The sequence below is a fragment of the Streptomyces coeruleofuscus genome (assembly GCF_039532725.1).
Lineage (GTDB): Bacteria > Actinomycetota > Actinomycetes > Streptomycetales > Streptomycetaceae > Streptomyces > Streptomyces coeruleofuscus.
Genome location: NZ_BAAASE010000002.1, coordinates 1 through 113,471, shown reverse-complemented (window position 1 = coordinate 113,471; position 113,471 = coordinate 1). Strand labels below are relative to the sequence as shown.

Annotated in this window: 107 protein-coding genes and 2 pseudogenes (1 of these 109 running past the window's edge); 68 read left to right on the top strand and 41 right to left on the bottom strand. The window is 71.4% G+C overall.

Annotation, left to right across the window (positions count from 1 at the left end; all coding sequences use genetic code 11):
• The 4 genes from ABFX81_RS07600 to ABFX81_RS07585 form a co-directional block, all read left to right on the top strand.
• Nucleotides 1–1,954, top strand: the end of a protein-coding gene (locus tag ABFX81_RS07600; protein ID WP_086851099.1) for a GDSL-type esterase/lipase family protein. Its footprint begins 1,988 nt before the window's first position; the window shows 1,954 of its 3,942 coding nt (coding positions 1,989–3,942); the start codon falls outside the window, past its left edge; the stop codon is at nt 1,952–1,954.
• A complete protein-coding gene (locus tag ABFX81_RS07595; RefSeq protein ID WP_346137807.1) occupies nt 1,954–2,730 on the top strand; it encodes a hypothetical protein in 777 nt (258 codons plus the stop codon). The genes ABFX81_RS07600 and ABFX81_RS07595 overlap by 1 nt, the downstream gene beginning before the upstream one ends.
• Nucleotides 2,731–2,845: 115 nt before the next feature.
• Nucleotides 2,846–4,495, top strand: a complete 1,650-nt coding sequence (locus ABFX81_RS07590) for a PucR family transcriptional regulator (RefSeq protein WP_346137806.1) — start codon at nt 2,846–2,848, stop codon at nt 4,493–4,495.
• Between the two features lie 293 nt (nt 4,496–4,788).
• Nucleotides 4,789–6,252: an amino acid permease gene (locus tag ABFX81_RS07585; RefSeq protein ID WP_086851111.1), complete on the top strand. Its 1,464-nt coding sequence runs from the start codon at nt 4,789–4,791 to the stop codon at nt 6,250–6,252.
• A gap of 54 nt (nt 6,253–6,306) precedes the next feature.
• Here ABFX81_RS07585 and ABFX81_RS07580 read toward each other — a convergent pair whose 3' ends face one another.
• Complete coding sequence (locus tag ABFX81_RS07580; RefSeq protein WP_086851103.1) at nt 6,307–7,188, bottom strand: GyrI-like domain-containing protein; 882 nt, start codon at nt 7,186–7,188, stop codon at nt 6,307–6,309.
• 207 nt (nt 7,189–7,395) lie between these two features.
• On the opposite strand from ABFX81_RS07580, the gene ABFX81_RS07575 reads away from it, so the two are divergent.
• Both ABFX81_RS07575 and ABFX81_RS07570 read left to right on the top strand, forming a co-directional pair.
• Nucleotides 7,396–8,289 (top strand): glycosyltransferase, encoded by an 894-nt coding sequence (locus ABFX81_RS07575; RefSeq protein WP_086851105.1) that lies wholly within the window; start codon nt 7,396–7,398, stop codon nt 8,287–8,289.
• Nucleotides 8,290–8,696: 407 nt separating this feature from the next.
• A complete protein-coding gene (locus ABFX81_RS07570; RefSeq protein ID WP_346137987.1) occupies nt 8,697–12,026 on the top strand; it encodes an AfsR/SARP family transcriptional regulator in 3,330 nt (1,109 codons plus the stop codon).
• A gap of 18 nt (nt 12,027–12,044) precedes the next feature.
• Here the strand turns inward: ABFX81_RS07570 and ABFX81_RS07565 are convergent, their stop codons facing one another.
• The 3 genes from ABFX81_RS07565 to ABFX81_RS07555 all read right to left on the bottom strand — a co-directional run bounded on the left by ABFX81_RS07565 (nt 12,045) and on the right by ABFX81_RS07555 (nt 15,398).
• A complete protein-coding gene (locus ABFX81_RS07565) occupies nt 12,045–13,745 on the bottom strand; it encodes a bifunctional 3'-5' exonuclease/DNA polymerase (protein WP_086855017.1) in 1,701 nt (566 codons plus the stop codon).
• A 217-nt stretch (nt 13,746–13,962) separates the two neighbouring features.
• Entirely contained in the window at nt 13,963–14,706 is a 744-nt protein-coding gene (locus tag ABFX81_RS07560) for a Clp protease N-terminal domain-containing protein (protein ID WP_346137805.1), read from the bottom strand.
• A 59-nt stretch (nt 14,707–14,765) separates the two neighbouring features.
• Nucleotides 14,766–15,398 carry a LysE family transporter gene (locus ABFX81_RS07555; RefSeq protein WP_086847619.1) on the bottom strand — a complete coding sequence of 211 codons (633 nt, stop codon included), beginning with the start codon at nt 15,396–15,398 and terminating at the stop codon, nt 14,766–14,768.
• A 108-nt stretch (nt 15,399–15,506) separates the two neighbouring features.
• On the opposite strand from ABFX81_RS07555, the gene ABFX81_RS07550 reads away from it, so the two are divergent.
• Nucleotides 15,507–16,607 (top strand): DUF2786 domain-containing protein, encoded by a 1,101-nt coding sequence (locus ABFX81_RS07550; RefSeq protein ID WP_086847617.1) that lies wholly within the window; start codon nt 15,507–15,509, stop codon nt 16,605–16,607.
• A gap of 7 nt (nt 16,608–16,614) precedes the next feature.
• Here the strand turns inward: ABFX81_RS07550 and ABFX81_RS07545 are convergent, their stop codons facing one another.
• The 4 genes from ABFX81_RS07545 to rpmB all read right to left on the bottom strand — a co-directional run bounded on the left by ABFX81_RS07545 (nt 16,615) and on the right by rpmB (nt 18,564).
• The gene (locus tag ABFX81_RS07545) at nt 16,615–17,154 is read right to left on the bottom strand and encodes a DUF4232 domain-containing protein (RefSeq protein WP_086847615.1); all 540 of its coding nucleotides are present in this window, start codon (nt 17,152–17,154) and stop codon (nt 16,615–16,617) included.
• A 163-nt stretch (nt 17,155–17,317) separates the two neighbouring features.
• Nucleotides 17,318–17,860 (bottom strand): hypothetical protein, encoded by a 543-nt coding sequence (locus ABFX81_RS07540; RefSeq protein ID WP_428837148.1) that lies wholly within the window; start codon nt 17,858–17,860, stop codon nt 17,318–17,320.
• A gap of 162 nt (nt 17,861–18,022) precedes the next feature.
• Complete coding sequence (rpsN, locus tag ABFX81_RS07535) at nt 18,023–18,328, bottom strand: 30S ribosomal protein S14 (protein WP_086847613.1); 306 nt, start codon at nt 18,326–18,328, stop codon at nt 18,023–18,025.
• Nucleotides 18,328–18,564, bottom strand: a complete 237-nt coding sequence (rpmB, locus tag ABFX81_RS07530; RefSeq protein WP_059419095.1) for a 50S ribosomal protein L28 — start codon at nt 18,562–18,564, stop codon at nt 18,328–18,330. Before rpmB ends, rpsN begins: the two co-directional genes overlap by 1 nt.
• Nucleotides 18,565–18,627: 63 nt before the next feature.
• Here rpmB and rpmG point away from each other — a divergent pair, with 63 nt between their 5' ends.
• From rpmG to ABFX81_RS07505, 5 genes are all read left to right on the top strand, one after another.
• Nucleotides 18,628–18,792, top strand: a complete 165-nt coding sequence (gene rpmG / locus ABFX81_RS07525) for a 50S ribosomal protein L33 (RefSeq protein WP_010044249.1) — start codon at nt 18,628–18,630, stop codon at nt 18,790–18,792.
• Between the two features lie 3 nt (nt 18,793–18,795).
• Nucleotides 18,796–19,044, top strand: a complete 249-nt coding sequence (locus tag ABFX81_RS07520) for a type B 50S ribosomal protein L31 (RefSeq protein WP_086847611.1) — start codon at nt 18,796–18,798, stop codon at nt 19,042–19,044.
• A gap of 4 nt (nt 19,045–19,048) precedes the next feature.
• A complete protein-coding gene (locus ABFX81_RS07515; protein WP_086847609.1) occupies nt 19,049–20,278 on the top strand; it encodes a GTP-binding protein in 1,230 nt (409 codons plus the stop codon).
• Between the two features lie 6 nt (nt 20,279–20,284).
• Nucleotides 20,285–20,518, top strand: a complete 234-nt coding sequence (rpsR, locus tag ABFX81_RS07510) for a 30S ribosomal protein S18 (protein WP_020271512.1) — start codon at nt 20,285–20,287, stop codon at nt 20,516–20,518.
• Between the two features lie 618 nt (nt 20,519–21,136).
• Nucleotides 21,137–21,355, top strand: a complete 219-nt coding sequence (locus tag ABFX81_RS07505) for a DUF397 domain-containing protein (RefSeq protein ID WP_086847633.1) — start codon at nt 21,137–21,139, stop codon at nt 21,353–21,355.
• A 93-nt stretch (nt 21,356–21,448) separates the two neighbouring features.
• Here the strand turns inward: ABFX81_RS07505 and ABFX81_RS07500 are convergent, their stop codons facing one another.
• A complete protein-coding gene (locus ABFX81_RS07500; RefSeq protein ID WP_346137803.1) occupies nt 21,449–21,943 on the bottom strand; it encodes an ATP-binding protein in 495 nt (164 codons plus the stop codon).
• A 364-nt stretch (nt 21,944–22,307) separates the two neighbouring features.
• Between ABFX81_RS07500 and ABFX81_RS07495 the strand changes: the two genes are divergently transcribed.
• From ABFX81_RS07495 to ABFX81_RS07470, 6 genes are all read left to right on the top strand, one after another.
• Nucleotides 22,308–23,132, top strand: coding sequence for a Scr1 family TA system antitoxin-like transcriptional regulator (locus ABFX81_RS07495; protein WP_086847631.1), 825 nt, complete (start codon nt 22,308–22,310; stop codon nt 23,130–23,132).
• Between the two features lie 90 nt (nt 23,133–23,222).
• Nucleotides 23,223–24,686 carry an aldehyde dehydrogenase family protein gene (locus tag ABFX81_RS07490; protein WP_086847605.1) on the top strand — a complete coding sequence of 488 codons (1,464 nt, stop codon included), beginning with the start codon at nt 23,223–23,225 and terminating at the stop codon, nt 24,684–24,686.
• Nucleotides 24,687–24,793: 107 nt separating this feature from the next.
• Nucleotides 24,794–25,345 (top strand): DinB family protein, encoded by a 552-nt coding sequence (locus ABFX81_RS07485; protein ID WP_086847603.1) that lies wholly within the window; start codon nt 24,794–24,796, stop codon nt 25,343–25,345.
• Between the two features lie 10 nt (nt 25,346–25,355).
• A complete protein-coding gene (locus tag ABFX81_RS07480) occupies nt 25,356–25,997 on the top strand; it encodes a helix-turn-helix transcriptional regulator (protein WP_086847601.1) in 642 nt (213 codons plus the stop codon).
• 73 nt (nt 25,998–26,070) lie between these two features.
• A complete protein-coding gene (locus ABFX81_RS07475) occupies nt 26,071–27,021 on the top strand; it encodes an ATP-binding cassette domain-containing protein (RefSeq protein ID WP_346137802.1) in 951 nt (316 codons plus the stop codon).
• A complete protein-coding gene (locus ABFX81_RS07470) occupies nt 27,018–27,779 on the top strand; it encodes an ABC transporter permease (protein ID WP_346137801.1) in 762 nt (253 codons plus the stop codon). The genes ABFX81_RS07475 and ABFX81_RS07470 overlap by 4 nt, the downstream gene beginning before the upstream one ends.
• An 18-nt stretch (nt 27,780–27,797) precedes the next feature.
• Here the strand turns inward: ABFX81_RS07470 and gad are convergent, their stop codons facing one another.
• Complete coding sequence (gene gad, locus ABFX81_RS07465; protein ID WP_086847598.1) at nt 27,798–29,204, bottom strand: glutamate decarboxylase; 1,407 nt, start codon at nt 29,202–29,204, stop codon at nt 27,798–27,800.
• A 32-nt stretch (nt 29,205–29,236) separates the two neighbouring features.
• Complete coding sequence (locus tag ABFX81_RS07460; protein WP_086847627.1) at nt 29,237–30,523, bottom strand: ion channel protein; 1,287 nt, start codon at nt 30,521–30,523, stop codon at nt 29,237–29,239.
• A 319-nt stretch (nt 30,524–30,842) separates the two neighbouring features.
• Between ABFX81_RS07460 and ABFX81_RS07455 the strand changes: the two genes are divergently transcribed.
• From ABFX81_RS07455 to ABFX81_RS07440, 4 genes are all read left to right on the top strand, one after another.
• The gene (locus tag ABFX81_RS07455) at nt 30,843–32,729 is read left to right on the top strand and encodes an ABC transporter transmembrane domain-containing protein (protein WP_086847625.1); all 1,887 of its coding nucleotides are present in this window, start codon (nt 30,843–30,845) and stop codon (nt 32,727–32,729) included.
• Nucleotides 32,726–34,210 (top strand): NAD(P)-binding protein, encoded by a 1,485-nt coding sequence (locus ABFX81_RS07450; protein ID WP_086847596.1) that lies wholly within the window; start codon nt 32,726–32,728, stop codon nt 34,208–34,210. The genes ABFX81_RS07455 and ABFX81_RS07450 overlap by 4 nt, the downstream gene beginning before the upstream one ends.
• 298 nt (nt 34,211–34,508) lie before the next feature.
• The gene (locus ABFX81_RS07445; protein WP_086847593.1) at nt 34,509–35,267 is read left to right on the top strand and encodes a methyltransferase domain-containing protein; all 759 of its coding nucleotides are present in this window, start codon (nt 34,509–34,511) and stop codon (nt 35,265–35,267) included.
• A 43-nt stretch (nt 35,268–35,310) separates the two neighbouring features.
• Complete coding sequence (locus tag ABFX81_RS07440; protein ID WP_086847591.1) at nt 35,311–35,658, top strand: helix-turn-helix domain-containing protein; 348 nt, start codon at nt 35,311–35,313, stop codon at nt 35,656–35,658.
• A 52-nt stretch (nt 35,659–35,710) separates the two neighbouring features.
• On the opposite strand, the gene ABFX81_RS07435 is transcribed toward ABFX81_RS07440, so the two are convergent.
• Nucleotides 35,711–35,893, bottom strand: coding sequence for a hypothetical protein (locus ABFX81_RS07435; RefSeq protein ID WP_346137996.1), 183 nt, complete (start codon nt 35,891–35,893; stop codon nt 35,711–35,713).
• Between ABFX81_RS07435 and ABFX81_RS07430 the strand changes: the two genes are divergently transcribed.
• The 4 genes from ABFX81_RS07430 to ABFX81_RS07415 all read left to right on the top strand — a co-directional run bounded on the left by ABFX81_RS07430 (nt 35,849) and on the right by ABFX81_RS07415 (nt 38,610).
• The gene (locus tag ABFX81_RS07430) at nt 35,849–36,739 is read left to right on the top strand and encodes an alpha/beta fold hydrolase (protein ID WP_346137986.1); all 891 of its coding nucleotides are present in this window, start codon (nt 35,849–35,851) and stop codon (nt 36,737–36,739) included. The two genes, ABFX81_RS07435 and ABFX81_RS07430, sit on opposite strands and share 45 nt — an antisense overlap.
• 2 nt (nt 36,740–36,741) lie before the next feature.
• Nucleotides 36,742–37,323 (top strand): hypothetical protein, encoded by a 582-nt coding sequence (locus tag ABFX81_RS07425; RefSeq protein WP_346137800.1) that lies wholly within the window; start codon nt 36,742–36,744, stop codon nt 37,321–37,323.
• A 130-nt stretch (nt 37,324–37,453) separates the two neighbouring features.
• Nucleotides 37,454–37,636, top strand: a complete 183-nt coding sequence (locus ABFX81_RS07420) for a linaridin family RiPP (protein ID WP_346137799.1) — start codon at nt 37,454–37,456, stop codon at nt 37,634–37,636.
• Between the two features lie 218 nt (nt 37,637–37,854).
• The gene (locus tag ABFX81_RS07415; RefSeq protein ID WP_346137798.1) at nt 37,855–38,610 is read left to right on the top strand and encodes a hypothetical protein; all 756 of its coding nucleotides are present in this window, start codon (nt 37,855–37,857) and stop codon (nt 38,608–38,610) included.
• Between the two features lie 9 nt (nt 38,611–38,619).
• Here ABFX81_RS07415 and ABFX81_RS07410 read toward each other — a convergent pair whose 3' ends face one another.
• Entirely contained in the window at nt 38,620–38,994 is a 375-nt protein-coding gene (locus ABFX81_RS07410; protein ID WP_086847585.1) for a heavy metal-binding domain-containing protein, read from the bottom strand.
• A 135-nt stretch (nt 38,995–39,129) separates the two neighbouring features.
• Here ABFX81_RS07410 and ABFX81_RS07405 point away from each other — a divergent pair, with 135 nt between their 5' ends.
• Complete coding sequence (locus tag ABFX81_RS07405) at nt 39,130–40,026, top strand: VTT domain-containing protein (RefSeq protein WP_086847583.1); 897 nt, start codon at nt 39,130–39,132, stop codon at nt 40,024–40,026.
• Between the two features lie 57 nt (nt 40,027–40,083).
• Here ABFX81_RS07405 and ABFX81_RS07400 read toward each other — a convergent pair whose 3' ends face one another.
• Nucleotides 40,084–41,781 (bottom strand): threonine/serine exporter family protein, encoded by a 1,698-nt coding sequence (locus tag ABFX81_RS07400; protein ID WP_086847581.1) that lies wholly within the window; start codon nt 41,779–41,781, stop codon nt 40,084–40,086.
• A 113-nt stretch (nt 41,782–41,894) separates the two neighbouring features.
• A complete protein-coding gene (locus tag ABFX81_RS07395; RefSeq protein WP_031487466.1) occupies nt 41,895–42,386 on the bottom strand; it encodes an inorganic diphosphatase in 492 nt (163 codons plus the stop codon).
• A gap of 79 nt (nt 42,387–42,465) precedes the next feature.
• On the opposite strand from ABFX81_RS07395, the gene dacB reads away from it, so the two are divergent.
• The 6 genes from dacB (at nt 42,466) to folE (ending at nt 50,245) form a co-directional block, all read left to right on the top strand.
• Entirely contained in the window at nt 42,466–44,040 is a 1,575-nt protein-coding gene (gene dacB, locus ABFX81_RS07390) for a D-alanyl-D-alanine carboxypeptidase/D-alanyl-D-alanine endopeptidase (protein ID WP_346137797.1), read from the top strand.
• A gap of 261 nt (nt 44,041–44,301) precedes the next feature.
• Nucleotides 44,302–45,429: a zinc-dependent metalloprotease gene (locus ABFX81_RS07385; RefSeq protein ID WP_086851384.1), complete on the top strand. Its 1,128-nt coding sequence runs from the start codon at nt 44,302–44,304 to the stop codon at nt 45,427–45,429.
• A gap of 196 nt (nt 45,430–45,625) precedes the next feature.
• Complete coding sequence (gene tilS, locus ABFX81_RS07380) at nt 45,626–46,663, top strand: tRNA lysidine(34) synthetase TilS (protein ID WP_086851386.1); 1,038 nt, start codon at nt 45,626–45,628, stop codon at nt 46,661–46,663.
• Nucleotides 46,664–46,722: 59 nt separating this feature from the next.
• Nucleotides 46,723–47,283, top strand: coding sequence for a hypoxanthine phosphoribosyltransferase (gene hpt / locus ABFX81_RS07375; protein WP_086851389.1), 561 nt, complete (start codon nt 46,723–46,725; stop codon nt 47,281–47,283).
• A 186-nt stretch (nt 47,284–47,469) separates the two neighbouring features.
• Nucleotides 47,470–49,512: an ATP-dependent zinc metalloprotease FtsH gene (ftsH, locus tag ABFX81_RS07370; protein ID WP_086851391.1), complete on the top strand. Its 2,043-nt coding sequence runs from the start codon at nt 47,470–47,472 to the stop codon at nt 49,510–49,512.
• 127 nt (nt 49,513–49,639) lie between these two features.
• On the top strand, nt 49,640–50,245 hold the full coding sequence (gene folE, locus ABFX81_RS07365) for a GTP cyclohydrolase I FolE (protein ID WP_086851393.1): 606 nt from the start codon (nt 49,640–49,642) through the stop codon (nt 50,243–50,245).
• Nucleotides 50,246–50,272: 27 nt separating this feature from the next.
• Here folE and ABFX81_RS07360 read toward each other — a convergent pair whose 3' ends face one another.
• The 6 genes from ABFX81_RS07360 to ABFX81_RS07335 all read right to left on the bottom strand — a co-directional run bounded on the left by ABFX81_RS07360 (nt 50,273) and on the right by ABFX81_RS07335 (nt 55,307).
• A complete protein-coding gene (locus ABFX81_RS07360; RefSeq protein ID WP_086851395.1) occupies nt 50,273–50,761 on the bottom strand; it encodes a DUF3180 family protein in 489 nt (162 codons plus the stop codon).
• 59 nt (nt 50,762–50,820) lie between these two features.
• Complete coding sequence (gene folK / locus ABFX81_RS07355) at nt 50,821–51,432, bottom strand: 2-amino-4-hydroxy-6-hydroxymethyldihydropteridine diphosphokinase (RefSeq protein ID WP_086851397.1); 612 nt, start codon at nt 51,430–51,432, stop codon at nt 50,821–50,823.
• Nucleotides 51,429–51,788, bottom strand: coding sequence for a dihydroneopterin aldolase (gene folB, locus ABFX81_RS07350; RefSeq protein WP_086851401.1), 360 nt, complete (start codon nt 51,786–51,788; stop codon nt 51,429–51,431). The genes folK and folB overlap by 4 nt, the downstream gene beginning before the upstream one ends.
• A gap of 236 nt (nt 51,789–52,024) precedes the next feature.
• Complete coding sequence (locus ABFX81_RS07345) at nt 52,025–52,528, bottom strand: nuclear transport factor 2 family protein (protein ID WP_086851403.1); 504 nt, start codon at nt 52,526–52,528, stop codon at nt 52,025–52,027.
• Nucleotides 52,525–53,406, bottom strand: a complete 882-nt coding sequence (gene folP / locus ABFX81_RS07340; protein WP_086851405.1) for a dihydropteroate synthase — start codon at nt 53,404–53,406, stop codon at nt 52,525–52,527. The genes ABFX81_RS07345 and folP overlap by 4 nt, the downstream gene beginning before the upstream one ends.
• 56 nt (nt 53,407–53,462) lie before the next feature.
• A complete protein-coding gene (locus ABFX81_RS07335; protein ID WP_428837147.1) occupies nt 53,463–55,307 on the bottom strand; it encodes a phosphatidylglycerol lysyltransferase domain-containing protein in 1,845 nt (614 codons plus the stop codon).
• Nucleotides 55,308–55,547: 240 nt separating this feature from the next.
• Between ABFX81_RS07335 and ABFX81_RS07330 the strand changes: the two genes are divergently transcribed.
• The gene (locus ABFX81_RS07330; RefSeq protein WP_346137985.1) at nt 55,548–56,672 is read left to right on the top strand and encodes an alpha/beta hydrolase; all 1,125 of its coding nucleotides are present in this window, start codon (nt 55,548–55,550) and stop codon (nt 56,670–56,672) included.
• A gap of 140 nt (nt 56,673–56,812) precedes the next feature.
• The gene (locus tag ABFX81_RS07325) at nt 56,813–57,976 is read left to right on the top strand and encodes a hypothetical protein (RefSeq protein WP_086854548.1); all 1,164 of its coding nucleotides are present in this window, start codon (nt 56,813–56,815) and stop codon (nt 57,974–57,976) included.
• An 82-nt stretch (nt 57,977–58,058) separates the two neighbouring features.
• Here ABFX81_RS07325 and ABFX81_RS07320 read toward each other — a convergent pair whose 3' ends face one another.
• Both ABFX81_RS07320 and ABFX81_RS07315 read right to left on the bottom strand, forming a co-directional pair.
• The gene (locus ABFX81_RS07320) at nt 58,059–59,348 is read right to left on the bottom strand and encodes a PH domain-containing protein (protein WP_086854549.1); all 1,290 of its coding nucleotides are present in this window, start codon (nt 59,346–59,348) and stop codon (nt 58,059–58,061) included.
• Nucleotides 59,349–59,929: 581 nt separating this feature from the next.
• A complete protein-coding gene (locus ABFX81_RS07315; RefSeq protein WP_086855701.1) occupies nt 59,930–60,478 on the bottom strand; it encodes a PH domain-containing protein in 549 nt (182 codons plus the stop codon).
• A 31-nt stretch (nt 60,479–60,509) separates the two neighbouring features.
• Between ABFX81_RS07315 and ABFX81_RS07310 the strand changes: the two genes are divergently transcribed.
• Nucleotides 60,510–61,661, top strand: a complete 1,152-nt coding sequence (locus ABFX81_RS07310; RefSeq protein ID WP_346137796.1) for an NADH-quinone oxidoreductase subunit D — start codon at nt 60,510–60,512, stop codon at nt 61,659–61,661.
• A gap of 28 nt (nt 61,662–61,689) precedes the next feature.
• Here the strand turns inward: ABFX81_RS07310 and ABFX81_RS07305 are convergent, their stop codons facing one another.
• A complete protein-coding gene (locus ABFX81_RS07305; RefSeq protein WP_086854132.1) occupies nt 61,690–62,694 on the bottom strand; it encodes an SAM-dependent methyltransferase in 1,005 nt (334 codons plus the stop codon).
• Between the two features lie 118 nt (nt 62,695–62,812).
• Between ABFX81_RS07305 and ABFX81_RS07300 the strand changes: the two genes are divergently transcribed.
• A complete protein-coding gene (locus tag ABFX81_RS07300) occupies nt 62,813–64,003 on the top strand; it encodes a DUF7134 domain-containing protein (protein WP_086854131.1) in 1,191 nt (396 codons plus the stop codon).
• A 54-nt stretch (nt 64,004–64,057) separates the two neighbouring features.
• On the top strand, nt 64,058–64,726 hold the full coding sequence (locus tag ABFX81_RS07295; protein WP_086604594.1) for a response regulator: 669 nt from the start codon (nt 64,058–64,060) through the stop codon (nt 64,724–64,726).
• Between the two features lie 19 nt (nt 64,727–64,745).
• Here the strand turns inward: ABFX81_RS07295 and ABFX81_RS07290 are convergent, their stop codons facing one another.
• Entirely contained in the window at nt 64,746–65,852 is a 1,107-nt protein-coding gene (locus ABFX81_RS07290) for a DUF5937 family protein (protein ID WP_086854130.1), read from the bottom strand.
• A gap of 162 nt (nt 65,853–66,014) precedes the next feature.
• Here ABFX81_RS07290 and ABFX81_RS07285 point away from each other — a divergent pair, with 162 nt between their 5' ends.
• Complete coding sequence (locus ABFX81_RS07285; protein ID WP_086854129.1) at nt 66,015–66,218, top strand: hypothetical protein; 204 nt, start codon at nt 66,015–66,017, stop codon at nt 66,216–66,218.
• Here ABFX81_RS07285 and ABFX81_RS07280 read toward each other — a convergent pair.
• A complete protein-coding gene (locus ABFX81_RS07280) occupies nt 66,211–67,431 on the bottom strand; it encodes a beta-eliminating lyase-related protein (protein ID WP_086854134.1) in 1,221 nt (406 codons plus the stop codon). The genes ABFX81_RS07285 and ABFX81_RS07280 overlap by 8 nt on opposite strands.
• A gap of 161 nt (nt 67,432–67,592) precedes the next feature.
• Between ABFX81_RS07280 and ABFX81_RS07275 the strand changes: the two genes are divergently transcribed.
• The 10 genes from ABFX81_RS07275 (at nt 67,593) to ABFX81_RS07230 (ending at nt 76,054) form a co-directional block, all read left to right on the top strand.
• Nucleotides 67,593–68,519, top strand: coding sequence for a Rossmann-like and DUF2520 domain-containing protein (locus ABFX81_RS07275; RefSeq protein ID WP_086854128.1), 927 nt, complete (start codon nt 67,593–67,595; stop codon nt 68,517–68,519).
• On the top strand, nt 68,519–69,511 hold the full coding sequence (panC, locus tag ABFX81_RS07270) for a pantoate--beta-alanine ligase (protein ID WP_086854127.1): 993 nt from the start codon (nt 68,519–68,521) through the stop codon (nt 69,509–69,511). The genes ABFX81_RS07275 and panC overlap by 1 nt, the downstream gene beginning before the upstream one ends.
• A complete protein-coding gene (locus ABFX81_RS07265) occupies nt 69,508–71,229 on the top strand; it encodes an L-aspartate oxidase (protein WP_086854126.1) in 1,722 nt (573 codons plus the stop codon). Before panC ends, ABFX81_RS07265 begins: the two co-directional genes overlap by 4 nt.
• A 5-nt stretch (nt 71,230–71,234) precedes the next feature.
• Complete coding sequence (nadC, locus tag ABFX81_RS07260; protein ID WP_086854133.1) at nt 71,235–72,209, top strand: carboxylating nicotinate-nucleotide diphosphorylase; 975 nt, start codon at nt 71,235–71,237, stop codon at nt 72,207–72,209.
• 17 nt (nt 72,210–72,226) lie between these two features.
• Entirely contained in the window at nt 72,227–73,024 is a 798-nt protein-coding gene (locus ABFX81_RS07255; protein ID WP_059414627.1) for a type III pantothenate kinase, read from the top strand.
• Nucleotides 73,025–73,261: 237 nt separating this feature from the next.
• Nucleotides 73,262–73,963 (top strand): hypothetical protein, encoded by a 702-nt coding sequence (locus ABFX81_RS07250; protein WP_346137984.1) that lies wholly within the window; start codon nt 73,262–73,264, stop codon nt 73,961–73,963.
• A gap of 18 nt (nt 73,964–73,981) precedes the next feature.
• Nucleotides 73,982–74,170 (top strand): hypothetical protein, encoded by a 189-nt coding sequence (locus ABFX81_RS07245; protein ID WP_346137795.1) that lies wholly within the window; start codon nt 73,982–73,984, stop codon nt 74,168–74,170.
• A 202-nt stretch (nt 74,171–74,372) separates the two neighbouring features.
• A complete protein-coding gene (locus tag ABFX81_RS07240; RefSeq protein ID WP_346137983.1) occupies nt 74,373–74,897 on the top strand; it encodes a BlaI/MecI/CopY family transcriptional regulator in 525 nt (174 codons plus the stop codon).
• A gap of 9 nt (nt 74,898–74,906) precedes the next feature.
• Nucleotides 74,907–75,440: an amino-acid N-acetyltransferase gene (locus tag ABFX81_RS07235; protein WP_086839362.1), complete on the top strand. Its 534-nt coding sequence runs from the start codon at nt 74,907–74,909 to the stop codon at nt 75,438–75,440.
• A 278-nt stretch (nt 75,441–75,718) separates the two neighbouring features.
• A complete protein-coding gene (locus tag ABFX81_RS07230; RefSeq protein WP_010048839.1) occupies nt 75,719–76,054 on the top strand; it encodes a histone-like nucleoid-structuring protein Lsr2 in 336 nt (111 codons plus the stop codon).
• A 9-nt stretch (nt 76,055–76,063) separates the two neighbouring features.
• Here ABFX81_RS07230 and ABFX81_RS07225 read toward each other — a convergent pair.
• A pseudogene (locus ABFX81_RS07225) lies at nt 76,064–76,300 on the bottom strand (SCO3374 family protein); the annotation flags it as partial.
• A gap of 981 nt (nt 76,301–77,281) precedes the next feature.
• A pseudogene (locus ABFX81_RS07220) lies at nt 77,282–77,638 on the bottom strand (SCO3374 family protein); the annotation flags it as partial.
• Between the two features lie 430 nt (nt 77,639–78,068).
• On the opposite strand from ABFX81_RS07220, the gene ABFX81_RS07215 reads away from it, so the two are divergent.
• Nucleotides 78,069–80,594, top strand: coding sequence for an ATP-dependent Clp protease ATP-binding subunit (locus ABFX81_RS07215; protein ID WP_059423420.1), 2,526 nt, complete (start codon nt 78,069–78,071; stop codon nt 80,592–80,594).
• Nucleotides 80,595–80,659: 65 nt separating this feature from the next.
• Here ABFX81_RS07215 and ABFX81_RS07210 read toward each other — a convergent pair whose 3' ends face one another.
• On the bottom strand, nt 80,660–81,292 hold the full coding sequence (locus ABFX81_RS07210; RefSeq protein WP_086839360.1) for an HAD family acid phosphatase: 633 nt from the start codon (nt 81,290–81,292) through the stop codon (nt 80,660–80,662).
• A gap of 440 nt (nt 81,293–81,732) precedes the next feature.
• Between ABFX81_RS07210 and ABFX81_RS07205 the strand changes: the two genes are divergently transcribed.
• On the top strand, nt 81,733–82,437 hold the full coding sequence (locus ABFX81_RS07205) for a peptidoglycan DD-metalloendopeptidase family protein (protein WP_086839358.1): 705 nt from the start codon (nt 81,733–81,735) through the stop codon (nt 82,435–82,437).
• A 22-nt stretch (nt 82,438–82,459) separates the two neighbouring features.
• On the opposite strand, the gene ABFX81_RS07200 is transcribed toward ABFX81_RS07205, so the two are convergent.
• Nucleotides 82,460–83,056 carry a TetR family transcriptional regulator gene (locus tag ABFX81_RS07200; protein ID WP_086839356.1) on the bottom strand — a complete coding sequence of 199 codons (597 nt, stop codon included), beginning with the start codon at nt 83,054–83,056 and terminating at the stop codon, nt 82,460–82,462.
• A 124-nt stretch (nt 83,057–83,180) separates the two neighbouring features.
• On the opposite strand from ABFX81_RS07200, the gene ABFX81_RS07195 reads away from it, so the two are divergent.
• The 3 genes from ABFX81_RS07195 to ABFX81_RS07185 all read left to right on the top strand — a co-directional run bounded on the left by ABFX81_RS07195 (nt 83,181) and on the right by ABFX81_RS07185 (nt 85,842).
• A complete protein-coding gene (locus ABFX81_RS07195; protein ID WP_086839354.1) occupies nt 83,181–84,776 on the top strand; it encodes a DHA2 family efflux MFS transporter permease subunit in 1,596 nt (531 codons plus the stop codon).
• Between the two features lie 98 nt (nt 84,777–84,874).
• Complete coding sequence (locus tag ABFX81_RS07190; RefSeq protein WP_086839368.1) at nt 84,875–85,333, top strand: helix-turn-helix domain-containing protein; 459 nt, start codon at nt 84,875–84,877, stop codon at nt 85,331–85,333.
• A 62-nt stretch (nt 85,334–85,395) separates the two neighbouring features.
• On the top strand, nt 85,396–85,842 hold the full coding sequence (locus ABFX81_RS07185; protein ID WP_086839351.1) for a VOC family protein: 447 nt from the start codon (nt 85,396–85,398) through the stop codon (nt 85,840–85,842).
• Between the two features lie 13 nt (nt 85,843–85,855).
• Here ABFX81_RS07185 and cseC read toward each other — a convergent pair whose 3' ends face one another.
• The 5 genes from cseC to ABFX81_RS07160 form a co-directional block, all read right to left on the bottom strand.
• Nucleotides 85,856–87,211 carry a two-component system sensor histidine kinase CseC gene (gene cseC / locus ABFX81_RS07180; protein WP_086839349.1) on the bottom strand — a complete coding sequence of 452 codons (1,356 nt, stop codon included), beginning with the start codon at nt 87,209–87,211 and terminating at the stop codon, nt 85,856–85,858.
• Nucleotides 87,212–87,220: 9 nt separating this feature from the next.
• Nucleotides 87,221–87,922: a two-component system response regulator CseB gene (cseB, locus tag ABFX81_RS07175; RefSeq protein WP_086839347.1), complete on the bottom strand. Its 702-nt coding sequence runs from the start codon at nt 87,920–87,922 to the stop codon at nt 87,221–87,223.
• 141 nt (nt 87,923–88,063) lie between these two features.
• The gene (locus ABFX81_RS07170) at nt 88,064–88,720 is read right to left on the bottom strand and encodes a hypothetical protein (RefSeq protein WP_346137794.1); all 657 of its coding nucleotides are present in this window, start codon (nt 88,718–88,720) and stop codon (nt 88,064–88,066) included.
• Nucleotides 88,708–89,247, bottom strand: coding sequence for a SigE family RNA polymerase sigma factor (locus tag ABFX81_RS07165; protein WP_059423502.1), 540 nt, complete (start codon nt 89,245–89,247; stop codon nt 88,708–88,710). Before ABFX81_RS07165 ends, ABFX81_RS07170 begins: the two co-directional genes overlap by 13 nt.
• 288 nt (nt 89,248–89,535) lie before the next feature.
• Nucleotides 89,536–90,471, bottom strand: a complete 936-nt coding sequence (locus tag ABFX81_RS07160) for an HhH-GPD family protein (RefSeq protein WP_086839364.1) — start codon at nt 90,469–90,471, stop codon at nt 89,536–89,538.
• Nucleotides 90,472–90,590: 119 nt separating this feature from the next.
• Between ABFX81_RS07160 and ABFX81_RS07155 the strand changes: the two genes are divergently transcribed.
• A complete protein-coding gene (locus tag ABFX81_RS07155; protein ID WP_346137793.1) occupies nt 90,591–92,186 on the top strand; it encodes a sensor histidine kinase in 1,596 nt (531 codons plus the stop codon).
• Nucleotides 92,183–92,866, top strand: coding sequence for a response regulator (locus ABFX81_RS07150; protein ID WP_346137792.1), 684 nt, complete (start codon nt 92,183–92,185; stop codon nt 92,864–92,866). The genes ABFX81_RS07155 and ABFX81_RS07150 overlap by 4 nt, the downstream gene beginning before the upstream one ends.
• 60 nt (nt 92,867–92,926) lie before the next feature.
• On the opposite strand, the gene ABFX81_RS07145 is transcribed toward ABFX81_RS07150, so the two are convergent.
• On the bottom strand, nt 92,927–93,568 hold the full coding sequence (locus tag ABFX81_RS07145) for a phosphatase PAP2 family protein (RefSeq protein WP_346137791.1): 642 nt from the start codon (nt 93,566–93,568) through the stop codon (nt 92,927–92,929).
• Nucleotides 93,569–93,743: 175 nt separating this feature from the next.
• On the opposite strand from ABFX81_RS07145, the gene ABFX81_RS07140 reads away from it, so the two are divergent.
• Nucleotides 93,744–94,625: a hypothetical protein gene (locus ABFX81_RS07140; RefSeq protein ID WP_086850962.1), complete on the top strand. Its 882-nt coding sequence runs from the start codon at nt 93,744–93,746 to the stop codon at nt 94,623–94,625.
• 118 nt (nt 94,626–94,743) lie between these two features.
• Here ABFX81_RS07140 and disA read toward each other — a convergent pair whose 3' ends face one another.
• Both disA and radA read right to left on the bottom strand, forming a co-directional pair.
• Nucleotides 94,744–95,868, bottom strand: a complete 1,125-nt coding sequence (gene disA / locus ABFX81_RS07135) for a DNA integrity scanning diadenylate cyclase DisA (RefSeq protein ID WP_086850960.1) — start codon at nt 95,866–95,868, stop codon at nt 94,744–94,746.
• Nucleotides 95,869–95,948: 80 nt separating this feature from the next.
• Nucleotides 95,949–97,358, bottom strand: coding sequence for a DNA repair protein RadA (gene radA, locus ABFX81_RS07130; protein WP_086850964.1), 1,410 nt, complete (start codon nt 97,356–97,358; stop codon nt 95,949–95,951).
• A 196-nt stretch (nt 97,359–97,554) separates the two neighbouring features.
• On the opposite strand from radA, the gene ABFX81_RS07125 reads away from it, so the two are divergent.
• A complete protein-coding gene (locus ABFX81_RS07125; protein ID WP_086850958.1) occupies nt 97,555–99,273 on the top strand; it encodes a BACON domain-containing protein in 1,719 nt (572 codons plus the stop codon).
• Nucleotides 99,274–99,322: 49 nt separating this feature from the next.
• Here the strand turns inward: ABFX81_RS07125 and ABFX81_RS07120 are convergent, their stop codons facing one another.
• Nucleotides 99,323–100,123 (bottom strand): DUF3109 family protein, encoded by an 801-nt coding sequence (locus ABFX81_RS07120; protein ID WP_086850956.1) that lies wholly within the window; start codon nt 100,121–100,123, stop codon nt 99,323–99,325.
• Between the two features lie 71 nt (nt 100,124–100,194).
• Between ABFX81_RS07120 and ABFX81_RS07115 the strand changes: the two genes are divergently transcribed.
• The 4 genes from ABFX81_RS07115 (at nt 100,195) to ilvD (ending at nt 104,711) form a co-directional block, all read left to right on the top strand.
• Nucleotides 100,195–101,127, top strand: coding sequence for a Ppx/GppA family phosphatase (locus ABFX81_RS07115; protein WP_346137790.1), 933 nt, complete (start codon nt 100,195–100,197; stop codon nt 101,125–101,127).
• 91 nt (nt 101,128–101,218) lie between these two features.
• Complete coding sequence (locus ABFX81_RS07110) at nt 101,219–102,043, top strand: TIM barrel protein (protein ID WP_086852423.1); 825 nt, start codon at nt 101,219–101,221, stop codon at nt 102,041–102,043.
• Nucleotides 102,044–102,080: 37 nt separating this feature from the next.
• On the top strand, nt 102,081–102,719 hold the full coding sequence (locus tag ABFX81_RS07105) for a TetR/AcrR family transcriptional regulator (RefSeq protein WP_086852425.1): 639 nt from the start codon (nt 102,081–102,083) through the stop codon (nt 102,717–102,719).
• 138 nt (nt 102,720–102,857) lie between these two features.
• A complete protein-coding gene (gene ilvD / locus ABFX81_RS07100) occupies nt 102,858–104,711 on the top strand; it encodes a dihydroxy-acid dehydratase (protein ID WP_086852427.1) in 1,854 nt (617 codons plus the stop codon).
• Nucleotides 104,712–104,771: 60 nt separating this feature from the next.
• Here ilvD and ABFX81_RS07095 read toward each other — a convergent pair whose 3' ends face one another.
• Nucleotides 104,772–106,922, bottom strand: coding sequence for a protein kinase domain-containing protein (locus ABFX81_RS07095; RefSeq protein WP_086852430.1), 2,151 nt, complete (start codon nt 106,920–106,922; stop codon nt 104,772–104,774).
• A gap of 181 nt (nt 106,923–107,103) precedes the next feature.
• On the opposite strand from ABFX81_RS07095, the gene ABFX81_RS07090 reads away from it, so the two are divergent.
• The 6 genes from ABFX81_RS07090 (at nt 107,104) to proC (ending at nt 111,688) form a co-directional block, all read left to right on the top strand.
• Nucleotides 107,104–107,433, top strand: a complete 330-nt coding sequence (locus tag ABFX81_RS07090; protein ID WP_086852432.1) for an SH3 domain-containing protein — start codon at nt 107,104–107,106, stop codon at nt 107,431–107,433.
• 265 nt (nt 107,434–107,698) lie between these two features.
• Entirely contained in the window at nt 107,699–108,205 is a 507-nt protein-coding gene (locus ABFX81_RS07085) for an EamA/RhaT family transporter (protein WP_346137789.1), read from the top strand.
• Nucleotides 108,206–108,265: 60 nt separating this feature from the next.
• Nucleotides 108,266–109,126, top strand: coding sequence for a class I SAM-dependent methyltransferase (locus tag ABFX81_RS07080; protein ID WP_346137788.1), 861 nt, complete (start codon nt 108,266–108,268; stop codon nt 109,124–109,126).
• A 32-nt stretch (nt 109,127–109,158) separates the two neighbouring features.
• A complete protein-coding gene (locus ABFX81_RS07075; protein ID WP_346137787.1) occupies nt 109,159–109,971 on the top strand; it encodes an ABC transporter ATP-binding protein in 813 nt (270 codons plus the stop codon).
• Nucleotides 109,968–110,762, top strand: a complete 795-nt coding sequence (locus ABFX81_RS07070; protein WP_346137786.1) for an ABC transporter permease — start codon at nt 109,968–109,970, stop codon at nt 110,760–110,762. Before ABFX81_RS07075 ends, ABFX81_RS07070 begins: the two co-directional genes overlap by 4 nt.
• A gap of 113 nt (nt 110,763–110,875) precedes the next feature.
• Nucleotides 110,876–111,688 carry a pyrroline-5-carboxylate reductase gene (gene proC, locus ABFX81_RS07065; protein ID WP_150482330.1) on the top strand — a complete coding sequence of 271 codons (813 nt, stop codon included), beginning with the start codon at nt 110,876–110,878 and terminating at the stop codon, nt 111,686–111,688.
• A gap of 50 nt (nt 111,689–111,738) precedes the next feature.
• Here proC and trpS read toward each other — a convergent pair whose 3' ends face one another.
• Complete coding sequence (gene trpS, locus ABFX81_RS07060) at nt 111,739–112,776, bottom strand: tryptophan--tRNA ligase (protein WP_086850433.1); 1,038 nt, start codon at nt 112,774–112,776, stop codon at nt 111,739–111,741.
• Between the last annotated feature and the right edge of the window lie 695 nt (nt 112,777–113,471).

Genomic DNA, 113,471 nt, shown 5'->3' with positions numbered 1-113,471 from the left:
CCTGGGCTGGTACAACAACCCCGCCAACCCGTCCTACCCGCCCTCGCGGCACCCGTTCATGTCCGACCCGCGTGACGCCGCGAAGCCTCAGAACTGGCCGTACCAGGAGAAGGTGATGGGCTGGTCCGCCTGGTCCATGGACACCGGCTACTCCTACTCCACCGACGGGCGCCAGGACTGGCCCGGCGAGTCCGGGTTCTCCAGCGCCGGTTTCCGGCCCGCCTGGTGGATCAACCCGGGGCAGCGCGACCGGGTCAAGCCGCCCCTGGACGCGTTCTGCAACGCCACCAACAACTGCAACGCCGCCAACCCGCCGGACTGTCCGGACGCCGCGTGCTACGAGAAGTACTGGTGGCGCGGATCGAACGTGACGTGGAAGGCGAACTGCGACGCCGACTGCGGCAACGAGAGCATCAAGTACGTCACGCTGCGCGAGGAACCGGGCCGCGGCACTCGGCTGAAGCACGGAACGCCGGACTGCGGCGCCGCTCCCGCAGGGGCGCTGATCGTGGAGTCCGTCCCCGACAACGTCGACACCTACAGTTCCTGCGGATCGTCCGGCACCGACGCCGGGAACTTCCAGTTCACGTTCCATCCCAACCCGGCGGCGACCGGACCGGGTCTGGGCCCGTTCGAGGCCAAGGGAGACCTGCACCAGATCGGCGGTGGGCACGGCGGCCACTTCTGGTACACGCACACCCGCGACACCGCTCGTCTCGGCGGCCCCGGCGGCCGGATGACGATCGACGGCACCTGGACCCTGGGCCGCAGTGTCGAGTGGGCCCGCGTCTTCGCTCACATGCCGGACACCGGGGCGCACACCCAGCAGGCCCACTACGTGATCAAGGGGGTCGCGGGCGGTGACCGCCACCGCTACGTCAACACCCGCTTCAGCAAGAACACCTGGGTCGAACTCGGCGTCTACCGCTTCACCGGCACACCACGTGTGGAGCTGACCAACACCACGGACGACGGAACCGCGGACGAGGATGTCGCCTGGGACGCCGTCGCCTTCCAGCCGCTGTCGGGCAAGCCGAAGCACATGGTCGTCGCCATGGGCGACTCCTACACCTCCGGCGAAGGCGCCGGGGCTTATTCACCCGAGTCCGACCGGGGCCACGGGAAGAGCACCTGGAACGCGTGCCGGCGCAGCGACAACTCCTGGCCCCGCAAGATGAAGTTGCCCGGTCAGAGCACCAGCATCGGCGAGCTGTCGAACAACAGGAGCGCCACCGTCGACTTCCTGGACGTCAGTTGCTCCGGCGCGAAAACCTCGCAGATCACCACGGGAGACCCCACACCTTGGGGCGACATGGGCAACTACCGCGAGAAGAGCCAGATCGACTCCGGTGTCCTCAGCGCGGACACCACACTCGTGATGCTGACCATCGGCGGCAACGACGGGGACAACTTCACCGAAGCCATCACGGACTGCTACGTCATGTGGGGCGCCTGTGACGCGGCCGACTACACGGGCAGAGTCGACCAGGCCGTCACGGACACCGGGACAGTCATCGGCCAGATCGCGGCCGCCGCGCCGAACGCTCAGATCGTCCTCATGGGCTACCCGCGTCTGGTCGGGGAACAGCCGTGCGTCACAGCCGACTTCGACGCCCTGAACCAGCTGGCCGACTACTTCCGGGACAAGCAGAAGGCCAAGGTGACGGAGCTGAGCAGGACCGGAACCAGGGTGGCGTTCGCCGATGCGATCCCCGCCTTCCGGGGACACGGGATCTGTGAGAGCGACGAGTGGATCAACCGTGTCGTCGCCGGCCCGAACGGTGACGGCGACTTCCACGCCGGTGACCCGGCCAACCAGGCCCCGTGCCTGCCCTGGCCCGGGGAGAACGTCTGTGCCAGCCTGGAGTCGTTCCACCCGAAGAACGCCGGTACCGCGGGCTACGCCCGGGTGATGGAACAGGCACTGGCCGGTATCGGATACAAAGGCAGCTAGTGGGACCTGACACAACCGGCGGTGCGGTGGTCACGGGGCGGGCGAACCGCCTCGTGACCACCGGCTGCCTGACCATCCTGATCGCGCTGATCATCGTTCTCGGCGTCCCCGTCTCCTGGTTGTGGTACCGGCACTGGCACGACGGAAACGTCAACAAGGAGCGCGAGGAGAAGGCAGTCGCCTTGGTCCGGGAGCAGGCCCGTGCCACAGCGGACGAAACGGCCCGCGCACTCGGCACGAGCGGCGCGACCGACACCGACGCCCTCATCGGCGTGATCTGGCGGCACACAGAAGCTCCCGTGATCACCTATGAAGCGTCCCGTCGCGAGTTCACCGCCACGGCCGCATCGTCTGCTCATTACGATGCAAAGGCGATACTCCCCGGTGGAGGATCCGGCCAGGTGACCCGGTGTTTCGTCGTCACCTACACCCACCACCCTGGTCAGGCATGGACGTCGCGGGTCTCCGAGCGGGACGACGACGTGTGTCGTCCGGGCACCGAGATCGGCGGTCTGGTACGCCTCGCGCAAACGCGCATCTCCAGCATGTATGCCCAGGACCTGACGCGAGCCGGAGTGCAGAAGGCCCTGGACCCCACGGGACGGCTGCGTTCCTACGACGTCAAGAGCGTGGTGCGCAGGGCGGACACGGTGACCGTCTCCATCCTGCTCTCCAGCCCGGACGCAACGGTCGGTCAGTGCTACCGCTTCACCCGGCCCGTCCCCAACGACGACGGCCCGGGTACCACCACAGCGGTTCCGACGTCTTCGTGCTGACCCTGCTGCCATGACGTGTGCCTCTGTGGTGGTCGGAGCGGCGGAGCAGGACCGTCTTCCAGGCGGCCCGGATACCATCAGGGCTCCGGCAGGGCTCCCGATAGAGGCGACGATCATGGATCCGGCCGCAGTGTCCCCCACCGCAGCGCGCATCGGCCTGCGTCAGTTGCTGATGGTGCTGGGCGACTCGTTGGTGGAGGTGCAGGCGGCTCCCGCCGGACTGGACGTCGAGATCCGTGAGGTTTCGCTGCTCGATCCCGAGGACCCGCCGACCGCGCAGCCGGGCGAGCTGGTTCTCGTGATCGGTGCCCGTGGCCGGGCCGCCTTTCCCGCGCTGCGGGCCGCCGGGCGGGACGGAGCCGCCGCCGTCGTGGTGAAGCTGGACGGGCCCGGCCAGGCCGCGGCGCTCAGCGAGGCCGCTGCCGAGGCCGGGGTCGCCCTGCTCTCGCTGCGCAGCGAAGCACGCTGGGAGCAGGTGCACGCGCTGGCCCGGGCCGCCCTCGACGACGCACCGCCGGGTGAGCCGGGCATGGGGGCCGAGGAGGGTGACCTGTTCTCGCTCGCCCAGACCACCGCCATCCTCACCAGCGGCATCGTCAGCATCGAGGACGCCGCGAACCGGGTGCTGGCCTACTCCCGCACCACCGACTCCGACGAGGCGGACGACCTGCGCCGGCGCTCCATCCTCGGCTGGCAGGGACCGGAAGGGTATCTGGCGAAGCTGCGCGAGTGGGGTGTGTTCCAGCACCTGCACTCCAGCGACGAGGTGATCGGCATCGACAGCCACCCCGAGCTGGGCATCCGCCGCCGGCTCGCGGTGGCCATCCGGTCCGGGGACCGGCAGCTGGGCACCATCTGGGTGCAGGAGGGCTCGATCCCGCTGTCCGAACGCTCGAGCCAGGCACTGCTGGGCGCCGCCCGGGTCGCGGCGCTCCATCTCGTACGCCGTCGCCGGGAGCTCTCGGACGATGTGACGCTCACCCGGACCCTGCTGGCGGGACTCCTGGACGGGAGCACCGGACCGCAGCCACTGGCCACTCACCTGGGATTCGACGCCACCCGCCCGGCCGCCGTGCTGGGGTTCTCGTACGGGACCCCGGAGGCGTACGAGACCGCGGAGGGCGTCGCCGCGCCGGAACTGACCCACTCCGAGGTCACCAACCTGGTCTCCGTGCACATCGCCGCCCGGCACCGCAGCGCCCTGGTCACCCAGGTCGATCCCCGTATCTACGTGCTTCTGCCCCAGCTGCCCCGCGGCATCGACACGGACACGCTGCGCGGCTGGACCCAGGAGATCACCGACGCCGCACGCCGCCACCTGGGCCTGCCGCTGAGCGGCTCGGTCGGTTGCCTGGTGCCGGGGCTCGGGGACGTCCCCGAGTCGCGCCGGGAGGCCGACCGCATACTCGACGCCATGGCGAGCGCCGGAGTGACCGTCGCGGTCGCCGCGCTGCCGGACATCCAGGCGGAAGTGCTGGTCAGCGAGATTCTGGCGTTGCTCTCCGCCCGCCCCGAGATACGCGATCCCCGCCTGACCGCCCTGCTCACGCACGACAGCCGGCACCAGGGCCGGCTCGCCGAGACCCTCCTGACGTACCTGAACTCCTTCGGTGACATCCGCGCGGCGGCCGCACAGCTCCATGTGCACCCCAACACGCTGCGGTACCGCCTGCGCCGGGCCGAGCAGCTGACCGGCCTCGATCTCAGCCGTCCCGACCAGCGTCTGCTGGCCATGCTCCAGCTGCGGCTGCCGCCCACCGGCTGAACCGGTTCCGCATTGGCCGGTCGTACAGCCATCGAGGTCGAGTTTGTTCAGCCTTCACAAACATTTGGCCCCATGACCCCCCATACGCTTGCGCAAATCCATTTCCGCAAGTGATGCGGCCCACCTCCCACGAGGAGACGGAGCGAAACGCGGACGTGCGGTGACGACCCCATCACCAGCACGGCATCCGGAATCCGCGAACCGCACCGTGAACGCTTCCGGGAATCGTCAGTGCCCCGACCGTCCCTCCTGACGCACAGCACGGCACTCCCAACGACCCCATGGATGTCGACATGACTACACGTCCCCCCGATTCACTGGCCCCTGATACCGCTCGATCCACCAGTGGTCAGCCTCCGGAGCAGCAGGCAGGTCTTCAGGCCGGTCTCAAGAACCGCCATCTGTCCATGATCGCCATCGGCGGTGTGATCGGTGCCGGTCTCTTCGTGGGCTCCGCCTCCGGTATCGCCGCCGCCGGGCCCGGCATCCTGGTGTCCTACGCACTGGTCGGCGCCCTCGTCGTCTTCGTGATGCGGATGCTCGGCGAGATGGCCGCGGCCAACCCGACCTCCGGGTCCTTCTCGGCCTACGCGGACCGGGCGCTCGGCCGCTGGGCCGGGTTCTCGATCGGCTGGCTGTACTGGTTCTTCTGGGTCGTGGTACTCGCCGTGGAGGCGACCGCGGGCGCCGTCATCCTGGAAGGATGGGTACCGGCCGTACCGCAGTGGGCCTGGGCCCTGATCGTGATGACGGTCCTCACCGCCACGAACCTGGCCTCGGTCGGCTCCTTCGGCGAGTTCGAGTTCTGGTTCGCCGGCATCAAGGTCGTCGCCATCACGGGCTTCATCGTTCTCGGCGGGCTGGCCATCTTCGGTGTGCTGCCCGGCTCCGACCATGCCGCGACAGGATTCGGGAACCTCACCGAGCACGGCGGCTTCCTGCCGAACGGGCCGGGCGCGATCCTCACCGGCATCCTGCTGGTCGTCTTCTCCTTCATGGGCAGCGAGATCGTCACCCTCGCCGCCGGTGAGTCCTCGGACGCGCAGCGGGCGGTGGCCAAGGCCACCCGGAGCGTGATCTGGCGGGTCGGCGTCTTCTACGTCGGTTCGATCCTCGTAGTGGTCGCCCTGCTGCCGTGGAACGACCCCGCGATCGAGAAGAAGGGCTCCTACGTGGCGGCCCTCGACTCGATCGGCATCCCGCACGCCGGCGAGATCATGAACTTCATCGTGCTGACCGCCGTGCTGTCCTGTCTCAACTCCGGCCTCTACACCGCCTCCCGGATGGCCTTCTCCCTCGGGCAGCGCGGCGACGCCCCGCGGTCCTTCGTACGGACGAACGCGCGAGGTGTCCCGCAGGCCGCGATCCTGGCCTCCGTGGTCTTCGGCTTCGTGGCCGTCGCCTTCAACTACCTGTGGCCGGACACGGTTTTCCAGTTCCTGCTGAACTCCTCGGGCGCCGTAGCGCTCTTCGTGTGGCTGGTCATCTGCTTCTCGCAGCTGCGGATGCGGGGGATCATTCTGCGCGAGAGCCCGGAGAAGCTCGTCGTCCGGATGTGGCTGTTCCCCTATCTGACGTGGGCGACGATCGCGATGATCGGGTTCGTGCTCCTCTACATGCTCACCGATGAGAAGGAGGGCGGCGGCCGCAGCCAGGTGCTGCTCTCGGTGCTCGTCGCCGCGGTGGTGATCGCGATCTCGTTGGTCCGGGAGCGGTCCCGCCGGAAGGACACCGCGGAGCCGGTCGCGCCGCGGTAGCCCCGGCTCCGCTGGAACCCCGGGCCGGATCGACTCCGGCCCGGGGTTCGGCGTTCAGCGGGGGGACTCCCGTTCCACCGGCAGCCACAGCTCGGCGTCCGCCTTCGTGCCGTCCGCCGAGAGGTCGGTGCGCAGGATCTCGGGGCCGGGGCGGCTGCGGTACGGGTTGGACGGGAACCACTCGGTGAACACGTCGCGCCACAGTTCCTGGATGGCCTGCGGTGCCGGGCCGGACGTGGTGAAGACCGCCCAGGTGCCGGACGGGACGGGCAGGGTGGTGACGCCCGCGGGGACGTCCGACGGGGCGGACGCCGCGGTGAGCACCGCCTGGTAGTACTCGAGTTCGGTGCCCTCGGCGCGGCTCGGGTCCAGGTCGTCGCAGACCGCGACGATGCCGTGCGGCTCCTGGTCCGAGAGCTTTCCGAGCTGCTCCAGGGCCTGTTTGCCGAGCCCCCGGACGAAGTCGATGATCGCCTGGTTCGGGCCCGAGTGCACGAGCGGGACACGGGTCTTGAAGCCGGCGACCGTGAAGGCCGGGCGGTCCACCACTCGGTACTGCATGCTGCTGCTCCCTTCGACGGTGAGGCGGAAGGTGAGCCGGGGCTGGGAGACGAGCGCGGCGCCGGTGCGCCGGGCCTCGCCCGGGCCTGTGCCGTGCATCGCGCGGAACGCCCGTGCGAACGCCTCGCCCGAGCCGTAGCCGTAGCGCACCGCGATCTCCAGCAGCGTCTCGCCGCCCGCGAGCACCTCCGCGCCCGCGACCGTCAGCCGCCTGCGCCGGATGTACTCCGACAGGGGCATGCCTGCCAGCGCGGAGAACATCCGGCGCAGGTGGTACTCCGACGTGGTCGCGATCCGCGCCAGCTCGGCGACGTCCACGGACTCGTCGAGGTGGCGCTCGATGTGCTCCATCGCCTGGTTGAGCCGCTCCAGCACGCCCGGTTCCTTCCTCTTTCGTGATCACCACGCTAGGCAGCGGGCACCCTGCCGCACCCGACATCCTGTGCCCGTTCCGGTCGGGTGCCGCCTCCGCTGAACGACGTAGGCGCATCGCCGTCCGGCAGGCGTACTTGGAGGGTCCTTATCGTGAACGGCTAGCATCGCCCGTCAACCGTCAGTTGCCGACCAGGACGAGGTGAGGACATGGGGGCGCCCAGGATCGCCGTCGCCGTGGTGACCATGGGCAACCGGCCCGACGAGGTCGACGCCCTGCTGAGGTCCGTGGCCAAGCAGGACGTGCCGCCCGAGCGGATCGTGATCGTCGGCAACGGCTGCCCGCTGCCCGAGTTCGCCCGGCGGCTGTCGCTGCCCGGCGAGGTCACCCCGATCGAACTCGACGAGAACCTCGGCTGCCCCGGCGGGCGGAACGCGGCCCTCGCGCGGCTGCGGGAGTTCGGCGACATCGACGTCGTGGTGGATCTGGACGACGACGGGCTGCTCGTCGACGCCGACGTGCTGCGCCGCGTGCGGGAGCTGTACGCCGCCGACGACCGGCTCGGCGTCGTCGGCTTCCGCATCGCCGACGAGCTGGGCGAGACGCAGCAGCGGCACGTGCCCCGGATCGGCAGCTCGGACCCCCTGCGGGGCGGGTACGTCACCGGGTTCCTCGGCGGCGGGCACGCCCTGCGGACGGCCATGCTCGACGAGGTCGGCGACTGGCCCGCCGAGTTCTTCTTCGCGCACGAGGAGACCGACCTGGCCTGGCGCGCGGCCGACGCGGGCTGGCGCATCCTGTACGCGCCCGAACTGCTGCTCCAGCACCCGAAGACCTCGCCCGCCCGGCATGCCATCTACTACCGCGTGAACGCCCGCAACCGGGTCTGGCTGGCCCGCCGCCGGCTGCCGTTCGCGCTCGTGCCCGTCCACCTGGGCGTCTGGGTGCTGCTCACCCTCCTGCGGAACCGGTCGCGGGCGGGGCTGCGGGCATGGTTCGGCGGGTTCGTGGAAGGTGTACGGGAGCCTGCGGGTGAGCGGCGGCCCATGCGCTGGCGGACGGTGTGGCGGCTCACGCGGCTGGGACGGCCGCCGGTCATCTGACGCCGAGGGGCGTTCGCGGGGTGGCCACACGCTCGGTGGCCGGAAGCTTGGTGGGGCCCCGGCCGTTCACCTCCGCCGACCGGGACCCGGACCCGGCCGCGGCGGCGACACTCCCCCGAGTTGCGCGTCCAGACGCGCGCGCCGCCGGGCCAGATCCGACGTAGTGATCACATCAGGGTTTGCCAACCGATGGCTAACATGTGGCCAACGGTTCTCCGTTGCGTCGCCCGCCCATTGGCGTGAAGTCGCCGAACCATGACGGACGACGGCCCGTGCGGGGCTGTTCCGGCGGGGAACGCGAGGACGAAGGCGGCGGAAAGCCGCTGCTCCGGGGGCGGAAACTCGTCAAGGACGGGATCTCACAAGGGCAAAGGCAAGGGGCGGTGGCACGGGGAGACGGGGGCGTGATGGGGGCATCTGCCTGCTCGGGCAGCGAGAACGGTTCCGAAGGGCGGAGCGGGCTGCGGTTCGGGCTGCTCGGGCCGCCGGTGCTGTACTACGACGTCAGCGGGGGCGGCCGGAGCGAAGCCCGGGGTGTCGCAAGTCCCAAGTCCCGTGTGCTGCTGGCCGCGTTGCTGCTCGACGCCGGACGGGTCGTCTCCGTCGAGTCGCTCAGGGAGGTGCTGTGGGGCGGGGCACCGCCCGTTTCCGCCCAGGCCTCGCTGCACAACCACGTAGCCCGGTTGCGGCGGTTGCTGGACGATCCCGAACGGCTGCGGACCGTACCGTCCGGGTATGTCCTGCGGGTCGACGAGGGCGAGCTGGACGTCCATGTGTTCGACGCCCATGTCGGCGCGGCGCGTGCCGCGCACGCCGGGCAGGACTGGGAGCGCGTCGTGCGTGAGTGCGCCGCCGCGCTCGCCCTGTGGAGGGGCGCGCCGCTCGCCGGGCTGCCGACCGAGGTGGGCGGGTACGCCTTCGCCCGGCGGTTGCGGGAGGGACGGCTGCTGCTCCTGGAGTGGCGCTACGACGCCGAGTTGGCGCTGGGCGGCCCGCGTCTCGACGAGCTCGTACCGGAGCTCGCGGCGTTGACCGCCGAGTATCCGCTGCGGGAGACGTACCACCGTCAGCTCATGCTCGCCCTGCACCGCACCGGCCGCCAGGCCGAGGCCCTGGCCGTCCACCGCGATCTGCGCACCCGGCTGGTCGACCAGCTCGGCATCGAGCCGGGGCCCGGGGTGCGGGAGGCGCATGTGGAGGTGTTGCGGGGGGTCGTGGGCAGGCCACCCTCGCCCGCTCAACCGCCGCCTGCCCAACTTCCCCCGGCACCAGCGCACTTCACGGGACGCGCCACCGTACGCGACTCCCTGCGCCGCACTCTCACGACACCCGGAGCGCACTCGGCACCCCCCACGATCCCCGCCACCGCCGTCATCAGCGGCATGCCCGGCGTCGGCAAGAGCGCGCTCGCGCTGCACGTCGCGCACGAGATGGCGGAACGTTTCCCCGACGGCCAGCTCTACCTCGACCTGCACGGTGCGACCCCGGGCATGGCCCCTCTCACCCCTGGTCAGGCGCTCACCGCGCTGCTGCGTGACCTCGGCGCCGACCCCTGCCGCATTCCGGACCTCCCCGACGCGGCATCCGCTCTGCTGCGCTCGCTGCTCGCGCCGACCCGCACGCTCCTGGTACTGGACGATGCCGCGAGCGCCGCGCAGGTGCGGCCGCTGCTGCCGGGGGGTGCCGGGTGCGCGGTGATCGTCACCAGCCGTTCGCCGCTCACCGCACTCGACGGGGTCGCCCGTTTTCCGCTCGGGCCGCTGTCGGACGAGGAGAGCGCGGCCCTCCTGGTCGCGGCCTCGGGCCGGGCCGGACTGGCCGGCTCCGACGCCGCGCGTCGCCTCGTCGAGCTCACCGGCCGCCTCCCCCTCGCCCTGCGCGTCGTCGCCGCGCGGCTCGCCGCCCGGCAGGCCCTCACCCCGGACGCCCTCGCCGGGCAACTCGCCGAGACGGAGGGGCGGTTGCGGCACCTCGAATACGACGACCTGAGCGTGCGCCGCTCCTTGGCCGTCGCGCACGACGCGCTGGCGGGCTCCGAGCGTGAGGCCGACCGGGACGCGGCCCTCGTCCTCCGTCGCATCGGCGCCCTCGATCTGCCCACGTACGGCGCACCCCTGCTCGCCCGCCTCACCGGCACCGGCGAACTCCGCACCGAGGCCGCCCTGGACCGTCTCGTCGACGTGGCCCTGCTCCAGGAGCCGGCCTACGGCCGCTACGCGCCCCACGACCTCGTCCGCGACTTCGCCCGTGAGCTGGCCGGAGGGTGGGGCGTTGAGGCCACCGGCGGCTCTGGCGGAGGGCGGGAGGCGGACGGCACCGGCGCTGCTCGCGAACCGGCCGGAGGGCGGGAGGCGGACGGCACCGGCGCTGCTCGCGAACCGGCCGGAGGGCGGGAGGCGGACGGCACCGGGGCTGCTCGCGAACCGGCCGGAGGGCGGGAGGCGGACGGCACCGGGGCTGCTCGCGAACCGGCCGGAAGGCGGGAGAGGGACGGCACCGACACTGCTCGCGAACCCGCCGGAAGGCAGGACGCGGACGACGCCCGACAACCCTCCGAGACCGCCTGCGACCTGGCCTGGTTACGGGAAGGCGAGGACTCCTGGGCCGCCGAGACCGCCCTGCGCTGGTACGCCGCGGTCGCCGAGCGGCTGCTCGTCGCGATCGTCGAGCCCGGACCCGACCAGGACGACCGCCGCCGCCCCACCGCGTCCCAGCCGCCCGGTCACGCGGCGCACGTCGACACCTTCGCCCCCTTCGGCAGCCCCGAGGAGGCCTTCGCCTGGGGCGACAGGGAGCTGACGAACGTCGTCACCCTGGTCGAGCGGCACGCGGACGACCCGTGCCGGCAGCACGCGGGCCTCGTCTCCACCCTCGTGCGGCTGATCCTCCCCTACGCGCACCGCAGGGGCCGCGTCGCCGAGATGGAGGTGCTCGGCCGGGCCGGCCTCGGCGTGGCGCGGCGGCTCGGGGACGAGGCGGCGGAGGCGTACGCGCTGGTCGACCTCGCCGGACTGCACTTCCTGACCGGCCGCCACAACGACGCCCTCGGCCTCAACGACCGTGCGCTGGCCATCTGGCGACGGCTCGACGACCCGTCCTGGATCCGCCGCTGCCTCAACAACCGCGGTCTGCTGCTCGACGGGCTCGGCCGGTACGCCGAGGCAGGCGAGGCGCTGACCCGGAGCCTGGAGTACGCACGGCGGCTGAACGACCCGTACGGCGAGGCCGTCACCCACAGCCACCTCGGCAACCTCTACGAGCACACCGACCCGCGGGCCGCCATCGAGCAGCACCGGCGTTCGCTCGCCCTGGGGGACGAGATCGGCGCCGTGATCGTGCGGCACACCGCGCACTGCAACATCGGATACGCCCATCTGCGGCTCGGCGAACCGGCCGCCGCCCTCCCGCACTTCGAGGAGAGCCTGCGCATTCTCGGCGGTCACGGCGACTGGCACGGCGAGTCCCAGACCCGGCTCGGTCACGTCCGCGCTCTGCGTCTGCTGGGCCGCACCGAGCGGGCCGCCCGTGAGTGCGCCGAGCTGCTGGACCGGGCCGACGCCCGTGCCGACCGCTACACCGGCGCCCTCGCCCGCCACCAGCACGGGCTGCTGCTCAGCGAGCGGGGGCACCTCGGCGAGGCGCACGAGGAGTGGCGCTCGGCTCTCGCGGCGCTGGAGGGGACCGACGAGCACACGGTGGTCACGGAACTCCGCGAGCTGCTCGCTCCCACGGACTGACACCGGCTGCTCGGCGAGCTACTTGGCGTCCGCATAGCACTCCACCACCGCCGTCGTGAACGGAAACCGCACCGGCGTCTCCCCGAAGGTCAGCCGCCCGGCCAGGGCCGCCGCCTCGCGGATCGCCGTGACGACCGCGGCCGCCTCCTCCTCGGGGCAGTGCACGATCACCTCGTCGTGCTGGAAGAAGACCAGCTCGGCCGCCATGCCCGCGCAAGCCTTCCGCAGCGCGGCGAGCAGCAGCAGGGCCCAGTCGGCGGCGCTGCCCTGGACGACGAAGTTGCGGGCGAAGCGGCCGCGGGCGCGGGCGTTGGTGGAGGCGTAACCGGGGACCCACTGTCCGCCGTCGGACGGGTCGTCCTCCGGAACGGCCGACGCGGCCGGGATGCCCGCCTCCTCGGTCGCGTCGTCCGTCCCCCGGGCCGCCGGCGGGCAGGTCCGGCCGAGCCACGTCCGTACGAGCCGGCCCTCCTCGCCGGCGCGGGCCGCGTCGTCGACGTACGCCACCGCACGCGGGAAGCGGCGTCTGAGCGCGGCGAGGTTCTTCAGGCCGTCGCCGGAGGTCTGGCCGTAGACGGCGCCGAGCACGGCGAGTTTGGCCTGGTCGCGGTCGCCGGAGAAGGCGCGGTCGGAGACGGACTGGTACAGGTCGGCCTCCCGGCCGGCCACCTCCATCAGGCCGGGGTCGCGGGAGATCGCGGCGAGGACGCGCGGCTCCATCTGGTCGGCGTCGGCGACGACGAGCCGCCAGCCGGGGTCGGCGACCACGGCCCGCCGGATCACCTTGGGGATCTGGAGTCCGCCCCCGCCATTGGTCACCCACCGCCCGGTCACCGTCCCGCCCGCCAGGAACTCGGGTCGGAACCGGCCCTCGCGCACCCAGTCCTGGAGCCAGGACCAGCCGTGGGCGACCCAGATGCGGTACAGCTTCTTGTACTCGATCAGGGGCTTCACGGCCGGGTGGTCGACGGACTCGATCTCCCACCGGCGGGTCGAGGAGATCTTGATGCCGGCCTGCGCGAAGGCCTTGATCACGTCGGCCGGCAGGTCGGGGCGGACCCGGCGGCCGAACGCGGTGGACACCTCGTCGGCGAGTTCGGCCAGGCGGCGTGGTTCGCCGCCGCCCGCGTACCGCTCGCCCAGCAGGTCGTGCAGCACCGCGCGGTGCACGTCGGTGCTCCAGGGCAGCCCGGCGCGGTTCATCTCGGCGGCCACCAGCATGCCCGCGGACTCGGCGGCCGTCAGCAGGCGCATCCGGTCGGGGTGCTCGGCCCGTGCGTGCCGCCGCTGCTGCTCGGCGTAGACCGCGAGGAGGTCCGGCAGGGGCAGGTGGACGCCCTGCGGCTCGAACAGTGAGGACTGGGAGCCCGGTTCGGCGGAGCGCTGCGGCGGATCGGGCGGTACGGGGCCGCCGCGCAGCCGGGCCAGGGCGGCCGCGGCCGAGCGTGGTTCCCCGTACCGCCCCTCATGGCCGAGCAGGAGCGTCTCGGCGGCCTCGATGTCGTAGCACCGGTCGGCTCGCACCCCCGTGGCGAGCAGGCGCGGGTAGACCTCGGCGGTGGACCGCCACACCCACCGCGCGACACCGGGACGGCTCCGGACGGCCTCGGCGGGATCCGCCTCCCGCTGCACCGGGCCGGCGGGCAGCCCGTCCGGACCGAGGGGGGCGACGTCCACGCCACCGTCCTCGGCCGGAGCGAGAGCCCACCGGTCGGTCATGCTGGGAGTGTGACAGGGGGGTCTGACAGTGCCCTCTGGTCCGCCGTGCCGGTCGCCATCCCGGTTCCCGGTCACCACCCCCGGTTCGCGGTCGCCATCCCGGTTCCCGGTCACCACCCCCGGTTCGCGGTCGCCATCCCGGTTCCCGGTCACCACCCCCGGTTCGCGGTCGCCACCCCGGTTCCCGGTCACCACCCCGGTTCCCTCCCGGGCGGTCTCACGCCTCGTCCGGCGTGTCCTTCTGCGCCTGCACGATCTTCTCCAGCACGCCGGACACGTACTGCTCGGTCGGCTCCTTGCCGATGCCCAGGCCGCTGAGGACGCCCTCGCCGTTCTCGTGCTCCAGCAGGGCGAGCAGGATGTGCTCGGTGCCGATGTAGTTGTGGCCGAGGCGCAGCGCCTCGCGGAACGTGAGCTCCAGGACCTTCTTGGCGGCCTGGCCGTACGGCACGAGCTCCGGGGGCTCCTCGACGGCCGGCGGCAGTGCGGCGGTCGCCGCCTCGCGGACCGCGTCGAGGGAGACGCCCTGCTTGACGAGCGCCTTCGCGGCGAGACCGTCGGGCTCGGCCAGCAGACCGAGGACGAGGTGCTCGGGTAGGCCCTCGGCGTTGCGCGCGGACCGGGCCTCGTTGTGCGCGGCCATCACCGTGTTGCGGGCGCGGGGCGTGTAGCGGTTGAAGCCCTGGCTCGGGTCGAGGTCCGCCGACTCCTTCGGCACGAAGCGCTTCTGCGCGGCCTGCCGGGTGACCCCCATGCTCTTGCCGATGTCCGTCCAGGAGGCGCCCGACCGCCGGGCCTGGTCCACGAAGTGGCCGATCAGGTGGTCGGCCACCTCGCCGAGGTGATCGGCGGCGAGCACCGCGTCCTGGAGCTGTTCGAGGGGTTCCTGGTGCACCTTCTTGATCGCCGCGATCAGGTCGTCGAGGCGGAACGATGACGTGATGTTGGGGTTCGTCGTCATGGTGTCAACCGTAGGTTGCGCCCCCAGGGGTGTCAACCGTGAGTTGACATCCGCCCCGGCTACTTCGGGGACGTTGCCACCAACCGCACCGCCAGCCCCGTGAACACCGTCCCGGAGACGATGTTCAGCCAGCGGTTCACCCGCGCACTGCGCCTGAGAAGGGACGACAGCTTCCCCGCGAGCAGGCCGACACTGCCGTCCCACAAGAAGCCCATCACCACGAGCGTGACCCCGAGCAGCAGCAACTGGCCCTGGACATGACCGAGCGACGGGTCCACGAACTGCGGCAGGAACGCCACGTTGAAGAGGATCACCTTGGGGTTGAGCAGGTTGGTGATCGCGCCCTGCCAGAACGCCCGCCTCATCCCCGGCCCGACCGCGCCCGTCCCCTCCTCGCCCGGCACCGAACGGTCGCGGAACGCCTTCACCGCCAGGTAGAGCAGATAGGCCGCGCCCGCCCAGCGCAGCACGTGGTACAGCGTCGGCAACGCCGTGAACAGGGCCGACAGACCGAGAGCCGCCGCGACCGCGTGCACGAGCATCGCGCACGCCACCCCGAACGCCGCCATCACCCCGGCCGTGGGTCCGCCCCGTCCGCCCATCGCCACGATGAACATCATGTCCGGGCCGGGGGTGATGCAGAGCGCGAAGGCGGCGACGAGGAACGCCGCGTACAGAGACATGTCCACCATGCGGCCATGGTCGAGTCCCCGCCGTGCGCGGATGACCCAATTCCGGGGAGTGAGACGTACGAGGTCGCGCATGTCCGGCCGTCCGCTCCGGCGTGGCACCATCGGCCCGTGAGTACGCCCACCACCGTCGACCGCGCGTTCGAGACCGCCCTGTACGACACCAGCGAGACGGCCCTCGACGCCGGCGCGTCCCTGCTCGCGTCCGACCCGGCGGCGGACGCCGAACTGGCCCGCCGCGGTGAGGAGTTCGTGGCGACGGCCTGGCGGCGCGGCTGGCAGCCGGCCGATGTCGTACGCACCGTCCGGCGGGAGCTGGACGACGTACACGTACGCCTCGTCACGGAGCTGATCCGGGCACAGGCGCCGCACGACCGTCCGCGCGGCCGCCGCTGGAGCGCGCAGCTCGCGGAACTCCCCGCCGAAGCCCCGCCCCGCACCGACCGCTTCTCGTACGCCACCGCCGTGCTGGAGCTGTACCGCCTGCTGCTGCGCCTGCCCGCGCTCGAGTCCCTGGACGAGTCGACCGGGGAGCCGAGGACCGAGTCCAAGATGCTCGGCCGGATCCGCGCCCTGCTCGCCAAGGCGGAGGCCACCGGGTTCCCGGAGGAGGCGGAGGCGCTCAGTGCCAAGGCGCAGGAGCTGATGGCCCGGCACAGTGTCGACGAGGCGCTGCTCGCGGCCCGGGCACCCTCGCCCGAGACGCCCGGGGCCTGCCGGATCGGTGTCGAACCGCCGTACGAGCAGGCCAAGGCGGTGCTGCTGGACGCCGTCGCCGCCGCCAACCACTGCCGGGCGGTGTGGAACGAGCCCCTCGGCTTCTCCACCGTCGTCGGCTTCGAAACCGACCTGGAAGCGGTCGAACTCCTCTACACCTCACTCCTGGTGCAGGCCACGACCGCGATGACGAAGGCGGAAGCCGCTCAGCGTGCGGCCGGCCGCAAGCGCACCAAGACGTTCCGGCAGTCCTTCCTCGCGGCCTACGCCCACCGCATCGGCACCCGCCTGGCGGCAGCCGCCGAGACCCAGGTGACGGAGGACCTGCTCCCGGTCCTCGCCTCCCGCGACGTGGCGGTCACCGGCCGGCTGGACTCGATGTTCCCGGAGACGACCACGACCCGCCTGCGCGGTGTGCGTGACGCGGCGGGCTGGACGGAGGGCGCGCAGGCGGCGGACCGCGCCCAGGTCGGACACCGCCCGCCGCTGCGCTGACCTGCCGTCAGTCGCCCGAGGACTCGAAGCCGCTCACCGAGGCCTGCGCCCCGCCGCCGCTCCCGTCCCTCCGGGCGACCTCGCCGTACGACCACGTCAGGTCGTGCGCGTCCTCGGGGGCGCCGGGCAGGGTGAAGGACGCCTTCCGTACGGCAAGGCTCTTCGCGGAGCCGGCCTCGCCCCGGACATAGGTGATCGTGAAGGACGTGGTGCCGCCCTTCCCCAGTGTGAGCGGCTGGGCCTTCGCGCCTTCCTCCGGGGACACGGACGTCGTGCCGTCCTCGGCCGCGAGGTCGACGGAGGGGAAGCCCTTCAGGGTGCACTGCGCGCCCTGGTTGGTGAGCGTGACGGTGACGTTGCCGGTGTCCCCGGCGGCCGGGGCGGCACCGGCCCCGACTTCCACGCCCAGGTCGCCGATCGCGCAGGCCGAACCGTTCGCCGGATCAGCGTTCTTCGCGTCGTCGTCGCCGGTCTTGCCGTCGTCGCAGGCGGTCAGCATGAGCGTGGCGGCGAGGGCGGCTGCCAGGGTGAGGGGCAAGGTGCGCATGGGGTCCTCTGAGCGTGATGAGCGTGAGCGGCTTCGGTCGGGCCCCTGGATCATCACGCACGCGGATGCGGTACGGGCGCCCACCCCCTGCGAATCCCCCGAAAGTCGGACAGCCGCGGCGCCCGAAGGTGATCACGGCCCGTCCGTACGCTTCGAGGTCCCGCTACCCGAGGCCCGCCGTCGGCAGCCCGGTCGGCAGCTTCCCGCCCTCGGCCTTGGTGTACGTCTCCGCGCCGAGGCCGCCCTCCCAGGTGACCTTGAGGCTCTTGCCGCTCACGGAGTCGACCGTGCCGGTCGCCCGGTCCTTGTTGCCGTCCGTGCACTTGAGGCGGATCATCCGCGTCCCGGACTCCTCGCCCGCGGTGCCGGTGCAGACGCTGCCGCCGGTGGCGAAGATCGCGGCCTGCTTGCCGGTGATCACCAGGGCCACGGCCTTCCCGCCGGTCGTCGCGAGCCAGCTGCCCTGGAGGCCGCCGGCGTCCGACCCGCCGGAACCGGACGTCGAACCGGAGCCGGAGTCGCCGCCCGCTCCGGTGGACGCCGTGGCGGACGGGGCCGGGCTGGACGCAGAGCCGTCCCCGGAGTCGCCGTCACCGCTGCACGCGGACAGCACGAGCACGCCCGCCAGGCCCGCGGCCGCCGCCACGAACCGAGCGCGCCGACGCGCTCCCGGGCGACATGCTCCCGGACGACGCGAGAAGATCACCGAAGTCACTGCAAGCCCCCAAGCTGTAGCCGGCCGAGGGCCCCGGCCGGAGCCCGCCGACCCATGCCGGAACGACCGCAGCAAGCTACCAGGGCCGGTCAAGAGCCCCCGGGGTCAGCCCCCAGGGGCCCCTTACCGGCCCGGCGCCGGGAAAATCCGGGCTCACCAGGACGACTTGCGTACCCCCGGCAGATATCCCGCGTGCGCTTGCTCCCGCAGGCTCACCCGGGACAGTCCGAACGTCCGGAAGTAACCGCGCGGCCGCCCGTCCACCTGGTCCCGGTTGCGCACCCGCGTGGCGCTGGCGTCGCGCGGCTGCCTGCGCAGTTCCGCCTGCGCGGCGAGCCGTTCGGCGTCCGTGGACGACGGCCGCCGGATGATCTCCTTCAGCTCGGCCCGCCGGGCGGCGTACCGCGCGACGATCTCCTGCCGCCTGTCGTTCTTCGCGATCTTGCTCTTCTTCGCCATCAGACCTTCACTCCCCGGGCGCGGATCCGGGCGACGGCCGCCTCGACTCCGATCGTGTCGATGGTCTTGATCGCCCTGGCGCTCAGCCGCAGGCGTACGTACCGGCCCTCGCTCGGCAGCCAGTAGCGCTTGGTCTGGATGTTGGGGTCGAACCGGCGTGACGTGCGCCGGTGGGAGTGCGAGATGCGGTTGCCGAAGCCGGGCTGGGTGCCGGTCAGCATGCAGTGCGCGGACATGCGGTGACGTACCTCTCTGACTCAGGAGATGTAAATGGAATTCATTTTCAGTAGCATAGCGGCATGGCACGCAATGAACTCCGGCCGGTCATCAAGCTCCGGTCCACGGCCGGGACCGGCTACACCTACGTGACCCGCAAGAACCGTCGCAACGACCCGGACCGACTGACCCTGCGCAAGTTCGATCCGGTCGTCGGCCGCCACGTCGACTTCCGAGAGGAGCGCTGACCGATGCGCGAGGGAATCCACCCGGACTACGGCCCCGTCGTCTTCCGCGACCGCGCCGCGGACTACGCGTTCCTCACCCGCTCGACGATGACGAGCGAGAAGACGATCGAGTGGGAGGACGGCAACACCTACCCGGTCGTGGACGTCGAGATCTCCGACGTCAGCCACCCCTTCTACACCGGCACCGCCCGCGTCCTGGACACCGCGGGACGCGTGGAGCGCTTCGAGCGCCGGTACGGAAAGAAGGGCTGACCCCGTGGCTGTCCCTCCTGGGCTCTCCGTCGTGATCGTCGGCGGGCTGCACGCCGACGCCCGCAAGGCGGCCGTGGCGCAGCTGCTCGCCGACGTGCCCGGCAGCGTCGCCCTCCACCACGACCTGGCGACGGCCGCGGCCGGCACGGTCGTACGGACCGTCCGGGACGCCACCGGCATCCTGGACGCGGGGGAGGCGCCGCTCGTCAACGACTGCGCCTGCTGCGCCCTGCGCGAGGACCTGGTCCCCGAGCTGGAGCGGCTCGCGGAAGCCGGACGCACGCCCCTGGCCGTCGTCGAGCTGTGGGACTCCGTCGAGCCCAAGGCCATGGCGGAGGTCGTCACGGCCGGCGGGCTCACCGTCACGGGCGTGATCACCGCCGTCGACCCGGCCCTGGTCCTGCCCTACCTCGGCAACGGCGACGACCTGGCCGACGGCGGTCTCGCCGCCGCCGCCACCGACCAGCGCACGGTCGCCGACACCTTCGCCCGCCAGCTGGAGTACGCCCCCGTCCTCGCGATCGCGGAGTCCCCGGAGGCCGACGACGAGGACCGCGAACTGCTCGCCCAGATGCACCCGACGGCCCGCCGGGTCCCGATCGGCCACGGTGACCCGGCGGGCGCACCCGAGTTCGACGCCTTCGCGCAGGGCACGGCCGGCGGCCTGACCGTGCCGCCCCCGCGGCGGCGCCCGTCCTCGCCGCTGGCCGAGGCCGCCCTGGCCGGCTTCGACGTGGAGTCGGCGGCGTCCGCCCAGCACCCGGCCTGCGCCCTGTTCCCCGCCGAGGCCGACGCGCACGGCGTCTCCACCCTGGTCTGGCAGCAGCGCCGCCCCTTCCACCCGGAGCGGCTCTACGCCGCCCTGGAGGACCTGACCTGTGCGGCCGCCCGCAGCCGGGGCCGGTTCTGGCTCGCCGACAAGCCCGACACGCTGTTCCACTGGGACGCGGCGGGCGGGGCGCTCTGCGTGGAGAGCGTGGGGCCGTGGCTGGCCTCGCTGCCGGACGCGGCCTGGGAGATGGTCCCGCCGGTGCGCCGTGCCGCCGCGGCGCTGGACTGGCACCCCGAGCACGGCGACCGCGGCCAGCACCTGGTCTTCACCTCCCCCGGCCTGGACCGGGACGGCCTGGAGCGGCTGCTGGAGTCCTGCCTGCTGACCGACGCCGAGTACGCGGCCGGGCGCGACGCCTGGCAGCGCCTGCCGCACGCCTTCGACACCCTCCTGGAGGTCTGAACCGACATGCCCCGCAAGATCGACCGCAAGCCCGTCAAGAACCGTCCCAACCCGTTGGACCAGGCCGGGATCGAGTACATCGACTACAAGGACACCGACCTGCTGCGGAAGTTCATCTCCGACCGCGGCAAGATCCGAAGCCGCCGGGTCACCCGCGTGTCGGCCCAGCAGCAGCGGCAGCTGGCCCGCGCGATCAAGAACGCGCGCGAGATGGCGCTGCTGCCGTACGCCAGCCGCTGAGGCCGTACGCCGGCCGCCGACCGCCCCGACCCGGGTGAGGTTCCCCACGCTTGACGCGTGGGGAACCTCATGCTTTGGTCGCGGGGCCGCGCGGGGCGCACGCCGGGCGGTCCGTCAGGGCCGGGTGGCCGACTGCCTGTCCGGCGATGGTCCGACCTCGGTACCGGCACGGAGGACGACCTCACGGTCATCCGCACGGCCCATTTCTCCCCGTCCCCGCCTACCGCGGCCGTCTTCCGCATCGAGGCGGGACGGTCCTGCCCGAGGCGCCGGACCCCAGGCCCCAGCTCCCGCTTCTCCGGCCCCGCCACCGCCCCGGCACCCGTTCCGGCCGCCGAGCGGATGCTCCGCCTCCACGACACCTCCGCCGAACCCACCGACTTGGTCGCAGGTGCCGGGGAACGAGCGGCGGTGCAGGGCCGTCAAAACAGGCAAGGGCTTTCGGTAAAGCAGTCGTCAAAGCTGTAACCGGAGGACCACCCCGCGTGCACGTGCATCTGCCCATGCATCTGCACATGAACAGGGCTATGATCCGGGTCAGTTGACCACCGCATCAATGGCCACACCAGCCAGTGCACCACCGGGGAGCGACCTGTGGACCACGACGTGTACAACGGTATGGCGGCCACCAGGCTTCGCGGTGTGGCCTGGCAGAAGAGCCGGCACAGCAACTCGCAGGGCTCGTGCGTGGAGTTCGCCCGGCTGCCGGGCGGTGACGTGGCCGTCCGCAACTCGCGCTTCCCCGACGGTCCCGCGCTGGTCTACACCCGTGCGGAGATCGAGGCCATGCTGCTGGGTGTGAAGGACGGTGAGTTCGACCATCTGGTGGGGGGCTGACGCCCCGGCAGGCCCCTCCGCGAAACGGGGCAATCGGTACTCAACGCGCCGCGACGCGCGTAGAACCGCGGCGTCAGGAAGCGCCGCGGTTCCTCATTCCGCGTGCGGCCCCGAACCGGGCCGCGGCAGCCGGAACAGCGCCCAGACCACCTTGCCGTCGAGCGCGCCCGCGAGCGGGTGCCAGCCCCAGCTGTCGCTGAAGGAGTCGACGAGGAACAGCCCGCGGCCCGACTCGGCCGAGAAGTCGTCGGTCTCGCGGGTGACGGGACTGTCGTGACTGGGATCGCGCACCGCGCACACCAGCCGCTCGGCCCACCGCATCAGGTGCAGCCGGACGGGAGGTTCGTGACCGGCGGCGCACCGGCTGCTCGCCGGCAGGCCGTGCCGCAGGGCGTTGGTGACGAGCTCCGAGACCACCAGGCAGACGTCGTCGAAACGGTCGCCCATGTCCCACTGGTCGAGTGTCCTGCGGGTGAACCGCCGTGCCTCGCGCACCGCTTCGTAGCGGGCGGGCAGAGCGCAGGAGGCGGCGTCGGACACGGCCGCGGGATCCAGCGGCGGAAGGCCCTGCCGTAACGGCTCGAGCATGGTCGATCCATTCGTCCCCATGCGAGGCACTCCCGGGAATTCGCGGTCGGTGCGATGCGGCGGTGGTGCGGGACCATGGTTTCGGATGCGTACAGCAGATGCAAGGGCAGATGCACGTGCAGGTGACCGGAATGAGTCGTCCCGTACCGCTTGTTGGTCAATTTTTCCGTCATCTTCACAGCCCTGTCTGCCCGTTCGCTTGCCTCTTTCTTGGAACCGCGCGCGTGCGTCCCCTGTCTCGATTCCGTTTCCGTAACCGGACGAGTACTGCTCGGAGTGTTTTAGTGGCAGACTTCGGCGTCTGGAGACGTTGGGGAGGCTGGCGAACGTGAGCGCGGGAGAGCCGGGATCGGTGGTGCGGCGCATGCTGCTCGGATCACAACTCAGGCGACTGCGTGAGGCGCGGGGCATCACGCGCGAGGCGGCGGGCTATTCGATCCGCGCCTCCGAGTCGAAGATCAGCCGGATGGAGTTGGGCCGGGTGAGCTTCAAGACCAGAGACGTCGAGGACCTGCTGACGCTGTACGGCATCACGGACGAGCAGGAGCGCGCCTCCCTGCTGTCCCTGGCCAAGGAGGCCAACGTCGCGGGCTGGTGGCACAGTTACTCGGACGTGCTGCCGAGCTGGTTCCCCACCTACGTCGGCCTGGAGGGCGCCGCCTCGCTGATCCGGGCGTACGAGGTGCAGTTCGTGCACGGCCTGCTCCAGACCGAGGCGTACGCCCACGCGGTGGTCCGGCGGGGCATGCAGGGCGCGAGCGAGGCCGATGTCGAGCGGCGCGTGGCACTGCGCCTGGAGCGGCAGAAGTACCTCGTCGACGAGCGCGCGCCCGACTTCCACATCATCCTGGACGAGGCCGCCCTGCGCCGCCCGTACGGCGACCGCGAGGTGATGCGGGGCCAGCTCCAGCACCTCATCGAGGTCTCCGAGCGGCCCAACGTGCGGCTCCAGGTCGTGCCGTTCAGCCTCGGCGGCCACTCCGGCGAAAGTGGCGCGTTCACGATCCTCAGCTTCCCGGAATCCGACCTCTCGGACGTCGTCTACCTGGAGCAGCTCACCAGCGCGCTGTACCTGGACAAGCCCGAGGACGTCGCCCAGTACGAGAAGGCGCTCAAGGAGCTCCAGAGCGACAGCCCGGGCCCTTCGGAGAGCCGGGATCTTCTCCGGGGGCTCCTCCAACTCTCCTGAAGCCTCCAACTCGCCTTAAACGTCAGTACGATGACGTGTGATCAGATCGTGAAGGCGCGATCGAGGGTCTGCTAGGGATCGAGGGATCACATGTCGTCGTCCTACTTCACCGACCTTGCACAGCAGTACATCGACGGTGAGTGGCGCCCGGGTACCGGTTCCTGGGACATCATCGACTTCAACCCGTACGACGACGAGAAGCTGGCGTCGATCACGATAGCCACCGTCGACGAGATCGACCAGGCGTACCGGGCGGCCGCCCGGGCCCAGAAGCAGTGGGCCGCGACCAACCCCTACGTCCGCCGCGGCGTCTTCGAGAAGGCCCTGAGGCTCATCGAGGAGCGCGAGGCCGAGATATCCGAGGCGATCATCGCCGAGCTCGGCGGGACGCGTCTGAAGGCGGCCTTCGAACTGCACCTCGCCAAGGAGTTCCTGCGCGAGGCGGTCCAGCTGGCGCTGCGCCCCGAAGGCCGGATCCTCCCTTCGCCGGTGGACGGCAAGGAGAACCGCGTCTACCGCGTGCCGGTCGGCGTCGTGGGCGTGATCAGCCCCTTCAACTTCCCGTTCCTGCTCTCGATCAAGTCCGTCGCCCCGGCGCTCGCGCTCGGCAACGCCGTGGTGCTCAAGCCGCACCAGAACACGCCGATCGTCGGCGGCTCCCTGGTCGCGAAGATCTTCGAGGACGCGGGGCTGCCCGGCGGTCTGCTGAACGTCGTCATCACCGACATCGCGGAGATCGGCGACGCCTTCCTGGAGCACCCGGTGCCCAAGGTCATCTCCTTCACCGGCTCCGACCAGGTCGGCCGGCACGTGGCGACCGTCTGCGCCCGGCAGTTCAAGCGCTCCGTCCTCGAACTCGGCGGCAACAGCGCGCTGGTGGTCCTCGACGACGCCGACATCGACTACGCGGTCGACGCGGCCGTCTTCAGCCGGTACGTCCATCAGGGGCAGGTCTGCATGGCCGCCAACCGCATCCTGGTCGACCGGTCCGTCGCCGACGAGTTCACCGAGAAGTTCGTCGCCAAGGTGAAGACCCTCAAGGCGGGCGACCCGCGCGACCCGGAGACCGTCATCGGCCCGGTCATCAACTCCTCGCAGGCGGACGCCGTCGCGGGCGCGGTCGAGCAGGCCCTCGCCGAGGGCGCCACGGCCCTGGTGCGCGGCGGGCGCACCGACAACCTCGTCGAGCCGTCCGTCCTGACCGGCCTCCCCGCCGACTCGGCCCTGCTGCGGCAGGAGGTCTTCGGCCCGGTCGCCTTCCTCGTCCCGTTCGACGGCGAGGAGGAGGCCGTACGCCTCGTCAACGACACCCCGTACGGCCTGAGCGGCGCCGTCCACACCGGTGACATCGAGCGCGGCGTGAACTTCGCCAAGCAGATCGACACCGGCATGTTCCACGTGAACGACGGCACCGTCCACGACGAGCCGATCGTCCCGTTCGGCGGCGAGAAGCACTCGGGCCTGGGCCGGCTCAACGGCGAGACGATGCTGGACTCCTTCACCACGATGAAGTGGATCTCCGTGCAGCACGGGCGGAGCGGCTTCCCGTTCTAGACCATCCACGGCCCGGCGGGCCCTTGCGGACAGAACCTGACCGCAAGGGCCCGTAACTTCGTCTGTGCCGGGGGAGAGGCCCCCGGATCCGGCGAAAGGCGGCGGTCATGGTCACTCACGTTCCCGCGGAGGCACACGGCGACGAGCGCGGAGCGCTGCTCTCCTTCATCGAGGAGCAGCGCGGCGGCATCCGGCGGGCGGTGCTGGGACTGACCGACGAACAGGCGGGCTCCCGTCCCAGCGCCAGTGAGCTGTCCCTCGCCGGGCTGGTCAAGCACGTCGCCGAGGTCGAGCAGATGTGGGTCTCCCTGGCCAAGGGTGAGCCGCCGGCCGTCGAGCGGGACCAGAGCAACTGGCACGAGTGCTTCAGGCTGGTCGAGGGAGAGACCGTCGAGTCACAGCTGGCGTACTGGGAGAAGGTCGCCGCGGAGACGGAGGACTTCATCCGCTCGGTGCCGAGCCTCGACGACACCTTCGCGCTGCCGCCCCAGCCCTGGTTCCCGCCGGACGGCCGGGTCTCCATGCGCTGGCTGTGCCTGCACCTGATCCGCGAGACGGCCCGGCACGCCGGCCACGCCGACATCATCCGCCAGTCGCTGGACGGCGCGACGGCCTTCGAGCTGGTGGCCGCGGAACACCAGGTGGCGGCCGGGTCCTAATCTGGACCGCATGTCAGCGATCCGTCTCCTTGTGCTCGGCGCGGTCCGTATGCACGGCCGCGCCCACGGCTACCAGGTGCGCAACGACCTGGAGTACTGGGGCGCGCACGAGTGGTCCAGCGCCAAGCCCGGCTCGATCTACCACGCCCTGAAGCAGATGGCGAAGCAAGGGCTGCTGCACGCGCACGAGGTCGCCCCCTCGACGGCCGGCGGCCCGCCGCGCACGGAGTACGAGCTCACCGGGCAGGGGACCGAGGAGTACTTCCGGCTGCTGCGCGAGGCGCTGGTCACGTACGACCAGCGGGGGGACGTGAAGACGGCCGCCGTCGGCTTCGTCGTCGACCTGCCGCGGGCGGAGGCGGTCGCGCTGCTGAAGGAGCGCACCCTGCGGATCGAGCAGTGGCGGGCCTCCGTCCTGGAGCACTACGTCCCCGAGGAGGGGCCCGGGCAGCTGGGCCACATCGGCGAGATCATGAACATGTGGGTCCACACGGCCGACTCCGAGGCCGAGTGGACCCACGGTCTCATCGAGCGCATCGAGGGCGGTGCCTACACCTTCGCCGACGAGGGCGACCCGTTCGTCGGCGTACTGGCCGAGGGCGCGGAGAACCCGTACGCGACGGGGGAGCGGCACCCCGGGGACGACCGCTAATCAAATTTGACGAATGAAGGGCCGCGGGTTACCTTCGTGCCTGTAGTCAAGTTTGACTAGCGAGGGAGTCCCTTTGGCCGACACGGCGATCACCGTCGAAGGCGCGGAGAAGAGTTACGGCGACAAGAAGGCGCTGGACGGGCTCGACCTGCGGGTCGCGCGCGGCACGGTGCACGGGGTGCTCGGCCCGAACGGCGCGGGCAAGACCACCCTGGTGAGGATCCTGTCCACGCTGCTGCGACCCGACGCGGGCCGGATCGAGGTGGCCGGGCACGACGTGGTGCGCGAGGCGTACACCGTACGGCTGCGCATCGGCCTGCTCGGCCAGCACGCCGCGCTCGACGAGGAACTGGGCGGGCGGCAGAACCTGGAGCTGTTCGGCCGGCTGCACCACCTGGGCGCGAGGCGGGCACGTGCGCGTGCCGACGAGCTCCTGGAGCGCTTCGACCTGGCCGACACCGGCCGCAAGGCAGTCCGGCAGTACAGCGGCGGCATGCGGCGCCGCCTGGACCTCGCGGCTTCCCTGATCACCGAACCGGAGCTGCTGTTCCTGGACGAGCCGACCACCGGCCTCGACCCGCGCGGCCGGGCGGAGGTCTGGGACTCCGTCCGCTCCCTGGTCGGCGGCGGTACGACGGTCCTGCTCACCACGCAGTACCTGGAGGAGGCCGACCAGCTCGCCGACCGCATCTCGGTCGTCGACGCCGGCCGGGTCATCGCCGAGGGCACGGCGGACGGGCTGAAGGCGGAGACCGGCGGCGACCGTATCGACGTGGTCCTGCGGGAGGCGGGCCAACTGGGCGCGGCTGTCGCCCTGTTGCCGCTCACCGGAGTCACCGTCGACACCGACCGCCGCCTGCTGAGCGCCCCGGTGATCGACCGCATGGAGGCGCTCTCCGGAGTCGTACGGGCCCTCCAGGAGGCCGGCATCGAGGCCGAGGACGTCGCCCTGCGCCGCCCGACGCTGGACGAGGTGTTCCTGCACCTCACGGGGGACGACCGCCGAGTGAAGGAGGCCGTGTGACCGCCTACGCCCTGACCGACTCCTGGACCATGACCCGCCGGGAACTCGCCCGCTGGGCCCGGCAGCCGGTCCAGCTGGTCGTCAACCTCGTCTTCCCGGTGATGCTGCTGCTCATGTTCGGCTACCTGATCGGCGGCGGCCGGGGGGTGAACGGCGAGTACCGCGACTACCTGATCCCCGGCATGCTCGCGCTCACCATGGCCTTCGGCCTGGAGGGCACGATGATCGCCGTCACCCGGGACCTCGACAAGGGCGTCATCGACCGCTTCCGCTCGATGCCCATGGCCGACGGGGCCGTTCTGGTGGGCCGTTCGGCGGCCGACATGCTCCAGTCGGCGATGGCCCTGGTGGTGCTCATCGCTGTGGGCGCCGCGCTCGGCTGGCGGGTCCACGGCGGTCCGGTGGCCTTCCTGGGAGCCGTGGGCCTGCTGCTCCTGTTCCGGTTCGCCATGTTGTGGATCGGCATCTACCTGGCGCTGGTGGCCGGAAAGCCGGAGATGGTCCAGGCCGTGCAGATCCTGGTCTGGCCCATCGGCTTCCTCTCCAACGCCCTGGCCCTCCCCGACACCATGCCCGGCTGGCTCGGCACGGTCGTCGAGTGGAACCCCATGTCCCACACGGCCACGGCCGTACGGGACCTGTTCGGCACCCCCGGCGCGGAGTCCGGGCACGTGTGGGCGGCGCTCGTCTGGCCCCTGGCCCTGCTGGCGGTGTTCTTCCCGCTGGCGGTACGGAGGTTCGGGCGGCTGAGCCGCTAGTGATGGAGCCCTGAGCCGCTAGTGGTGGAACCCGGTCGCCGCGCTCTTGTCCCGCGTGAAGGGGCGCGGCTGCCGGCGCAGTTCCGGCAGCAGCCGTTCCAGGTCCTGGGCGAGCAGCTCGGCGAGGTCGGCGGAGAAGCCGTTGCGGCACACCACCCGCAGCACGGACAGGTCCTCGCGGTTGGCCGGGAAGGTGTACGCGGGTACCAGCCAGCCGCTCTCGCGCAGCCGCCGTGAGACGTCGAAGACGTCGTACCACGTCACGTCCGGGGCGGTCGTGAAGGCGAACACCGGCAACTCGTCGCCCCGGGTCAGCAGCCGGAAGTCACCCAGCGCCTCGATCCGCCCGGCGAGCCCCGTGGCCACGTCCCGCGCGGCCTGCTGCACGGCCCGGTAGCCGTCCCGGCCCAGCCGCAGGAACGTGTAGTACTGCGCCACGACCTGAGCGCCCGGCCGGGAGAAGTTCAGCGCGAACGTCGGCATGTCGCCGCCCAGGTAGTTGACCCGGAACACCAGCTCCTCCGGCAGCGCGTCCGCGTCCCGCCACAGCGCCCAGCCGACGCCCGGGTAGACGAGCCCGTACTTGTGCCCCGAGGTGTTGATCGACGCCACCCTCGGCAGCCGGAAGTCCCACACCAGGTCCTCGTCGAGGAACGGCGCGACCATGGCACCGGACGCCCCGTCGACATGCACGGGGATGTCGAGCCCGGTCCGCTCCTGCACCGTGTCCAGCGCCGCGCACAGCTCGGCGACCGGCTCGTAGGACCCGTCGAAGGTCGAGCCCAGGATCCCGACGACCCCGATGGTGTTCTCGTCGCACAGCTCGGCCGCGGCCTGCGGGTCCAGGTGGAACCGCTCGCCCTCCATGGGGACCAGCCGGGCCTCCACCTCCCAGAAGTTGCAGAACTTCTCCCAGCAGACCTGCACGTTGACGCCCATCACCAGATTGGGCCGGGCCCCCGGGTACCGCCCGGCGTTGCGCCGCGCCCACCGCCGCTTCAGCGCCATCCCGGCGAGCATGCACGCCTCGCTCGACCCGGTCGTCGAACAGCCCACCGCCGCCGCCGGGTCGGGCGCGTTCCACAGGTCGGCGAGCATCGCCACGCACCGCCGCTCCAGCTCGGCCGTGCGCGGGTACTCGTCCTTGTCGATCATGTTCTTGTCCCGGCACTCCGCCATCAGCACCCCGGCCTCCGGCTCCATCCAGGTGGTGACGAACGTGGCGAGGTTCAGCCGCGCGTTGCCGTCCAGCATCAGCTCGTCGCGCACGAGCTGGTGGGCGGTCGCCGGTGCCATGGGCTGGTCCGGGAGCCGGTGTGTGGGCGGGGCCTCGGCCATGTCGCCGACCGGGTTGGCGGGACCGTAGAAGGGGTTGACGGACAGGCGGCGTTCGCCGGGCTGACGGGGGCCTTCGTTGAGCGGCAAGGGAGCCTCCGGGATGGGTGGGGGAGCGGGTGTCAGCGGACGGACGTCCCGTCCGGCCGTAGCTGCATCTGTGGCCGGCCCGTGACCAGCAGCCAGGCCGGCAGCGAGGCGACGCAGAGCAGGGCGATGATCCCCGGCGAGGCGACCAGCACCGCGGCGACGAACAGGCTGATCCAGCCCTGCCGGGTGATGGCCAGCAGCACCCCCAGCACTCCGGCGGACACCCCCACTGCGGGATGCACTCCGGACACCAGGGCGTGCGCGCACAGCCCGAGGGCGGTACCGACGAACACGGCAGGGAAGATGCGCCCGCCGCGGAAGCCGCAGGACGCGGCGACGAGCAGCGCGGCCAGCTTCACCACGGTCAGGACGGCGAACTCACCGGCCGACCGGCCGTCCGGGTCGTGCGCCAGCTCGGCGATCTCGTCGAGCCCCTTGAACAGCGTCAGATGGCCGCCCAGGGCGGCGAGAGCGCCCAGCACGGCCCCGCCCGCCGGGAGCATCAGCATCGGATGCCGCAGCCGGCGGAACGCCGCGTGGACGTACGGGAAGGCGCGCACGGCTCCCATGCCGAGCAGCGCGCCCGCCGCGGCGACCACGACAGCCGCCGACAGGTCCCCCCAGCCCGGCCGGCCGAACGACGGCAGGTCCAGGTCGAAGCTCGGGTGGTCGACGAGGGTCGCCGTCAGGGCACCGGCCGTCGCGGCGGTCAGCGGCGGGAACAGGTTGTCCCACAGCAGACCGCGGGTCTCCTGCCGGGCCAGCACCTCGGAGATCACCAGGGCCGCGGCCACGGGCGTGCCGAACAGGGCGCCGAGCGTCGCCGCCTCCGCCAGTGCCGGCCAGATCCTGCCCGGCGCCCGGGGAAGCGCCCGGCCGCCCAGCCAGACCGCCAGGCCGACGTTCACGGCGATGATCGGGTTCTCGGGGCCCAGACTCGGCCCGCCGGCCAGCATCAGCGCGGTCGCCAGCAGCAGCCCCGGCAGCACGACGGGCGGCAGGACCGGGGCGTCCAGGCCGACCGTGGCCGGATCCGGGCCCGCGTGGCCCGGCACCTTCCACACCACCAGCCCGACCGCGGCCCCGGTCGCGACGAGCATCGCGAACATCCACGCCACCGAGTACCGGCCGACCCCCAGCGCGTCCGGCACCGTCCGCCACAGCACGCCCTGGAGCTCCTCGGCGGCGACCTCCACCCCCACCAGAAGCAGGCTGGACACCACGCCCACGGCCAGGGCGGGCAGGATCGACGGCAGCAGGGCGCGGGCGGGAGTCGCGGGGGTGACGGAGGGTGCCTGCCGCGCGGAGTCCTGGACCACGGGCACACGATAAGCGGATCAAAGGGGACGAACGGGAAACACGCTTGCGCCCGCCCAGCGGAAGAGCGATTAACTTTCGCCGGTCCGCCGCAATTCCCCGGTAATGGAGCGGCCGCCTGCTCGCCGGTCAATTAACTCGTAACTTTAGGCCGTATGGGGTGTTACCTTCGAACACCTTGACGACGGAACTCGTAGGGCAGCGCTGTCTTTCCGGCGCCTGCCCATTGCCGTGGCCGTCGGCAAAGCGGGGGGAGCGCGCGTGGCGAGTCTTATGAAAAACGCGAGCCCGGAAGCCGGGGCCGCGAACGGTGCGGGATCGGTGGCGAGTGTCGCCGGACAGCACACCGGGCTGCTGATCGCCGGCGTGCTGCTCGGCCTGCTGGGGGTGGGCGCCGCGCTCGCCCAGCCCTGGGCCATCGGCAGGCTGATCGAGGCGGCGGGCGGCGGTGCCCCGCTGACCGGCCCCATCGCACAGCTGGTCGCCCTGTTCTGCGCGGGCGCCCTCTTCTCCTCGCTCCAGGCCTACGCCATCGGGCGGGCCGGGGAGAATATCGTCTTCGACGTCCGCCGGATCCTGGTCGGACGGCTTCTGCGCGCCGATCTCACCGCGTTCGGGAAAGAATCCCAGGGCGATATCTTCACCCGCACGGTCACCGATACCTCACTGGTGAAGATTGCCCTCTCACAGAGCCTCGCCCAGCTGATCATCAGCGGCGCCACGGTCATAGGCGGCGTCGTCCTGATGTTCCTCATCGATCTGTGGCTGATGGCCATCACCATGAGCTGTCTGGCGGCCGCCAGCATCGTCTCCATCGCGCTCGCCCGGAAACTGCGCAAGGTCGCCCTGGAGAACCGGGACGACACCGGCGCGTTCGCCGGTGACATACAGCGCGTGCTCTCCGCACTGCCCACGGTGAAGGCGTCCCGCGCCGAGTCCCGTGAGGCCGCCCGCATCGGCGGGCTGGCCGAGAGGACGCGGCGTTCGGGCATCCGGGTCAACGCCTACAACGCCCTGCTGATGCCGTCCATGAACGTCGGCACGCAGGGCGCCCTGGCCGTCGTCGTGGGCGTCGGGATGGCCTGGGTGGCCCGCGGCGAGATGGACATGGCCAGTCTGACCACGTTCATCATGTATCTGTTCCAACTGGTGTCGCCGCTGGTCATGTTCTTCATGGGGGTCGGCCAGTTCGTCCAGGGCCGAGCCGCCATCCACCGCGTGGACGAACTCGCCCGCCTGGCCCAGGAGAGCGACGGCCCGGAGGGAGTGGCGGACCCCGCGCCCCTCGGGCGGCTCGCCCGGCACCGGCCGGCGGTCGAATTCCACGACGTGCGCTTCGCCTACCGGCGAGGCAAACAGGCGGAGAAGACGCAGGTGCTCAACGGCGTCTCCTTCAGCGTGCCGGCGCGCGGGCTGACGGCGGTGGTCGGGCCCTCGGGCGCGGGCAAGACCACCATGTTCCAGCTGATCGAGCGCTTCTACTCGGTGGACCGCGGCAGCGTCCGGCTCAGCGGGCACGACATCGAGGCGCTGCCCCTCGACACGGTCCGCGGGCTGGTGGGCTATGTCCAGCAGGACAGCGCGGCCATGCGCGGCACCATCCGGGAGAACCTGACCTACGCCAACCCGCACGCCGGCGACGACGCCGTCCGGGAGGCGGTGGCGATGGCCGGCCTCACCTCCGTGATCGCCCATCTCCCACGCGGTCTCGACACCGAACTCGGCGACCAGGGCAGCGGGTTGTCCGGCGGCCAGCGCCAGCGCCTGTGCATCGCCCGTACGCTGTTGCAGCAGCCCGCGGTCATGCTGCTCGACGAGGCCACCTCCAACCTGGACTCCGACTCGGAGCGGGATTTCCGCGACGTGGTGCGCCGGATCTCCCGGCGCTGCGCGGTCATCGCCATCGCCCACCGGATCTCCACGGTGATCGACGCCGACAAGATCGTGGTGATGGAGGGCGGCAGAGTGCGGGCCACCGGCGTGCACCACGACCTGATGGAGCGCGACGAGCTCTACCGGCGCCTCGCCGGCTCGCAACTGCTCGCCGAGCCGGGCCTCATGCCCCCGCCGACGGCTCCGGCGACCGCCCACGAACGCATGGAACCGTGGACGCCCCCGCCCTCTTTCGCGCTCGGCTGGCCACCGCATGTCGGACTCACCGAGCAGACGTTGCAGCTTCGGCCCATCAAGAGTGAGGAGCAGAGGTGAGTACCACCGATGTCGCCATCGTGGGCACCGGACCCAACGGCCTCGCGGCCGGCGTGGTCCTGGCCCGTGCCGGGCTGCGCGTGGAGCTCCACGAGGCGGCCGAGACCATCGGCGGAGGGCTGCGCACCGCTTCGCTCTTCGACTCCGGCGTCGTGCACGACCTCTGCTCCGCCGTCCATCCCATGGCCGCCGCGTCCCCGTTCTTCCGCGCGTTCGACCTGGCGGCCCGCGGGGTCGAGCTCCTCCAGCCCGAGATCAGTTACGCCCATCCGCTGGACGGGGGCCGTGCCGCACTGGCCTACCGCTCACTGGCGAAGACCTGCGAGCACCTGGGCGCCGACGGCCCCGGCTGGCGCCGGCTGATGGGCCCGCTGCTCGAACGCAGCGAGGCGGTCGTCGACCTCGTCCTGTCCGGGCAGCGCGGCCTGCCGCGGGACCCCGCGGCGGCCCTGCTGCTGGCGAGCCGGGTCGCGGTCCACGGCAGCCGGCTCGGCGCGGCGCGCTTCCGGGGCGAGGCGGCGCCCGCCCTGCTGACCGGTGTCGCCGCGCACGCGGTCGGCAAGCTGCCGAGCGTGGCGTCAGCGGCGGTGGCCATGCTGCTGGGCCACCTGGCGCACGGGACGGGGTGGCCGCTGCCGCGCGGTGGCAGCGGCCGCATCGCACAGGCGCTGGCCGAGGACATCACGGCGCACGGCGGCGTCTTCCACACCGGACACCACGTGAGGGACCTCTCCGAACTGCACGGCGCACGCGCGGTCCTGCTCGACACCAGCCCCAAGGGCCTGCTGGCCCTCGCGGGCGGACGGCTGCCCCGCGCCTACGCCCGCGCTCTGGAGCGGTTCCGCTACGGCCCGGGCGCCGCCAAGGTCGACTTCCTGGTCTCCGAGCCGATCCCCTGGACCGACTCGGAGGTGGGCCGCGCCGGCACGGTGCATCTGGGCGGCACACACACCGAGATGGTGCGGCAGGAGACGGCGAACGCCCATGGAGTGCGGACGGAGGAGCCGTTCGTCCTCGTGGTCGACCCGGCGGTGACCGACCCCGGGCGGGCCCTGCCCGGAAAGCGCCCCGTGTGGGCGTACGCGCACGTGCCGAACGGCGACCCCACCGACCCCTACGACCTGGTCCGGGCACGGATCGAGCGCCATGCCCCCGGCTTCGGGGACACCGTCGTCGCCCACCGTTCCGTCGCCGCCGCCGCGTACGAGGCCTACAACCCCAACTACGTCGGCGGGGACATCGGTTCCGGGGCCATGACGCTCTACCAGAGCATCGCGCGGCCCGTTCCGCGCTTCGACCCCTACCGCACTCCGCTGCCCGGAGTCTTCCTGTGTTCCTCGGCCACCCCGCCGGGTCCCAGTGTGCACGGAATGTCTGGATACCTGGCCGCCCTCTCCGCACTCCGGCATTCTTTCGGGATATGTGAGGTACCCGACTTGGCGTCCGATCCGGCACCACTCGAATTCGGGCGTCCCGGCTAATACCGGGGCGCGCTCGTTCGAGGTCTCGTCAGCTCCCGCTATCCCGGACCGGGGTGATGAATCGGCGCCCAAAATCCATGGAACAGTCCATATCGCTTTGGTACGGTGGAACCAACGAAGCTCCCCACAAGCTCCGTTGAGGCGTTACCGTGCTGCTGTCTGACTAACCACGCGGGCGGTCGCGGAGATTCACGCGACCGCTGTAGCCGGCATCCCACCTTTCGCCCGGCTCCAACTCCTCGGCTTCATGACGCTCCCATCGGTATGGCAGTGGGGACATCATGAACGGGGAATATCTGTGGTAACCGGAGTTGCGGACATAGGCTACGGCAGACAGTTCGAAGGCTGGTACGACCGGCTGATCCCGGACGACAGGATTACCGCCGAGGCCGTAAAGGGACTGGCGGACCGCCACCCCGCTCCCGGGGCGGGGACCCTTGAATTCGGTGTCGGCACCGGGCGGATCGCCCTCCCGCTGTCCCGGAGCGTCGGCCATGTGACCGGCGTGGACTCCTCTCCGGAGATGCTGGACGCGCTGCGCGTCAAGCTGAAGGGCGGCGGGGACGTCACCCCGGTGCACGGGGACATACGCACCTACACCTCGGAATCCCGCTACGCAATGGTGTATTCCGTATGCGCGACCCTGTCGTGCCTGACCACTCCCGAGGACCAGCGGCGGGCCGTTCGGCGCGCGGCCGACCTCATGGCCCCCGGTGGCCGGCTGGTCGTCGAGACGCACAACAAGCCGGCGATCCTGAAGCTTCACGAGGGTCGGACCCGCACCACCTACTTCGTCCCCTACCCGGAGCCGGGGACAGGTGTGCAGACCCATTCCACCCTGCTCGACGGCGGCTTGTGGCACTGCTCGCACATCCTGTACCAGGCCGACGGCACCACCAGGGTGGGCAACGAACTCACGCGGCTGACCACCCCGGAGGACGTCGACGGCTACGCCCGCGCGGCCGGGCTGGAGCCCGAGGCCCGTATGTCGCGATGGGACGGCACCCCTTACAGCGAAGGGGCGCCCATGTTCATGTGCTCCTACGTCAAACCCTGAGCGCACTACACACAGCACGCGGTTGGCCAAAAGGGGGTTGCACGTGGGGCGTCCGCCAGTACTTCCGGTAGACAAGAAACTCGGCCTGGTGGTCCGAGTGATGAGCGGTGAACTGACGGCGGCGGAAGCCGCCCGGGAAGCAGGAGTGTCCGAGCAGTCGGTGTCGAACTGGCGCCGGCAGTTTATTGAGGGCGGCCGTAACGGCCTGGCCGGCGACGGCGGAAGACACACCGAGGAAGCGTCCCGGATGGCCGAACTGGCAAAAGAAAACGCCATGCTCAAGACGACGATCGGCGAACTCTACATGGAACTGCGGAAGTACGGCCGGAGCACGGCCGTACGCCCGCCGCAGCGTCGTGAAGGAACTCGCCCGGGACGGCTCGTCAATTAACTCATTAATTGAGTCCGGAATTGCATGTTAGCCTTCCGGGCAGACAGTCACTTCACATCACGGGGGAGGGAATGTGGCGTCTTTGGAGCGCCAGTTTGCCGTCGGCATTTCTGGATTGGCCGGCGCGAGCCTTCTGACCGGTGCGGTAACTCGATTCACCGGTAAACGCGAGCGTGCCCGTCGCTATACGCTGCACGAGCGGCCGGACGGCAGCCTCGTCGAGGTCGACGTCCACATCCCTCCGCGGGCACAGCGCGCCGTTCTGTTCGACAACGGTATGGGCGCGCCCCAGGAATACTGGGACTGGGTCTGCCGCGCCCTTCCCGCGGACATGGGATACGTGCGGTTCAACCGCCCGGGCTACGGGCTCAGCACGCCGGACACCCGGTACGGCGCCGAGTCGCACTTCGAGCTGTTGCAGGAGCTGCGCGACACCTACATCGCCGACCTCCCGGTCGTCCTGGCGGGCCACTCCCTGGGCGGGTACTTCGTCGCGGCCTACGCGGCGCGGCATCCGGACGCGGTGAAGGGCGTGACCCAGGTGGTCATGATCGACGCCACCGAAGTGATCAGCCTGCGCCACGCCCGCCGAACCGACGTCGACCGCTGGTCACACCAGCGGATGGTGATGGAGCAGGTGTTCGCCGCCACGGGTCTGTCGGTCTTCCGGCCCGCCATGAACGTGAACCAGCAGTACCGCCCGGACATCAACCGGAGCTACAAGGCGTTCCTGGCCACCCCCCGCACCTGGGCCACGGCCCACCGGGAGTACCGGGACGCGATGACCTATCCGGAACTGACCGAGCTGGACTGCCCGTTGACCGTCATCACGGCGGAGAACAACATCGGCGACAACACCCTGCACGCCGGGATCCAGGCCAGGCTGGCCGTCATCTCCGAGCGGGCCCGGCACCACTTCGTCGTCGGCTCCGATCACGAGTCCCTGCTCTCCGCGCGCAGGCACGCCGAAGAGGTGACGGAACTGATCGCCGGCGAACCGCCCCGCGAACCGCTCGGGCCGTCGTGGCGGCCGTCCGTCAAGGTGACCCGGGCCGCACAGAGGGAGGAGGAGCCGGCGTGATCATGAAGGTCGACACGGAACGCGTGAAGATCGCCGCCGTCACGACATCACTCGCCACCTGGCTGGTGGCGACGGCCGTGGCCCAGATCCCCGAGCAGCGCTTCGACGGTCTCCTGCGCCGCGGGAAGATGCGCATACCGACCCCGAACTGGCGCTTCTTCGGGCCGAACCCCGGCGTCAAGGACAACCATCTCCTCTACCGCGATCTGGTGGACGGCAAGCCCGGGGAGTGGACGGAGGTTCCGATCGTCCAGGACCGGCCGTGGTACGCACTGGCCTGGAACGCCCGCAACCGGAGCCCGAAGGCCCTCTTCGACGCCACCCAGCACGCCCTCACCTACGCGGTCGCCTTCGGATCGGAGGTACTCCCCGTGACGACGGCGACCGGATACCGGCTGCTGGCCCGCTACATCCAGCTCCACCTGCCCCACGCAGAAGGGGCCTCGCACAGCCAGTTCATGCTGCTGCATTCGTATCCCACCAGCCCGGAAGACCGGCACATCGAACCCGTCTTCGTCTCCATGGAATTCCCCCTGGAGGGCGACGTCACCCCTGCCGACGCGCCGTCCCGGCTGGCCGCATAGCGAGTCGATCAACCCTCTCGACTGGAAGCCGCGCACTCACTCGGCACCCTTGTGCCGCGTGAGTCCGCGCCCTCCCGCCGAACGGCTGGAGAACTCGCTCAGAGCTTTTCCCAGAGAAAGAGGACATCACATGTCTGTTGTGGCTGACTTCGCCAACACCGAGCTGACCGACGTCACCCCGGGCCGTATCGGCAACGAGGCGACCCCGACCATGCTCACCCCGACGGCCACCCTCGCCACCCCCGAGGGTGTCGCGGTGACCGCCGCGACCGCGTACGCGCTGAACGAGGTCACGAACGACCTCGCGGGCTGAACGATCGGCCGTCAGGCGACGCTGACCGGCATCGCCGGTTCCGTCCGATGAAAGACGCGGCGGCACGGTACGCCCGATACGCATACCGTGCCGCCGCTTTCGTATCCACCGTACTCGCATCACACCATCGGGAGCACCCATCCATGTTCCTCAGCGCTCCGCCCGAGGTCACGGCACGCCGAGTGGCTTCGCTGGGTACTTTGGTCTCCGCACTGGAAATGCTGAGCCAGACGCGCAAGTTCGAAGACGGCGAAATGCTGAGCGGCCAATTGGCCAACATGCGCCCCAAGTTCGCCAGGCGATTCCCCCGGCTGACGCGCGCTCTTGAGTCCAAGCAGGCGGCGGTCGCCCTGTACGGGGTACAGGCGGGTGCTTCCGCCGCCACGCTGATCTGGGGTCACAAGCGCGGAGTGCGTACGGCGGGCAGTGCCGTTCTGGCGGTGACGGGCGCCGCCGGACGGCTGCGCTCCCCCTTCGGCGGGGACGGCGCCGACCAGCTCCAGCAAGTGATCAACATCGTCCTCGCCTCCACCGGCACCTTCAAGGACGGCGAGAAGGCCCGCGACGTGGCCATGCGGGCGCTGGCCCTGGAGACGACCATCTCCTACATCGCGTCCGGCGTGGTCAAGCTCGTGTCCCCGGTGTGGCTCAGCGGAGAGGCGTTCAGCGGAGTCATCCGTACGCGCAACTACGGGGACCAGCGCGTCTACCGCCTGGTGCACAAGTACCCGATGGCGGGAAAATTCGTGACCTGGGGAACGATCGCCGCGGAGGTCTCCTTCCCGCTGGTCTTCGTCCTGCCCAAGCCCGCGGCGAAGGCGTTCCTCGGCTCGATGACGCTGTTCCACCTGGGAATCGGCCAGTTCATGGGCCTCAACCGCTTCGTGCTCGCCTTCGGCGCCACTCACCCGGCGCTTCTCTACGTCTTCGCCCAGAACGAGAAGCGCGCGGAGCTGCCCCGGCACGAGGGGTGACGGCGCCGGTCACTCCATGTGCGCGGGCTCGATCACCACGGCCGTCCCGTACGCGCACACCTCCGTGCCGACGTCAGCCGCCGCCGTCACGTCGAAGCGGAACGCGAGCACACCGTTGGCACCACGCGCGCGTGCCTGCTCGACGAGTCGCTCCATGGCCTGGTTGCGGGTCTCCACGAGCGTCTTGGTCAGACCGCGCAGCTCACCGCCGACCATCGACTTCAGACCGGCGCCGATCTGGCTCCCCAGGTGCCGGGACCGGACGGTCAGGCCGAAGACCTCGCCGAGCACCTCCCGCACGCGGTGGCCGGGTACGTCGTTCGTGGTGACGACGAGGACGTCGGGCTGGGGGCCCTGTCCGCCGCCGTAATCATCGATGCCCATGGTTCACAGCTTTCTCCACGGCGGCCGACAGTGCATCCTGAGTACCCCCGTGGAACCTGGGCCATGACGGCTGCGTTGATACTTTGAAGCAGTCAGCCCCAGCCCGTACCCCCCAGCAGCAGGAGCCACATCCCCGTGACCACGCTTGCGCTCGGCCCCGAGTGGCTCAGCCCGGACTACCTGATCTCGACGTTCAGCCTGCCCGGCATCCTGCTCATCGTCTTCGCGGAATCCGGACTCTTCGCGTTCCTGCCCGGTGACTCCCTGCTGTTCACGGCGGGTCTCTTCGTGGCCGAGGGCACCTACATCACGCAGCCCCTGTGGCTGGTCTGCACGCTGATCGTGATCGCCGCCGTCGTCGGCGACCAAGTGGGCTACATGATCGGCAAGTTCCTGGGCCCGAAGCTCTTCAACAGGCCGAACTCCAAGCTCTTCAAGCAGGAGAACCTGGACAAGGCCCACGAGTTCATGGAGAAGTACGGCCCCAAGGCGATCGTCCTGGCCCGCTTCGTCCCGATCGTGCGCACCTTCGCCCCCATCGTGGCCGGCGCCGGCCGCATGAAGTACCGCACGTTCCTCACGTACAACGTCATCGGCGGAATCGCCTGGGGCACCGGCGTCACCCTCGCGGGCTACTGGCTCGGCCAGATCGACTTCATCAAGAAGAACGTCGAGTCGATCCTCATCCTGATCGTCCTGCTCTCCGTCGTCCCGATCATCGTCGAGTACCTCCGCGACCGCTCCCGGAAGAAGCGCGCCGCGTCAGAGGCCCCGGCGTCCCAGCCCCCCGTCATGGACGACGCGACGACCCAGCTCCGCCGCATCACCCCGGACGGCCAGCCCCACCAGCACCCGCAGCAGCACCCGCAGCAGCCCTCGCACGGCAACCAGAACGGCTACGACGACCAGCAGTACTACGGCCAGTACCCCCAGGCCCCCGGCTACGGCCAGCAGCAGCCCTACGGAAGCCGGCAGCAGCCGTACGGCACCCAGCAGGGCGGGGGCCAGCCCCCCTACAACGGGGGTTACTGACAGACGGCTCACCGGGCCGCCGACGGACAGGAAGCCCGAGCCCACAGGCAAAGGGCGCTAGAAACCCCTGGTCCGCTTGGCGGCCCGCCGCTTCTCCGCGGACCCGATCCGCAGGAACATCCGCGAGATCTCGGACCCCAGATTCACCCCGATGGCGATCGCCATGGCCAGGGCCACCGCCTTGGACAGCGACACCAGCCCCGGTTCCACCTCGTTCTGCGCGATCGCGAGCAGCCCGAAGTACGTCGCGGAACCCGGCAGCAGGGGTCCGATCGCCGCCGTCGTGTAGGGCAGGGCGGAGGCGAACTGGTACCGGGACAGCAACTGTCCGAAGAGTCCCACCAGCCCCGCGGCCGCCGCCGTCGAGGCCACCGGCGAGATGTCTCCCACGTAGTGCATCGCGCCGTACACGACCCACGCGACACCGCCGTTCAGCGTCACCCACACCACGGTGGATCGTTCCTGCTGGAGCAGCACCGCGAACGCCAGTGACAGCAGCATCGACGCGCCGATCATCATCACCGGGTCGTCGGAGGCCCCGAGCGCCTGGTCGGGGTTCAGTCGCGCCCCCAGCTGCACGCCGAAGTACAGCACCAGCAGCACACCCGCGACGATGCCCACGAAGAAGTACATGACTTCCAGCAGCCGCGCGGACGCGGTGATGTAGAAGCCGGTCAGACCGTCCTGCACACCCGCCACCAGCGCCCGCCCGGGCAGCAGCGCGAACAGCCCACCGGTGATCACCGCCGACGCCTTCACGTCGACGTGGGCCAGCGTCAGCGCGATCCCGATCGCGGCCGGCGGCGTCGCCGCCACCGTGAACTGGTAGAACTCCGGCAGCCCGCGCCCCGCGCACAGCCACGCCAGCCGGTCGCCGAGCATCGCGCCCAGCGCGGCCGCGACGAACACGATCAGATCACCGCCGACGAGCACGGAGGCCGCACCCGCCAGCAGCCCGCTCGCGCCGGTCAGCGCCCAGCCGGGGTAGGGGTGCCGGTTACGGCGGATCTCGGCGAGCCGCCGGTAGGCCTCCTCCAGGGAGACCGCCGTCTCGTCGTCGCTGAGGTCGTCCACCAGCTGGTACACGGCCGCCAGCCGCGTGTAGTCGGTGCCTCTGCGGCGCACGGTCCGCGACGCCGTGACCGGGTCGTCGACGAGCGACGGCTGGTACGAGATCGCCAGCAGCGTGAAGGTGACGTTGGGCTCGCAACGGTCCAGGCCGTACGAGCGGCAGACGGCGAACATGGCCGCCTCGACGTCCTCGGCGCCCTCACCGCCCGCGAGCAGCAACTCGCCGATACGCAGCGTCAGGTCGAGCACGCGCGGCACGGCGGGACCCGAGTCGTCGGTGCCGCGCTGGCTCGGTTCCGGCGCCGGCCGCTCCGCCACCGGCATGCGGAGCATGGTGCGCATCCGGTCCTGCCAGGGCACGTCCTTGGTCAGGCTGACCACGGGGATCCCGCTCGGCGGGGTGAACGCCGACGGGGCGTGCTTCGTGCTGTACGTGCTCGGCGGCGTGAACGCCGACCCCTCCGGCTCCGCCGAAGGCACCTGCGAGACGTCCAGCCCCTCCGGCAGGGCGAACTCGGACGTCGTCTCGGACTCCGTACCGGTCGGCTTGGGCACGGCGAGGCCCTCGGGGATCGCGAACTCCGACGTCGTCGACATGTCCCCGTCGACCGCGGCCCCCGCCGGCGGCAGGAACATGCTCCTGGCCTCGTCCGACTTCGGCTTGCGGTCTTCCGCGTCCGTCACTGCCTGGCGCTCCCTGTACGACACGTAAGCCTCAGTACCCCCAGCCTCAGTATGCGCACATACAGGCGAACGGGCCGCACGCGCAGGCGTGCGGCCCGTGAGCGTCGGAAGGGTCAGTGACCGCCCTGGTCCTTGAAGCGCTTGTACGACCGCTCGATCTCGGCCTCGGCCTCGGTGCGGCCCACCCAGTCGGCGCCCTCGACCGACTTGCCGGGCTCCAGGTCCTTGTAGACCTCGAAGAAGTGCTGGATCTCCAGACGGTCGAACTCCGACACGTGGTGGATGTCCCGCAGGTGCTCCACACGCGGGTCCGTCGCCGGCACGCACAGCAGCTTGTCGTCGCCACCGGCCTCGTCCGTCATCCGGAACATGCCGATCGCCCGGCACTTGATGAGGCAGCCCGGGAAGGTCGGCTCGTCCAGGATGACCAGCGCGTCCAGCGGGTCGCCGTCCTCGCCGAGGGTGTTCTCGACGAAGCCGTAGTCGGTCGGGTAGGCGGTCGAGGTGAAGAGTCGCCGGTCCAGGCGGATACGACCGGTCTCGTGGTCCACCTCGTACTTGTTGCGCGAACCCTTCGGAATCTCGATCGTGACGTCGAACTCCACCGGTGGCTCCTCCATGATCAACACATAGTTCTGGTGGTTAAGTGTCCCTCACGCAGGTGTGTGATCGCGAAAGGGGCTGGTGGTCGTGCCGGAGCTGCGTCCTTGGCGGTCCGCGAGACCGCACGTGGTGCGGATCGCGGGTGCCGTACGACCGCGCCTGGCCAGGGCCGCCGCAGCCGCGAAACCACGGATCGCGCGGCTCGCCCGAGCCGGGAAACCGCAGGTCGCGCGGGTCACGCGGCCCTGGCAGTATGCCGCGGGCGCCACCACCGCCGGTCTGGCGCTGGCCGCCGGTGTGGTGACCGCCGCCGGCCCCTGGGACTCCTCGGGTCAGCGTACGGCCGAGCGGGACCGGGCCGTGGCCCTGGGCCGCGCGGGTGGCACAGATCACGGCCGTGCCCCCGGCCCGCCCGCGCAGCCCCGCCCGGCCCCCAGCGCCGCGCCCGTGCTGACCGGCCTCGGCGGCGTCAGCACCGTGAAGTCCGCCCCGGACGGCAAGGTTCTCGCGAAGACCCTCACGCCCCTGCTGAAGGACCCGGCGCTCGGCCCCCGGCCCGCGGCGGCGGTCGTGGACGTCACGACCGGCAGACCCCTGTACGGCGCCGCCTCGGACGCCGCCCTCACCCCGGCCTCGACGACGAAGATCGCCACGGCCGTCGCCGCGCTGTCCGCGATGGGCGCCGACCACCGCCTCACCACCCGCGCGGCGCTGGAACCCGACACCAAGGAGGTCGTCCTGGTAGGCGGCGGCGACCCCACCCTCACGGCCCGCGAGGCCTTTGACGGCTGGGCGAGCCTGCGCACGCTGGCCGACCAGACGGCCGCGGCCCTGGCCCAGCGCGGCGTCCGCGACGTGACGCTCTCCTACGACACGACCCTCTACGCGGGCAGCCAGAAGCACCCGATCGGGGTCAACCCCAACCTCGCCCTCGTCAGCCCCCTGATGGCCGACGAGGGCCGCACGAACGACTCGACGAGCGGCCCGGTCACCCGCGTGACCGACCCGGCCGCGGACGCGGCCCGCCGCTTCGGGGACCTCCTGAAGGACCGCGGCATCAAGGCCACGTCCCCCGGACCGTCGAAGGCCACAAACCGCGCGAAGACCTTGGCCACGGTCGCCTCGCGCCCGCTCTCGGCCCTCGTCGAACGGATGCTGACCGACAGCGACAACGACATCGCGGAGGCCCTCGCCCGCCACACGGCGATCGCCACGGGCCACCGGGCCGACTTCGCCGGCGCCGACCGGGCCATCAACGCCCGCCTCCGCGCACTCGGCCTGCCCGTCAAGGGAGCCGCCTTCAAGGACGGCAGCGGCCTGCACCGCGCCGACAGACTGACGGCCGACCTCCTCACCGCCCTCCTCGCCAAGGCGGCCGACCCCGCTCACCCCGAGCTCCGCCCGGCCCTCACCGGCCTCCCCGTCGCGGGCTTCACCGGCACCCTGACCACCCGCTACACGGACGGCGCAGCCGGCGTCGTCCGCGCCAAGACAGGCACCCTGACCGGCGTGAACACCCTCGCGGGCACGGTCGTCGACCAGGACGGCCGCCTGCTGGCCTTCGCCTTCATGGCCAACAACACGACAAACCCGGCGGCGGCCCAGAAGGCCCTGGACAGGGCGGCGACGACACTGGCGGCGTGCGGCTGCCGGTAGCTGCCTACTTGGCCGCAGGCAGCCGTTCCGCCCCGCCGTGGGCAGTCGTTCCGCTGGGGCGATGGGGGTCCCCCCTGCTCGAGCGAAGCCGAGAGCTTGGGGGAGGGTGGGCACGGCCGACAACGCCGAGTACCGGCCAAGACACCCAGCCCCTGCCGGCCCCACACACCGGCCACAACGCCCAGCACCCGACGACCAACCCGGCGACCCCCAACCCTCGCCGCCCTGCCCCAGCGGCCAGCGCTCACGTACGGTTGACGCATGACGAGCATCGGTGGTGCTTCAACCGGCATGGTCGACTGGAATCTCGCGGTGGCGACCGCGACCCGGCTCGTACGGCCGGGCCCCGACGTCAGCGCCGACGAGGCCCGGGCCGTCGTCGCCGAGCTGCGGCGGCATGCCAAGGCCTCGGAGGGACACGTCCGGGGCTTCACCCGTCTGGGCACGGAGGAGGGCCACGACACCCCCGTCCTGGTCGTCGACCGCCCGGGCTGGATCCGCGCGAACGTCGCCGGCTTCCGGGAACTCCTGAAGCCCCTGCTCGACAAGATGCAGGACCGGCGCGGCAACACCCCCGGCGGCACGGTCATGAGCGCCGTCGGCGGCAAGGTCACCGGCGTGGAGCTGGGCATGCTCCTGTCCTTCCTGGCCTCCCGCGTCCTCGGCCAGTACGAGACCTTCGCCCCGGCCACCCGCCAGCTCCCGGCCGGCGAGAACGGCGGCGGCCGGCTCCTGCTCGTCGCCCCGAACATCGTGCACGTGGAGCGTGAACTCGACGTCGACCCGCACGACTTCAGGCTCTGGGTGTGCCTGCACGAGGAGACCCACCGCACGCAGTTCACCGCCGTGCCCTGGCTGCGCGACCACCTCGAGGGTGAGATCCAGTCCTTCCTGGGCGAGACCGACGTCGACCCCATGACCGTCCTGGAACGCGTACGCGAAGCCGCCCAGAGCCTCGCCGGGGGCCGCCCCGAGGCCGAGGAGGACGACGGCGGCCGCTCCCTCGTCGAGATCGTGCAGACGCCCGCCCAGCGCGAGATCCTCGGCCGCCTCACCGCCGTGATGTCCCTGCTGGAGGGCCACGCCGACTTCGTGATGGACGGCGTCGGTCCGGACGTCGTACCGAGCGTCGGGGAGATCCGCGAGAAGTTCCAGCAGCGCCGCGCCAAGGGCGCCTCCCGCCTGGACCTGGCCCTGCGCAAGCTGCTCGGCCTGGACGCCAAGCTCCGGCAGTACCGGGACGGCGAACGCTTCGTACGGGCCGTCGTCGACGAGGTCGGCATGGACGGCTTCAACCGCGTGTGGACCTCGCCCAACACCCTCCCCACCAAGACGGAGATCGCCAAACCGGCGGACTGGATCGCGCGGGTGCATCGCAGGGCCGAGTAGTGAACATCGCGGGAAGGTCGTGAAAGGAAACGGGCCCACGGCAGGCGAACGCCCCTCCAATCACCCGTCCGAGGGACCGTGAGCGAGGGGTAGGCGTGCAATGCTCGGGGAACGGCCCGGTTCTGTCACCATCTACACACTCTGCGTGACCGACACTCGGGTTCACCCCCCGAAAACTTCATGAAGGGAACCGGACATGGGTCCCCATCCTGCGGTCGCGGCGATACGCCTGGCGGTCCGCCGCGTCCTCCACGACCTCCTCACCGAGCACCACCGCACCACCGCCGCACTCCCGCACGCCCCCTCGCACGAGCTGCCGCCCCCGCCGCTCGTGCTCGTGGCATGCTCCGGCGGCGCCGACTCCATGGCCCTCGCCTCCGCCCTGGCCTTCGAGTCCCCGAAGCTCGGCATCAGAGCCGGTGGGGTGACCGTCGACCACGGTCTCCAGCCCGGCTCCGACCTGCGGGCCGCGGAAGTCGTCCTGCGCCTGCGCGAACTCGGCCTCGACCCGGTCGACTCGGTCGCCGTGACCGTAGGCCGCGCGGGCGGACCCGAAGCCGCCGCCCGCGACGCCCGCTACGCCGCGCTCGACACCGCCGCCGAACGCCACGGCGCCGCCGCGGTCCTGCTCGGTCACACGCGGGACGACCAGGCCGAAACCGTCCTGCTCGGCCTCGCCCGCGGCTCCGGCATCCGCTCCTTGTCCGGCATGGCCGCGGTCTCGGGGGCCGACGGCCGCTACCGGCGCCCCTTCCTGGAACTCGACCGGCAGACCGCCCGCAAGGCCTGCATGGTCCAGTCCCTGCCCGTCTGGGACGACCCCCACAACGCCGACCCGGCCTACACCCGCTCCCGGCTGCGCCACGAAGGCCTGCCCGCCCTGGAGAAGGCCCTCGGCAAGGGCGTCGTCGAGGCCCTCGCCCGTACGGCCCGGCTCTCCCGCGACGACGCCGACGCCCTCGACTCCTGGGCCGCCCAGGCCGAGGCCACCGTCCGCGACGCCGCCGGGCTCCTGGAGTGCGCGAAGCTCTACGCCCTGCCACCCGCCGTACGCCGCCGGATCCTGCGGCGGGCCGCCATCGCGGCCGGTGCCCCGGCCGGTTCGCTGTTCGCCCGGCACATCGAGGAAGTCGACCGGTTGATCACCGGCTGGCGCGGTCAGGGTGCCATCAACCTCCCCGGCAAGGTCGTGGCCCGGCGGCAGGGTGGCAGACTGGTGATTCGGCAAGGCTGAATCACGTCCCCTCCGGCAAGTCGGTGGAGGGGCCGCTCAGTCCGGGACGACCGAAAGTGATGCGGGTGGACGCGAAAGACATGGGTGCCGACCTTCAGCAGGTACTCATCACCAAGGAAGAGATCGACGCCAAGCTGGGCGAGCTGGCCGCGAAGATCGACGCGGAGTATGCGGGTAAGGACCTGCTGATCGTCGGCGTCCTCAAGGGCGCGGTGATGGTCATGGCCGATCTCGCCCGGGCGCTGTCCACCCCCCTCACCATGGACTGGATGGCCGTATCCTCGTACGGGGCGGGCACCCAGTCCTCCGGTGTGGTGCGGATCCTCAAGGACCTCGACACCGACATCAAGGGCAAGCACGTCCTCATCGTCGAGGACATCATCGACTCCGGCCTGACCCTGTCCTGGCTGATCTCCAACCTCGGCTCGCGCGAGCCCGCCTCCCTCAAGGTGTGCACGCTGCTGCGCAAGCCCGAGGCCGCGAAGGTCGCCATCGACGTGGAATGGGTCGGGTTCGACATCCCCAACGAGTTCGTCGTGGGCTACGGCCTCGACTACGCCGAGAAGTACCGCAACCTCCCGTTCGTCGGTACGCTCGCGCCCCACGTGTACGGCGGCTGAAACTCCGGCCGCGGTGCCGTGACGGTGATCGGGAACCCCAGCGCGCTTCCCGCCGTTGGAGCAGGCGTAGACGGATCGCCAGCCGTCCCGCGCGGCTTCAGGTGACAATGCTGGGGTACCGTCCGAAGAACAGGCTTTATCAAACTCACTATGGCAGGAGGGACGGGGCGGCACCGCTCCGTATGGATGGACGTGAAGCGATACTTCCGTGGGCCGGTCATGTGGATCGTGCTGGCCGTCCTTGCCGTGGTCGTGTTGATGCAGGTCGTCGGCTCGTCCGGTGGCTACAAGACGGTGGACACCGGCCAGGTCGTCCAGGCGATCAACCAGAACAAGGTGGAGTCGGCCAAGCTCACCACCGGCGATGACGAGACCATCAAGGTCACGCTCAAAGAGGGCGTAAAGGTCGAGGGCAGCTCCAAGATCCAGGCGAGCTACATCGGCAACCAGGGCGAGGACATCGCCAACACGCTGCAGAACAAGTTCCAGAACAAGCAGATCCCGGACGGCTACACGGTCTCGCCGTCCAAGCAGAACCCGTTCATCGGGATGCTGATCTCTTTCCTGCTTCCCTTGATTCTCATCGTGGTCCTCTTCCTGTTCCTGATGAACCAGATGCAGGGCGGCGGCTCCCGCGTCATGAACTTCGGGAAGTCCAAGGCCAAGCTCATCACCAAGGACACCCCCAAGACGACGTTCTCGGACGTCGCCGGTTCGGACGAGGCCGTCGAGGAACTCCACGAGATCAAGGAGTTCCTCCAGGAGCCGGCCAAGTTCCAGGCCGTCGGTGCCAAGATCCCCAAGGGCGTTCTGCTCTACGGGCCTCCCGGTACCGGCAAGACCCTGCTCGCGCGTGCCGTCGCGGGCGAGGCCGGGGTGCCGTTCTACTCGATCTCCGGTTCCGACTTCGTCGAGATGTTCGTCGGTGTCGGTGCCTCCCGTGTCCGTGACCTGTTCGAGCAGGCCAAGGCGAACGCCCCGGCGATCGTCTTCGTCGACGAGATCGACGCGGTCGGCCGCCACCGCGGCGCCGGCCTCGGCGGCGGTCATGACGAGCGCGAGCAGACGCTGAACCAGCTGCTCGTCGAGATGGACGGCTTCGACGTCAAGGGCGGCGTGATCCTCATCGCCGCGACGAACCGGCCCGACATCCTCGACCCGGCGCTGCTGCGCCCCGGCCGTTTCGACCGGCAGATCGCCGTCGACCGCCCGGACATGCAGGGCCGTCTGGAGATCCTCAAGGTCCACCAGAAGGGCAAGCCGGTCGCGCCCGACGTCGACCTGTCGGCCATGGCCCGCCGTACGCCCGGCATGACGGGTGCCGATCTGGCCAACGTGCTGAACGAAGCCGCCCTGCTGACGGCCCGCAGCGACAAGAAGCTGATCGACAACCACATGCTCGACGAGGCGATCGACCGTGTGGTCGCGGGCCCGCAGAAGCGGACCCGGATCATGTCGGACAAGGAGAAGAAGATCACCGCGTACCACGAGGGCGGACACGCCCTGGTCGCGGCGGCCTCGCCGAACTCCGATCCCGTCCACAAGATCACGATCCTGTCGAGAGGCCGCGCCCTCGGCTACACGATGGTGCTGCCGGACGAGGACAAGTACTCGACCACGCGCAACGAGATGCTGGACCAGCTGGCCTACATGCTGGGCGGCCGCGCGGCCGAGGAGCTCGTCTTCCACGACCCGACGACGGGTGCCGCCAACGACATCGAGAAGGCCACGGGCCTGGCCCGCGCGATGGTCACGCAGTACGGCATGACCGAGCGTCTCGGCGCGATCAAGTTCGGCGGCGACAACACCGAGCCGTTCCTCGGGCGTGAGATGTCTCACCAACGCGACTACTCGGAAGAGGTCGCGGCGCTGGTCGACGAAGAGGTCAAGAAGCTCATCGAGACCGCGCACAACGAGGCGTGGGAGATCCTCGTCGAGAACCGTGACGTCCTCGACAACCTCGTGCTGCAGCTGCTGGAGAAGGAGACGCTGGGCAAGGAGGAGATCGCCGAGATCTTCGCCCCGATCGTCAAGCGCCCGCCGCGGCCTGCCTGGACGGGCTCCTCCCGTCGTACGCCGTCCACCCGCCCGCCGGTCCTCTCCCCCAAGGAGCTGGCCCTGACGAACGGGGCGAACGGCGCGACGCCGGCCATCACCACCGCGAAGAGCACCGCGGCGGAACCGGCCCCGGCGCCCGAGCGAGCCCCGGAGGACCGCCCCGAGAGCTGACCCGCTCTCCCGGTGGTCCCACCGGGCCCGGAATGGATGCCGCGCCCCCCAGGTTTTAGCCTGGGGGGCGCGGCTTTTCGCCATCTGCGCAGGCCGCCCCCTGATGGACACAGGAACGAGGCACCAGATGACCGACCCCGTGACGCTGGACGGCGAGGGCCAGATCGGCGAGTTCGACGAGAAGCGGGCCGAGAACGCCGTACGGGAGCTGCTGATCGCGGTCGGCGAGGACCCTGACCGTGAGGGACTCCGCGAGACGCCGGCGCGGGTGGCGCGGGCGTACAAGGAGATATTCGCGGGGCTGTGGCAGAAGCCCGAGGATGTGCTGACGACGACGTTCGACCTCGGGCACGACGAGATGGTGCTGGTGAAGGACATCGAAGTCCTGAGCTCGTGTGAACACCATCTCGTGCCGTTTGTCGGAGTTGCCCACGTTGGCTACATTCCGTCCGTCGAGGGCAAGATCACCGGCCTTTCCAAGCTGGCGCGGCTCGTGGACGTGTACGCACGGCGTCCGCAGGTGCAGGAGCGACTGACCACACAGATCGCCGACTCCCTGATGGAGATCCTGGAGCCGCGTGGCGTGATCGTCGTCATCGAGTGTGAACACATGTGCATGTCGATGCGCGGGGTCCGGAAGCCGGGTGCGAAGACGATCACCTCGGCGGTCCGCGGCCAGCTTCGTGATTCGGCGACCCGCAATGAGGCCATGAGCCTGATCATGGCGCGCTGACCCGACGCCCCGGGCTCCCGGGGCGGGTCACGTCGTCGGCGCCGCCCCCGTGCCGTCGTGTTCGTCGTCCTCCGGGAGCTTGCAGACGCGCTCCAGGAAGATGGCGGCCGCAATGACGCCGATGCCCGCGAGGACCGAGAAGCCGGCAGAGATGGCCTGGTCGCGGCGGGCGGGGTTGTCGAGGGACTCCAGGAGGAAGACGCCGGTGCCGCCGTACATGCCGGCGACGAGGGCGGCGACCAGGGCGCTGGCCTGGCCGAAGACGACCGCGCGGGCCGCCATCATGGGGTCGACGCCCTTGGCGTCGGGCTGCCGCTCGCGCTGGGCCTTCAGCCGGGCGCGGATCGAGAGCGCGGTGGCCAGCAGGACCACGGCGATCAGAGCCAGGGCGATGGGGGCGGCCAGGGGGATGCTCGGCAGGGTCCCGATCGAGTTCCACAGGCGGGCGCCCGCCCAGGACAGCACCCCTGCCACGACGAAGACGCCGGCCAGCACCCTGATGCGCAGCTCTTTCACAGTGTCCCTTCGGTTCCCCCGGCTCCGGCCTGGTTGTGCGGCCGTCTCGACCTTAACGGCTACTCGGGCAGCCGGAGTTCCAAGTCCGGGCGGGGCGCCACACCCTCGCGGGTGACGGCGTCCAGCAGGCCGGCGACCGGTCCGCGCCCGGGCAGCTGCGCCTCGGGGTCCAGGTCGTGCCAGGGGGCCAGGACGAAGGCGCGCTCGTGGGCGCGGGGGTGGGGGAGCGTGAGCTGCGGGTCGTCGGAGACGACGTCGGCGTAGGAGACGATGTCGACGTCCAGGGTGCGGGGGCCCCAGCGCTCGTCCCGGACGCGGTGGAAGGCCTCCTCCACCGCGTGCGCGCGCTCCAGGAGCGAGGACGGCGGGAGGGTGGTCTTCAGGACCACGACCGCGTTGAAGTAGGCGGGCTGGCTGCCGGGCTCCACGCCCCAGGGTTCGGTCTCGTAGACCGGGGAGACGGCCTTGATGCGGAGGCCGGGGGTGTCCTCCAGGGCGTCGATGGCTCCCTGGAGCGTCTCCAGGCGGTTGCCGAGGTTGGAGCCGAGGGCGACCACGGCCCGTTTGGGATTGCTGAGCGTGGTGTCGGCGGCGTCGACCTTCTCGACGACGGAGGCGGGTACCGGCTGTACGGTCGGGTCGCTGGGACCCTTGAGGAAGGGCGCAGTCATACTCGGCTCCGGGTGATGGTGACGGTCACGTCGTCGAAGGGGACCGTGATCGGGGCGTCCGGCTTGTGGACGCACACCTCGACCTCCCGGACCCCCTCGTGCTTCAGACAGACCTGGGCGATGCGCTCGGCGAGCGTCTCGATGAGGTTGACGGGCTCGCCCTGGACGACGGCCACGACCTCCTCGGCCACGATGCCGTAGTGCACGGTCTTCGCCAGGTCGTCGTCGGCCGCGGCCGGTCGGGTGTCCAGGCCGAGGACGAGGTCCACGATGAAGGTCTGGCCCTCCTCGCGTTCCCTCGGGAACACACCGTGGTGCCCGCGGGCCTTCAGGCCGCGCAGCGCGACACGATCCACGCGAATCACTCCTGCAATCGTCGGTCACGGCCGGTCCGTGCCGTGTGCGGGCGGCAGCCGGCCTCGGTCGAATCTACCTGCGAGCCCGGACGGGGCCGGGCCACGGGGGCGTGGGCCCGGGCCGGGACCGGCAGGATTCACCCGGCGTTTCCCCTGGAGAACCCGGCGGCTCACGGGTTGGTAGCCGCCCATACCCGCGGGTCCGTGATTCCAACCACTTCCTGGCGCGTACCCACTCAGGCGGGGGTGTCGTCCTGCTCGTCCTCGTCGGTTTCGGCCAGAACGGGGGAAGCGTGGTGCGACCAGAGTTTCCACCCCGAGGGCGTGCGCCGGAACACGTTGGTGGCGACCACGAGCTGGCCGACGAGCGGGCCGAGCTCCTCGTCGCCCTCGGGGGCGGGACCGCCGCTGAGGATGTTCTCCGTGCAGGTCACCAGGGCGGTGTCGCCGGTCACCGAGACGTGCACGTCGGTGAGGAAGAACTGGATGTAGTCGGTGTTCGCCATGATCAACGCGTACGACCGGAGGACCTCGCCGCGGCCGGTGAGCACCGGCCAGCCGGGGTGCACGCAGGAGACCACGCCGGTGTCGGCCGGGTCGTGGTACGTCTCGTCGACGCCAAGGTCGGAGGGGGTCAGCCAGAGCGACGCCAGTTCCTCGAAGTCGCCCTGTTCCAGCGCCTCGTAGAAGGCGGTGTTGGCGGCCTCGACCTGTTCGACGTCGGTGTGCGGGGCGCTCACCGGGTTCCTTCTGCGCCGGTGCGTGCCTGAGCGATGGCGTGGGCGACGCGTACGGCGTCCGCGGTGGCGCGTACCTCGTGCACGCGCACCGCCCACGCGCCGGCGTGCGCCGCGAGCGCGGAGACGGCCGCGGTGGCGGCGTCGCGTTCGCGTGCGGGCGGGGGCGGGCCGTCCGGGCCGGCGAGGACCCGGCCGAGGAACCGCTTGCGGGAGGCGGCGACGAGCAGCGGGTGGCCGAGGGCGAGGACCCGGTCGAGGCCCGCGATGAGCGCGAGGTCGTGCTCGGCGTCCTTGGAGAAGCCGAGGCCGGGGTCGACGACGATCCGGTCGGGGGTGATACCGCCCGCCAGCACGGCCTCCACGCGCGCGTGCAGCTCGTCGACGACCTCGGTGACGACGTCGGCGTACACGCCGCGGACGTTGCCGCCCTGGAGGAAGCCGCGCCAGTGCATGACGACGAAGGGGGCACCGGCGTCGGCGACGGCCGGGATCATGCGGGGGTCGGCGAGGCCGCCGCTGACGTCGTTGACGAGGGCGGCGCCCGCCGCGAGGGCTCGTTCGGCGACGGAGGCGCGCATGGTGTCGACCGAGACGGTGACGCCTTCGGAGGCCAGGCCGCGCACGACGGGGACGACACGGCGGAGTTCCTCGGCCTCGTCCACCCGGGTCGCGCCGGGGCGGGTCGACTCGCCGCCGACGTCGACCAGGTCCGCGCCCTCGGTGACCAGGTCGAGGCCGTGTTTGACGGCGGCCGTGGTGTCGAAGAAGCGGCCGCCGTCGGAGAAGGAGTCGGGGGTGACGTTCACGACTCCCATGACCGCGCAGCGGTCCCATTCCGGTAGGCCCGCCACGCGCCCGCGTCCGCTCAGGTTGCTCATATGTTCAGCGTAGGCCCCGGCGGGGGCCGTCAGGCGCTGCGGCTGGTCCCGACCGGTCACGCCGCTCGGACGTTCCGTTCCGTCGTCGTGCCGTGGGCGCACGGGCGGCGGTCCGTCGGGCGGCGGCGGCGCAGGAGGCGCGGCAGGGGGAGGGCGAGGTTGACGAAGCCCTCGGCCTGCATGGCGGCGAAGCCGATGCGGGGCAGGTCGCCGGAGGCCCGGTAGACGACGAAGCGGGGCTCCCAGCGCGGCTGGAACTTGGCGTTGAACTTGTAGAGCGACTCGATCTGGAACCAGCGGGAGAGGAAGACCAGCAGTCCGCGCCAGGCGCGCAGCACCGGGCCGGCGCCGATCTTCTCGCCGCGGGCCAGCGCCGCGCGGAACATGGCGAAGTTGAGGGAGACGCGCGCGATGCCGAGCTTCGGGGCGGCCTGGAGGGCGGCCACGATGAGGAGTTCGTTCATGCCGGGGTCGGCGGAGCGGTCGCGGCGCATGAGGTCCAGGGAAGCGCCGTCGGTGCCCCAGGGCACGAAGTGCAGGATCGCCTTCAGGTCGCCGTAGGGGCCGGGGTGGTCGTCCTGCTTGTGGGCGGTGGCGATGAGGCAGTCGCCGTCGGCGGGGTCGCCGACGCGGCCGAGGGCCATGGAGAAGCCGCGCTCGGTGTCGGTGCCGCGCCAGTCGTCGGCGGCGCGCCGGATGCGCTCCAGCTCCGCCTCGCCGAGGTCACAGACACGTCGCACCCGGGTCTCGTAACCGGCGCGCTCGATGCGTTTGACCATCTGGCGCACGTTGCGCATCGCGCGGCCGGCGAGTGAGAAATCCTTGACGTCCACCACCGCCTCGTCGCCCAGTTCGAGGGCGTCGAGCCCCGTCTCGCGGGTCCACACCTCGCCGCCGGTCTCGGAGCAGCCCATGACGGCGGGCGTCCAGGAGTGGGCCTTGGCCTCGTCCATGAACCGTTCGATGGCGCCCGGCCAGGCCTCGACGTCGCCGATCGGGTCGCCGCTGGCGAGCATGACGCCGGAGACCACGCGGTAGGTCACGGCCGCCTTGCCGCTGGGGGAGAAGACGACGGCCTTGTCGCGGCGCAGCGCGAAGTGGCCGAGGGAGTCGCGGCCGCCGTGCCGCTCCAGCAGGGCCCGCAGCCGGGCCTCGTCCTCCTCGGTGAGCTGCGCGGCCGGGTGTTCGGGGCGGAAGGCCAGGTAGATGGTGGTGACGGCGGTGAGCAGGCCGAGGGCGCCGAGCGAGAAGGCGACCGTCCAGGAGGTGTTGCCCTGGTAGTCGACCGGGCCCTCGAAGCCGAACAGTCCGTAGATGACGTGGGTGATGCGGTCGGCCAGGCTCGGGTCGCCGACCATACGCTCGCCGTGGACGCTGACGACGAGCAGGCCCAGCAGCAGCGAACCGGCGCTCATCAGCACGAAGTTGGCGAGCGCCCGCCAGCGGCTGCGCGGGTCGGGCAGGGCCGAGAACTGGTCGCGGTGGCGCAGCAGGGGCGCCAGCAGGGCCAGTGAGATGAGCACGCCCACGATCGAGTGCCGGTACGTGAACTGCGCGACGGCACCGGCCGGCAGCAGGGCCACGGCGGCCCGCCAGGCCCGGCGCTTGCCGCGCTTGAGACCGTGGGCGAGCAGCAGCAACAGCACTCCGGTGCTGAGGGACAGGGCGGCCGCGAACGGGCCGAGCGCGCCGGGCAGTACCTCGGCGATGGCGTGCATACGGCTGTGCCGGAAGCGCGGGAAGACGCCCGCGGCGATGTCCAGGACGCCCACCAGGGCGCAGGCTCTGCCGACCAGGACCGGGACGGCCTCGGGGCGTGGACCGCGCAGCCGGTGGCGCACACGGCTCATACGGCCCGTACCGGCCGTGGCGGTTCCCTGACGCGGAACCTCGCCCGACATTTCCTCATCTGTCCTGACAGACATCGCATCCCGTAGTTCTGCGAGAGACCTTGGATCCGGTGCCGATTCGGGCATCCGGCGACATTGCGCCCTCTAGGACGGTGTCTCAGGGGGAGAGGTTCACTCCCTTCGTCAAAGCCGTTTCAAAGGCCATGGAAAGTCCGGGACAAGCGCTCGCGAAGGTGTGAGTGCGGTGAGAGGCCCCGGACGGAAAGCGCGGACAGGTAACCACCGATGGGTCTGGGTCTCACGAGCAACAAGGTGCTGGCGCTGGCGGCACTGTCCGCGGTGCTGCTGTTCGCCGGCACGGTCTGGCTGTGGCCGCGGCTGGCCCGACGCAGTTGGCGGGCAGTGGGCGGGCGGATCGGCCTGCTGCTCGCCACGCAGATGGCGCTGTTCGCCGCGGTGGGCCTCGCCGCCAACCAGGCCTTCGGTTTCTACGCCAGCTGGGCGGACCTGTTCGGGCAGGAGAAGGAGCAGGGCGTGGTCGTCGACCACACGCCGGGCGGCGGCCCGCTGGAGGTGGTCGGCTCGCGCCGGGTGCCGGGGGCGGGCGGGGTGAGTCCCCGGGCGGGCGGCCGGATCCAGCAGATCGACGTCGTAGGCCGTACGACGCGCATCGCCACGCCCGCGTACGTCTATCTGCCGCCGGAGTACTTCCAGTCGCGGTACCGCACCCGTACGTTCCCCACGGCGGTCGTGCTGACCGGTTACCCGGGCACGGCCTCGGCGCTGGTGGAGAAGCTCCACTATCCGCGTACGGCGCTGGAGCTGGCCCGGGAGGGCCGGATGCCGCCGATGATCCTGGTGATGCTGCGGCCCACGGTGGCGCCGCCCCGGGACACCGAGTGCGTGGACGTCCCGGGTGGTCCGCAGACCGAGTCGTTCTTCGCCAGGGATCTGCCCGAGGCGTTGCGCACGCACTATCGGGTGGCCGATAAGCCGGGCGGTCTGGGCATCATCGGCAACTCGACGGGCGGCTACTGCGCCTTGAAGATCGCCATGCACCATCCCGATGTGTATGCCGCCGGGGCGGGCTTGTCCGCGTACTACAAGGCGCCGATCGACGCCACGACGGGCGATCTCTTCCAGGGCGACAAGGGGCTCCGGAATCGCGCCGACCTGTGGTGGTACCTCAAGCACAGGCCGGCTCCCGACACTTCCCTGCTCGTCACCAGCAGCAGGTCCGGCGAGTCCAACTACCGGGACACCATGCGGTTCATAGAGCGGGTGGCGGCCACCGGGCGGACGCGGATCTCGTCGATCGTCCTGGAAAGCGGCGGGCACAACTTCAACACCTGGCGGCGCGAGATTCCGGCGACACTGGAGTGGATCGGCGGGCGGCTGAACGGGCGTCGGGAATGATCTTGGGAAATTCGATCCGGAGGCCCGACGGGGCGATTCCGCTTCTTCCCGAGTTCCGATGCCGTGTGAACGCTTCGGTGTGGCTTTGTTTTTGCGGGGTGGCTCACCATGATTCGCCTACGCGCGGTAAGTTTCTGGCCATGCCACGTGGACGTCACCGCCATTCCCCGCCCTTGCACAGGCTGCTGCCCCCGTCGGCGATCGCAGGCGTCTCCCTCGTCTGCGCCCTGGGGCCCTGGGTGTTCACGGAGCCGACGGTGCTCCGCGGTCTGGCCGCGGCCGCCGCGGCGACGGCGGTCGTCGGCGCGGTCGTGCTCCGCCGCTGGGACACCCAGGCGGGCAAACGCGTCGCGGACCTCACACGCGCGCGGGCGAGCGACGAGTGGCGCTTCGAGGAGCGGGTCGCCGAACTGGAGGGCGACCTCGAGGAGTCCCGCGAGCTGCGCGCGAAGCTGGAGCAGCGGCTGCGGGCCAAGCGGACCGAACTGGCCGGACTGCGCAACGAGCACGCCGCCCTGCTGCGCCGGTACGCCACCGCCGAGACCGAGCGCGCGAGCGTCCTGGAGGAACGCCGGGTGCTCGAGATAGAGGCGACGGTTCCGGAACGGGCCGCGCTGCCCGCGGGGGCGGCGGAGACGGCGGCGGCTCCGGCGGACGCCGACGAGGCGGCTGCCGCCGAGGAGCAGACGGCGATTCCCGCGGTGTTCTCGCCGGAGGGCTCCCGGCTGTTCCAGCGTGCCGCGGCGGCGCTCGCCCGGCTCGACGCCGACGCGGCCCCCGCCCCGGACCCGGACGGGGGCGGCGACGGCGACGGCGTACCGAAGGGCGACGACGCGGAGCCCGCGCGGGACGACCGGAAGGACGACCAGAAGGAGCAGGCGCGGGAGGACGAGGCGCAGGGGCAGTCCGAGGCGGTCGCCGGGCACGAGCGCGCGACCGCCGGCACCGCCACCGCTGACGAGGCCGAGCGACTCCCGCAGCCCGCCTCCCCGGGGCACTACACGGTGCCGACCGCTGTGGCCGTGGCGCCGCAGACGCCGGTGCGGCGCAACGTGTCGGAAGGCGGGTTCGACTTCTTCGGTACGAAGCAGGGCACGTCGCGGGCCGCCCTGGAGGCCGTGCAGAACGAGGACCTGGCCGATGTCGTCGGCCAGGAGGCCCTCGCGCTGCACAAGGCCGAGACCGAGGCCCGGTTCAAGCCGGCGGACGAGGAGTCGCGCGGCATCGGCCAGGTCATCGACCTGACGGCGCACGACGAGACGGAGCAGATCGACGTACAGGGACTGCGGAGCGCGGTTTCCTGACGCCCACGTCGCTGAACCTGACGCCCCACACCCGCTGAAAAGGCCCCCCGGCCGTGACCGGGGGGCCTTCGCTTTCCGGTGGTCACGCCATCCAGCGGTCCGGCCGCGCGTCCCTGCGCCCGGTCCGTGACCGCTCCGCCTGTGCCTCGAGCAGTTCGCGCGCTTCGGCCGCGTCCCGCAGCCGTGCCCTCACCGTCTTGTTCGCACCCGTGTCCACACACACGTCGGCCACGCCCCGGGCCCGCTCCCACGGCCCCTGCGTCATCCGTACGCTCTGCACCTTCGCGTGCGGCACGAGCGCGAGGCTCCGCCGCAGCAGCCCCGACCGCGCCGCGAACACCGCGTCCGTGACGGCGAGTCCGTACCCACGCCACCACACCGGCACACACCACCGGGCGCGGCGCGGCGACGGCGACAGGGCCGCCGGCTCCGGCACGGTCACCCCGGGCAGTACGCGCGCGACGACGACCTCCGCGATCTCGCGCGGGGCGACCGGCACCAGCACGGAGTTGGAGGAGCCGGCCACGTCCAGCTCCACGCGCACCCAGCCGCGCCGCCGCCACAGCAGCGGCTCCACGATCCGCACGGTCTGCACGCGCCCCGGCGGCACCGTCTCGTGGGCCCGGTCCAGCAGGCCGTGGTCGAGGCGCAGCCCGTCGGGCGACTCGGCCACCGTCCAGTCGTACTCGCCGACGAACCGCCCCACGCTGCTCGCGCCCGCTGCGCCCAGCAGGGGCAGGGCGACGGCCAGGACCGTCCACACGCTCTCCGTCGCCAGCCACAGCACGGGCGGCACGACGAGCGCCGCGGCCAGCGACCCCCAGGTCGCCCCGCTCAGCACCAGCGACATGGCGAGCACGCCGGGCGGCACCCGCAGCATCTGCCGGGACGGCGCCTCCCCGACCTCGTGCGCGGTCTCGGGCGCGAAACCGGCCGCGCGGGCGAGCAGTTCGGCCCGCAGCGACCGCGCCTCGTCCGCGCCCAGGAAGGCCAGCTCGTCCTTCTTGTCGGTGCCTATGACGTCGAGTTTGAGCTTGGCGACGCCCGCGACCCGCGCGAGCAGCGGCTGGGTGATGTCGACGGCCTGAAGCCGCTCCAGCCGGATGTGCGCGGTGCGCCGGAACACCAGTCCGGTACGGATGCGCAGTTCGGTCTCGGTCACGGCGAAGTGCGTGAACCACCAGGAGCAGAAGCCGTACAGGGCCGCGGCCGGGAGGATCACGGCGAGGCCGATCAGCAGCGTGGTCGTGTCCAGCCGGGTCAGATGGCGCTGCGCCCCGTCGGGGTCGTGCACCGCCCAGCCGATCACCACGGCGACCGGCGCCCAGGCCCGCCTGAGCGGTGTGACGGGGTGCAGCCGCCGCTCGGCGATCCCGTCGCCGGCTTCGGCGGTCGGGGCGGTTTCGGAGGTCTCGGCAGTCCCGGTGTGCCTGGTGGTCGGGGTGGTTTCGGGGGTCTGGGCAGTCCCGGTGTGCTGGGTGGTCGGGGTGGTTTCGGGGGTCTGGGCAGTCCCGGTGTGCTGGGTGGTCGGGGTGGTTTCGGGGGTCTGGGCAGTCCCGGTGTGCCTGGTGGTCGGGGTGGTTTCGGGGGTCTGGGCAGTCCCGGTGTGCCTGGTGGTCGGGGTGGTTTCGGGGGTCTGGGCAGTCCCGGTGTGCTGGGTGGTCGGGGTGGTTTCGGGGGTCTGGGCAGTTCCGGTGTGCCTGGTGGTCGGGGTGGTTTCGGGGGTCTGGGCAGTTCCGGTGTGCCTGGTGGTCGGGGTGGTTTCGGGGGTCTGGGCAGTCCCGGTGTGCTGGGTGGTCCGGGCGGCCTCGGAGGCCTTGGCAGCCCCGGCGTCCCCACTGGTCAAGGCAGCCTCGCTGGCCTCGACCGTCCCGTGGTCCCCGGCAGTCCGGGCGGTCACGGGGGCCTCGGCAGCCCCCGCATCCCCGTCGCCCCCAGCGCCCTCGGGCGCCGTCACAGCCCGGCCGATCGGGCCTCGCCCAGCTCGGTGAGCCGGTCGCGCAGCCGCTCGGCCTCGGCCGGGTCCAGGCCGGGAATGGTCGCGTCGGTCGCCGCGGCGGCCGTGTGCAGCTGCACGCTGGCCAGTCCGAAGTGCCGCTCGACGGGCCCGGAGGTGACCTCCACCAGCTGCATCCGCCCGTACGGCACGACCGTCTCCTCGCGCCACAGCACACCGCGGCTGATCAGCAGGTCGTCGGCGCGCTCGGCGTACCGCCAGGAGCGCCAGTTGCGGCCGATCATCACCCACCCCCACACCATCAGCGCCAGCGGCGGCAGCGCGAAGGCGGCCCAGGCGGGACCGACCAGCAGCCCCGGCACCAGCCCGGCGGCCAGGCTGATCAGCCCCAGCCACACCACCAGCAGCAACCGCCGCATCTTCAGCAGCCCGGGCGGCAGCGCGATCCATACCGGCCCGTCCCCGGCGGCCCCAGCGGCGCCCCGCGTCTTCGCCGCGCCCTGTGTCCCCGCCGGCCCCGTGTCCTGCGGACTCCCCGTCTCCATGAGGCCAGCGTACGTAGGAGAGACTGTGTCCATGACTCCTACGACGGAGACCATGGTCGGAATCGGCGGCGCCGCGGAGAGCACCGACATGGTGCTCAACATCGGGCCGCAGCACCCGTCCACACACGGCGTGCTGCGGCTGAAGCTCGTGCTGGACGGCGAGCGCATCACGCACGCGGAGCCGGTGATCGGCTATATGCACCGCGGCGCGGAGAAGCTGTTCGAGGCGCGCGACTACCGCCAGATCATCATGCTCGCCAACCGCCACGACTGGCTGTCGGCTTTCTCCAACGAGCTGGGTGTGGTCCTCGCCGTGGAGCGGATGCTCGGCATGGAGGTCCCCGAACGCGCGGTGTGGCTGCGCACGCTGCTCGCCGAGCTGAACCGGGTGCTCAACCACCTGATGTTCCTCGGCTCGTACCCGCTGGAACTCGGCGGGATCACGCCCATCTTCTACGCCTTCCGGGAGCGCGAGGAGCTCCAGCACGTCATGGAGGAGGTCTCCGGCGGGCGGATGCACTACATGTTCAACCGCGTGGGCGGCCTCAAGGAGGACCTGCCGGCCGGGTGGACCACGCGCGCGCGTGCCGCCGTAGCCGACGTGCGTTCCCGGATGGACCGGTTCGACGACCTGGTGCTCGGCAACGAGATCTTCCGGGGCCGCACCCGGGACGTCGGCACGCTCGCCCCGGAGGCGGTGCACGCCTACGGCGTCAGCGGGCCGATCGGGCGCGCCTCGGGCGTCGACTTCGACCTGCGCCGGGACGAGCCGTACCTCGCCTACGGCGAGCTGGGGCACGTCCTGAAGGTGGTGACCCGGCAGGAGGGCGACTGCCTCGCCCGCTTCGAGTGCCTCCTGGAGCAGACGCACAACGCGCTGGACCTGGCCGACGCCTGCCTCGACCGGCTCGCCGAGCTGCCGCCCGGGCCGGTCAACCAGCGGCTCCCCAAGGTCCTGAAGGCACCCGAGGGCCACACCTACGCCTGGACCGAGAACCCGCTCGGCATCAACGGCTACTACCTGGTCAGCAAGGGCGAGAAGACGCCGTACCGGCTGAAGCTGCGCTCGGCCTCGTACAACAACATCCAGGTGCTGACGGAGCTGCTGCCGGGGACGCTGGTCGCGGACATGGTGGCGATCCTGGGGTCGATGTTCTTCGTCGTGGGCGACATCGACAAGTAGTGCCCTGGAGCGGGGTCCCCGGTGCGTCCTAGAACGGGTCCCCGATCCCGACCGGCTGCACCAGCCACCCGAAGTCGCCCAGCCCGCCCGCCGCGGTGAGCTCGGCGGCCTCTCCGGCGCTCGCGAGGGCGCGTACGTAGGCGGCGGGGTCGGTGGAGGCAAGCGTGAGCGGGGGGCGTGCGCCGGTCACGCCCAGGGCGCGCAGCGCCTCGCGCTGCGGGAGCAGGCGCCCGCCGGGCAGCGCGCACGCGTCGAGCGCGACATGCGCCGTGATGTCGCACGAGCCGTCCGGCACGGCCGCCGTCTCGCGGCCCTCCCGGAAGCCGGTCAGCGTCCCGAACGGCGGCCGGGTGTCGGCCGTGTGCGCGTAGTCCACGGCGACGGCGAGTCCCCGGTCGAGCGTCGCGACCGCCGAGGCCCAGGCCTCGTCCCGGGGCAGGCCGATCTCGGCCCGCAGCCCCGCCTCGCCGGACAGCGGCCACCACCGCGCCAGCCACCGCGCCCGCTCCCCGTCGACCGGCTCCCCGAGCCGCTCGGTCCCGTCCTCCCGGACCAGCACCCGCCGCGCCACGCCCGCGGCGTCCACCTCCGCGACCTCCACCGGTACGTTGTCCAGCCACTCGTTGGCGAACAGCAGCCCGGTGACGCCCTGCGGCGGCTCGGCCAGCCACTCGATCCGGTGATCGAGCCCCTCGGGCCGCCCGGCGACCTCGACGGCGTACGCGCGCGTGCGGGCCGCCACGTCGGCCGGGAGCGCGGCGAGCACCCCGCCGGCCAGCTCGCCGCGCCCGGCCGCCATGTCGACGAAGTCCAGCGTCGCGGGCCGCCCCAGCGCCTCGTCGACCCGGCACAGCAGCCCCGCCACGGCCCCGGCGAACAGCGGCGACGCGTGCACGGACGTACGGAAGTGCCCGGCCGGCCCCTCGGCCCGGCGATAGAAGCCGCCCGGCCCGTACAGGGCCTCCCCAGCCGCCGCACGCCACCCACGCCACTCCGGTCCCTGGTGTCCCTCGCCCCTCGTCACTGCTGTCACGGGGCCAGGCTAAGCGGACACAACGAACGCAACTCCACCTTGCGGAGTACACGCGCCCGGTGCGGATCGGTCCTCCGGTTGACCCCTGCACCTATCCCCCTTCCCTACGCTGGGTTACGTGCAGCGCCTCTATGACTTCCTCCGCAGGCACCCGATGTGGGTCGACGGCTCCTGGGCCGTGGTCCTCCTCGGGATTTCCGTGGTCGGCGGAGCGTCGGGCGGATTCGGCCCCCCGGCCGTCGCCGTTCCGCTCGCGCTGCTGCTGTGCCTGGTGGTCGCGCTGCGCCGCCGCATGCCGGAGAAGATGCTGCTCCTCGCGACCGCGGTCGGTGTGGCCCAGCTGATCACCGACGTCGAGATGGGTCCCCACGACTTCGCCATGCTGGTGATCGTCTACACGGTCGCCGCGGAGGGCGCGCGCTGGGCCTCCCGCTTCGCCCTGGCCGCCGGCCTGTGCGCGGCTCCCGTGGCCCACCTGCGCTGGCCGAGCGACCAGATGAGCGTCGTGGCCGGCATCGCCGCGACGGTCTTCATGACCGTGCCCTTCGCCCTCGCCTGGGTGCTCGGCGACTCCATCCGCACCCGCCGCGCCTACTTCGCGCAGCTGGAGGAGCGGGCCGCCCGCCTGGAGCGGGAGCGGGAGGCACAGTCCAAGGTCGCCGTCGCCGCCGAACGCGCCCGGATCGCCCGCGAGCTGCACGACGTCGTCGCGCACAACGTCTCGGTGATGGTGGTGCAGGCCGACGGCGCCGCCTACGTCCTCGACGCCGCGCCCGACCAGGCGAAGAAGGCCCTGGAGACCATCTCCTCCACCGGCCGCCAGGCCCTCGCCGAGATGCGCCGCCTGCTCGGCGTGCTGCGCACCGGGGAGCACGAGGAGGCCGGCGAGTACGTGCCGCAGCCCGACGTCGAGCAGATCGAGGACCTCGTCGAACAGTGCCGCGGGCACGGACTGCCCGTCGACTTCAAGGTGGAGGGCACCCCCCGCCCGCTGCCCAGCGGCGTCGAGCTCACCGCCTACCGCATCGTGCAGGAGGCGCTCACCAACACCCGCAAGCACGGCGGGCCCAACGCGGGAGCGAGCGTGCGCCTGGTGTACTTCGACGACGGCCTCGGCCTGCTCGTCGAGGACGACGGCAAGGGCGCCCCGCACGAGCTGTACGAGGAGGGCGGGTTCGACGGCCAGGGCCACGGCCTGATCGGCATGCGGGAACGGGTCGGCATGGTCGGCGGCACCCTGGACGCCGGCCCGCGCCCGGGCGGAGGATTCCGCATCAGTGCCCTGCTGCCGCTCAAACCCGCCAACTGACCTCGGCGCACGCCCCTCGCTGACACCTGTAGAAGAGACATGGAAGAGGCCCCGATGACGATCCGCGTGATGCTCGTCGACGACCAGGTGCTGCTGCGCACCGGTTTCCGGATGGTGCTGGCCGCCCAGCCGGACATGGAGGTCGTGGCGGAGGCGGGCGACGGGGTCGAGGCCCTCCAGGAACTGCGCTCGACCGAGGTCGACGTGGTGCTGATGGACGTCCGCATGCCGAAGCTCGACGGGGTGGAGGCGACCCGCCGGATCTGCGCGGACACCGACCCGCCGAAGGTGCTCATCCTGACCACCTTCGACCTCGACGAGTACGCCTTCTCCGGGCTGAAGGCGGGCGCCTCCGGCTTCATGCTCAAGGACGTGCCGCCCGGGGAGCTCCTCGCCGCGATCCGCGCCGTGCACAGCGGTGACGCGGTCGTCGCGCCCTCCACCACCCGGCGGCTCCTGGACCGCTTCGCGCCGATGCTGCCGGGCACCAAGCAGCCCCAGCACAAGGAGCTGGAGCGGCTCACCGAGCGCGAGCGGGAGGTCATGGTGCTGGTCGCGCAGGGCCTGTCCAACGGCGAGATCGCGGCCCGGCTGGTGCTGTCGGAGGCGACCGTGAAGACGCACGTGGGCCGCATCCTGACCAAGCTGGGGCTCCGGGACCGGGTGCAGGTGGTGGTGCTGGCCTACGAGACGGGACTGGTGCGGGCCGGCGGGCACGGCTGAGCCGTCCGCCAGGGGGCTGCTATCTGAGGATGCCCTCCAGGAACTCGCTGCCGAGCCGGGCCACCGCCGTCACGTCCAGCTGGTGCAGGACGTAGCGCCCGCGGCGCCGCGTGGTGACCAGGCCCGCCTTCTTCAGCACGGCCAGATGCCGGGATATCTCCGGGGCCGTCATGCCGTGCACCTGCGCCAGCTCGCCGGTGGTGTACGCGCTGCGGGCCAGATAGCGGCACATGCGCATGCGCACGGGGTGGGACAGCGCGGTCATGCGCAGGGCCAGCTGCTCCAGCGTGGGCGGGGCGGCGAGCTCGGGGGAGCCGACCGGGTAGTGCAGCACCGGCTGCCAGCCGTACCGGTACAGGACCATCAGGTGCGGCCAGCCCAGGCTCGTCGGGACGAGCAGCAGGCCGTGGTCGCCCGTGGCCGTGCGTCCGTCGCCCAGCTTGTCGACCTTGATGTCTGCGGCCGCCTCGTCGAGCGTCACCGCGGGGGACACCGCGGCGAGCGCCTCGGCCAGGCCCCGGTGCCTGAGGAGGTCCGTCTTGTGGCGGGCGTCCGCCGCGAGCTGGTGACGCAGCCGGGACCAGGCCTCCGCGAAGAACGCCTCGTCGCAGTCCTGGAGGAACTGCCGCAGCCAGGCCCGGATCCTGGGCGGGTCGGCCAGCAGCCGCTCGCCGAACCGAAGCTGCTGCGGCCCGCGCGCGGCGGCCAGGTCCAGCGATCGGCGGCGCACCTCGGGGTCGGACAGCGCGGTGGGCCCGCACGAGCCGTATCCGACGGCACAGGTGAATTCCAGTGCCGCGTCGACGAACTGTTCGTCCGTCAGCTTGTCCAGCAGGTCCAGTTCCTCGGCGAGGGTGGTGCACGGCAGTGTGCCCTGGCCGGGGAGGCCGGCGTACGGCAGGAACAGGTCCGAGAACGTCGTGCGCCACAGGAAGTCGGCCTCGCACATCCGGTCGGCCAGGTGCGGGTCGAGCCGGGCGGTCACGCCCGTCACCCAGCCCTGGAGGCCCGGGTGGTGTCCCGGCTCGGACAGCGCGTGCAGTGCCATGCCCAACTCGGCCAGGGGTGAGGGCACGACGGCGACCTGGTCCGGCCGCAGCCCCGTGATGTCGATGTGCACGCTCATGCCCTCATGGTGCACCCCGCCACTGACAGCGCCCCCGTCGATTGACGGGCCTCGTCAATCGACGCGACGCCGCCTCCGGCACGGGCGCACTGTGGGACCACCGGGGCAGCCGCGGACACCCCCCAGGACCTCCATCACCCCGTCCCGCAGAGGCGATCCACCATGAGCATCACGCAGCAGCACGTCCTCGACACCTACCGCGCCCGCCGGCTCGGCGAGCCCGCCCCTCCCGCACCCGGCGCGCACGACTGGCAGGTCGTACGGGAGTGGCGCGACGAACGGCAGTTCCGGGCGGTCCTGGCGGGCCGCCCGGCCCGCCACCGGTTCCGGGACGCCCTGAACCGGTGGCGGCGGCGCCCTACCTGACCACCTCCGGCAGCCGGGCCACGAACTCCGCCACCGCGGTCTTCACGTCCTCGGCGGTCCACTCCAGCCCGGCGGCCCGCACGTGCACCTCCGTGACGGCCAGACCTGGACCGCCCCGGTCCCAGGCGGAGCCGAACAGGACGGTGCCGGTCTCCTCGGCCGTCCGCACCGCCGCCTCCGCCAGGACGCCGGCGTCGTACGGCAGCCACACCTGGAAGTCGTGGGTGTGCGGCACCTCCGGGTGCACGCGCGCCCACGGCACCCCGGCCGCCGCGAAGCCCTCGCGCAGGGCGGCGGCGACCACGCGCGCGTGGGCGACGTACTCCGGCAGCCGGGGCAGCTCCCGCTCCAGTCCGGCCAGCGCCGACAGGACTGTCGGGAACTGCTGGAAGACCTCGCCGCCGTACCGGTGCCGCCAGGCCTTCGCCTCCTCCACCAGCTCCCTGGGCCCGGCGAGCGCGGCGCCGCCGAATGCCTCCAGGGACTTGTAGAACGACACGTAGACGCTGTCGGCCAGATCCGCGATCTCCTCCAGGGACCGGCCGAAGTGGACCGTGGACTCCCACAGGCGCGCCCCGTCGAAGTGCACGACCGCGTCCCGCTCCCGCGCGGCCGCCACCACCTCGGTGAGCTCCTCCCAGGAGGGCAGCACGAAACCGGCGTCCCTCAGGGGCAGTTCCAGCATCAGCGCCCCGAAGGGCTCCTCGAAGTCGCGTACCTCGGCGGCGGTGGGCAGCCGCGGCTCGCTCGTCACGCGCACCGTCCGCAGGCGTCCGACCTCGCTGAACGCGTTCCGCTCGTGCACCTCGGGATGGCTGAGCGCGTGCAGGGCGACGGTCGGGTCGCCCGTGCGGCCCGCCCAGCAGCGCAGCGCCACCTGCTGGGCCATCGTCCCCGTCGGGAAGAACGCGGCGGCCTCGGTGCCGAGCAGTCCGGCGACCTTCGTCTCCAGCGCCTCGACGACGCCGTCGCCGTAGAGGTCGGACAGCTCGTCCAGGTCGTACAGGCCCTCCGCCCGGTCCAGCTCCGCCAGCCGCTCCCGGAGCGTCTTGTGGAAGCCGAAGCGCGCGAACACCCGCCGTGCGTCCCGGTGGGCGGCCAGCCGCCGCTCCCGGAGCCGTGACCTCCGGTCCTCGTCCGGCAGTTGCCCGGTCGCCTGATCGTCCTGCTCGTCCTGCTTGTCCTGTTCTGCCTGTTCCGCCGTGTCAATCATGGCCCGGATCATCCCGCGCGCGGGTCCGGGCGGACACCCCGTTTTTCCCTGTCTGAACGCACAGCCTGTGGACAACCGAACGTCCCTCGAACCGATCGCGTTAACATGACGAGAAATCGTCCGGTACCCGGAGCGGACTGGAACGGGAAGGCCGCCGTCGAGTGAACACAACCCCACAGCCAGACCCCAAGGACCGCCCCGCGCGGCTCACCGTCGGCGTCGTCGGCGCCGGTCGCGTGGGACCCGCACTGGCCGCGTCCCTCCAGCTCGCCGGGCACCGCCCGGTCGCCGTCTCGGCGGTCTCCGAGGTCTCCCGGCGCCGGGCCGCGCAACTGCTGCCCGATGTGCCGGTGATGCCGCCCGCCGAGGTCCTCCAGCGCTCCGAGCTGGTCCTGCTGACCGTTCCGGACGACGCCCTGCCCGAGCTGGTCGCGGGCCTCGCCGACACCGGGTCCGTACGGCCGGGACAGCTTCTCGTGCACACCTCCGGGCGGTACGGCGCACGGGTGCTCGACCCCGCCCTGCGCGCGGGCGCCCTGCCGCTGGCCCTGCACCCCGCGATGACCTTCACCGGCACACCCGTGGACGTCCAGCGGCTGGCCGGCTGCTCCTTCGGCGTCACCGCGCCCGAGGAGCTGCGGATGGCCGCCGAGGCCCTGGTCATCGAGATGGGCGGCGAGCCGGAGTGGATCGCCGAGGAGAACCGGCCGCTCTACCACGCGGCCCTCGCGCTCGGCGCCAACCACCTGGTCACCCTGGTCGCCCAGTCCCTGGAACTGCTGCGCACGGCCGGTGTCGCGGCCCCCGACCGGATGCTCGGCCCGCTGCTCGGCGCGGCCCTGGACAACGCCCTGCGCTCCGGCGACGCGGCCCTCACCGGCCCGGTCGCGCGCGGGGACGCGGGCACGGTCGCCGCGCACGTCACCGAGCTGCGCCGGCACGCCCCGCAGGCCGTCGCCGGCTACCTGGCGATGGCCCGCGCGACCGCCGACCGGGCCCTGGCCCACGGCCTGCTGAAGCCGGAGCTCGCCGAGGACCTCCTCGGGGTACTCGCCCACGGGACCGACGGCACCGAAGGGGACGCCTGATGACCACCACCCTGCTCAGCACCGCGGGTGAACTGCACGCACGCGCGCGTACGGGCCGTCGCGCCGTGGTGATGACCATGGGCGCGCTGCACGAGGGCCACGCCACGCTGATCCGCACCGCGCGCGCCATCGCCGGGCCGGACGGCGAGGTCGTCGTCACCGTCTTCGTCAATCCGCTCCAGTTCGGCGCGGGCGAGGACCTCGACCGCTACCCGCGCACCCTGGACGCCGACGTGAAGCTGGCCGGGGAGTCGGGCGCGGACGTCGTGTTCGCCCCGGCCGTCGACGAGGTGTATCCCGGTGGCGAGCCCCAGGTCCGCATCACCGCGGGCCCCATGGGCGAGCGGCTGGAGGGCGCCTCCCGCCCGGGCCACTTCGACGGCATGCTCACGGTCGTCGCCAAGCTGCTCCACCTCACCCGCCCCGACGTCGCCCTGTACGGCCAGAAGGACGCCCAGCAGCTCGCCCTGATCCGCCGCATGGTGCGGGACCTGAACTTCGGCGTGGAGATCGTCGGCGTGCCCACCGTCCGCGAGGAGGACGGCCTGGCCCTGTCCAGCCGCAACCGCTACCTCTCGCCCGCCGAGCGGCGCACCGCCCTCGCGCTGTCCGGTGCGCTGTTCGCGGGCCAGGACCGGCACGCCGCGCAGGAGGCGCTGCGCGCCCGGGCCCGCGAGGTGCCCGCCACACGCGCGCGTGCCGAGGCCCTCAGCGCCATAGGGGAGTCCCGTGCGGCAGCGGACGCGCACGCCGTCGCGACGGCCGTCCCGGGCAGCCCGGCCGCAGTCCGCGCGGCCGCCCGCCAGGTCCTCGACGAGGCCGCCCGCCTCGACCCGCCACTCGTGCTGGACTACCTCGCCCTGGTCGACCCGTCCGACTTCACCGAGATCGGGGACGACTTCACCGGCGAGGCGGTCCTCGCCGTCGCCGCCCGGGTCGGGACGACCCGGCTGATCGACAACGTTCCCCTCACCTTCGGAGCCGCCTCGTGACCAGCACAGGCATACGACTGCACGCACCCGCCCCCGGCTGGTCCCTCTCCGCGGACGTGGTCGTCGTCGGCTCCGGCGTCGCCGGCCTCACCGCCGCCCTGCGCTGCGAGGCGGCCGGCCTCACCACCGTCGTCGTCACCAAGGCCCGCCTGGACGACGGCTCCACCCGCTGGGCCCAGGGCGGCATCGCCGCGGCCCTCGGCGAGGGCGACACCCCCGAACAGCACCTCGACGACACCCTGGTCGCTGGCGCGGGCCTGTGCGACGACGAAGCGGTCCGCATCCTCGTCACCGAGGGCCCCGACGCCGTACGCCGCCTCATCGAGACCGGCGCCCAGTTCGACGAGTCCTCCGAGGGCGGCCTGGAACTCACCCGCGAGGGCGGCCACCATCGCCGCCGCATCGCCCACGCCGGCGGCGACGCCACCGGTGCCGAGATCTCCAGGGCCCTGGTCGAGGCGGTACGCGCGCGTGGTCTGCGCACGGTCGAGAACGCGCTCGTCCTGGACCTCCTCACGGACGCCGAGGGCCGCACGGCCGGCGTCACCCTGCACGTCATGGGCGAGGGCCAGCACGACGGCGTGGGCGCGGTCCACGCCCCCGCGGTGGTCCTGGCGACCGGCGGCATGGGCCAGGTCTTCTCGGCGACGACCAACCCCTCCGTCTCCACGGGCGACGGCGTGGCCCTGGCGCTGCGCGCGGGCGCCGAGGTGAGCGACCTGGAGTTCGTCCAGTTCCACCCGACGGTCCTCTTCCTGGGCTCCGACGCGGAGGGCCAGCAGCCCCTGGTCTCCGAGGCGGTCCGCGGCGAGGGCGCCCACCTGGTCGACGCCGACGGCGTGCGCTTCATGCAGGGGCAGCACGAACTGGCCGAACTCGCCCCCCGGGACATCGTCGCCAAGGGCATCACGCGCCGCATGCAGGAGCAGGACGCCGAGCACATGTTCCTCGACGCCCGGCACTTCGGCGCCGACATGTGGGAACACCGCTTCCCGACGATCCTCGCCGCCTGCCGCGCCCACGGCATAGACCCGGTCACCGAGCCCATTCCCGTCGCCCCGGCCGCCCACTACGCCTCCGGCGGCGTCCGCACCGACTCCCACGGCCGTACGACCGTCCCCGGCCTGTACGCGTGCGGCGAGGTCGCCTGCACCGGCGTGCACGGCGCCAACCGCCTGGCCTCCAACTCCCTCCTCGAAGGCCTCGTCTACGCCGAGCGCATCGCGGCCGACATCGCCGCGAGCCACGCGGAAACCGGCCTCCACGCGCGCGTGCCGCGTCCCCTGCCCTACCCGGAGACCCCCGAGCACCCCCTGCTCACCCCGGAGGCCCGCTTCACGATCCAGCGGATCATGACCAACGGGGCCGGTGTCCTGCGCTCGGCGGAGTCCCTCACCAAGGCCGCCGACCAGCTCCAGCAGCTCCACACCGACGCCCGCGACGCCCTCGCCGAGAACGGCAAGACCGCCGAGGCGGGCGTCGACACCTGGGAGGCCACCAACCTGCTGTGCGTGGCCCGCGTCCTGGTCACCGCGGCCCGGCTGCGCGAGGAGACCCGGGGCTGCCACTGGCGCGAGGACCGCCCCGAGCGCGACGACACCACCTGGCGGCGCCACATCGTCGTACGCCTGAACCCCGACCGCACGCTGGCCGTGCACACCACAGACACCACACACTTCCCTTCGACCGTTCCTCCCCAGGCCCCCCAGGAGCTGTGACCGACGTGAGCACCCCCGACCTTCCCCTCGCCTCGTCCGGAGGCTGCGGCGACGGCTGCGCCTGCGGCGCGGACGGCGAGGCGTACCTGGAGTGCGGCCTGGACCCCGCACTCGCCCAGCTCCTGGCCGACGCCGGCCTCGACCCCGTAGAGGTCGAGGACATCGCCAACGTGGCCCTCCAGGAGGACCTGGCCCACGGCGTGGACGTGACGACCGTGGCGACGATCCCCGAGGACGCGGTGTCCACCGCCGACTTCACGGCCCGCGAGGCGGGCGTCGTGGCGGGGCTGAGGATCGCCGAGGCGGTGATCTCGGTCGTCTGCGAGGAGGAACTCGCGATCGAACGCCACGCCGAGGACGGCGACCGCGTCGAGGCGGGCCAGAAGCTCCTCTCGGTCACCACCCGCACCCGCGACCTCCTCACGGCCGAGCGCAGTGCCCTGAACATCCTGTGCCGCCTGTCGGGCGTCGCGACGGCCACGCGCGCGTGGGCGGACGTCCTGGACGGCACGAAGGCCAAGGTCCGCGACACCCGCAAGACGACGCCCGGCCTGCGCTCCCTCGAGAAGTACGCGGTCCGCTGCGGCGGCGGAGTCAACCACCGCATGTCCCTCTCGGACGCGGCCCTCGTCAAGGACAACCACGTGGTCGCCGCGGGCGGCGTCGCCCAGGCCTTCACGGCGGTGCGCGAACGCTTCCCCGACGTCCCCGTCGAGGTCGAGGTCGACACCCTGAACCAGCTCCGCGAGGTCCTGGACGCCGGTGCCGACCTGATCCTCCTGGACAACTTCACGCCGGGCGAGTGCGCGGAGGCGGTGGCCATCGTCCAGGGCCGCGCCGCCCTGGAGGCCTCGGGCCGCCTGACCCTCGACAACGCCAAGGCGTACGCGGACACCGGCGTCGACTACCTGGCCGTCGGAGCCCTCACCCACTCCTCGCCGATCCTGGACATCGGCCTGGACCTGCGGCCGGCGGAGTAGGGGAGCGGGTACGGGTCATGCTGCTGACGATCGACGTAGGGAACACCCACACCGTCCTGGGCCTGTTCGACGGCGAGGACATCGTCGAACACTGGCGTATCTCCACGGACGCGCGCCGCACCGCCGACGAACTGGCGGTCCTCCTCCAGGGCCTGATGGGCATGCACCCGCTCCTCGGCGACGAACTGGGCGACGGCATCGACGGCATCGCCATCTGCGCGACCGTCCCCTCGGTCCTGCACGAACTCCGCGAGGTGACGCGCCGCTACTACGGCGACGTCCCGGCGGTCCTGGTCGAACCGGGCGTCAAGACGGGCGTCCCGATCCTCATGGACAACCCCAAGGAGGTCGGCGCGGACCGCATCATCAACGCGGTCGCGGCGGTCGAGCTCTACGGCGGCCCCGCGATCGTCGTCGACTTCGGCACGGCGACGACGTTCGACGCGGTCAGCGCGCGCGGCGAGTACGTCGGCGGGGTCATCGCCCCCGGCATCGAGATCTCCGTCGAGGCCCTCGGCGTCCGCGGCGCCCAGCTCCGCAAGATCGAGGTGGCCCGCCCCCGCAGCGTGATCGGCAAGAACACGGTCGAGGCGATGCAGTCGGGCATCATCTACGGTTTCGCCGGCCAGGTCGACGGGGTCGTCAACCGGGTGGCCCGCGAGCTGTCCGACGACCCGGACGATGTCACGGTCATCGCGACGGGCGGTCTGGCACCGATGGTCCTGGGCGAGTCGTCGGTCATCGACGAACACGAGCCGTGGCTGACGCTGATCGGGCTGCGGCTGGTGTACGAGCGGAACGTGTCGCGTATGTGAGCCGCGACTCGGCGTCGTTGCTGGGGCAGGGTGGGTTCGCAGCCCGGCGTGGCGGGGTGCTGCTGCGCCCACCCGTGCTGCCCTCGGCGGCAGGATTGCCCGCAGCCACGCGGGCCCGACCTCGCCGGCCCCGCCCACCCGGGTGGTCCCCCACGCCACACCCATCCGCTATGCCGAATTTGTCTGATTAGCGCGTATCGTCGCCGCATGCCCACGCCATACGGATCCCGCGGCGGCATGGCGTTCGGTGTGGAGGAGCTGCGTGTGCTCCGCCGCGCTCTCGCCCTCGCCCTTCACCCCACCTCCGCCTCGGCCGACGACGTCCAGGACTGCCTCCGCCTCGCAGAGTCGCTCGACGAGGCGATGCAGGAGGGGGCCAGGCTGCGTGCCTTCCTCGTGGCCGACCTCGGCCGGTACCGCGCCGCCCTCCCCGGTACCGCCGCCGGCTACCTCACGCTCCTGGACGAGGCACTGGGCGCCGGATACCGCCCACGCCCCGACGACCTCGCCGCCCTCCGGGCGCTGAGCGGCAACCCCACCGCCGCCGCCCTCCTGGACCGCTGCCGCCGGCTCACCGGGCAGCAGACCGTACGCACCGGCTCGCACGCCCCCTCGCCGATCGCTCGCCCGACCGCTCACCCCGCCGCTCGCGCGGTCGCGCCCGGCACCCCCACCGTCCCCGCCTCTCGCTCCCGCCTCCGTCTCCTGCCTCACCCCGGAGGGCCCTCCGGCACCGCCGAGGACACCCCCGAGAAGCAGCCCGAGAAGAAGCCCGCACGAAAGCCGGCGGCTCCGAAGCCCGCCCCCAAGCCCGCCCCGGCTCCCGCCCCGGGAACCCCGAAGCCCGGGCGCCCGATCCCCACCCCGGGCGAGGTCTTCCCGCGCCGCAAGCCCAGCCCGCCACCCCCGGCGAACCCCCAGCAGCTCGCCGCGGGCTGACGTGGCTACTCTGGATCCATGGACTACGTCTCCGCGCTCCTGCCCCCGGTCGTCATGGCCGTCTTCTTCATCGGCGTGATCCGGGTGATCGTGAAGACACAGGGCGGCGTCAACAAGGCCAAGGAGGACGCGGCCGTCGACGCCGCCCTCGCGCGCGTGGATGGCGCCCGAGAGTCCTCCGCGACGCCTCCGAAGGCCGAAGCCTGACCCGACCGCTGCCGCCCCCGGCGCAGCGTTCCGACGGCGTACGACTCCGTGCGGCCGCCCCTCCGCGGGCTCGCACTTTCGAGTCGTACGCCCTTTTTGCTCCCGTTCGCCGTGAAGCGCACGTCCGCCACGCCATTACCCAGATCTCCCACTATTGTTCTGAGGTGTGCCTCGCCCATTGGGAGAACTCGAAGACGCGGTCATGTCGCGGGTGTGGAAGTGGAACCGCCCGGTGACCGTTCGAGAAGTCCTGGAAGATCTTCAGAAGGAGCGGTCCATCGCGTACACCACCGTGATGACCGTTTTGGACAATCTCCATCAGAAGGGCTGGGTGCGCCGCGAGGCGGAGGGCCGCGCCTATCGATATGAGGCGGTCTCCACACGCGCCGCCTACGCCGCCGCCCTGATGAACGACGCCTGGTCGCAGAGTGACAACCCCGCCGCGGCTCTGGTCGCCTTCTTCGGCATGATGAGCGAGGAACAGCGAGGGGCTCTCCGCGATGCCGTACGCATCGTCCAGGTACCGGAAACCCAGAAACCGACCGGAACGTCGGAACCGGCCGAACGAGCGGAACGCACGGAACCGGTGGAACGAACCGAACCTGCGGAACGAACGGAACCTGCGGAACGAACGGAACCTGCGGAACGAACGGAACCGGCGGAGCGAACGGAACCGGCGGAACCGCCGGAGAACCCCGCCTCCGCTCAGGACGCCGACGGGCGATAGCGTCCCGGCATGTCCGCGAAGAGCCCCGAAGCCCCCGCAAAAGCCATCACCGTCCGGCGGGCCCGTACCGGCGATGTCCCGGCCGTGCGTCGCCTCCTTGACGCCTACGTCCGCGGCGGCATCCTGCTCGACAAAGCAACGGTGACGCTTTACGAGGACATCCAGGAGTTCTGGGTCGCGGAACGGGACGACAACGCCGAGGTCGTCGGCTGCGGCGCCCTGCACGTGATGTGGGAAGACCTGGCGGAAGTGCGCACTCTCGCCGTGAAGCCCGGCCTGAAGGGCGCGGGTGTCGGACACCAGTTGCTGGAGAAGTTGCTGCACACCGCCCGCTGGCTCGGCGTTCGCCGCGTTTTCTGTCTGACCTTCGAAGTCGACTTCTTCAGCAAGCACGGCTTCGTGGAGATCGGCGAGACGCCCGTCGACACCGATGTCTACGCGGAGCTGCTGCGTTCCTATGACGAGGGTGTCGCGGAGTTCCTCGGTCTCGAACGAGTGAAACCGAACACCTTGGGCAACAGCCGGATGCTTCTGCATCTGTGATCGCCGGGACGGACACACAAGCCAGTCGCAAGTCGGTCGCAAGACCGCCCGGTTCGTCAAGACATATTCCGCACCGCCGCCCTGCGCGGGTGCCCTATGTCCGAAACGCGCACGTTTCCGGGCGGAGGCGGGGCTGCCGGTCTCTCCCGAGGGTTTGTGTTTTTCCGGCAAAAGCGGTTTGCTTTCCGAGGTACTGCAGTACTGCATATAACAGGGGACGGTGATACGGCGGACGCCGGCACACCCCGGCCCTGAAGATATCGATGAAAGGAAATCCGGTGGCACAGAAGGTTCAGGTCCTTCTTGTCGACGACCTCGACGGCGGCGAGGCGGACGAGACCGTGACGTTCGCGCTGGACGGCAAGACGTACGAGATCGATCTCACCACCGCCAATGCGGACAAGCTCCGCGGCCTTCTCGAGCCTTACGTGAAGGGCGGTCGTCGTACCGGAGGCCGTGCTTCGGGCGGGCGTGGAAAGGCGCGGGCGGCTTCGAGCGGCAGCCAGGACACGGCGGCCATCCGCGCCTGGGCGAAGGAGAACGGCTACGAGGTCAACGACCGCGGCCGTGTTCCCGCGACCATCCGCGAGGCCTACGAGAAGGCCAACGGCTGAACAGCGGCACTACCGACCCTGCGCACGCAAGGCCGGCGGCTGCGCGCCCGCGCGCCGCAGTCGGAGCCGGTGGCATTGCGTGGCCACCGTGTTCACCAGCCGCACGAGATCGGGGGCGTCTCCGCCGCCCCCCAACGCCGACAGCGTCGGCAGCGAGGCCTCGACCTCGCATCCCGGCTCGGGGGGCCGCAGCCACACAGCGGCCCCCTGGGAACCGAACCGGCCCAGGGGAAGCGGCCGGCCACGGGAGAAGCCGGGCTCGGGGGGCAACGCGCCGTCCGTCTCGGAGGCCGACGGCGCGAACGCCTGACGAGGCAGCGGCCCGCCCCTCTCGGCGGCCACGGGCATGAAGGCCTCGCACGGCAGCGGTCCACCCCTCGCGCGCGATACCGAGCCGTCCGTGTCGCGGAGATGCGCCGCGTCCGCCGCGTGGTCCAGCGGCCAGTCCGTCCCGCCAGGCGGCAGCCCGCCTGCTCCGCGCGGCATCACGCTGTCCCTTTCCCGCGACAGCGAGCCGTCCGTGTCGCGGAAATGCGCCGCGTCCGTCCCGTGCTCCAGCGGCCAGTCCGTCCCGCCAGGCGGCAGCCCGCCTGCTCCGCGCGGCATCAAGCTGTCCCTTTCCCGTGACAGCGAGCCGTCCGTGTCGCGGAAATGCACCGCGTCCGTCCCGTGGGGCAGCATCGAGTCCGTCCCGCCAGGTGGCAGCCCGCCTGCTCCGCGCGGCATCACGCTGTCCCTTTCCCGCGACAGCGACCCGCCCGTCTCGCGGAAGAACCACGCGCTCGCCTCGTCAGGCGGCACCCCGCCCGTCTCCCTCGGCATGAGGCCGCCCCGCGCGCACGGCATCGAGCCGTCCGTCTCGCGGCACAACGGCACGTACGCCTCGCACGGCGCCAGTCCGCCCCTCTCGCCCGATGCGAAGCCGTCCGTCCCCCGGAACGGCGGTGCGCCCGCCTTGCGCGCCGCCAGTCCGCTCCTCGCACCCGGTGTCGAGCCGTCCGTCGCCCGGATCGGCGGCGCGTCCGCCTCGCAAGGCGGCCCCGCGCCCCTCGTGCGCGCCATCGAGCCGTCCGCCGCCCGGATCGGCGGCGCGTCCGCCTCGCAAGGCGGCCCCGCGCCCCTCGTGCGCGCCATCGAGCCGTCCGTCGCCCGGACCGGCGGCGCGTCCGCCGCACGGGGCGGCATCGAGCCGTCCGCCCCGTCGCAGAACGGCGTCACCATCCAGGGCGGACACGGCGCCTCCATGGCACCCCCCGCCCCGATCGCCGTCAGGTCGAGCGGCAGCGTCCCCCACTCCAGCCACTCCAGGAGCCCGGGCAGTTCCTCCGCGCTGCCCGGGGCCACCAGGAGGCGCATCCGGTCGCCGAGCAGGGCGACCGGGGAGCGTGGTCCCAAGTGCCGCAGGGCCGCGTGTCCCGCCTCGGCAGGCACGTCCAGGACGTCGTAGCGCACCCCCACCGCCAGCCGCAGAGGATCGCCGGGCACCGTCGGCCAGCCCAGTTCGTTCTCGTACCACCGTCGGACCCGCCAGCTCGCGTCGAGCGGCCGACGGGGGAGCGGGATGGGGCCGGGGGCTCCGAACATGCCAAGTGCAACAGCGGGAGGAGCGTGCGGGTTACGGTGGGTGTCGCATTGGGCGCACACAGTGGCGAAACGGGGGCGTGTGAGGGGTGCGGGGAGGCGCAAGGTTGTTCGCCCGTAGCGGAGGGAACGGGGGTGCTCGGCATGGACTTCCGGTCCGTCCGGGTAAGACATCCCTAGTGGGAGGGGGCGACACGCAGGAAAGGCCGTCTCACGTTCGCCATGGGCGTACTGGCGAAGGGGGTAACTGCCTGGCCTGCGGGAACATCGTCTCGCACCATCGGGTTGGAGCAGATGTCGGCGTTCGGGGTCAGGAGGCCAAGGACGGTGTCGGCAGTTGGAATGAGCGGTCCCCGCTTGCGGGACTAAGCTGCGGAAGGACAGGGAGGGGAAGTTCCCCCCACTGCCTGACCGCTCTGAGGAGCGATTAACGATGTTCGAGAGGTTCACCGACCGCGCGCGGCGGGTTGTCGTCCTGGCTCAGGAAGAAGCCCGGATGCTCAACCACAACTACATCGGCACTGAGCACATCCTCCTGGGCCTGATCCACGAGGGTGAAGGTGTCGCCGCCAAGGCCCTTGAGAGCCTCGGGATTTCGCTCGAGGCGGTCCGCCAGCAGGTGGAGGAGATCATCGGGCAGGGCCAGCAGGCCCCGTCGGGTCACATCCCCTTCACCCCTCGTGCCAAGAAGGTCCTGGAGCTGTCGCTCCGCGAGGCTCTTCAGCTGGGCCACAACTACATCGGCACGGAGCACATCCTGCTCGGCCTGATCCGTGAGGGCGAGGGCGTCGCCGCCCAGGTCCTGGTCAAGCTGGGCGCAGATCTGAACCGCGTGCGGCAGCAGGTGATCCAGCTGCTCTCCGGTTACCAGGGCAAGGAGACCGCCACCGCCGGCGGTCCTGCCGAGGGCACGCCCTCCACGTCCCTGGTCCTCGACCAGTTCGGCCGGAACCTCACCCAGGCCGCTCGTGAGTCCAAGCTCGACCCGGTCATCGGGCGCGAGAAGGAGATCGAGCGGGTCATGCAGGTGCTGTCCCGCCGCACGAAGAACAACCCGGTCCTGATCGGTGAGCCCGGCGTCGGCAAGACCGCCGTCGTCGAGGGCCTGGCCCAGGCCATCGTCAAGGGCGAGGTGCCCGAGACCCTCAAGGACAAGCACCTCTACACCCTGGACCTCGGCGCGCTGGTCGCCGGCTCCCGCTACCGCGGTGACTTCGAGGAGCGCCTGAAGAAGGTGCTCAAGGAGATCCGCACCCGCGGCGACATCATCCTGTTCATCGACGAGCTGCACACGCTGGTCGGTGCGGGTGCCGCCGAGGGCGCCATCGACGCGGCTTCCATCCTGAAGCCGATGCTGGCCCGCGGTGAGCTGCAGACCATCGGTGCGACCACGCTGGACGAGTACCGCAAGCACCTGGAGAAGGACGCGGCCCTCGAGCGCCGCTTCCAGCCCATCCAGGTCGCGGAGCCGTCCCTGCCGCACACGATCGAGATCCTCAAGGGTCTGCGTGACCGGTACGAGGCGCACCACCGCGTCTCCATCACGGACGAGGCGCTGGTCCAGGCCGCCACCCTGGCCGACCGGTACATCTCGGACCGCTTCCTGCCGGACAAGGCGATCGACCTGATCGACGAGGCCGGTTCCCGGATGCGCATCCGCCGGATGACCGCGCCGCCGGACCTGCGCGAGTTCGACGAGAAGATCGCCGGCGTCCGCCGCGACAAGGAGTCCGCGATCGACTCGCAGGACTTCGAGAAGGCCGCCTCCCTGCGCGACAAGGAGAAGCAGCTCCTCGCCGCGAAGGCCAAGCGGGAGAAGGAGTGGAAGGCCGGCGACATGGACGTCGTCGCCGAGGTCGACGGCGAGCTGATCGCCGAGGTCCTCGCCACGGCCACGGGCATCCCGGTCTTCAAGCTGACCGAGGAGGAGTCCAGCCGACTGCTCCGCATGGAGGACGAGCTCCACAAGCGGGTCATCGGCCAGAAGGACGCCGTCAAGGCGCTGTCGAAGGCGATCCGCCGTACGCGTGCCGGTCTGAAGGACCCGAAGCGTCCCGGTGGCTCGTTCATCTTCGCCGGCCCGTCCGGTGTCGGTAAGACGGAGCTGTCCAAGGCGCTCGCCGAGTTCCTCTTCGGTGACGAGGACGCGCTGATCTCCCTCGACATGTCGGAGTTCAGCGAGAAGCACACGGTGTCGCGTCTCTTCGGTTCGCCCCCCGGTTACGTGGGCTACGAGGAGGGCGGCCAGCTGACGGAGAAGGTCCGCCGCAAGCCGTTCTCGGTCGTCCTCTTCGACGAGGTCGAGAAGGCCCACCCGGACATCTTCAACTCGCTGCTGCAGATCCTGGAGGACGGTCGCCTGACCGACTCCCAGGGCCGGGTCGTGGACTTCAAGAACACGGTCATCATCATGACGACCAACCTCGGCACCCGGGACATCTCCAAGGGCTTCAACCTGGGCTTCGCGGCCCAGGGCGACACCAAGTCCAACTACGAGCGCATGAAGAACAAGGTCTCGGACGAGCTCAAGCAGCACTTCCGGCCCGAGTTCCTCAACCGCGTCGACGACGTGGTCGTCTTCCCGCAGCTCAGCCAGGACGACATCCTCCAGATCGTCGACCTGATGATCGGCAAGGTGGACGAGCGCCTGAAGGACCGGGACATGGGCATCGAGCTCTCCCAGTCCGCCAAGGAGCTGCTGTCCAAGAAGGGCTACGACCCCGTGCTGGGCGCCCGGCCGCTGCGCCGGACCATCCAGCGCGAGATCGAGGACAGCCTCTCCGAGAAGATCCTCTTCGGCGAGCTGCGTCCCGGTCACATCGTGGTCGTGGACACCGAGGGCGAGGGCGAGACCAAGACCTTCACCTTCCGCGGCGAGGAGAAGTCGGCCCTGCCGGACGTCCCGCCGATCGAGCAGGCGGCCGGTGGCACGGGTCCGAACCTGAGCAAGGACGTGTAAGCGTCACGGTCGAGTGAGAGGGGCCGGTGCTGAGAGCACCGGCCCCTTTTGCATGCCCTGTCGCGTCAGGACAGCTGCCCGTCGTAGTCCGGCAGCTTGTACGTCTTCTCGGCGTGGCCGCCCGAGAGGTCGGTGGCGCTGTTGCCGATGTTCGCGATGATCGTGTAGCCCTTCCTCTCGACGTCGACGCGCTGGGCCGTCTTGTACTCGGCGACGTTCTTGAAGAGGTCGATGAAGTTCCGGACGTACAGGCCGGAGACCTGGTAGCCGGCCTGCTTCAGGTTGTACTCGGTGAACGAGTGGATGATGTCCGGGCGGGCGGTCACGAAGAACAGGGCGACGCCGCGCTCCTGGGCGTATCTGGCGGCCTCCAGGACCGGCTTGTTGGCCGGCTGCGGGTAGCTGAAGCCGAAGTCGGTCTCCAGCGTGGTGTTGTCGATGTCGAAGACGATGGCCTGCTTCTCGCCCGGCTTGGCGGCCGCTATCCGCTGCTTCAGGTAGGGCAGCGCCTGGTCCATCACCGCCTGGCAGTCCTTCTGCCATGTCGCGTAGTCGACGTCTGCGGCGGCGGCCGTGGTGACCGCGGTGGCGGTACCGGCGGGGGCCGCGGCGTGGGCCGGCGCGGCCATCGCCACGAGGGCGGCTGCCGAGACGGCGGTCACTGATGCGCGGCGCAACCAGGGGCGTCGGGTCTGCATGTCGTGGGGGTCCTCTCACGTCCGTGACGCTGCCAACATGTCGTGTGCATGTTCGTGGGCGAGGGTGGCGCGAGGGGAACCGTAGGGTTACCGAACGGTAAGTGCATAGAGGCGTGCGCCACATTTCCGGAATGGCTGAAGAGGGCCCCCGGTGACATGCGGCACAGGCGATATGTCCGTTACTAGGCGGAATAGTGCTGAACGGGTCGGGAGGAAAGGGATTCTTGGCCCGTGGAGCGGGCTGAAGTGCGGGGTAGTGCGGTGATTTGTCCCGAATGGGTGCCATGTCAAGAGACGTAGAACACGGCACTAAGTTACTAACTTAGGCCGTAGATCACGCTTTTGGGAGTTTGTCGGACTTCGGGTTACCAAGGGATGGCCATTCGGCGAGCGACTGTGCGCCGGGTGGTTTTCTCCGTCCCCTTCCCCACGAGGTTTCGATGTCCCAGCGCGTCACGTCCCGTTCCTTCCGTACGTCCCAGCTCCGCACCCGTGCGACCGTGCTGGCCGCCGGCCTCGGTGTCTCGGTCGCACTGGGAGCCGGGGTCGCGTCCGCCGCCGACACCACGGCCGCGTCCGGCGCCGCCGGTGCCGTCCAGGCGCAGGCCGCCGCCCAGGCCAAGGCGGCCAAGGCCGCAGCCGCGAAGGCCGAGAAGGCCGCCGCCGTGAAGAAGGCGGCCGCCGCCAAGAAGGCCGCCGTGAAGAAGGCCGCGAAGAAGGCCACGCCGTCCTGGGTCGACCCGGTGAAGAAGTACAAGCTCTCCGCGAGCTTCGCCCAGAACGGCGGCATGTGGCAGTCCACCCACAGCGGGCAGGACTTCGCCGTGCCGAGCGGCACCCAGGTCGTCGCGGCCCACGGCGGCACCGTCGTCAAGGCCGGCGGCAACGGCGCCGGTGACGGCCCCGCGTACGGCAACGCCGTCGTGATCAAGCACGGCAACGGCACGTACTCGCAGTACGCCCACCTGTCGACGGTCAAGGTGAGCATCGGCCAGATCGTCAAGACCGGCCAGGAGATCGCCCGGTCCGGCAACACCGGCAACTCGAGCGGTCCGCACCTGCACTTCGAGATCCGTACGACCGCCAACTACGGCTCGGCGGTCGACCCGGTGAAGTTCCTGCGCGCCAAGGGCGTCACGGTCTGACGATCCCGGGCACCCGGGCCCGCTAGGGGCCCTTGGCTCCCCGGTGGGCCTGGGTCACCAGGTCCGTGGCGACCTCGAGGACGGCTTTGTTCTTGTCCTCGGGGTCGCCTTCCAGGTCCTGGAGCAGGAACATCCCGGCGTGCAGGGTGAAGATCGCGCTGACGCAGCGCACCTGGTCGACCATGTCGGCGTCCGGGTCGATGATGATGTCGCGCAGGCTGCGGATGCGCTCCTTGAAGGAGTCGCCGATCCGCAGCTCCCGCACCGTCGCCTGGTTGTCGTGCATGAAGCGGAACAGCGGCGCGGCGCCGTACAGGGTCTCCGCGTAACGGCGGACGATCTCCTGCTTGGTGTCGAGCGTGTGCGGCTGCTGCCGTCCCCACTCGATCAGTTCCTCGATCGGCTTCGTGAGGTCCTCGAAGATGCTGACGAGGATCTCTTCCTTCGTCTTGAAGTGGTAGTAGAGCGCCGCCTTGGTGACCTCCAGGCGTTCCGCGATCTCGCGCAGGGAGGTCTTCTCGTAGCCCTGCTCCGCGAAGAGTTCGAGGGCCACGTCCTGGATGCGCTGGCGGGTGTCCCCGCGGCGCCGCTTCCTGGTGCCGTCCATGGTGCCGCCCATCCTCCTACGCCGCTCCCTTTCCATAAAACTTACTTGACGCCCGGCTAGTTCCGCGGCTAGCTTCCGAGTGTAGTCACTAGCCGGTCGGCAAGTAAGTAGCGGTAGCTGGGGGAGTGGGAAAGCGATGGCGGACACGACGGACACACCGGCGGTCGGCGCCGACACCGACACCGGGGGGAAACGGCCGAAGAGCGTGCGGGTCGTGCTGCTCGCGCTGATGATCGCGATGATGCTCGCGATGCTCGACAACATGATCATCGGTACGGCGATGCCGACGATCGTCGGTGAACTGGGCGGCCTCGAACACCTCTCGTGGGTGGTCACCTCCTACACGCTCGCGACGGCGGCCTCCACCCCGCTGTGGGGCAAGCTCGGCGACATGTACGGCCGCAAGGGCATGTTCATGTCGTCCATCGTCCTCTTCCTGATCGGCTCGGCGCTCAGCGGCATGGCCCAGGACATGGGGCAGCTCATCGGCTTCCGCGCGATCCAGGGCCTCGGGGCCGGCGGTCTGATGGTCGGTGTCATGGCGATCATCGGTGACCTGATCCCGCCCCGGGAACGCGGCAAGTACCAGGGCATGATGGCCGGCGTCATGGCGCTGGCGATGATCGGCGGCCCGCTGGTCGGCGGCACGATCACCGACCACTGGGGCTGGCGCTGGGCGTTCTACATCAACCTGCCGCTCGGCGTGGTCGCGCTGGTCGCCGTCAGTGCCGTGCTGCACCTGCCGAAGAAGCGGTCCGAGGCGCGGATCGACTACCTGGGCGCCGCCCTGCTGACCGTCGGCATCACCGCGATCGTGCTCGTCACCACCTGGGGCGGCACCGAGTACGCCTGGACCTCCGCGCGGATCATGGAGCTGATCGGCATCGGGGTCGCCGCACTCGTCGGGTTCGTGTTCTGGCAGACCAAGGCGGCCGAGCCGGTGGTGCCGCTGCACATCTTCCGCAGCCGCAACTTCACGCTGATGTCGGTCATCGGCTTCATCACCGGGTTCGTGATGTTCGGCGCGACGCTGTTCCTGCCGTTCTTCCAGCAGGCCGTGCAGGGGGCCTCCGCCACCAACTCCGGGCTGCTGCTCCTGCCCATGCTCGGCGCGATGCTGGTGACCTCGATGGTCGCCGGCCGGGTCACCACGAACACCGGCCGGTACAAGGTGTTCCCGATTCTCGGCAGCGTCCTGATGACCGTCGGTCTCTACCTCCTGTCCACGATGGACACGGGGACCTCGCGGTTCACCTCCGGTGTCTTCATGGCCGTGGTCGGGTTCGGCATGGGCTGCCTGATGCAGATCACCATGCTGGTCGCGCAGAACAGCGTGGAGATGAAGGACATGGGCGTCGCGTCCTCGTCCACCACCCTCTTCCGCACCCTCGGCTCCTCCTTCGGCGTCGCGATCATGGGCGCGCTGTTCAACAACCGCGTCCAGGACGTCATGGCCGAGCGGGCCGGTGCGCTGGGCTCCAAGGTCACCGAGCAGTCCGCGCAGCTCGACCAGGCGAGCCTGGCGAAGCTCCCGGCGGCGGCCCGGGAGGCCTACCAGCACGCGGTGTCCGCCGGCACGCACTCGGCGTTCCTGCTGGGAGCCGTGGTGGCGGTGGTCGCCCTGGTGGCGGCCGTGTTCGTCAAGGAGGTCCCGCTCAAGGGGGCCGGGCCGAAGGCGGAGGACGAGGCGGACGCCCCGGCGGCGCAGCCGCCCGTGGCGGAGGCCGTCTGACCGGACCGCATGAGGAAGGCCCCGGGGTGGAGAGCCCCAGGGCCTTCCTCATGCGGCCGCACACCCCGCTGTCAGACCCCCGTGCCACCATCGGATCCATGGACAAGACGCGGCAGGTGCGCCTGGCCAAGGACGCCATGGACCGGGAGTGGGCCGATCCGGACCTGGACCTGGGCGCCGTGGCCGCACACGCCGGGTACTCGCGGTATCACTTCATCCGCGCCTTCAAGGAGGTGTACGGCGAGACCCCCGGGCAGTACCTCACGCACCGCCGCATAGAACGCGCCGAGGACCTGCTGCGCACGGCGAACCTCTCGGTGACGGAGGTCTGCCACCTGGTCGGCTTCAGCAGCGTCGGCACCTTCTCGGCCCGGTTCAAGGCGTGGACCGGCCTGACACCCAGCGAGTACCGGACGAAGCACGTGGGCCGCGGAGCGGCACTCATACCGGGCTGCTACGCCATGCTGTGGGCCGGCGGCTTCCGGTCGGCACCGGCCCAGAGCGCTGGCACCGGCTCCGCCTCCGGCGAGCAGCGCAATTCCGGAGAAGCGGGCTGACACCCCCGCTGCCTACGGTGGCAGGGCAAGCACGAACCGGCCCCGACCAGCAGGAGCACGCCATGATCAAGGGTCTCGCCATTTCGACCGTCTGGGTCCTCGACCAGGACCGTGCCAAGGAGTTCTACACCGAGAAACTGGGCCTGGAGGTCCGTACGGACATGACCATGGGCGAGGGCGGCATGCGCTGGCTCACCGTCGGCTCGCCCGACCAGCCCGACGTCGAGCTCACGCTGATGGTGCCCGGCGGGCCGGCGATGGACCCCGAGTCCGCCGAGATGGTCCGGAAGCTGGTGACGAAGGGCGCGCTCGGCGCCGGCGTGCTGACCACCGACGACATCCACGGCGACTACAAGAAGCTCAAGGACCGGGGCGTGGAGTTCCTCCAGGAGCCGCAGGAGCGCCCGTACGGCACGGAGGCGCTGTTCCGCGACGACTCCGGCAACTGGTTCTCCTTCACGCAGCCCCGGGAGGGCGGACTCGACCTGGACCAGGACTGGACCTGCTGACCACCGCGAGGGACTACGTCCCCGACCCCGGCAGCATCGGATAACTCCCCGTGTTCGTCGGCGCGTGCTCCGGCAGCCACAGCACGGCGACCGCGCCCTCTGCGGGCAGATGCTCCGGTGTCCCGGGCGTGCGGACGTTGCGGAAGGTCAGCCGGGCGCCCATCACCCGGGCCTGACCGGACGCGATGGTCAGACCGAGGCCGTGGCCGTGCCCGGCCCGGTCCTTGCTGCCGGTGCGGAAGCGGCTCGGCCCCTCGGCGAGCAGGTCCTCGGGGAAGCCGGGCCCGTGGTCGCGGACCCGGATGACCCGGCCCTCGACGGTGACCTCGATGGGCGGCTTGCCGTGCCGGGCCGCGTTGGCGAGCAGGTTGAACAGCACCCGCTCCAGGCGCCTCGGGTCGGTGGTGACCTCCGACTCGTGCACGATCCGCACCTCGACGCCCGGGCCCTTGGCAGCCACCCGCCGGGCGACGAACTCGCCCAGCATGATGTCCTGGAGCTCCGCCCGCTCCGAGGCCCCGTCCAGCCGGGCCACCTCCAGCACGTCCTCCACGAGCGTGCGCATCGCCTTCGCCCGGTCCAGCACCAGCTCGGTCGGGCGCCCCGGCGGCAGCAGTTCCGCGGCGGTCAGCAGCCCGGTCACCGGTGTGCGCAGCTCGTGCGCGATGTCGGCGGTGACCCGCCGCTCGGCCTCGATCCGCTGGCGCAGCGTGTCCGCCATGGCGTCCACCGCGCTCGCCAGGTCGTCGGTCTCGTCCCGGACGACCCCGCCCATGGCGTCCCGCACGCGCACGTCCGTCTCGCCGCCCGCGAGCTGATGGGCCGCCACGGCCGCCTTGCGCAGCCGCCGCGAGAGATGTCCGCCGATGAGCACACCGAGCGCGCTGCCGCCGAGGACGACCGCGATGGAGCCGATGAGCAGGGCCTGGTCGAGGTCCTGGAGGATGTCCGAGCTGCGGTCCGTGAAGCCCGAGTGCAGGGACATGACATGTCCGTTCTTCAGCGGCACGGCGGCCCATATGTCGGGCACGTCACCGGGCCGGTCCGCCACGTACGTCGCCCGCTGGCCCGCCTCGACCCGGTCCCGCAGCGCCGCCGGCAGGTTCGGGTCGTCGATCTTGGTGTTGGGGAAGTTCATCCGCCCGGACAGCTCGAAGTTCCGCTGGGCGATCATGATGCGCTCGTCGGCGAGGTCGCGCGCGTTGTCCAGCATCGACACCCGGGCCGCGTTGTGCACGACCAGGCTCAGCGCGATCGCCACCAGCGCCCCGACCAGCGCGATGGCCGCGCTCAGCTTCCATCTGAGGCCCGTGCGGATCCCCGCGCGCTCCAAGCCCGTGGCGACCAGGCGCCGGAAATGCCCCCTCATATCCCCTGCTCAGGCCTTCAACTTGTAGCCGAAGCCGCGGACCGTCTCGATACGGTCCTGGCCGATCTTCTGCCGCAGCCGCTGCACGTGCACGTCGACGACGCGGGTGTCCCCTCCCCAGCCGTAGTCCCACACCCGCTCCAGCAGCTTGTCGCGGGAGAGCACCGTGCCCGGCGCCGTGGAGAACTCCAGCAGCAGCCGCATCTCGGTCGGCGTCAGCGCCACCGGCTGTCCGGCCCGGTGGACCTCCATGCCCTCGGTGTCGACCTCCAGGTCCCCGAAGGTCAGCACCCCGCCGTTCGGCGGCGAGGCCGGTTCCTCGGCCCGGCCGCCGCCCGCGTGCCCGAACCGGCGCAGCACCGCGCGGATCCGGGCGACCAGGACGGCACCGTCGAACGGCTTGGTCACATAGTCGTCGGCCCCCGCTTCCAGGCCGAGCACGACGTCGATGGAGTCGGCCCGCGCCGAGAGCATGATGACCGGCACGGTCGACTCGTCCCGGATGCGGCGGCACAGGCTGACCCCGTCGAGGCCGGGAACCATGACGTCCAGCAGCGCGATGTCGGGGCGGTCCGCCCGGAACGCCTCCAGGCCCGACAGGCCGTCGGGCATGGCGGTGACCACGAAGCCGTCCCGTTCCAGGGCGAGCTGCGTGGCCTCACGGATGACGTCGTCGTCCTCGACGAACAGGACGTGGGTCTGGTCTGCCATCCCGGTGCTCTCAGTCCTCGTGTGGTTCGTGGGGTGCGTTCTGTCGTGTTCTCTCTGAGGGACGCACGGTCCGTGTGATGCGTTCACCGAGGGATCGGTCCGAGCGGCCCGATCGGTTCACGCGCCGCCCTCGCGCCCGTGTCAGCTCGCGGGCTCCGGTGTGGGGGTGTCGCCGACGACCTTCCCGTAGTCGTTGTGCGTGCGGTACTCCTCGTCGAACCGGCCGGAGGTCCATCGGTACGTGATCACGTTCTCCCCGGAGGGACTCGACACCGGGTCGCCCTTGTCGTACACCTGCTTGGTCACGACCAGGTCGCCGCGGTCGATCTCCGCGTAGACCGGGGGTTCCTCGGCCTTGAACACATTCTGGTACGAGCCGTCCTGCTCGCGGTACACGTAACTGCCGACACCCACCGCGTCACCGCAGGTCAGCACGTTGACGACGACGTCGTCGGCCGATCCGCCGGTCATGTTGCCGTAGGACACGTCGACGGGGTACTCGTCGGCGACGCACGGCTTCAGCTCGCGCTTCACCTCGGGGGAGACCTTCGGGTCGTCCTTGACGAGCCGGACGGCGTCGACCGCGTCGGGCGTCTTCGACGGCTCGGCGGACGGTGTGGCCGCGGCGGCGCCCGCCACCGAGTCGGAGTGCGCCGGGCCCTCGTCACGGGCGCCGGTGCCGCCCGCGCCGCACGCGGACGCGAAAAGGCCGAGGGCGGCGAGCACGGCCAGCGCCGTACTCACCGCCTGGATGCTGGCCCGGGGCCGTGCAGACCCCTCGCCGGTCAGGCCGCGCACCGCTCCCGCTCCTCACGCTCCAGCGCGCGTGCGTCCAGATCGCGGGACTCCAGCTCCTCGCGGAGCCGGGCGAGCGCCCGGTGCAGCGTGCTCTTGACCGTACCGGCCGACATGCCGAGGGCGGCGGCCGTCTCCTCTGTGGACATCTGCTCCCAGTGTCGCAGCACGACGACACTGCGCTGCTTCGGGGCGAGCACCTTCATGATGTCCATCAGCAGGGCGCGGTCCGCGTGCTGCTCGGTGGAGTCGTCGACCGAGGCGTCCGGGAGCTGCTCGGTCGGCACCTCCTCCAGCTTGCGGGCCCGCCACCACTCCGTTCGCGTGTTGATCATCACCCGGCGCAGGTAGGCGTCCGCCAGCCGCTTGTCCTCGATGGTCTCCCAGCGGCCGTACGTCCGTACCAGCGCGGTCTGGAGCAGGTCCTGCGCGTCCGTCGGGTCCGGGACCAGACGGCGGGCACTGCGCAGCAGCGCGTCCTGCCGAGTGCGGACGTACTCCTCGAACTCGAGCACCTCGCCCTGCGCCATGGTGAACCGCCTTCCGCTTCCCCGTTACGGCCGGCTCCCCGCCGCCCGTGTACTGCCTGTGTTCCTTGGTCGTCCCGTGTCTTCCGGGAACGAAATTGAAGGTACGGAGGCGTTGTCACGGCACTGTCCGAAGCAGCCTTCGGCTAGCACTCGGCTGTCCGTCGGTTGTGTAACGGACGGGGGAACGGGGCATAGCAGTGGGCGTGTTGAGGTGGATTCGGGGTGATTTGTCCACCCCGATCACTGTGACGGGCGGCGACCCGTGTCTGTGACCCGGCTGTCCGTACGTCAGGTCAGCGGCAGCCGGTACAGCCCGCCCGCCAGCGGTTCCACCAGACCGTCGGCGACCAGACCGTCCAGGGCGCGGGCCCGCTGCACCGGCTCGTGCCACACCCGGTCCAGGGCCGACTGCGGAACCGGACCGTGGGCCTCCCGCAGGACGGCGAGCAACCGCCCGCGCACCTGCCGGTCGGTGCCCGCGTACGTCTGGCCGCGGCGCGGCGGCCCGTCGTGCTCCGGCTTGCCCGCCAGCCGCCACGCGCACTGCGCGGCGATCGGGCAGCGGTGGCACGACTCGCTCTTCGCCGTGCACACCAGCGCGCCCAGCTCCATGGAGGCGGCGGCCCAGCGGGCGGCGGTCGGCTCGTCCTCGGGCAGCAGCGCGCGGGCGAGCTTGCGCTCGGCGGCGGTGGTGGCGTTCGGCGGGTACTGCACGCCGGTGACCGCGCGGGCGAAGACCCGGCGCACATTGGTGTCCAGCACCGGGTGCCGCTGACCGTAGGCGAAGGAGGCGACTGCGGCGGCCGTGTACTCGCCGATGCCGGGCAGCGCCAGCAACTGGGCGTGGTCGGCCGGTACGTCACCGCCGTGCCGTTCCGTTATCGCGACGGCGGCACCGTGCAGCCTGAGGGCGCGGCGCGGGTAGCCGAGCCTGCCCCAGGCGCGGACCGCCTCGCCCGGCGCCTCCTTGGCCAGGTCGGCGGGGCGCGGCCAGCGGGCAAGCCACTGCTCGTAGACCGGCAGGACGCGGTTCACCGGCGTCTGCTGGAGCATGAACTCACTGACCATCACACCCCACGCCCCGGCCTCGGGGCGCCGCCACGGCAGGTCACGGGCGTTCTCGTCGAACCAGTCGATGACGGGGGAGTGCAGGCTCTCGCCGGAGGGCGGGCCGGACGCGGGGTCGCTGGGGCTGGTGTGCGGGGGCTTCGTGGGAGCAGTCATGGCCATTCGATCCTGCCACGCGGGGGCCGCGTTCCGGGCACACCACCACTCAAGAGGGACAGGCGTACCTGACGATCGGCAGCAGTGCCACCCCGCTGTCCGCCTATAGCGTCGGGCGAATGGAACGTCCTCGTCCCGCCGGAGCACCAGACGGCCGCGCCCTGCTCTGGACGGCCCTCGCCCTGCCCGCGCTCACGGCGGACCGGCTCGGGCTGAACGAGCCGCGTCCCCTGTGGCAGCAACTGGCCGGTGTGTCGGTGCTGGCGGTCGCGGCCGCCCTGTCCCGGCGGCTGCCGCTCGTGGCCTTCGGGCTGGCCGCCGCCCTGAGCCTCACCGCCGCCCCGGCCCTGTTCACCGTCTCCTACGGCCCGGCCCTCGGCGTGTTCGCGCTGCTGCTCGGGCTGCGGGCGGGCCGGGCGCGCCCCGCGGTGCTCTGCTTCGCGGCCGTCGGCTGCGCCGGCACCGCCCGGATCGTGCTCGTCGGCGTCGACCCGGCTCCCGAGTGGCTCGTCATGACGGGCACGCTGCTCTTCGGCTGCGTCTTCCCCTGGCTCTGCGGTCGTTATTGGCGGCAGAGCCGCGAGCTGGCCGAGGCGGGCTGGCTGCGCGCCGCCCGGCTGGAGGATGAGGCCCGCCTCGCCGAGGAACGCGCCCGGCTGCGCGAACGGGCCCGGATCGCCCAGGACATGCACGACTCCCTCGGCCACGAGCTGAGCCTCATCGCCCTGCGCGCGGGAGCCCTCCAGGTCGCCCCCGGACTCGCCGGCGAGCACCGGACCGCGGCGGCCGACCTGCGCGCGGCCGCCGCCGACGCCACGGACCGGCTGCACCGCATCATCGGCGTCCTGCGCGAGGACGACGACGAGCCCGTGCCGCTGGCCCCGGCGGGCGAGACCCTGGAACAACTCGTCGCCCGCGCCGCGGAATCGGGTCTGCCGGTGCGCTGGGAGCCCGTCGGGCAGGGCCCGGTCGCGGAGCCCGGCGGGGTCACCGAACGGCTGCTGTACCGCGTGGTCCGGGAGGCACTGACCAACGCGGCACGGCACGCACCGGGCGCTGCCGTGACCGTGGCGGTGACGGGGCGGGCCGCGGGGGCGGGGCGGGCCGCGGGCACGTCCGTCACCGTCACCAACGGACGGGCAACCGAGGACGGTTCGCGGCCCTCCCGGGGCGGCACGGGTCTGCTGGGGCTGCGCGCCGCCGTGACCGCCATCGGCGGCACCTTCGAGGCGGGCCCGCACAAGGAGGGCTTCCGGGTCCGGGCGTACGTCCCCGAGCAGCGGACCGCGGTCAGGCCGGCAGGCTCCGCCCGGGCGCCGTTCACACACGCCAGGCGTCGCTTCGCCGCCGGCCTCGGCGCCGCGGCCGGTGTGGGTGTCGTGCTCGTCGGTGCCGCCTTCGGCTGGTACGCGTACGCCGAGACGCACTCGGTGCTCGAACCCGCCGCCTACGCGAAACTGCGCGTGGGCACCCCGGTGGCCGAGGTCGAGCGCGTACTCCCCGAACGTGACGTGAACGACCCGCCCGACGACCGGGCCCCCGCCCCACCCGAGGGAGCCGACTGCCGCTACTACCGCGCCAGCGGCGAACTCTTCGTCTCCGTCGACCACTTCCGACTGTGCTTCGACGCCGGGCGGCTGGTCGCCAAGGACGTGGTGCCGGGCCTTGGCCTGTCCGGCGAAGGCCGAGAGGAATACGAGGAGTTCGCACGATGAGCACGGCGAGCACGGTGAGCACGGCGATCCGCGTGCTGCTGGCCGACGACGAGGCCCTCGTCCGGGCCGGAGTCCGCGCCATCCTGGGCAGCAGCGGCGTGACGGAGGTCGTCGCCGAGGCGGGCGACGGCCGCGAGGCGGTCGAGCTGGCCCGCGCCCACCGCCCGGACGTGGCCCTGCTCGACATCCGCATGCCCCGCCTGGACGGCCTCACGGCGGCGGAGGAGATCGTACGGACCGTGCCCGGCACGTCCGTCGCGATGCTCACCACCTTCTCCGAGGGCGCCTATGTGACCCGCGCCCTCGGCGGTGGCGCCACCGGCTTCCTGCTGAAGTCCGGGGACCCGTACGAACTGATCGCCGGCGTACGAGCTGTGGCGGCCGGTGCCGCGTTCCTGTCGCCCAAGGTGGCCCGGTACGTCATCGACGAGGGCCTCGGCGGCGGCCGCCTCACCCGCGAGGCACAGGCACGCACCCGTGTGGCGGTCCTGAGCCCCCGCGAACGCGAGGTGCTCGGACTGGTCGGCGCCGGCCTGTCCAACCCGGAGATCGCCGCCCGGCTGCACCTCGTCGAGGGCACGGTGAAGGCGTACGTGAGCACGGTCCTGGACCGGCTGGGCGTGCGCAACCGCGTGCAGGCGGCGATCGTGGCGTACGAGGCGGGGCTGGTGGAGTCGTGACGACCGGGTCGCGCGGCGGTGGGGGCGCGTCCCGGCTCGTGGATGCGCGGACCGGTCGGCTCAGCGCCGCGCGTGCGAGCCGTACGACGTGACGGGCGCCGTGCCCGGCCCGGTGAACCACCGCACGGCCGGCGCCGACGAGGTGCGCATCGCCCGGGCCAGCCGCGTCGCCGGGCCCGTGCCGAGCCGTACGGCGACGAGGGCGACCAGGATTCCCAGGCCCAGCCCCGCGACCACGTCGTGCGGATAGTGCACGCCGACGAAGACCCGGGAGAAGGCCATGAGCAGGGCGAGCGGGGCCGTCAGCCACAGGAGCGCGCGCCGGACCAGGGCCAGGGCGACCGCCGCGGCGCCCGCGATCGTGGCGTGGTTGGACGGGAAGGACCAGTCACCGTGCGGTGGGCACTCGGCGAGGGACGCGGCCGCACCGGCGACCGCCCGGCACGGACGCTCCTCCGTGACGGCTGACTTGAGCACTTCGCTGCACACGTACGCCACGGCCGTGGCCAGAGGTGCGAGAGCCGCGATCGCGAACGCGCGGGGACTGTCGCGGCGGGCACGCCACCAGCCGGCGGCGAACAGCGCGACGAAGACCAGCAGTCCGGCCTCCGTCCATATGCCGGCCCCGTGCCGTACCCACATCGGGGTGCCGTCGGCGAAGTCCGTGATGTCGCGGTAGAGCCCGCTGTCCTCGAAGTTCATGGTCACGGACGGTAGGTGGCAGGCCGATACCGTCACACCCAGCGATCGTCGCGTGCCGTACCTGTCGAAAGACAGGGGTGGGGCGGTGGTTTCCGGGATGATGATCCGGAAAAGTTGTGGTCCCGAGCGGCGGGTGGGACCGGCGAACGCGCCGATCTCTCGTAAGGTTTGCGCCGTGGGATCTCTGCGCAATCCGGTCGGGCCGCTTCCCTCCTCCATCTACTGGCGTCGGAGGGTCGTACTGGTGTCTGTGGTCGCCCTGTTGGCGCTGCTCACCACCTGGATCGTGACCATGGGCGGGGGCGGCGACGACCGCGGCAACGACGCCAACGGCAAGAATCCCGCGCCTTCCATCACGCCCGGCCCGTCGAGTTCGGGCCCGGCCATCAGCCAAGCGCCCGGCGGACGCGACGAGTCGGGCGGCGGGGGCTCCGGCGGCTCGTCGTCCGGGTCCGGGGACGGTTCCGGCGACGGCTCGGGTGACGGCTCGGGTGACGGCTCCGAGGGCGGTTCCGGCACAGGCTCCGGCGGCGGTTCCGGCGGCGGTTCCGGCTCCGGCGGGTCCGCCGGATCGGGTGGCGCCGGTGGCTCCGGGGACGGCACCACGTTGGGCGGGGTCGGCGTGGGCGACACGCTGCCGGCCGGTTCCACGCTGCCCAACTGCACCGCCAGCGTGGTCAAGTTCAGCCTGCGCAGCCGGCACAACGCCTACGACCCCGAGCAGACGCCCACGTTCCTGCTGACCGCGCGGAACATCTCCGGCAGCGACTGCAAGATCGATCTCGGACCGAAGAACGCGGTGTTCACGATCACCCCGGCGAGCTCGGACGACGACTACTGGTCCTCCGAGGACTGCCCCAAGGCCCCCGCGCGCCAGCTGTACCGGGTGCCCGCGGGCAGCGGCATCACCTACACCGTGAACTGGGACCGCAAGCCGAGCGCCCCCGAGTGCGCCACGCCTCCGGCGGGCTCGGCCGGCTCGGGCACGTACCTGGTGGAAGCAAAGGCTCCGGGCTTCGCGAAGGTGCAGACGTCGTTCGTGCTGTCGGCCGACTAGGCCCAGCGGCGGGGAACCCCGCAGCGGAGACACCTGAGGGCGGTACCCCTTGCCGGGTACCGCCCTCAGCCGTTCCAGCCGGTGCAGCCGGTGCAGTGCAAGCGCTAGGGCGGGTCCCCTAGACGTACCGCTCCAGGATCGACGACTCCGCCAGCCGCGACAGCCCCTCCCGGACGCTGCGCGCCCGGGCCTCGCCGACGCCGTCCACCGTCTGGAGGTCGTCGACGCTCGCGGCGAGCAGCTTCTGGAGGCCGCCGAAGTGTTCGACCAGGCGGTCGATGATCGCGCCGGGGAGCCGGGGCACCTTGGCGAGCAGGCGGAAGCCGCGCGGCGACACCGCCGAGTCCAGCGTCTCGGGCGAGCCGGTGTAGCCCAACGCGCGGGCCACCGTGGGCAGTTCGAGAAGCTCGGCGTGGGTGAGGGCGTCCAGCTCGGCCAGCGCCTCGTCGACCGTGCGGGAGCGCTTGGCGGTGGGCTCGGGGACGTAGTCCCGGACGACCAGCTCACGCTCGGGCTCCACACCGGCGATCAGCTCGTCGAGCTGGAGGGCCAGCAGCCGGCCGTCCGTGCCCAGCTCCACCACGTACTCGGCGATCTCCGTGGCGATGCGGCGCACCATCTCCAGGCGCTGGGCGACCGCCGAGACGTCCCGGACGGTGACCAGGTCCTCGATCTCCAGTGCCGACAGCGTGCCCGCGACCTCGTCGAGGCGGAGCTTGTAGCGCTCCAGGGTCGCCAGGGCCTGGTTGGCGCGGGACAGGATCGCCGCCGAGTCCTCCAGGACGCGGCGCTGGCCGTCCACGTACAGGGCGATCAGCCGCATCGACTGGGAGACCGAGACGACCGGGAAGCCGACCTGCTTGCTCACGCGGTCGGCGGTGCGGTGCCGGGTGCCCGTCTCCTCCGTGGGGATCCCCGGGTCCGGGACCAGCTGCACGCCCGCGCGCAGGATCTTCGACAGGTCCGAGGACAGCACGATGCCGCCGTCCAGCTTGCACAGCTCGCGCAGACGGGTCGCGGTGAACTCGACGTCCAGCACGAAACCGCCGCTGCACAGCGCCTCGACCGTCTTGTCGGAGCCCAGCACGATGAGACCGCCGGTGTTGCCGCGGAGCACCCGCTCCAGGCCGTCACGCAGGGCGGTGCCGGGTGCCACGGCGCTCAGTGAGGCGCGCATCAGGCCATCGGTACCGGCACTCCCGCCGGACTTTCCGGGAGCTGATGCCCGGTCGTTGGCTGCCACTGCACTCCTCCGGTCGCAGGTTCTGGGCGCCCCCGTGTCGCGCGCTCGGTTCGCACGGACGGGCGAGACCAGGGCAAAGTCTACCGGCGACCCTCCTCGTCCCGTGGGGCCTCTCTGCGACGGGACCGGGGGAGGACCCGCAGGGCGTCCCCTATGTCCGCGACTTCCAGGACCTTCATACCCGAGGGGATCTTGCCCGGGTCGCCCGGGACGAGGGCGTGTGTGAAGCCCAGACGGTGGGCTTCCGCCAGTCTGCGCTGCACGCCCGTGACCCGTCTCACCTCGCCCGCGAGGCCGACCTCCCCGATCGCGACGAGGTTCTTGGGGAGAGGTGTGTCACTCGCCGCGCTGGCCAGGGCGAGGGCGACGGCCAGGTCGGCGGCGGGTTCCGAGAGCTTCACACCGCCGACCGTCGCGGAGTAGATGTCCCTTTTGCCCAAGGCGCTGATCCGGCCGCGCTGTTCCAGCACCGCGAGCATCATCGACACCCGGGAGGTCTCCAGACCCGAGGTGGTGCGGCGCGGGGAGGGGATCTGCGAGTCGACCGTGAGCGCCTGGACCTCGGCGACCAGCGGGCGGCGGCCCTCCAGGGTGACGGTCAGGCAGGTGCCCGGGACCGGTTCGGCCCGACGGGTCAGGAAGAGCCCGCTCGGGTCGGCCAGGCCCGTGATGCCCTCGTCGTGCAGCTCGAAGCAGCCGACCTCGTCGGTGGTGCCGTAGCGGTTCTTGACGCCGCGGACGAGACGGAGGCGGGCGTGCCGGTCGCCCTCGAAGCTCAGGACGACGTCCACGAGGTGCTCCAGCAGGCGCGGGCCCGCGATGGCGCCGTCCTTGGTGACATGGCCCACGAGCAGCGTGGACATGCCGCGCTCCTTGGAAGCCCGGATCAGGGCTCCGGCGACCTCCCGCACCTGGGCCATGCCGCCGGGCGCCCCGTCGATCTCCGGTGAGGCCACCGTCTGCACCGAGTCCAGGATCAGCAGCGACGGCTTCACCGCGTCCAAGTGGCCGAGCACCGCCGCCAGGTCCGTCTCGGCCGCCAGGTACAGGTGGTCGTCGATGGCGTGGATGCGGTCGGCGCGCAGCCGGACCTGGCTCGCCGACTCCTCGCCCGTGACGTACAGCGTGCGGTGCTCGTCGCTCGCCGACTTGGCCGCCACGTCGAGCAGCAGGGTCGACTTGCCGACGCCCGGCTCGCCCGCGACCAGCACCACCGCGCCGGGGACGAGCCCGCCGCCGAGCACGCGGTCCAGCTCGGGCACGCCGGTGGAGCGGGCGGTGGCCTGGCGGCCGTCCACCTGGCCGATGGGCAGGGCGGAGGTGGTGACCCGCCCCGGTGCCGTCGTACGGACCGCGGGCGCGCCGTATTCCTCGATCGTCCCCCAGGCCTGGCACTCGGGGCAGCGGCCGAGCCACTTCGCCGTCTGCCAGCCGCACTCCGTGCAGCGGTAGGACGGGCGGTCCTTGGTGGTCTTCGTACGGGCAGCCATGGACAAGACCGTAGCCGTCGGCACTGACAACGCGGTTCCCGACCGGCTCGGCCACCTGCGCGCCAGGGACCCGCCACCCCGCGCCAGCGGCGGAACCACTGGTTCATGTCCCCGTTTGAGGGATCGTTTCACCCGTACGGATTAAATGTGCTCAAGCCGCCTGAAGGTGCCACTCCCGGCCGCCTACGGTCGCCGAATGATGAGCAGTACTCCGGAGATCTCGACCCGCTCCACCCGCACGACCGGCCCGCACCGGGCGCACCGGGAAGCGCGTGACCGCGGGGCGGCGCGCACGCTGGCGCAGCGGCCGCCCGCGCGCTACGAGCCCTACCTGGACGGCCTGTTCACCTACTGCCTGTCCGTGCTGTGCGACCACGACGCCGCGACCGCCGCCCTCGGCGGCGCCCTGGCGCTCGCCGAACGCCGCGGCAAGCACGTCCCCGACGCCCCCGCCGACCGCAGGGCGTGGCTGTACGCGCTGGCCCGCTGGGCGTGTCTGCGCAAGCTGGCCGAGGCCAAGCAGAAACGTCAGAGCAGCCACGCCGCGGGCCGCCCGCAGCGCGCCGACCGGCCGGCCGGCCCCACCGTCTCCGAGGAGGTCCAGGAGCGGCGGCGGCGCGAACTGGCCCTGCTGGCCTGGCCGGAGGCGGCCGGCACTACCCCGGAGCAGCGCGAGGCACTCGAACTGGCCGTGCGTCACCACCTCGCCGCCCAGGAGGTCGCCGCCGTCCTGGGCATGGACCCGGCCGCCGCCCGCGATCTCCTCGCCTCCGCCGCCTGCGAGGTGGAACGCACGCGTGCGGCCCTGGCCGTGGTCGAGACCGGAGCGTGTCCGAGCGTCGCGCACCTCGTCGGCGACGACCGGCCCGTGCTCGGCACTACCCTGCGCCGCGAACTCGTCCGGCACGTCGACGACTGCCCGCGCTGCCGCCGCACCGCCGAGCGCGCCATCCCCGGCCGCTGGCCCGGCACCAGCGTCACACCCGCCGAACTGCCCGTCCTGCCGGCCCCGCGCGCGGCCGTGCACGTCGCCATGACCCACCACGCACGCGCGCGTGGCGCCGGACCCCGCTTCGACCGGCGCGGCTTCCCGATGGACCCCAAGGACCGCGCTGCACGAAGGGACCGCCTCCGCGCGCGTGCCGTCACCACGACCGTCGTCGCCACCGTCGTGGCCGCCCCCGTGCTCGCCCTGTGGGCCGCCTACCGGGGCACCCCCGTCGGCGAGGGCCAGGACGGCCGCTCCGCCTCCGCACGCGAGGCGGACGACCCGTTCGCCCTGGACGGCGAGATGGCCGGCGGCGGCTACGAGAACACCGGCAACGCGAGCACCAGACCCGGCCCCCGCTTCGGCAAGAACGGCAAGGCCGACGTCTCCGTGGAGGTCATCGGCGTCGCCGGCGCCGGCAAGAGCGCCCTGGACGTCACGGCGGACAACAGCGGAGACACCACCCTCGTCACCCTGACCGCCACGGGCCCGTCCCCGGTCCGCTGGTCCGCGTCCACCGGAGCGGACTGGCTCTACCTGAGCCAGTCGTCGGGAACGCTCCGGCCCGGCGAGTCGTTGACGATCAAGGTGTACGTGGACCATCTGCGGGAGCCCTCCGGCCCCTGGCGCGCCCAGGTGGCGATCGCCCCGGTGGGCGCCGTCGTCCACATCGAGGGCTTCGGCACCGCGCCCAGCCCGTCCGACCCCGGCCCGCGTCCGGACCCCCACCCCGGCGGCCCGAGCGACCCGCCTTCGACCCGGCCCGACCCGACGCCCACGACGTCGGCCCCACCGGACCCGACACCGACCACCCCGCCCCCGTCACCCGACCCGGACCCCACACCCACGGACCCGGAGCCGACCGAGCCGACGGAGCCGACGCCCCCGTCCTCGGACGGCGGCGACGCGGGCCCGCCCACGTCCTAGACGGCCGTAACAGCCCTGGAAGTCCTGGGTGCCGTAGTGGTCGCGCGCGTCAGCCGGCCGGGTCGGCGGGATGCGGCGCCAGCAACGGCAGCTGCGAGGCCAGCCGCTCCTCGCACAGCTCCACCAGCCGGTCGTAACCGGCCTTGCCCATCAGCTCGATCAGCTCCGGCCGGTAGGAGACGTACACCGGCTCGCCCGCGCCGTGCGCCGAGGTCGCCGAGGTGCACCACCAGTGCAGGTCGTGGCCGCCCGGCCCCCAGCCGCGGCGGTCGTACTCACCGATCGACACCTGGAGCACGCGCGTGTCGTCGGGCCGGTCGATCCACTCGTAGGTCCGCCGCACCGGCAGCTGCCAGCACACGTCCGGCTTGGTCTCCAGCGGCTCGCGGCCCTCCTTCAGGGCGAGGATGTGCAGCGAGCAGCCCGCGCCGCCCGCGAAGCCGGGCCGGTTCTGGAAGATGCACGAGCCCTGGAAGGGGCGTGTCTGCCGGTCGCCGTCCTCGTCCTCGGAGACCCAGCCGTTCTTCGTGCCCTCGGCGTGGTGCTGCCAGACGTCCGGCGTGAGCCTCGCCACATGCTCGGCGACCCGCTTCTCGTCGTCCTCGTCGGAGAAGTGGGCACCCAGCGTGCAGCACCCGTCGTCCGCGCGGCCGGCCTGGATGCCCTGGCAGCCGCTGCCGAAGATGCAGTTCCAGCGAGAGGTCAGCCATGTCAGATCGCAGCGGAAGACCTGCTCGTCGTCCGCCGGATCGGGAAACTCCACCCACGCACGGGCGAAGTCGAGGCCCTTCTCGTCGGACCGCGGGGCGCTCGGTGATTTGTCGCGCTTCGCCTTTTTCGTCTTTGGCACGAGTCCAGGGTACGGGCCTTGTACCCACACCGAGGACGGCGGACGGCACTCCTGGCAGTAGCGTTCCGTACATGAGACTCGGTGTCCTCGACGTGGGATCGAACACGGTGCATCTGCTCGTGGTGGACGCGCACCCCGGCGCGTGCCCGTTGCCCGCGCACTCGCACAAGGCGGAACTGCGCCTCGCGCAGCTCCTCGACGACGACGGCGCGATCGGCCCCCAGGGCGTCGACCGGCTGGTCTCGGTCGTCCAGGAGTCGCTCCAGGCCGCCGAGGACAAGGGCGTCGAGGACCTCCTGACGTTCGCCACCTCCGCCGTGCGCGAGGCCCGCAACGCCGACGACGTCCTGGCGCGCGTGCGCACCGAGACCGGCGTCGAGCTCCAGGTCCTCACCGGCGAGGAGGAGGCCCGTCTCACCTTCCTCGCCGCCCGCCGCTGGTTCGGCTGGTCGGCCGGGAAACTGCTGGTCCTGGACATCGGCGGCGGCTCCCTGGAGATCGCCTACGGCATCGACGAGGAGCCCGACGCGGCCGCGTCCCTGCCGCTGGGCGCCGGCCGCCTCACCGCCGGGTGGCTGCCCGGCGACCCGCCCGCCCCGGACGACGTGCGGGCCCTGCGCCGCCACGTCCGGACCGAGGTCGCCCGCACGGTCGGCGAGTTCAGCCGCTTCGGCCCGCCCGACCGCGTCGTCGCCACGTCCAAGACCTTCAAGCAGCTCGCCCGCATCGCCGGAGCCGCCCGCTCCGCCGAGGGCCTCTACGTCCAGCGCGAACTCAAGCGGAAGTCCCTGGAGGAATGGGTCCCGAGGCTGGCCGGCATGACGGAGGCGGAACGGGCCGAACTCCCGGGCGTCTCGGAGGGCAGGGCGGGCCAGTTGCTGGCGGGGGCCCTGGTGGCCGAGGCCGCGATGGACCTCTTCGGCGTGGAGCGCCTGGAAATCTGCCCGTGGGCGCTGAGGGAGGGCGTGATCCTGCGTCGCCTGGATCACATGGAGTCCGTTTAGGGGGCCTTGCACCATGCCCGCCCGTGGCAAACACCACAACGGCGAATAGGCACCCCGCTCCACCCCGACCACACCCCGTAATCTGTCCTGCATGGCAGAGCCAGCCGTAAGGATCCCGGACGCGAAGGTCGCCCTGTCGACGGCCTCGGTCTACCCGGAGTCGACGGCCACGGCCTTCGAGATCGCCGCGCGCCTCGGCTACGACGGAGTCGAGGTCATGGTCTGGACCGACCCCGTGAGCCAGGACATCGAGGCCCTGCGCAGACTCAGCGACTACCACCAGATCCCGGTCCTGGCCGTGCACGCCCCCTGCCTGCTCATCACGCAGCGCGTCTGGTCCACGGACCCCTGGACCAAGCTCCAGCGGGCCCGCGCGGCGGCCGAGAAGCTCGACGCGAGCACCGTCGTCGTCCACCCGCCCTTCCGCTGGCAGCGCCAGTACGCCAGGGACTTCGTCGCGGGCATCTGGCGCATGGCGAACGAGACGGACGTACGGTTCGCCGTCGAAAACATGTACCCCTGGCGCTACCGCGACCGCGAGATGCTCGCGTACGCCCCCGACTGGGACGTGACGAAGGACGACTACCGCCACTTCACGATCGACCTCAGCCACACCGCGACGGCCCGCAGCGACGCGCTGGCCATGGTCGACCGCATGGGCGACCGCCTGGGCCACGTCCACCTCGCCGACGGCAGGGGCTCGGTCAAGGACGAGCACCTCGTGCCCGGCCGCGGCAACCAGCCCTGCGCCGAGGTGCTGGAACGGCTCGCCCTGACCGGCTTCGACGGGCACGTCGTGATCGAGGTCAACACCCGCCGCGCCATGTCCAGCGCGGAGCGCGAGGCCGACCTGGCGGAGGCGCTGGCCTTCACGCGCCTGCACCTGGCCTCGGCGGCGAAGGTGCCGAGGCGATGAGCGAGGGCGCCGAGCCGATGACCGAAACGGCGAGACGATGAGCGACCGGCCCCCGACCGGCACCCCCACCGGCACGGGCACCACCGCCCGCCGCCGGGGCCGCCCCCCGCGCACGGAGTCGGCCGACACCCGGGACCGCATCCTGACCGCCGCCCGCGACGAGTTCTCCGAGCGCGGCTACGAGAAGACCTCCGTGCGCGGCATCGCCAAGGCGGCCGGGGTCGACTCGGCGCTCGTGCACCACTACTTCGGGACGAAGGAACAGGTCTTCGAGGCGGCGATCACCCAGGCCTTCGGACCCGCCCTCCAGGCGCCGAAGGCCATCGAGGAGGGCCCGCTCGACGGCGTGGGGGAGCGCCTGGCCCGCTTCTTCTTCGGCGTCTGGGAGAACCCGGCCACCCGCACGCCCCTGCTCGCCATCGTCCGCTCCGCCGTCACCAACGAGACGGCGGCCGCCGTCTTCCGCCGTATCGTCGCCACCCAGGTGCTGCGCCGCATCGCGGGGCGACTGGACCTGCCGGACGCCGAACTGCGGGCCGAGCTCGCCGCCGCCCAGCTCGTGGGCACCGCGATGCTGCGGTACGTCATCAAGGTCGAGCCGCTGGCCTCGGCGGACGCCGAGCAGATCATCGCGCGGCTGGCACCGGTCGTCCAGGGACACCTGACCGAACCGTAGGCCTCACGCAGACGTCGGCCGAGACAGGTATCCCGTATTACGGACACTCCGTCCCGCCCTCTGGATGACCGGCGTACGCTCGGTAGCAGTCAGAAATCTCCGAATCCTCTGACGCAGTCTCTGAAGGAGCGAGCGACGATGCCCGAGCTGAGGTCCCGCACAGTCACCCACGGCCGCAACATGGCGGGCGCCCGCGCCCTTATGCGCGCCTCCGGTGTACCGGGTGCGGACATCGGCCGCAAGCCGATCATCGCGGTCGCCAACAGCTTCACGGAGTTCGTGCCGGGCCACACCCACCTCCAGCCGGTCGGCCGGATCGTCAGTGAGGCGATCGTCGAGGCCGGCGGCATCCCGCGCGAGTTCAACACGATCGCGGTCGACGACGGCATCGCGATGGGCCACGGCGGCATGCTCTACAGCCTCCCCTCCCGCGACCTGATCGCGGACAGCGTGGAGTACATGGTCGAGGCCCACTGCGCCGACGCCCTGATCTGCATCTCCAACTGCGACAAGATCACCCCGGGCATGCTCAACGCGGCCCTGCGCCTGAACATCCCGACGGTCTTCGTCTCCGGCGGCCCGATGGAGTCCGGCCGGGCCACGCTGGTCGACGGCACGGTCCGCACGCTGGACCTGGTCGACGCGATGTCCGAGGCCGTGAACGAGAAGATCTCGGACGAGGACATCCTCCGCATCGAGGAGAACGCCTGCCCGACCTGCGGCTCGTGTTCCGGCATGTTCACAGCCAACTCGATGAACTGCCTCACCGAGGCCATCGGCCTCTCCCTCCCCGGCAACGGCTCGGTCCTGGCCACCCACACGGCCCGCAAGAAGCTGTACGTCGACGCGGCCAACACGGTCATGGACATCACCCGCCGCTACTACGAGCAGGACGACGACACGGTCCTGCCGCGCAACATCGCGACCTTCGCGGCCTTCGAGAACGCCATGGCCCTCGATATCGCGATGGGCGGCTCCACCAACACGATCCTGCACCTGCTGGCCGCGGCCCAGGAGGCCGGCGTCCCCTTCGGCCTGGAGGAGATCGACGCGGTCTCCCGCCGGGTCCCTTGCCTGGCCAAGGTGGCGCCGAACGTCGCCAAGGACCGCACGTACTACATGGAGGACGTGCACCGCGCCGGCGGCATCCCCGCCCTCCTCGGCGAGCTGCACCGCGGCGGCCTGCTCAACGAGGACGTGCATTCGGTCCACAGCCCGTCCCTGGCCGACTGGCTGAAGACCTGGGACGTGCGCGGCGGCTCCCCGTCGCCCGAGGCGATCGAGCTGTGGCACGCGGCCCCCGGCTGCGTCCGCTCCGCCGAGGCCTTCTCCCAGTCCGAGCGCTGGGAGGCCCTCGACGAGGACGCCGGTGGCGGCTGCATCCGCTCCGTCGAGCACGCGTACTCCAAGGACGGCGGCCTCGCGGTCCTCAAGGGCAACCTCGCGGTCGACGGCTGCGTGGTGAAGACGGCCGGAGTCGACGAGTCGATCTGGACCTTCGAGGGCCCGGCGGTCGTCTGCGAGTCGCAGGAGGAGGCCGTCGAGAAGATCCTGCTGAAGCAGATCAAGGAGGGCGACGTCGTCGTCATCCGCTACGAGGGCCCCAAGGGCGGCCCCGGCATGCAGGAGATGCTCTACCCGACCTCGTACCTGAAGGGCCGCGGCCTCGGCAAGAGCTGCGCCCTGATCACCGACGGCCGCTTCTCCGGCGGCACCTCCGGCCTCTCCATCGGGCACGCCTCGCCCGAGGCGGCGGGCGGCGGCACCATCGCCCTCGTCGAGGACGGCGACCGCATCCGCATCGACATCCCGAACCGCTCCATCGAGCTCCTCGTCGACGACGCCGAGCTGGCCCGCCGCGAGCAGGCGCTGAACGGCGTGTACGCCCCGAAGAACCGCGACCGCAAGGTCTCGGCGGCCCTGCGGGCCTACGCGGCGATGGCGACCAGCGCGGACAAGGGCGCCGTGCGGGACGTGTCCATGCTCGGCTGAGCGTTCTCCCTGCGCAAAGGGCCGCTCCCGGTCTCCCGGGGCGGCCCTTACGCCTACGTCCTACCAGCCGGCCGGATCGCGCCCGTTCACGGCGAAGACGGTCCCGTCCGGCGCCCCGGCGTAGACCCGGTCGTCCACGAGCACGGGCTCGGGAAGCGCGGCCGGAACCCGATCCGACCGGTCGCCCAGCCGCGGAGACGTCTGCCCGACGAGCTTTCCGCGCCGCGCGTCTACGGCGAGCAGCCGCCCGTCCGGCACGGTCACGTAGACGTACCGGTCGTCGGCGACCGGCTTCGACCCCCGGACGACACCCGTCTCCAGGCTCCACCGCTGCTTGCGCGCCTCCAGATCGACGGCGACCAGCGCCCCACCCGTCGCCATGAGGTGAACGACGTCCCCGCGCACACTCCCCTCCACCTGCTGCAACGGAATACGCAACGGCACCCGCACGCTCGCCCGGCTCTCCGGGTCGTAGCGCACCACGGCCCGCGCATCCCCGCGCAAGGCGTCGACCGACACGAACACGACCGCCCCGTCCACAGCCCCGAGGGGCTGCAACGACCCCTCCAGCCGCGCGTCCCACCGCACGTCGCCCGTGCCCGGATCCACCGCCGTGACCTTCGTGCCGGACCCGTCGCCGGACACGCTCGCCGCGTACGCCAGCGGATCACCGGGGAACGAGACGAAGTACGGCGTGTCCTGTCCCGGAATCCGATGGCGCCACTTCACCTCACCCGAGGCGCTCTCCACCGCGGTGACCGTGCCGTCGGCCGCGGTGAGCAGCAGCATGCCGCCGACGGCCCGCAGCCCCCCGTACCCGGGCAGTTCCTGCCGCCGCTCCACGTCCCCCGAGCCGGGGTCGAGCATCGTCACCCGCGGCCCCTGGCCCAGCCCGGCCGGCACCAGCCCGCCCGACACGACCGGAGCCCCACTGGGCGGCCCGCTCGCGGCGGCCCCCTCCAGGGGATGCCGCCACAGCAGCCGCCCGTCGACCGGATCGAGAGCGAAGACCAGCCCGGTCTGCGCACACAGCAGCTTCCCTGCCGCGTACGAGCACTGAGGCATGCTCTTCCCGGACAACGGCGGCGCCTCCCACGCGGCGAAGGCGGCCGACGTGGTCCGCGGAGCGGTGACCTCGGGCGCCGGACTCCCGCCCACGAACACGGGGACCGCCGCCAGCGCACCGGCGACGGCCAGCCCGAGAGCCCCGGCACCGAGAGCCGCCCGCCTGCCGAGCCGCAACCTGGACCGGCGCTCCCCGGACCCGGACGCCGGAAGCCCCGGCCCCCCGCCGCCCTGCTCGGCAGCCTCCGCCTCCGCCTCTTCCTCCGCCGGAACCTCGTCCACACGCTGCGCGGGTATGAACGCCTGCGTGTCGTACGAGGCCGACACCGACCGCAGTTCCCGCATCAACTCGTCGGGGGAGGGCCGGTCCTCGGGCTCCTTGGCGAGACACCGCAGCACGAGCGGCGCCAGCTCTTCCGGTACACCGGCCAGCTCGGGCTCGTCGTGCACGACCTGATAGGCGACGACGTAAGGGCTGTCGGAGTCGAACGGCCCCCGCCCGGTCGCCGCGTGCACCATGACGGACCCGAGGGCGAACACATCGGCGGCGGGCCCCACTTCCCTCGGCCGCCGGAACTGCTCGGGCGCCATGAAGGGCGGCGTACCGATCAGCTTCCCGGTCTCGGTCCGCAACTCGCTGTCCTTTGGCCGGGAAATGCCGAAGTCGATGACCTTCGGCCCGTCCTCGGCGAGCAGGACGTTGCTCGGTTTCAGGTCCCTGTGCACCACGCCGACCCGGTGGATGTCACGCAGGGCCTCCGCGAGCCCGGCCATCAGCCGGCGCAACTGCGCCGGCGCCAAGGGCCCGTTCCGTTTCACCTCCTGGGCCAGCGTCGGGCCTGGGATGAACAGCGTGGCCATCCAGGGTCGTCCGGCCTCGGGATCGGCATCCACGACAGGTGCGGTGAAGGCGCCGCTGACCCGCCGGGCCGCCCCGACCTCCTGCCGGAAACGCCCCCTGAACTCCGGGTCCTTGGCGAACTCCGCGTGCACGACCTTCACGGCGAGCTTCATCCCGGATGTACTACGGGCCAGATGGACGACTCCCATGCCGCCCGAGCCCAGACAGGAATCAAGCCGGTAGTGACCGGCGTACTCAGGAAGTTCCGCTTCCGGGCCCGCTCCGACGTTCCGCTGTGGCGCCATGGGACCACCCCCGTGCTGTTCGTCCGCGCGCGCGACGCACGGAGCCTAGTCGATGACTCGTCCGGGACAGAGGCGGCTTGCTAGCCTCCGCTGGCGAGTCACGCACAGGTGTTTGATGGCGTGATTCAGGGGAATCAACGGGACTCCATGGCAGCCATGGGGTTCAACGGGGGAGGTTTTCATGTCAGTCGAGCCTGTCGAAAAGGCCGAGCGCGGCACCCACGAGACCGGCATGCCGCTGGTCACCACACTGGCCGCGGCGGCCACGTACTTCTCGATCGCACCGGGCGTCAGCCTCAACGTCCGCAGCGGTCCCGGCACCGGCTACCCGATCGTCAAGATCCTGCCCGAGGGGTCCCGAGTCCCGATCCACTGCCAGACACCCGGCACCAGGGTCACGGGCCCGTACGGCACGACGAACATCTGGGACAACATCGCGAGCGGCCAGTACGTCTCGGACGCCTACGTGAACACGGGCAGCGACGGCTACATCCGACCGCGCTGCGGCTGACCTGCGGTAGCCGGGCCGGGTAGCCGGGCCGGGTTGCTCGGCATTGGTGCTGAGGCGGGGTGGGCGCGCAGCCCGGCGGAGCGGGGTACCGCTGCGCCCACCCGTGCCGTCCTTAGCGGCACGATTGCCCGCAGCTAGGGCGACCACGACACCCCCCCGACACGTCCCCTTCCATGCGACGGTAGGCGCTACGCGCCCCCCACCGAAGCCGCACAGGCCGCCGCAGGCATACGACCGATCACACGCGCCGAGTCATAATCGACCGGTGAGCGCAGAGAACGGCACCCCGGCGACCCCCACGGCCCCCACGGACGGCCCCCGCCCCGAGCCGATCCGCTTCTTCGGCACGACCTGGCTGAACCACGACAACGGCTACACCGCCCGCCGCATCGGCGTCGCCATCGGCTCACTCGCCACCGCGGTCGTCTCCTGCCTCGTCCTCCGCCTCGCCTACCAGGGCCTCCAGATCGCCGCGATCGGCGGATTCGTGACCCTGCTCATGGTCGTGATGTTCGCGATCTGCAGCGCGATGGCCTTCCGCCACACCTGGGACGGCTTCACCCGCCGCCCCGACCCCGACCGCCAGGCATCTCTCCGCGGCCTCTTGACCATCGGTTTCGTCGGCTCCCTCCTCGCCTACTTCTTCCGCTCCCTCACCGAGGCCCCCGGCGAGCGGCTCCACCGCGAGGAGTACGAGGCAGCGCGCAAGCACCACGAGAAGCGCACGACCCGCCGCTCGGGCAACCCGTCGAAAAAGCGCCGCCGCGCATAACCCCCGGCCTCTCACCGAAAACTCACCGCCCCCCACCCCCACCCCGGCCACCATGGCCGTATGGCCCAACACCCCTCCACCCCCCACCCCACCGGAGCCGAACCCACCCCCGAGCCCCCCACCCCAACGCGACCCACGCCCACTTCCCCAGCCACACCCACCGCCCGCTCCACCACCCGCGCCCACTCCTTCAACACCGCCGCAGCCCAGTACGCGGCCAACCGCCCCTCCTACCCCCCAGCCCTCTTCGACGCGATAGAAGCCCTGGCCGACCGCCCCCTCCCCGGCTCCCGCGTCGCAGACATCGGCGCCGGCACCGGCATAGCCACCGCCCTCCTCCACGCCCGCGGCGCGAACGTCATCGCCGTGGAACCCGGCGACGGCATGGCGGCGCAGTTCCGCAGCACCCTCCCCGGCCTCCCGATCATCCGCGGCACCGGCGACGACCTGCCCCTCGCCGACGCCTCCGTCGACCTCGTCACCTACGCCCAGGCCTGGCACTGGACCGACCCCGCCCGGTCCGTCCCGGAGGCCCTCCGCGTCCTGCGCCCCGGCGGCGCCCTCGCCCTCTGGTGGAACACCGACGCCCTCGACGTGCCGTGGATCGCCGAGTCAGCCGCCCGCACGGAGCGCCACTTCGGCATCGACGTCTCCGCGGAGAAGCGGAACGTCAACGCCCGCGCCGCCGACCCCACCGGCCGCCTCGACTTCACCCGCCGCACGGTCCGCTGGAGCCGCCGCGTCCCCGTCGACACCCACCTCGCGAACATCGGCAGCCACTCGGTCTTCCTGGTCAACGACGAGGAGCACACCGCGTCCTTCCTGGCCGAGGAGCGCGAGCACCTCCTCAAGGCCTTCCCGGACGGCATCGTCGAGGAGGTCTACGAGGTGGTCCTCCTCCTCGCGAAGACTCCTGCTTGACGCACCCCACCGTCAGGAGCATTATTCATCACATGATGAATAATGCTCCTGACCCACCACGCCCCACCGCCATCACCACGGAACGGGCAGCCGTCCTCGCCGAGAACCTCACCGTCACCCGAGGCCCCCGCGCGGTCCTGCGCAACCTCGGCTTCACGATCCCCCGCGGCCAGATCACCGGCCTGCTGGGCCCCTCCGGCTGCGGCAAGTCCACCCTCATGCGCGCCATCGTCGGCACCCAGGCAAAGGTCACCGGCACCCTCGACGTCCTCGGCCGGCCCGCCGGCCACCCCACCCTGCGCACCCGCATCGGCTACGTCACCCAGGCCCCGTCCGTCTACGACGACCTGACGGTCCGCCAGAACCTCGACTACTTCGCCGCGATACTCGACCCCGGCCGGTCCGCCGCCGAACGCCGCCACGACAACGTCACCCGCGCGATAGCCGACGTCGACCTCACCACCCACGCCGACGCCCTGGCCGGCAACCTCTCCGGCGGTCAGCGCAGCCGCGTCTCCCTGGCCGTCGCCCTCCTCGGCACCCCCGAACTCCTGGTCCTCGACGAGCCGACCGTCGGCCTCGACCCGGTCCTGCGCCGCGACCTCTGGACCCTCTTCCACGACATCGCGGAGAGCCGCGGCGCGACCCTCCTCGTCTCCTCCCACGTCATGGACGAGGCCGAGCGCTGCCACCGCCTCCTCCTCATGCGCGAAGGCGAGCTCCTCGCCGACGACACCCCGCAGGCCCTGCGCACCCGCACCGGCGCGGAGACCGTCGAGGAGGCCTTCCTCCACCTGGTCGACGAGGCGAAGGCGGCGGCCCGCACGAAGGAGACGACGCGATGACCCCCACGATCACCACCCGCACGACCACCCCCACCACCACCCCACCGAGGGCCCTGAACGCCTCCCGGACCACCGCCACCGCAACCCGCGTCCTGCGCCAGCTCGCCCACGACCCCCGCACCATCGCGCTGCTGATCCTCATCCCCTGCGTGATGCTGTTCCTGCTGCGCTACGTCTTCGACGGCAGCCCCCGCACCTTCGACAGCATCGGCGCGTCCCTGCTCGGGATCTTCCCGCTGATCACGATGTTCCTGGTGACCTCCATCGCCACCCTGCGCGAACGCACCTCGGGCACCCTCGAACGCCTCCTCGCCATGCCCCTCGGCAAGGGGGACCTCATCGCCGGCTACGCCCTGGCCTTCGGCACCCTCGCGATCATCCAGTCCGCCCTGGCCACGGGCCTCGCGGTCTGGTTCCTCGGCCTCGACGTCATCGGCAGCCCCTGGCTCCTCCTCCTGGTGGCCCTCCTCGACGCCCTCCTGGGCACGGCCCTCGGCCTCTTCGTCTCGGCCTTCGCGGCCTCGGAGTTCCAGGCGGTCCAGTTCATGCCGGCGGTGATCTTCCCCCAGCTCCTCCTCTGCGGCCTGTTCACGCCCCGCGACGACATGCACCCGGTCCTGGAGGCCATCTCCGACGTCCTCCCCATGTCCTACGCGGTGGACGGCATGAACGAGGTCCTCCGCCACACGGACATGACCGCCACCTTCGTCCGCGACATCCTGATCGTCGCGGGCTGCGCACTCCTGGTCCTGATGCTCGGAGCGGCAACCCTCAGGCGCCGGACGGCGTAGACACCGAACCGCCCTGCCGGCATCCCGCCCACCGGACACGCCCCCCGCCCCACCACCCGCGAGTGCGAGGATGAACCCGGACGACGCGCAACCTCCGGAGGGCACCGAAAGCCATGACCCAGAAAGTCGCAGTCCTCGGCACCGGCAAGATCGGCGAAGCCCTGATCAGCGGAATGATCCGAGCCGGCTGGACCCCGGCCGACCTCCTGGTCACCGCCCGCCGCCCGGAACGAGCCGAAGAGCTCCGCACCCGCTACGGCGTCACCCCGGTCACCAACCCGGAAGCCGCGAAGATCGCCGACACCCTGATCCTCACGGTCAAACCGCAGGACATGGGCACTCTCCTCGACGAACTCGCCCCCCACGTCCCCGCCGACCGCCTGGTCGTCAGCGGCGCCGCCGGCATCACCACCGCGTACTTCGAGGAGCGCCTCGCACCCGGCACCCCGGTCATCCGCGTCATGACGAACACCCCCGCCCTGGTCGACGAGGCGATGTCCGTCATCTCCGCCGGCACGCACGCCACCGCCGACCACCTCGCCCACACCGAGGAGATCTTCGGCGCCGTCGGCAAGACCCTCCGCGTCCCCGAGTCCCAGCAGGACGCCTGCACGGCCCTCTCCGGCTCCGGCCCGGCCTACTTCTTCTACCTGGTCGAAGCCATGACCGACGCCGGCATCCTCCTCGGCCTGCCCCGCGACAAGGCCCACGACCTGATCGTCCAGTCCGCGATCGGCGCCGCGACGATGCTCCGCGACAGCGGCGAACACCCGGTCAAACTCCGCGAGAACGTCACGTCCCCCGCCGGCACGACGATCAACGCCATCCGCGAACTCGAGAACCACGGCGTACGAGCCGCCCTCATCGCCGCCCTCGAAGCCGCCCGCGACCGCAGCCGCGCCCTGGCCACCGGCAACAACAGCTGAGCACCGCGGGTGTCGGGCGGGCGACCCACCCGACACCCGCACCACTCTCCTCACACCCTCAGCACGGCCCCACCCGCGTCCGCCGCCGCCGGCACCGCCGGCAGCAACCCGATGGCGCGATAAGCGGCATCCACGGTCGGCCGGGACATCCCCCGAGCCCGCTCCGCCCCGTCCCGCAGCACCCCCTCCACATAGCCGGGATCCGCACACAACTCCTTGTGCCGCTCCTGCACGGGCCTGAGCACCTCGACCACAGCCTCCGCGGTGTCCTTCTTCAACGCCCCGTACGACGTGTACGCCCCGCTCAGCTCCTCAGGACTCCCACCCGAGCACGCCGCGAGGATCTCCAGCAGATTGGCGAGCCCCGGCCGGGCCTCCCGGTCGTACTCGACCTCCCGCCCGCTGTCGGTCACGGCCCGCATGACCTTCTTCCGCACCACGTCCGGCTCGTCCAGCAGATAGACGATGCCCGGCCCGACGTCGTCGCTCTTGCCCATCTTCGACGTCGGATCCTGGAGGTTCATCACCCGCGCCGCCACCCCCGGACGCGTGGCCCGAGGCACCACGAACGTATGCCCGTACCGCTGGTTGAACCGCACCGCCAGATCCCGCGTGAGCTCGACATGCTGCACCTGGTCGTCCCCGACCGGCACCTCATCAGCCCCGTACGCCAGGATGTCCGCCGCCATGAGCACGGGATACGTCAGCAGCGACAGCCGCACACTCCCGCCCCGCCGCTGCTCCCGCGCGGCCTTCTCCTTGTACTGGATCATCCGCCGCATCTCACCGTCGGTGGCCACGCACTCCAGCACGTACGACAGCCGGGCGTGCTCGTCCACATGACTCTGCACGAACAGCGTGCACAGCTCCGGATCCAGCCCGGACGCCAGCAACAGGGTCGCCGCCTGCCGGCTCAGCCTGCGCACCCGCGCGGGATCGTGGTCCACGGTCAGCGCGTGCAGATCGACGACACAGAACAAGGCGTCGGCCTCGTACTGGTCGACGGAAGCCCACCGCCGCATGGCTCCCAGATAGTTCCCCAGCGTCAGATGCCCCGTCGGCTTGACCCCGCTGAAGACCCGTGTCATCTCTCCTCCACCTTCCGGTCGTGACCGCCGCCCCGGCGGCCGCCCCTCGGTGGTCCGGAGGGAGAAACAAGAACGGCCGCCGAAGCGGCGGCCGTTGAGTGCATACGTGAGGACGGCCGCCGTCAGGCGGCCCACCACAGCTGGGTACACGTACGCGTCGTCATGCAGCCCAGACTACGCCCCGGGAGTGCCGCCCGCCCTTGAGTTGACACGCCCAGACCCCATCCGTAGTGTTCTCCGAGTTGCCCGACGTGAGCGCCGACTCCGGTCGGTCCCCGGGCAGCCAATCCGCAGGTACCAACCACTACTCGACGAAGTAGTTCTGTCGTCGTTTCATTGGCATGCGTATTTACGGAATGAGGAATCCCCGTTCGAAAGGACGTGGCCCCCGATTGGCTCGGGAGCCGGGGAATCCGCTAAAGTCTCACTCGTCGGAACGGCCCAACAGTCGCGAAGACACACCCTGCTGACAGGGAATCGGGCCCGAAAGGATCTGATAGAGTCAGAACCGCCGGAAAGGGAAACGCGGAAGCGGAAACCTGGAAAGCACCGAGGAAATCGGGTCGAGAAAAGATCTGATAGAGTCGGAAACGCAAGACCGAAGGGAAGCGCCCGGAGGAAAGCCCGAGAGGGTGAGTACAAAGGAAGCGACCGTTCCTTGAGAACTCAACAGCGTGCCAAAAGTCAACGCCAGA

Bases quoted from the DNA above. Each gene is read 5' to 3' on its own strand.
- ABFX81_RS07590 (WP_346137806.1), top strand. From the start codon at position 2,846: ATGGATCCGGCCGCAGTGTCCCCCACCGCAGCGCGCATCGGCCTGCGT.
- ABFX81_RS07585 (WP_086851111.1), top strand. From the start codon at position 4,789: ATGACTACACGTCCCCCCGATTCACTGGCCCCTGATACCGCTCGATCC.
- ABFX81_RS07575 (WP_086851105.1), top strand. From the start codon at position 7,396: ATGGGGGCGCCCAGGATCGCCGTCGCCGTGGTGACCATGGGCAACCGG.
- ABFX81_RS07570 (WP_346137987.1), top strand. From the start codon at position 8,697: ATGGGGGCATCTGCCTGCTCGGGCAGCGAGAACGGTTCCGAAGGGCGG.
- ABFX81_RS07565 (WP_086855017.1), bottom strand. From the start codon at position 13,745: ATGACCGACCGGTGGGCTCTCGCTCCGGCCGAGGACGGTGGCGTGGAC.
- ABFX81_RS07560 (WP_346137805.1), bottom strand. From the start codon at position 14,706: ATGACGACGAACCCCAACATCACGTCATCGTTCCGCCTCGACGACCTG.
- ABFX81_RS07555 (WP_086847619.1), bottom strand. From the start codon at position 15,398: ATGGTGGACATGTCTCTGTACGCGGCGTTCCTCGTCGCCGCCTTCGCG.
- ABFX81_RS07545 (WP_086847615.1), bottom strand. From the start codon at position 17,154: ATGCGCACCTTGCCCCTCACCCTGGCAGCCGCCCTCGCCGCCACGCTC.
- rpsN (WP_086847613.1), bottom strand. From the start codon at position 18,328: ATGGCGAAGAAGAGCAAGATCGCGAAGAACGACAGGCGGCAGGAGATC.
- rpmB (WP_059419095.1), bottom strand. From the start codon at position 18,564: ATGTCCGCGCACTGCATGCTGACCGGCACCCAGCCCGGCTTCGGCAAC.
- rpmG (WP_010044249.1), top strand. From the start codon at position 18,628: ATGGCACGCAATGAACTCCGGCCGGTCATCAAGCTCCGGTCCACGGCC.
- ABFX81_RS07520 (WP_086847611.1), top strand. From the start codon at position 18,796: ATGCGCGAGGGAATCCACCCGGACTACGGCCCCGTCGTCTTCCGCGAC.
- rpsR (WP_020271512.1), top strand. From the start codon at position 20,285: ATGCCCCGCAAGATCGACCGCAAGCCCGTCAAGAACCGTCCCAACCCG.
- ABFX81_RS07505 (WP_086847633.1), top strand. From the start codon at position 21,137: ATGGCGGCCACCAGGCTTCGCGGTGTGGCCTGGCAGAAGAGCCGGCAC.
- ABFX81_RS07500 (WP_346137803.1), bottom strand. From the start codon at position 21,943: ATGCTCGAGCCGTTACGGCAGGGCCTTCCGCCGCTGGATCCCGCGGCC.
- ABFX81_RS07495 (WP_086847631.1), top strand. From the start codon at position 22,308: ATGCTGCTCGGATCACAACTCAGGCGACTGCGTGAGGCGCGGGGCATC.
- ABFX81_RS07490 (WP_086847605.1), top strand. From the start codon at position 23,223: ATGTCGTCGTCCTACTTCACCGACCTTGCACAGCAGTACATCGACGGT.
- ABFX81_RS07485 (WP_086847603.1), top strand. From the start codon at position 24,794: ATGGTCACTCACGTTCCCGCGGAGGCACACGGCGACGAGCGCGGAGCG.
- ABFX81_RS07480 (WP_086847601.1), top strand. From the start codon at position 25,356: ATGTCAGCGATCCGTCTCCTTGTGCTCGGCGCGGTCCGTATGCACGGC.
- ABFX81_RS07425 (WP_346137800.1), top strand. From the start codon at position 36,742: ATGAAGGTCGACACGGAACGCGTGAAGATCGCCGCCGTCACGACATCA.
- ABFX81_RS07420 (WP_346137799.1), top strand. From the start codon at position 37,454: ATGTCTGTTGTGGCTGACTTCGCCAACACCGAGCTGACCGACGTCACC.
- ABFX81_RS07415 (WP_346137798.1), top strand. From the start codon at position 37,855: ATGCTGAGCCAGACGCGCAAGTTCGAAGACGGCGAAATGCTGAGCGGC.
- ABFX81_RS07410 (WP_086847585.1), bottom strand. From the start codon at position 38,994: ATGGGCATCGATGATTACGGCGGCGGACAGGGCCCCCAGCCCGACGTC.
- ABFX81_RS07385 (WP_086851384.1), top strand. From the start codon at position 44,302: ATGACGAGCATCGGTGGTGCTTCAACCGGCATGGTCGACTGGAATCTC.
- tilS (WP_086851386.1), top strand. From the start codon at position 45,626: ATGGGTCCCCATCCTGCGGTCGCGGCGATACGCCTGGCGGTCCGCCGC.
- hpt (WP_086851389.1), top strand. From the start codon at position 46,723: ATGCGGGTGGACGCGAAAGACATGGGTGCCGACCTTCAGCAGGTACTC.
- ftsH (WP_086851391.1), top strand. From the start codon at position 47,470: ATGGACGTGAAGCGATACTTCCGTGGGCCGGTCATGTGGATCGTGCTG.
- folE (WP_086851393.1), top strand. From the start codon at position 49,640: ATGACCGACCCCGTGACGCTGGACGGCGAGGGCCAGATCGGCGAGTTC.
- folK (WP_086851397.1), bottom strand. From the start codon at position 51,432: ATGACTGCGCCCTTCCTCAAGGGTCCCAGCGACCCGACCGTACAGCCG.
- folP (WP_086851405.1), bottom strand. From the start codon at position 53,406: ATGAGCAACCTGAGCGGACGCGGGCGCGTGGCGGGCCTACCGGAATGG.
- ABFX81_RS07335 (WP_428837147.1), bottom strand. From the start codon at position 55,307: ATGTCGGGCGAGGTTCCGCGTCAGGGAACCGCCACGGCCGGTACGGGC.
- ABFX81_RS07325 (WP_086854548.1), top strand. From the start codon at position 56,813: ATGCCACGTGGACGTCACCGCCATTCCCCGCCCTTGCACAGGCTGCTG.
- ABFX81_RS07315 (WP_086855701.1), bottom strand. From the start codon at position 60,478: ATGGAGACGGGGAGTCCGCAGGACACGGGGCCGGCGGGGACACAGGGC.
- ABFX81_RS07310 (WP_346137796.1), top strand. From the start codon at position 60,510: ATGACTCCTACGACGGAGACCATGGTCGGAATCGGCGGCGCCGCGGAG.
- ABFX81_RS07295 (WP_086604594.1), top strand. From the start codon at position 64,058: ATGACGATCCGCGTGATGCTCGTCGACGACCAGGTGCTGCTGCGCACC.
- ABFX81_RS07290 (WP_086854130.1), bottom strand. From the start codon at position 65,852: ATGAGCGTGCACATCGACATCACGGGGCTGCGGCCGGACCAGGTCGCC.
- ABFX81_RS07285 (WP_086854129.1), top strand. From the start codon at position 66,015: ATGAGCATCACGCAGCAGCACGTCCTCGACACCTACCGCGCCCGCCGG.
- ABFX81_RS07280 (WP_086854134.1), bottom strand. From the start codon at position 67,431: ATGATTGACACGGCGGAACAGGCAGAACAGGACAAGCAGGACGAGCAG.
- panC (WP_086854127.1), top strand. From the start codon at position 68,519: ATGACCACCACCCTGCTCAGCACCGCGGGTGAACTGCACGCACGCGCG.
- ABFX81_RS07255 (WP_059414627.1), top strand. From the start codon at position 72,227: ATGCTGCTGACGATCGACGTAGGGAACACCCACACCGTCCTGGGCCTG.
- ABFX81_RS07250 (WP_346137984.1), top strand. From the start codon at position 73,262: ATGGCGTTCGGTGTGGAGGAGCTGCGTGTGCTCCGCCGCGCTCTCGCC.
- ABFX81_RS07245 (WP_346137795.1), top strand. From the start codon at position 73,982: ATGGACTACGTCTCCGCGCTCCTGCCCCCGGTCGTCATGGCCGTCTTC.
- ABFX81_RS07240 (WP_346137983.1), top strand. From the start codon at position 74,373: ATGTCGCGGGTGTGGAAGTGGAACCGCCCGGTGACCGTTCGAGAAGTC.
- ABFX81_RS07235 (WP_086839362.1), top strand. From the start codon at position 74,907: ATGTCCGCGAAGAGCCCCGAAGCCCCCGCAAAAGCCATCACCGTCCGG.
- ABFX81_RS07215 (WP_059423420.1), top strand. From the start codon at position 78,069: ATGTTCGAGAGGTTCACCGACCGCGCGCGGCGGGTTGTCGTCCTGGCT.
- ABFX81_RS07210 (WP_086839360.1), bottom strand. From the start codon at position 81,292: ATGCAGACCCGACGCCCCTGGTTGCGCCGCGCATCAGTGACCGCCGTC.
- ABFX81_RS07205 (WP_086839358.1), top strand. From the start codon at position 81,733: ATGTCCCAGCGCGTCACGTCCCGTTCCTTCCGTACGTCCCAGCTCCGC.
- ABFX81_RS07200 (WP_086839356.1), bottom strand. From the start codon at position 83,056: ATGGGCGGCACCATGGACGGCACCAGGAAGCGGCGCCGCGGGGACACC.
- ABFX81_RS07195 (WP_086839354.1), top strand. From the start codon at position 83,181: ATGGCGGACACGACGGACACACCGGCGGTCGGCGCCGACACCGACACC.
- ABFX81_RS07190 (WP_086839368.1), top strand. From the start codon at position 84,875: ATGGACAAGACGCGGCAGGTGCGCCTGGCCAAGGACGCCATGGACCGG.
- ABFX81_RS07185 (WP_086839351.1), top strand. From the start codon at position 85,396: ATGATCAAGGGTCTCGCCATTTCGACCGTCTGGGTCCTCGACCAGGAC.
- cseC (WP_086839349.1), bottom strand. From the start codon at position 87,211: ATGAGGGGGCATTTCCGGCGCCTGGTCGCCACGGGCTTGGAGCGCGCG.
- cseB (WP_086839347.1), bottom strand. From the start codon at position 87,922: ATGGCAGACCAGACCCACGTCCTGTTCGTCGAGGACGACGACGTCATC.
- ABFX81_RS07165 (WP_059423502.1), bottom strand. From the start codon at position 89,247: ATGGCGCAGGGCGAGGTGCTCGAGTTCGAGGAGTACGTCCGCACTCGG.
- ABFX81_RS07160 (WP_086839364.1), bottom strand. From the start codon at position 90,471: ATGACTGCTCCCACGAAGCCCCCGCACACCAGCCCCAGCGACCCCGCG.
- ABFX81_RS07155 (WP_346137793.1), top strand. From the start codon at position 90,591: ATGGAACGTCCTCGTCCCGCCGGAGCACCAGACGGCCGCGCCCTGCTC.
- ABFX81_RS07150 (WP_346137792.1), top strand. From the start codon at position 92,183: ATGAGCACGGCGAGCACGGTGAGCACGGCGATCCGCGTGCTGCTGGCC.
- ABFX81_RS07145 (WP_346137791.1), bottom strand. From the start codon at position 93,568: ATGAACTTCGAGGACAGCGGGCTCTACCGCGACATCACGGACTTCGCC.
- radA (WP_086850964.1), bottom strand. From the start codon at position 97,358: ATGGCTGCCCGTACGAAGACCACCAAGGACCGCCCGTCCTACCGCTGC.
- ABFX81_RS07125 (WP_086850958.1), top strand. From the start codon at position 97,555: ATGATGAGCAGTACTCCGGAGATCTCGACCCGCTCCACCCGCACGACC.
- ABFX81_RS07115 (WP_346137790.1), top strand. From the start codon at position 100,195: ATGAGACTCGGTGTCCTCGACGTGGGATCGAACACGGTGCATCTGCTC.
- ABFX81_RS07110 (WP_086852423.1), top strand. From the start codon at position 101,219: ATGGCAGAGCCAGCCGTAAGGATCCCGGACGCGAAGGTCGCCCTGTCG.
- ABFX81_RS07105 (WP_086852425.1), top strand. From the start codon at position 102,081: ATGAGCGACCGGCCCCCGACCGGCACCCCCACCGGCACGGGCACCACC.
- ilvD (WP_086852427.1), top strand. From the start codon at position 102,858: ATGCCCGAGCTGAGGTCCCGCACAGTCACCCACGGCCGCAACATGGCG.
- ABFX81_RS07095 (WP_086852430.1), bottom strand. From the start codon at position 106,922: ATGGCGCCACAGCGGAACGTCGGAGCGGGCCCGGAAGCGGAACTTCCT.
- ABFX81_RS07090 (WP_086852432.1), top strand. From the start codon at position 107,104: ATGTCAGTCGAGCCTGTCGAAAAGGCCGAGCGCGGCACCCACGAGACC.
- ABFX81_RS07080 (WP_346137788.1), top strand. From the start codon at position 108,266: ATGGCCCAACACCCCTCCACCCCCCACCCCACCGGAGCCGAACCCACC.
- ABFX81_RS07075 (WP_346137787.1), top strand. From the start codon at position 109,159: ATGATGAATAATGCTCCTGACCCACCACGCCCCACCGCCATCACCACG.
- ABFX81_RS07070 (WP_346137786.1), top strand. From the start codon at position 109,968: ATGACCCCCACGATCACCACCCGCACGACCACCCCCACCACCACCCCA.
- proC (WP_150482330.1), top strand. From the start codon at position 110,876: ATGACCCAGAAAGTCGCAGTCCTCGGCACCGGCAAGATCGGCGAAGCC.
- trpS (WP_086850433.1), bottom strand. From the start codon at position 112,776: ATGACACGGGTCTTCAGCGGGGTCAAGCCGACGGGGCATCTGACGCTG.